This is a genomic window from Polaribacter sp., assembly GCF_036480315.1.
Lineage (GTDB): Bacteria > Bacteroidota > Bacteroidia > Flavobacteriales > Flavobacteriaceae > Polaribacter.
In genome coordinates this window covers 1-94,017 of sequence record NZ_JAZGGG010000058.1, presented here as the reverse complement: position 1 = coordinate 94,017, position 94,017 = coordinate 1, and the positions used below count along the sequence as shown (strand labels likewise).

Below are 94,017 nucleotides of genomic sequence, written 5' to 3'. Positions count from 1 at the left end.
AGGTTTTAAGACTAGAATACTCTCAAAATTAACCTCATTAACAATTATTCAATTCATTAATAAGTTTACTTTTGATAGAAATATTAACAACTTAAAAATTAGTATTATTTAAATGCACAACGGGTTTTATTTAATAAGATTTTATTTATCTAATTTTTTAGTTTTAGAGTTTTTCATTGCTTCACCAATTTGGTTACTTGCAGTAAAACTTGCAACCATATCATTTAACATTGTGCTTCCTGCTTGAGGAGAGTTTGGCAACAATATTAAATTACTATTTGTTTGTTGTCCAATAGACTGTAAAGTATCATAATGTTGTGTTACAACGATTAAAGCAGATGCTTCTTGAGAGTTGATACCAACTTTATTTAAAACTTCTACAGACTCTTCTAAACCACGTGCAATTTCTCTACGTTGATCTGCAATACCTTGTCCTTGTAAACGTTTGCTTTCTGCTTCTGCTTTTGCACGCTCTACAATTAAAATACGTTGTGCATCTCCTTCATATTGTGCAGCAGTTTTTTCTCTATCTGCTGCATTAATTCTATTCATTGCTTCTTTTACTTGTGCATCTGGATCAATATCTGTTACTAAAGTTTTAATTATGTCATAACCATACGTCATCATTGCTTCATTTAATTCAGATTTTACAGCTATAGCAATATCATCCTTCCTTACAAAAACATCATCTAATTTCATTTTTGGTACTTCGGCTCTTACAACATCAAAAACATAAGAAGTTATTTGATCATGTGGGTAATCTAATTTATAAAAAGCGTCGTACACTTTTTCTTTAATTACTTTGTATTGTACAGAAACTTTTAACCTTACAAATACATCGTCTAAAGTTTTAGTCTCTATAATTACATCTAATTGTTGAATTTTTAAACTTAATCTTCCTGAAATTTTATCTATAACAGGTATTTTTAATTGAAACCCAGATTGACGAATACTTTTAAATCTCCCGAAACGCTCAATTATAGCAGCAGTTTGTTGTTTAACAGTAAATATTGATGCAAAAATAAATAGAACAATAAGCCCTATAATAATAAATGGAACTGTTGGCATAGTAAATTTTTTAGTAGTTAATAATTGATTTTATGTAAAGATACTGAATTTCAGTAGTTAATTATTGGACGCACATTTTTTTGATTTGTTACAATCTTAAAACAAAAAACCTCTCAAGATTCTTGAGAGGTTTTAATTTATTTTGAAGAAAAACTACAATTTCTCAATCGCGTTTTCGATTCTATTAATCGTTTCTTGTTTGCCAATCATAGTAATAATATCAAATAAATGAGGTCCAGCTAATTTACCAACTAAAGACAAACGTAAAGGTTGCATTACTTTACCAAAACCAATTTCTTTAGCAGTAATCCACTCTTTAATTACTTTCTCTGTATTTGTTGATGAAAAGTCTTCGATTGAAGAAATAACACTAATTAATTCTGTCATTAATTTAGATGTTCCTTCTTTCCAATTTTTCTTTGAAGTTTTTGCATCATATTCAGTAGGAGTTTCGAAAAAGAAACTAGATAAATCCCAAAAATCATTTACAAAAACAGCTCTTTCTTTTATTGAAGAAACTACTTTTAAAACATATTCTTTGTTTGTAGAAATTCCTTTTTCAGTAAGGATTGGTAAGTATAAATCAGTCAATACTGCATCATTTTTCGATTGCATGTATTGTTGATTAAACCAACTTGCTTTATCTGGGCTAAATTTTGCGCCAGATTTACTAACACGTTTTAAATCGAAAGCTTCAACCAAACCTTCTAAAGAGAAAATTTCTTGTTCTGTTCCAGGATTCCATCCTAAAAAAGCTAACATATTTATAAATCCATCAGAAAAATAACCATCTTCTTTATAACCACGAGAAACATCACCAGTAGTTTCATTTGTATATTCTAAAGGAAACACAGGGAAACCTAATTTATCACCATCTCTTTTGCTTAATTTACCTTTACCAACAGGTTTTAAAATTAATGGTAAATGTGCAAATTTTGGAGCATCCCAACCAAAAGCCCTGTATAATAAAACGTGCAATGGCATTGATGGTAACCATTCTTCCCCACGAATTACGTGAGATATTTCCATTAAATGATCATCTACAATATTTGCTAAATGATACGTTGGCATTCCATCACCTTTAAATAAAATTTTATCGTCTAAAGTATTGGTGTCAATGGTAATATTTCCACGAATTTCATCTTCCATTTTTAAAACTTCGTCTTGCGGAGTTTTAAAACGGATTACAAAATTTTTACCAGAAGTAATTCTGTTTTGTACTTCTTCATCTGTTAAAACCAAAGAATTTACCAAACGTCCTTTTTCACGATTGTGCCAATTGTAAATAAAGGTTTTTCCTTCTGCTTCATGCCCTTTTCTATGCGCATCTAATTCTTCTGAAGTATCAAAACAATAATATGCCCAACCTGTTTTAATTAAAGTATCTGCATATTGTTTGTACAAATCTTTACGTTCCGATTGTCTGTAAGGACCAAATTTCTCGTTCTTTCCTGGTCCTTCATCAAAAGGTATATTACACCAATCTAGAGCGTCTATAATATATTGTTCTGCATTTGTAACATAACGTGTTTGGTCTGTGTCTTCTATACGAAGCACAAAAGTTCCGTTGTATTTTTTAGCAAATAAATAATTATATAAAGCTGTTCTTACACCACCAATATGTAAAGGTCCTGTAGGACTTGGTGCAAAACGAACGCGAACATTAGATTCCATTTTTCTATATTTTTATGGCGCAAAGATAGTTCTTATAATAGAAATTAGAGAAAAGAAAAAAGACTTGTTTTTTAATGGTTTTTAGTATTTTTAACAAATGAAAATGAAAAGGCATTGTGATTTATGTGATCATCAAGTTTTAAATTTAAAAGAAGGAAGTATTTGTGGGGTTACAAATAGAAAACCTGATTTTAATAGAACTTGTGTAAAAATTGAATTAAATAATAATTTATTAAATAGTTTAGAAGATGTTCTTGTGAATTATGAAGATTTAAAATTAACTAAAAATAAGGTTTTTAAAAATTTTGTTATTGGAAGTATTATTGGTGTTTTCTTGTTGATATGTGGCTATTTAGTTTTTGATTATTTTCTTAATAACGGATATAGAGTTTATCTTAAATCAACAAAATGTCTAATTACTTTTCCTTCTATTATTTTAGTGTCTGGTTATTATTTTGTAAAAAAATCAATTGACAATTTAAATAGACATAAACATCAATTAATAAATATAGAAAATAGTAAAAAGGAAATTGAAGAGGTATTAAGTTTATATAATAAAAAATATAAATACAAAATTGATTTTGATAAAGAAGTTCATGGAACTCAAGAGATAGATATTGAAATACAATTCATCTAAAACTTCTTATAAATCCCAACAGATAAAGCTACTTGTTTGGCAACATTGTTACCAAAAAAAGCTGCAGGTAAACTTGCAGTCATTCCAAAATTATCAGAGAATTCACCTATTGCTTTTATACCAACAACACCATATTCTTGGTTATTAACATATAAACCTGTTGCTAAATTTGAAGCAGGTAAAACTATATTACCATTTTTAAAAGATTTTTCAATATCTAAAAAACCAACCAACCAAATGTTTTTGGTGATTTTCCTTCCATATTCTCCACCAATTTTAAAATTTGATGAGTAGTTATTTGTTCTAATTTTTGTTCCAATAAAAGTTTGTAAATAAGATTTATTAAAACTTTTTCCTGCTAAAAAAAGCGGTATAAAAGACAAAGCATCATAACCAGTTCTTATTCCAGAATTTGCATCAAAAGAACTTGTATTTGCTTCTATAGAAAATTGCCCAGAAAGCAACCAATCTTTTTTATAGAAATTGTGTTTTAAACCAAACTCTATGTTTCCTAAAGAACTTTCTTTATTTGAATATTCAGGGCAAGGAGCAATTAAACAAGGATTTACCAAACCTTTGTGTGAAATAACTTTATAAGGAAGATTTACAAGTAACGTTGTTTTATTTGACAAACCATATTCTCCATAAAATTGAATAGTATTATCTGATATTTTACCTTGAATTTTATAATCTGAATTACCAAATAATTCATTATAATTTGCAATTGTTGTAAAAGAAACTTGTGTGTAAAACTTTCCTTTTTCTTGTGTCCAAGGACCTTGTGAAAAAGCAGAAAGACTTATTATTAGAATTAAAAAACTAGCTATTTGTTTCATTTTAGTTGATTTTAAACATTAGTTGAATTAATTTATAATTACTTACAAAATTCGTTTTAACAGTTATTTGATTGCGTATCAATGTAAAAATAGTATTTTTAATAGTTAATTATGAGCGGATTTAAAAACATAGAAAGAAAACTACATCAGTTTTCTCGTAAATTTTATACAAACGAATTGATAAAAGGAATTATTTTATTCTTTTCGTTAGGGTTTTTATACCTTTTATTTACGTTATTTTTAGAATACTTTTTGTGGTTAAAACCTACTGCAAGAACCATGCTTTTTTGGATTTTTATTTTGGTTGAAGCTTTCTTATTAACCCGTTTTATTGCGGTTCCTATATTTAAATTAATAGGTTTACGAAAAGGAATTTCTTTCACAGCATCTTCAAAAATTATTGGAAATCATTTTCCTGAAGTTCAAGACAAATTATTGAATGTTTTACAGTTAAAAGAAACTGCAGATCAATCTGACTTATTGTTAGCAAGTATCGATCAGAAATCGGAAGAATTACAACCAATTCCGTTTGTAAAAGCAATCGATTTTAGAAATAATAAAATGTATTTAAAGTATGCAATTGTTCCTGTTTTAATTTGGTTAATTACTTTATTTACAGGAAATAACAGTGTTTTTAAAGAAAGTTTAGATCGAGTTGTAAATCATAGAACAGTGTATAATCCACCAGCTCCATTTTCCTTTTCAATTACAAATAGTAGTTTAGAAGTTATTCAAGGAAAATCAATTAAAATTGATGTGTTAACACAAGGAAATGTGTTACCACATGAAACTAAAATTAATTTCGATAACCAACAATATTACCTTCAAAACAATGGAAACGGAACTTTTTCTTACACGTTTTTAGAGGTTCAAAAACCATTAAATTTCTTTGTACAAGCAAACGGAGTTCAATCTCAAGATTATCAAATTAATGTTATAAATACACCCACAATTAATAATATTTCTTTGGAATTAAACTACCCGAGATATGTTGGTAAACGGTCAGAAAAAATAAAAAATACAGGTAGCATTATTGTGCCTGAAGGAACTAGAATTATTTGGAAGGTTGCTACAAGTCAAACAGATTCTGTGGCTTTTATCAACAATAATAAAAGAGCCTTTTTTAAGATAATTTCTGATGACAATTTCGAATATTCTAAAAGAATTAGAAAATCATTTAATTATCAAATTTCTTCATCAAACAAAAATTTAAAAGATTTCGATAATTTGCAGTTCTCTGTAGACGTAGTAAAAGATGAAGTTCCTCAAATTTCTGTTACTTCAAATATTGATAGTATTTCACGTGGAACTTCACAATTTGCCGGTCAAATTTCAGATGATTATGGTTTAAATAAATTTCAGATTGTTTATTACGATGCCCAAAACCAGCAAGTGAAAAAAACATTTAATCTAGAAATTTCTAAAGAGAATATTCAAACATTTTTTTATCAATTTCCTAATGGATTAGATTTACAGTCTGGAATTAATTATGAATTATTTTTTCTAGTTTTTGATAACGATGCTGTAAACGGAAATAAAAAAGCAAAAAGTAAAGTTTTTAATTACAGACAGAAAACGACAGAAGAAGTAGAAGAAGAATTATTACAAGAACAAAAACAGACCATTAATAATTTAGAAAATTCTATTCAGAAACAACAAAAACAAGAAAAAGAATTAGAAGAAATTCAGCAAGAATTACAGAATAAAAAGAAGGTTAATTGGAATGATAAAAAGAAAGTTCAGAAGTTTATAAAAAGACAAGAACAATATAAACAAATGATGCAACGACAAACCGATAAGTTGCAAGAAAATATTGATGATAAAAAAGAGGAAAATGAGAACCTTCAAAATAAAAAAGAAGAATTAAAAAAGAGAATTGAGGAGTTAAAAAAACTAGATAAGCAACAAAAGCTGTTGGATGAAATTAAAAAATTAGCAGAGAAACTTAACAAAGAAGATTTAGTTAAAAAAGCCAAAGAATTAGCGCAACAAAATAAACAACAAAGAAGAAGTTTAGAAAAAACATTAGAATTGGTGAAACGTTTTTATGTGGAGCAAAAAACAATGCAAATTGCTAATAAATTAGAACAACTTTCTAAAAAGCAAGATGGGCTACAGAAAAAAAAAGAGACTAGTTTAGAAGCTCAAAAAGAAATTAAAAAAGAGTTCGAGGAAATTAAAAAAGAGTTAGAAGAACTTACTAAAGACAATGAGAAATTAAAAGAACCAATGGAGCTTCCGGATACGGAAGATGAAAAAGAAGATGTAGATAAAGAGTTAAAAAAGTCTGAAGAGGACTTAAAAAAACAAGATAAAAACGCCGCAAAGAAAAGTCAGAAAAACTCATCAAAAAAGATGAAAGAAATGAGCGCTAAAATGCAAAAAGCCATGATGGAAATGGAAGGAGAATCCATTGAAGAAAACATGGATGATTTGCGCAAAATTTTAGAAAACTTGGTTACATTTTCTTTCAAGCAAGAAAACTTAATGAATAAGTTTAGTGAGACTTCAACATCGCATCCAGATTTTGGAAAAGACTTAAAAAAGCAAAATGATATTAGAACCTACTTTGAACATATAGACGATAGTTTGTATGTGCTTTCAATGCGTTTGCCAAAAATTTCAGCTAAAATTCAAGATGATTTATCTACAGCGCATTATAATTTAGAACAATCTTTAGAAAACTTTTCTGAAAATAGATTCAATAACGGCGTTTCTAATCAGCGTTATGTAATGACTTCCACAAATAATTTAGCAGACTATTTAAGCAATATTCTTAATAGTATGAAAAATGCTTCCATGAAAATGGGTAAAGGAAAAAAAGGGAAGAAAGCTGGTTTTAGTTTGCCAGATATCATTAAAAAACAAGGAGAACTTTCGAAGAAAATGAAAGAAGGAATGAAGAAAGGTCAAAAACCTGGACAGAAACCCGGCGAAGGTAAAGAAGGTGAAAAGCCTGGCAAAAAAGGAAAAAGTGGAGAAAATGGTAAATCTGGTGAGAATAGAAAAGAAGGAAAAGGTGATAAGCCAGGTAAGGGCGGAAAAGGTGGTGGAGATGGAAATGGAGAAAATGATGATTTAGATGGTGAATTGTATGAAATTTACAAGCAACAATCTCAATTAAGGCAACAATTACAGGAAGCTATTAAAGAATCAGAAAAAGGTAACCCTAATGGAAACGGTAATGCTAAAAAGGTTCTTAAAACAATGGAGCAATTAGAGAGTGAAATTTTAGAAAAAGGATTTAATGCAGCAACACTTCAAAAAATGCAAAATTTAAATTATGAATTACTTAAATTAGACAAAGCTGCACTTGAACAAGGTAAGGATAAAAAACGTAAATCGAATGCGAATAAAAAGGAATATAAAAAGAACCAAATTAAAGCATTAGAGTTTAAAAAGTTGTTTTACAATCAAACAGAAATATTAAACAGACAATCATTACCTTTGCAGCAAAATTACAAAAAGAAGGTTCGTGAATATTTTTATGAACCAGAAAAGAAGAAAAATGATTAGTTTTAATTACGAAGTAGATTTTAAATTAGAAAATGAAGATTCATTACAAAATTGGATTACTAGTATTATAGAATATCATGAATGCGAAGAAGGAGAAATCAATTATATTTTTTGTGATGATGCATATTTACATAAATTAAATGTAGAATTTTTACAACACGATACATTTACAGATATCATAAGTTTTGATAATTCTTTAGGTAAATTAATAAATGGAGATATTTTTATTTCTGTTGATAGAGTAGTAGACAATGCAAAAGATTATACCGTTTCTTTTGATCAAGAATTACAGCGCGTAATGATCCATGGAATTTTGCATTATTGTGGGTTTAAAGATAAAACAGAAGAAGACCAAACAGAAATGACAAAACAAGAAAATAATGCTTTATCGTTGTTAAGTAATTGAATATCAATATAATAAATAAAAAGTTTCACGTGGAACTATAAGAAATGAGTTTATTTACAACAACATTCGATGTTATAGTAGTTGGTGGTGGTCACGCTGGAAGTGAAGCCGCAGCAGCAAGTGCAAATATGGGTGCTCATACATTGTTAATTACAATGAATTTGCAAAATATTGCGCAAATGAGTTGCAATCCTGCTATGGGTGGAATTGCAAAAGGACAAATTGTTAGAGAGATTGATGCGTTAGGAGGTTACAGTGCAATTGTTACAGATAAAACAGCTATTCAGTTTAAGATGCTAAACAAATCTAAAGGACCTGCAATGTGGAGTCCAAGAGCACAGTCTGATAGAATGCAATTTGCAGAATGTTGGAGAACGATGTTAGAGCAAACTTATAATTTAGATTTTTATCAAGATTCTGTGAATGGCTTATTGTTTGATGAAAATAAAATTATTGGCGTAAAAACAGCATTAGGTTTACAGATAAAAGCAAAGACTGTTATTATTACCGCTGGTACTTTTTTAAATGGATTAATTCATATTGGCGAAAAAAGTTTTGGAGGAGGTAGAGCGGGTGAAGGAGCTTCAACTGGTATCACGGAAGAATTGGTTGCTAAAGGTTTTGAATCTGGTAGAATGAAAACAGGAACACCACCAAGAGTTGATGGTCGTTCGTTGGATTATTCTAAAATGCTAGAGCAGCCTGGTGATGAAATTACAGAAAAATTTTCTTATCTACCAACAACAAGTGCGTTACAAAAACAACGGTCATGTTACCTAACTTATACTAATAAAAAAGTACACGATTTACTTCGTGAAGGGTTTGACAGATCACCAATGTTTAATGGTAGAATTAAATCTACAGGACCAAGGTATTGCCCTTCAGTTGAAGATAAAGTAGACCGTTTTGCTACCAAAGATAGACATCAAATATTTGTAGAACCAGAAGGTTGGACTACTTGTGAAATGTATGTAAATGGATTTTCAACATCACTTCCTGAAGATATTCAAGACAAAGCAATTCGTGCGGTAGAAGGTTTTGAGAATGTAAAATTCTTAAGATATGGTTATGCTATTGAGTATGATTTCTTTCAGCCAACACAATTAAAACATTCATTAGAAACCAAATTGATTGACGGATTATTTTTTGCTGGTCAAATAAACGGAACAACAGGTTATGAAGAAGCTGCTGCACAAGGTTTAATGGCTGGTGTTAATGCTGCTTTAAAAACTCAAGATAAAGAACCTTTTATTCTAAAAAGAAACGAAGCTTATATTGGTGTTTTAATAGATGACTTAATTACAAAAGGTACAGAAGAGCCTTATAGAATGTTTACTTCTCGTGCAGAATACAGAACCTTATTAAGACAAGATAATGCCGATTTAAGATTAACTCCTTTAGCCTTTAAGTTAGGTTTAGCTTCTAAAGAAAGATTAGAAAGAGTAGAAGAAAAGCAGCTTAAAACAGATTTATTAATTAAGTTTTTAAATGAAACAAGTGTAAAGCAAGATGAAATTAATCCTATTCTAGAAGCAAAGAATTTGGCATTAATTAATCAATCAATGAAGCTTTTTAAAATAGCTGCAAGACCGCAATTAGATTTATTAGATTTTAAGAATGTAAAAAAGTTAAGTGTTTTCTTAGAAGATAATAACATAGATAAAGATGTTATAGAACAAGCAGAAATTCATTTAAAATATTCAGGCTACATTACAAAAGAAAAAAACAATGCAGATAAATTAAACAGGTTAGAAAATGTTATGATTCCATCTAACTTTAATTATCAAAAAGTACAATCCATTTCATTTGAGGCTAGAGAAAAATTAAGTAAAATACAACCAACATCAATATCGCAAGCTAGTAGAATTAGCGGAGTTTCCCCAAGTGACATTTCTGTACTTTTGGTTTATATGGGTAGATAACTATTATAAAGAAATGCAATTGTTCCTCGTGGAACAATTGCAGGAAAATAAAAAAGAAAAAGAAAATTATGGGGAAAGAAAAAGAATTCTACAAAGGTTTGCTACCTTTTTTAAATTGTAAAGATTATACTGTTTCAGAAGAAAGTTATGAGGTAATGGTTAATCAAGAATATAAAATGTTGGTTACTTCACCAGTTCCTGTTGATTTAGAAAATTATTATAAAAGTGAAGATTATATATCACATACAGATTCTAAAAAAACAGTGTTAGATAAAGTTTATCAATCTGTAAAAAACATTACTTTAAAAAGAAAACTGCGTTTAATAAATTCATTTAAAACAACTACAAAGAATGTTTTAGATGTTGGAGCAGGAACAGGAGATTTTTTAAAAGTATGTAAAAATAATAGTTGGAATACTTTTGGTGTAGAACCAAGTATAGATGCTATTAATATTGCTGCAGGAAAAGGGGTGTTTTTAAAAGAACAACTTTCTGAATTTCAGAATGAAAAATTCGATGTAATTACGCTTTGGCATGTTTTAGAACATGTAGAAAATTTACAAGATTATATTTTTAACTTAAAACAAATGCTTTCTAAAGGTGGAAGAATAATTGTTGCGGTACCAAACTATAAAAGTTACGACGCAAAATATTATAAAGAGCATTGGGCAGCTTTTGATGTGCCAAGACATTTGTGGCACTTTAGTCAATGTTCAATTCATAAACTTTTTTCTGAAGTAGAAATGATTGTTGATAAAACATTGCCTATGAAATTTGATTCTTATTATGTTTCTCTTTTAAGTGAAAAATATAAATCAGGAAAAACGAAACCCATTAATGCTTTTTATAGAGGTTTTCTTTCCAATATGAAAGCAAGAAGTTCATCACAGTATTCTTCTTTGATATATGTGATAAAAAACTACTAAAAAATCATTTTAAACACGATTAAATTTGTTTTACGAATCAAAATGATTAATGTGTTTACAAAACATTAAAAACCTCTTAAAACGCAAATTTTAAGAGGTTTTTTAATAAATATTATTTATTAAAATTATTTATTTATAAATTTTAACTATTTAAAAGAAAAACACCAAACACTGATATAATAAAATAGACTGCTAAAGACATCGCTCCTGCATAATCTTTTGCAAGTCGTTGTCCGATTAACAAGAAAATTAATGTGACTGCAGAAAGGGCTATTCCGAAAGATGCAATTTCTTTTGCTTCTGAAGTATATAATTGAAACACGCCAATAAGCATTAATATTCCTGCTAGGATTTCAACAATTAAAATAATTGCTAATAATAGTGGAACACTATTTTTTAAAGGAGAGTTTTTAAAATGTTCTTTTATAAAAGAAACATTGCCTTTCCAATCTAATAATTTGTCTGCACCAGATTGTAAAAAGGTAACAATTAAAAAAAGAAGAATTAATACTTCTGCTGGATAATTTGATAAAAAGTTCATGAGTTGTTTTTTTATTTACTAAATAATCGTTGAAAAAAGTTTTTTGCTTTTCCGGTTACTTCCTTAATTTCTTCTTTTGCATCTTCAGCAAAATCTACTAAATGCTCTGCAGCTTCCCCCGCTAATTCAGATCCTTTTTCACTAATATCTCCAAAAGCATCTTTAGCATCATCCATAAATTCTGCTGCTTTTTCTTTTGCAACTTCAGTATATTCCCCTGCTTTTTGTTTTACCATTTCAATGTTTTCTTCAGAAAAAGTTTCGCTAATTTTCTCTTTAGCATTTTCTAAAATCTCTTTTGTTTCTTCTTTTATTTCTGAAGCTTTTTCTTTTGCTTCTTCTGTAAATGATTTTACAGGTTCTTTTTTTTCTATTTCATTGTTTTTTTCTGACATAAATTATTTATTGTAAGTTAGTTAAGTGTAAATATTGTTATTTAAAAGCTTCATCTATTGGCTCCCAAAGTTCAATTTTATTATCTTCATTATCTAGTATCCATCCAAATTTCCCATATTCAAACTCTTGAATTTCACCAATAATTATAACACCATCTTTTTTAAGTTCTTCTAGTAATTCTACTAAATTTTCAACTCTATAATTAAACATAAAGTCTTTTTTAGAAGGCTCAAAATGTTTGGTGTCTTTTGTAAAAGTACTCCATTGAGTAGAACAATCTTTACCTTCTTTATCTTTCCACCAAAAAGTACAACCCCAATCATCAGTATTAAAACCTAAATGTTTTTTATACCAATCTTTAGAACCTTTTGGGTTATCAGTTTTAAAGAAAACACCACCAATTCCTGTTACTTTTCCTTTCTTCATTTATTTCTTTTTTATGTTAGATTCATATATATCAATCCATTTTTTTACAGAGATTTTTTTACACAATTCTGCAATTAATTCATACGGAATTTCTTCTACCTTTTTAAAACGGATACAACTTTTTCCCATGTCTAATTTTCGCTTGCAATGTTTAGGATATTCTGAAACGAACCAGTCATGAATTTCTGGAATCGCATAAATACCCATATGATATAAGTTTACAGAATTTTTTTGGGATGCAAAACTCATAAAAGGTAAAGGTTCTTTTGGGTTGCAATGATAACCATCTGGATAAATTGAATGCGGAACATAATAACTTATAAAGCTATATTGCATTCCTTCCTCAAATTCTTTTGGTAAGTTTTGATTGATGGTTTTACGCAACTTATTAAGTGCGTTTTGTCGTTCTTCTGGAACTTGATTTATATATTCTTCAGGCGAGGTTGCTTTGATAATCATAATATTGATTTTAAAGCCAACAAGTTAACAAAATTTATTTTTAATTTTATCGACAATTGTTTGTGCTAATTTTTCTTTACTTTCAACTGTCCAACCAGCAACGTGTGGTGAGAGAATTACATTCTCTGAATGGATTAAATATTTAAAAGCTTCTGGCAATTTATTATCAGAAAAAAGATTTTCGAAAGAAGCTTTTTCATATTCTAAAACATCTAAACCAGCACCTAAAATCTTACCAGTTTCTAATGCAGAAACCAAGTCTTTTGTAACTACAGATTTTCCACGTGCGGTATTTATCAGCCAAAAATTGTTTTTAAAATTGTTGATAAACTTCTCATTTATCATGTTTTTTGTGAGTTCAGTTTGTGGTGTATGTAAACTTAAAATAGCTGCCTTTTTTTGTAATTCCTCTAATGTAACTTGTTTGCAATTTTCATCAGAAACATTTGGTTTTAAATCATAACAAAGTACTTCAACATCAAAACCTCTTAATTTTTTTGCGAAAGATTTACCCATATTACCATAACCAATTAAACCAACAGTTCTTCCATCGAGCTCAATTCCACGATTTTCTTCACGTAACCATTTTCCGTTTCTAACTTCTTTATCGGCCTTATTTAATTTATTAAAAAGTGATAAAAGCATCCCTAAAGAATGTTCACCAACAGCATTTCTATTTCCTTCCGGAGCGGCAATTAATTCAATATTCTTAGAAGTAGCATAATCGCAATTTATGTTTTCTAAACCAGCACCAACTCGTGCAATAAATTTTAGATTTGTTGCTTTGTCTAAAAAGTTTTTATCAATAGAAAAACGACTTCTGATAATGAAACCATCATAAAGATGAATTTTGTTTTCAATTTCTGCTTTAGAAGACGTGTAATCTTCATTGTTTGTAAAACCTAAATCGTTTAGTTGATCTATTAAAAGTGGGTGATTTGTGTCTAGGTGTAGTATTTTCATTTGTATTTTTTTGACCACATAGAAATATAGTCAACATAGTTTTTTGGAATGACTAATGTTTACTAAAAAAGTTATAGAGTTTACTTCAATTATTACTGCACAACAGTTTCTTCCCTTTTGGAAGGTTACGATGGACTTTTCTTAATACTGCTCCTTATCACTCGGGAAATCACCACTTTTTACATCAGCAATATAGTTTTCAAAAGCACCAGACATATCTTTAAATAAATCTAAATAACGTCTTAAAAAACGAGGGTTAAATTCGTGTGTCATTCCAATCATATCATGAGTAACTAGAACTTGACCATCAACACCATTTCCGGCGCCAATTCCAATAACAGGTATAGAAATTGCTTCCGCTACTTTTTGAGCCAATTTTGCAGGTACTTTTTCTAAAACAAGGGCAAAACACCCTAATCTTTCTAACAATAAAGCATCTTCCATTAGTTGCTCTGCTTCCTCTTCTTCTTTAGCTCTAACAGTATAAGTTCCGAATTTATAAATAGATTGTGGTGTTAAACCTAAATGTCCCATTACAGGAATTCCGGCATTTAAAATCCTTTTTATAGACTCTTTAACTTCTTTACCACCTTCTAATTTTATTGAATGTCCACCAGATTCTTTCATAATTCTAATAGCAGAACGCAAAGCTTCTTTAGGGTCAGATTGGTAACTACCAAAGGGTAAATCTACTACAACCAAACAACGTTCAATTGCTCTAACAACAGAACTTGCATGGTAAATCATTTGATCTAAAGTAATAGGCAAAGTAGTTTCATGACCTGCCATTACGTTAGAGGCAGAATCACCAACTAATAAAACATCAATTCCAGAACTGTCTAAAATCTTTGCCATAGTATAATCGTAAGCAGTTAGCATAGAAATTTTTTCTCCATTTGCTTTCATCTCAACCAAAGACTTTACGGTAACTCTTTTATATTGTTTTTTTGCTACAGACATATTTTTTCATTTTATGAATCTTGTAAAAGTAAGAAAAAGCAATAGATATTTAACTAGTTAATATTTCGTTAATTTGAAATAAATTTAATTTTTATAGAAGAATTTTAATTAGTTTTATAAAATTTTAATCAACTAAATATGCCAAGAATTATTCTTTTTTTAATTGCTTTTGTTTATTCAATTGCATTATCTGCTCAAAAGAATACTGAAGAAGTTGCAGTAAAAAAAGTCATTGAAACCTTTTTTGAAGGTTTACATAAAGGCGATAGTACTGTTATGAAAAGCACACTTCATAAGGAGTTAAAAATCCAAACAACATCAACAAATAAAGAAGGAGTAAAAAATTTAAAGACAGAAACAAGAAAAGAGCTATTAATAAACATTGCAAATAAGGAACCAACACATATTTATTTAGAAAAGTTACTCTCTTATGATATTAAAATTGATGGAAATTTAGCATCTGTTTGGACGCCTTATGAGTTCTATTTTAATGGTAATTTTAGTCATTGTGGAGCTAACTCATTTCAACTTTTTAATAATAATGGAGCCTGGCAAATTATTTATTTGGTAGATATGAGAAGAAGAGAAAATTGTAAGGCTTTAAATGATGAAAAATAGCATTATATTTGATTTTTATTCTATAGATGACGCAAGAAAAAGTTACTTTAAATACCGATAAATGGATAGATAATTATGCTGATTATATGTTTAATTATGCTGTTGTTCGTGTAAATGATAGTGATTTAGCCAAAGATTTAGTTCAAGATACTTTTTTTGCAGGTTTAAAATCTGCTAAAAATTTTCAAGGAAGATCTACAGAAAGAACGTGGTTGGTTTCTATTTTAAAGAGAAAAATAATTGACCATTACAGAAGAATAAATTCTAATAAAGGTAAAGCTGAAGTTAGAATGAATTTTTATAACGATGGTGAAAACGAAGGGAACTGGATAGAAGAACGTGTACCACAAAGTTGGGACAATGCGTCTGAAAAAAAGATAGAAACTGAAGAATTAAGAAGTCAAATAGAAGTTTGCATAGATAACTTACCGGAAAAATATGCCATGGTTTTTAGAATGAAAACCATACAAGAATTTGAAACCGAAGAGATTTGTAAGGAGTTAGATATTACTGCGTCAAATTTATGGGTTATTATACACAGAGCAAGAACACAGTTGCGAAAGTGTATGGAAGATAACTGGTTTAATAATTAGAATATGTTTAAAAGTTTAAAAACTACGTGCGATGAAGCTACTACTATATGTGATAAAAGTCAATATGGTGCTGCTACTTTATCCGAAAAAATAAAATTGAGTGTTCATTTTATTAGATGCAAAATTTGCTCGAAGTATACCAAACATAATAATATTCTTACAAGAGTATATAACAATCATGCTAAAAGCTGTAAAGCTTCTAAACAATGTATGACAATAGAAGAAAAAGAAGCATTAAAAAAAGAGTTTGAAAAAATAAAGATATAAAGAAATTTTCATAATTTTTAGAAAATCACAATTTTTGATTTTTTGTTAGATTGAAACGGGATTTATAGAAATATAGATTCCGTTTTTTTGTACTTTTGAAATTGTCCGCTCGAACGCAGTCGAGAGATTTTATTTTTTATCATTTTAATTAGCTTTCAACTGCGTTTAAACAAATGAAAAGATGCATTTTTTACCAGAAAAAATAGACAATTATATTGTAGAACATTCACAACAAGAACCAAAAATTCTACAAGAACTAAGTAAAGAAACTTGGCAAAAAGTTTTAAATCCAAGAATGTTAAGTGGCGCTTTTCAAGGAAGAATTTTGTCTATGATTTCTAAACTAATTCAGCCTAAAAATATTTTAGAAATTGGTACATATACAGGCTATTCTGCTCTTTGTTTAGCGGAAGGAATGCATTCTAAAGCTACCATTTTTACAATTGATAAAAACGAAGAATTAGAAACACTTCAAAATAAATACTTCGAGAAATCTGGTTTTAGAAATCAAATTCAGCAATTTGTAGGAAATGCAATAGATATTATTCCAAAAATTGATGAGAAGTTCGATTTGGTTTTTATTGATGCAGACAAATCTAACTACATTAATTATTTTCATTTAATAATTGATAAAATGAATTCTGGTGGAATAATTTTATCAGACAATGTACTTTGGAGCGGTAAAGTTGTAGAAAAGTTAGATCCAAAAGACAACGATACAAAAGTACTTTTAGAATATAATAAATTACTAAATGAAGATGCTAGAATTGAAACTGTTTTGTTACCAATTAGAGATGGTTTAACAATAAGTAGAGTAATATAATACTTAAAAATTACGTTTTATAGGCCCAGTAATAGCGTCTATATCCTTTTTAATTCTTTTAAACTCTTCGCTAGCACCTTTGGTAATATCAGTAGCAGCGTCTGTTTCAATTTTACCTTTTTCAGAACTTTCGTTTATTTCTCTTTTAATATCGTTGGTTGCATCCTTTACCTGGCGCATACCCTTACCCAAACCTCTAGCAATTTCAGGAATCTTATCTGCTCCAAAAACCATAACAACGATTAACATAATCACCATTATTTCTGGACCACTAATAAATAAAAGGATAGAATTCATAATACAAAGATAATGAGTTATTTTAATAAAAGGGTGAAACAATTATACAATTGAAATTATTTTTTAGTGTTTTTTATTTTCTCAAGTATTTATAGAAATGAAGTACAGTATAATTAAGTTGGTTTCTAATCACTTTTTAAATCATTGACTTTTAGTTGTTTTACTTTATTGTCTCACTGAAAACCTTTAGAAAACTCACGGTTTTCAGTGAGAAGAAAATTTCACGGTTTTCAGGGATTGACATGTAAGTTTTTATCTTTTATTTTTACAAAAAAAATAGTTTTAAATTTAAAGTAAAGTAAAAAAGAGATTTACCATCTTATGTCAAAATATGTGAAAGCTATAAAAAGACGTTAAAATAGTTAGACGAGTTTAATTTCTGAAAATCGAAAGAGTAGGTAATAGTTACTTACATAAAAAAATTAAAAGATGAAACATTTATCAAAAAATGCACTTACTATAATATTAAGTATAACACTATTTGCATGTAATGAAAATGAACAAACATTAAAAGATCAACCTAATGTTGTGGCTGAATTTAATGGGATAAAGTACACTCAAAACCAAATAAATAATGAATTATCTAAAATAAATAATTCAGAAGTATTAAAAAAATTTAATTCTCATTTTGGAATTAATAGCATTCGAAATATTGAAAAAAATACTTCAATATTCAAATCATTAGGTTTATCTAAATATTTAATTTTAACAGAGTATTCTTATAAAAATTCGCTAGAAAAAATTTACATAACACAAAATTTTGACAACACTATTTATCAATTTTTTAAGGTAAATTTATTTAATGATAAAGTATTCATAATAAAAGGATTTACTTTTGAAGTTAAAAATAATGAAATCCAATCAATAAGAAGCATTGAAAATATTTTCTTAAATAGAAATGCAGACCCAGATGGCGAATGGGAATGGTGTCAACAAGAAGAAGGAGATAATGGTTCTGCAAGTGCTTGCAGTTCTAGAGAATATGATGAGTTTACTGAAGATTGGGTTGGTTTTATTGCTTTTTGGTCAAACCCTCAAATAGCAATACTGATTGCTGCAATGTGTAGCTGTTAACTATTAAATTATATACTATGAAAAAACCTAAAAATTTATTACTAATCGGTATTACATTGATTGCAATTGCAGCATTTTTAAAAATATCAAAATTTGAATATTCTAATATTCTAATTTTAATAGGTTTAGGAATAGAAGTTTTTGCGGGCATTATTTATTTTTTAAATAAAAAGAACAAAGCGGTATAACTGCATATATAAAAAATAGCAGAATAAGTGCAAATTACAAAGTTTGTACTTTTCTATTACTTTTTAATCAACATTCGTTTAATTTCATTCAATTTCATTAACGCTTCAATAGGTGTTAACGTATCAATATTAGTAGCTAAAATTTCTTCTTTTATGTTTTCTAATAAAGGGTCATCTAATTGAAAGAAACTCAATTGCATTTCTTCTTCTTGCGTCTGTTTTAAAACGTCTTTTACTTCTGCGTTTTTATTGTTTTTCTCTAGTTTTTCTAAAATTTTATTAGCTCTATGAATAACCATATTTGGCATTCCGGCAAGTTTAGCAACATGAATTCCAAAACTGTGGTTAGAACCTCCAGAAACCAACTTACGTAAGAAAATAATAGTATCTGCTAACTCTTTTACAGACACATTAAAGTTTTTAATACGCTCAAAAGTGGTTGTCATTTCATTTAACTCATGATAATGTGTAGCAAATAATGTTTTTGCTTTTGATGGATGTTCATGTAAGAATTCTGAAATTGCCCAAGCAATTGAAATTCCATCATAAGTTGAGGTTCCACGACCAATTTCATCTAATAACACCAAACTGCGTTCAGAAAGGTTATTTAGAATGGAAGCAGTTTCGTTCATTTCTACCATAAAAGTAGATTCGCCCATAGAAATATTATCACTTGCGCCAACTCGTGTAAAAATTTTGTCTACAATACCAATTTTTGCATTTTGAGCAGGTACATAACTTCCCATTTGTGCTAATAAAACAATGAGTGCTGTTTGTCTTAAAATTGCCGATTTACCAGACATATTTGGTCCAGTAATCATAATTATTTGCTGCTGATTTCTATTTAAAACAACATCATTTGCAATATAGGTTTGATCTATTGGTAATTGTTTTTCAATAACAGGATGACGTCCATTTTTAATATCTAAATCTGTGCTTTCATCCATAATCGGACGCACATAATTGTTATCAATCGCTAAAACGGAAAAAGAGAGTAAACAGTCAATTTTTGCAATTATTTGCGCATTTTCTTGCACAATTTGTACAAATTGAATGATATACTGTAATAATTTAGAAAATATTTCTTGTTCTAATTTGCCTATTTTTTCTTCTGCTCCAAGAATTTTTGTTTCGTATTCTTTAAGTTCTTCTGTAATATAACGCTCTGCATTTACCAAGGTTTGTTTACGAATCCATTCTTCTGGAACTTTGTCTTTATGAGAGTTTCTAACTTCAATATAATACCCAAAAACGTTATTGAAAGAAATCTTTAAACTCGTAATTCCTGTTCTTTCTTTTTCACGATTTAGCATATTATCTAAATACTGTTTTCCAGAGTTTGAAATTGCACGTAAATCGTCTAATTCTTGATGAACGCCAGTAGCAATTGCATTTCCTTTATTGATGTTTACTGGTGCATCATTAAACAAGGTTTCATTAATTTTATCAATTAATTCGTTGCAATTATGCAATTGATTTCCTAATACCTTAACAGTAGCGTTTTCGCTACTTTCTGCGGATGATTTTATCGGTAAAATAGCCTTTAAAGAATCTTTTAAAAGTACAATTTCTCTTGGTGAAGCTTTACCTGTCGCAACCTTAGAAATCAATCTTTCTAAATCTGATATTTGTTTTAGTTGATAGGTTACAGTCTTCGAAAAATCATCAGAATCTATAAAGAATTTCACCAATTCGTGACGATTTTTAATCGCTTCAATATTTTTTAAAGGAAGCGCCAACCAACGTTTTAAAAGCCTTCCACCCATTGGTGAAATGGTTTTATCAATTACATCTAAAAGTGTGACTGCATTTATAGAATTCGGATTATAAAGTTCTAGGTTTCTTACCGTAAAACGATCCATCCAAACATAATTGTCTTCCGCAATTCTGCTGATAGATTGTATGTGTTTTAGTTGATTATGCTGCGTTTCAGACAAATAATACATCACTGCACCAGCGGCAATAATTCCGTATTTTAAATCTTCAACTCCAAAACCTTTTAAACTTTTAACTTCAAAATGATTTTGTAAAGTTTCGTTTGCATATCCCTTCTGAAAAATCCAATCGTCTAAATAAAACGTATAATATCTGTTTTCAAAAAGTTCTAAAAACTGTTGTTTATTTTGTTTTTGAACTAAAATTTCACTCGGATTAAAATTTTGTAATAATTTATCGATGTATTCTGCATTTCCTTGGGCAACTAAATATTCACCTGTAGAAACATCAAGAAATGAAATTCCGAGTTGTTTTTTATCAAAATGAACCGCTGCTAAAAAATTGTTGGTTTTGGTTTGTAAAACTTCGTCGTTTAAAGAAACTCCAGGAGTCACTAATTCTGTGACACCACGTTTTACAATGGTTTTGGTCATTTTAGGGTCTTCTAATTGATCACAAATAGCAACACGCATTCCTGCTTTCACCAACTTTGGTAAATAAGTATTTAGAGAATGATGCGGAAAACCAGCCAAAGCAGTTTCTGTTTCACTTCCTGCACCACGTTTTGTTAGTGTAATTCCTAAAACTCCGGCAGCTTTTTTAGCATCTTCACCAAAAGTTTCATAGAAATCTCCTACACGAAAAAGCAACATGGCATCAGGATATCTTGTCTTGATAGCATTGTATTGTTTCATTAAAGGAGTTACCTTTTTTGGTTTCGCTTTTGCCAAGTTTTTGAAAATTTTCAGTTAGTTTTGCGAAGATAAATATTAGTATGCAGTTTTCAGTAGCAGTTTATACTGAACTTATTCACAAAGTATGAGGAAATTAAAGAATAACGAGTTAGGTAGAATTACAGTTGATGAGTTTAAAACGGTTGAAAAAACACCAATAATTGTAATATTAGACAATATTAGAAGTTTGAATAATATTGGTTCTGTGTTTAGAACTTCTGATGCTTTCTTGATTGAAAAAATCTACTTGTGTGGTATTTGTGCAACTCCGCCAAATAAAGATATTCATAAAACAGCTTTGGGTGCAACAGAATCTGTGGCTTGGGAATATGTTGAAGATACATTAACTTTAGTTGAAAAATTAAAAGCTGAAAATGTAAAAGTTTTGGCTATTGAACAAGCTGAAAATAGCACGAAATTAGATACTTTTTATCCGAAGAAAGGTGAAAAATATGTGGTTGTAATGGGAAATGAAGTGAAAGGTGTACAACAAGAAGTTGTAAATGCTTCTGATTTGTGTATCGAAATTCCTCAATTAGGCACAAAACATTCTTTAAATATTTCTGTAACTACTGGTGTTGTTCTTTGGGACTTATTTCAAAAAATGAATAAAATATAGTTGAGTTTAAATCTAAAATTCTATTTTTAAAGCTTTACGAAAAACCTCTATTGAAATGAAGCTAGTAGAAAGGAACTTTACAGAATTATTAATGAGTTTTAATTCTAAAAAAGGATGAGAAAACACCAGCAATATAAATGTTTAAAGAGTCTACTCCTTAAGAAGTTAAACACACTATTAATTTTATTATTTTTAAGCACTTCTGTGTTTTCTCAAAAGAAAGAATTAAATAAAAACATAGACTCTATTGCTTTCTATTTAAAGAATGCGAAAGGAGTAAATAAATTTTTATATTTAAAAAGAGCAGTGCTGCTTTCTGAAGAATTAAAAATAGACTCTCTTATAAAGCAAACAAGTATTGAGTACGCAAAGCAAAGTTATTTTATCAAAGATACTTTAGGACTAACATTTTCTACAAACAAACTACTAAAACACTTTCAACTTAAGAAAGATTCTTTTTCTCTAGCAAAAGCATATCATCTAGAAGCTTTAAATCATAAGATAAAAAATAATTTAGATAGTACTTTTTATTATTACCATAAATCAAAAAATGTTTCTATAGTTCTAAAAGATTCTATTGAAATAGGAAGGAGATTATTATCTATGGCTATTATACAAGTAAAAGAGTTAGATTTTTTAGGTTGCGAAATAACAACGATTGAAGGTCTAAAATATATAGAACCCATTAAAAGATATAGAACTTTAATTTCTTTATATCAAACTTTAGGAAACGCTTTGGGTCATTTAAAAAAACCTAAAGAGGCAAGAGATTACTATATAAAAGCAAAAAAAATTTCTAAGTTTAATACTGTAAAACATAGAAGAGAAAGAAATTACTTAAACCTATTGAGTAATATTGGAATGACCTATAAAGATGAAGGAAATTTAAAAAAAGCAACATCTTTGTTTAAAGAAGGATTAAATTACGATAGTCTAGAAACAAAACACCCAGAACAATACCAAGCTCTTTTGGGAAATTTATCTTCTGTATATTTTAGGGAAGGAAAAACAGAAAAAGCAATTGAAGGCTATAAAATAGTTTTAAAAAGTAGAATAAAAACTAAAAACCTTTATTCTCAGAGTGTTTCACATAGTTTTTTATCAGAAGCATATTTAAAGAATAAAAAATACGCTCTAGCAAAAAAACATGCAAACAGGGGTTTAGAATTAGGAAAAAAAACAAGAAACAATAAACAAGTTTTAGAGTGTTTAAATTTTTTATCTAAGCTTACTAAAGGAGAAACGGCTAAAAAGTATTTAGAAGAATATATAAAATTAAGCGATAGTTTATTTACAAGAGAGAGAAACTTAAAAAACCAGTTTGCAAAAGTTAGATATGAAACAGAAAAAAAAGATAAAGAAAACGCTGGTTTAAAAGAAGAAAATATAAAAAATCAATTGCTTTTAGAAAGTGAACAACAACAAAAAACAATTGGTTGGTTAATAGCTGGCGCAAGTATCTTGTTTATTGGTTTTGGTACAAGTATTGCTTTTAGTAGAAGAAAGAAACTGCTTTTTGATGCTAAATTACAACAAGTAGAAACGCGTGAAAAAGAACGCCAACAAATAGCAAAATCTTTACACGATGAAGTTGCTGGAGATATTAGAATGTTGCATTTAAAATTAACTAAAAAAAATCAAATAGAAGAAGCAAAAAGTTTAGATGTTATTAAAGAAAATGTGCGAAATTTATCACATCAATTAAGTAGCGAAAGCTTTAATGAAGTCTCTTTTAAAGATCAAATAATCAATTTAATATCAGATTTTTTTGACACCAACTTTAGAATTAAAGCAGAGAAAATAGATAATGTAGATTGGAAAAACATTAATAATGCTATTAAAAGAACCTTGTTTTTAACAATAAGAGAAAGTATTCAAAATGCTAAAAAATATGCAGCAGCAAAAAACATTATTTTAAGTTTTAGTGAAACAAAAAAGGCTGTTTTTTTAACAATTTCTGATAATGGAAAAGGTTTTAATATGGGTGATAAAAAAAACGGAATTGGAATAAAAAATATGAAAGAAAGAATAGATGAGATTAATGGTGTTTTTTCTATTAAAAGTGAATTAGAAAAAGGAACTAATATTGACATAGAAATCCCTAAACATGGAAAATAAAACAAGAATTTTAATTGCTGATGATCATCAACTAGTAATACAAGGAATACTTTGTTCTCTAAAAGAAGTCGGCGATTTTGATGTGGTTACAACAAATACTTGTGATGACGCTTTTCAGTTGATAAAAACCCATCAAAACAATAATCCGTTTCAACTGTTATTTACCGATTTAAGCTTTGATAACTCTACAAAAGACACCAATTTAGATGGCGGCGAAGAGTTGATAAAAGCAATTAGAAATAATGAAATTGATATTAAAATTGCTGTAATAACCGGCCATACAGAAACCAATAGAGTGTATAACGTAATTAGTAATTTAAACCCAAATGCGTATTTACTAAAAAGTAAATGCGATGCTACAGAGATCGGTTTTGCAGTTAAAAAAATGTTGGCTAACGACTACTATTACACACACGAAATTCATCAAAAAATAATGAAACGTAATATTATTCAAATTCAAATGGATGATGTTGCAATTCAAATTCTTAAAGAACTTCCTAATCATCCTAAAATATCCAATTTAGAAGGAGTGATTAAAAAGGGAGATGGTTCATCTATTAAACTTCGTTCTATAGAAACAAAGCTTGCAAATTTAAGAGTTGACTTAAACGCGAACAATAACACAGACTTAATTTTAAAAGCAAAAGAACTAGGAATTATAGATTAATCCTCTTTTTGCGGAAATTTACATTTTAAACTGCGGTTTTTTACATTCTAAAACTTAAAAGGTATTGTAGATTTGCTGTGTACTATTTAGCTAAATACTACAAAAGGGATTAATTGCAGATATAAGATTAGGGGTTTATATCTAAAATTAAAAGAAAAAGAAAAAACCTTTCAGTTTTACTGGAAGGTTTTTTTATATGCCTAAAATTAGTTTTGAAATCAAAAAGTAAATTAAGATTCCAAAAATATCATTACTTGTAGTTATAAATGGACCAGTTGCAATCGCAGGGTCAATTCCTCTTTTATTCAAAAATAAAGGCACAAAAGTACCTATTAAACCTGCAATAATAACAACAACAACAAGCGATACGGAAATAGCCAAAGCAAGATCTATTTTACCTTGATATGCCCAAACAAAAAGAAATAGAAAAATTGCTAAAATAACGCCGTTTAAAGCTGCTAAAAGCGTTTCTTTAAAAAGTCTACTATTTATACTTCCTTTTACGTCATCGTTTGCTAAACCTTGTACTATAATTGCTGAAGACTGAACACCAACATTACCAGCCATTGCCGCAATTAATGGTGTAAAGAAAAATAAAGCTGCATATTTTGCAAAAACGCCATGAAAACCTTCCATTATTAGAAAAGCACCAACACCACCAAGTAAGCCTAAAAACAACCAAGGTAAACGCGCTTTAGTTAATTGTAAAATACTATCATCAGAATCTACATCTTGTGTTAAACCTGCAGCCATTTGATAATCCTTATCTGCTTCTTCTTTTAAAACATCTACAATATCATCAATAGTTATTCTACCCAATAAAACATTATTATTATTTACAACAGGTATTGCTTCTAAATCATATTTTGCCATTATTTTAGCAACCTCTTCATCATCCTCTGCAACGTTTACAGAATCTACGGTATCTTTAGAAATATCTGCTATTTTTTGATCAGATTTTGCAATAATTAAATCTTTTAAAGAAAGTCTACCAACTAATTTATCATCTTTATCTACAACGTAAATAGAATGTACTCTTGTAACTTCTTTTGCTTGCCCTCTAATTCTACGCATACAACCAGCAACAGTCCAAGTTTCATAAACTTTTACAAGTTCTTTAGCCATTAAAGAACCTGCAGTATTGTCTTCATAAGACAGTAATTCTTTAATATCTGCAGCTAACTCATCATCTTCTAAAGCAGAAATTACACGTTCTTGTCGTTCTTCTGAAAGTTCACCAATAATATCGGCAGCATCATCAGAATCCATTTCTTCAACTTCTTCTGCAATTTCTTTTGCGGATAAGTTTTCTAGAATTTTTTCACGAGTATCTTCATCTAATTCTGTTAGAATTTCTGATGTTTTTTCGCTATCTAAAAGTTTAATAATATAAATAGCTTCATCGAAATCTACTTCATCTAAAACCTCTGCAATATCTGCAAAATGAACTTCAGCAAACAATACAGTAATTTCTGTATCATTTTTAGAAATGATAAGTTCTGATAGATTTTCTAGAAATTCATCTGTGATTTCAAATGCCATTTTCTATTAATTTTTGTGTGAGAGAAATAAATGCCTGTACAGATAATTGTTCTGGTCGTTTTGTAAATATAGGATCTTCTTTTAAAGTATCTGAAAGATTAAATGATTTTAAACTAGAACGCAACATTTTTCTACGTTGATTAAATGCTGTTTTTACGACTCTAAAAAATATTTTTTCGTCTACAGGAAGTGAATAATCTTTTTTCCTAGTGAATCTAATTACTCCTGAATCTACTTTTGGTGGCGGATTAAAAACAGTTGGTGGAACTGTAAACAAGTATTCTACATCAAAAAAAGCTTGCGTTAAAACGGATAGAATTCCGTAGACCTTAGATCCTTCTTTTTCTGCAATTCTTTTAGCAACTTCTTTTTGAAACATACCTGCAAATTCAGGTACAAATTCTCTATTTTCTATCGCTTTAAAAACAATTTGAGTAGAGATATTGTATGGAAAATTACCAATAATTGCTACTTGTTTTTTTTGAAAAACTTCTTGTATTTCTTTCTTTAAAAAATCACCTTCAATAATTTCAAAATGATCTTTAGAAGTATCTAATTTAATATGTTCTAAAGGAAAAGTATCATGTAAATAGGCAACAGATTCTCTATCTAATTCCATAACAGTAACCTTTGCTTTTTTTTCTAACAAATACTTGGTTAAAACACCCATTCCTGGGCCAATTTCTAAAACGTCTTCATAACCATTTCCTGTTAAAGCATCGGCAATATCTTTTGCAATACTTTCATCCGTTAAAAAATGCTGACCTAAATGTTTTTTTGCTTTTACAGACACAATCTTTGTTTTAATCTTCAAAAACAAAGATACAGTTAAATTCGGCATAATTTTTGGCTCGGATTGAGTTTTAAAAATCAACCAAAATGTATAAAAAACTACTTATAGTTATTTTAATTTTTAGTGTAAATACAACGCTAATTTCTCAAAATGGAAAACTAGATAAAGGAAAAGAAAGTTTAAAAGAAACAAACACTTCTAATTCAGGCGGAAACAAATCAACAAAAAACACAAGTTCTAGAGGTTCAGTTTCTAATGATGATGATACTATGAATCCGTTTGTGAGTATTCTTTGGGGACTTTTTGCTTATACAGCTTATGGAATTCTTGTAGAATCTCCTTGGGAAATGGATAGTAGAATGCATAATGCAGAAATTTCTAATTACGCATTTAAAGAAAAAAATTATGGTAATTTTATTTACACAGATTCCACTAACTATAACATTACAAGGTTTGATATTACCAATAATTTTGTAATCGAAAACAGTAATTTATATGGAAATAATTTTGGAGTAAACTTTCGCTTTCTAAAACGATTTGCAGTAGATGTTGATTATCTATATTTATCTGAAAATGTAAACGGAAAAAGAGATTCTTTTTCTTTATACAGTGCTTTATTAAAATACCATAGAATTAGAACTCAAAGATTTGATGCTTGGTTTGGTTTAGGAATGATGCATGTTGGTAATGATGTAAATAAAACAGGTTTTGGTTTGGGTGTTGGTGTAGAAATTTTTATTGCCAAACCTATAAGTTTAGATTTTTCGCATAAATGGACTAACATAAATAACCAAGAAGTTCATAAGACGAAATTATTGTTGAAATACCATATTAAAAACTATCAAATTTTTTCAGGATATGAGTATTTTAAAATAGGCGTTTCTAAAATAAAAGCATTTTCTTTTGGTATTGGCGCTAGTTTTTAGAGAAATTAATTACTATTACTTATTGGAAAAAACTCGTTTATAATTTTTAATTCTGTTCTAAAAGCTAACATTTTATCAGCAAATTTTAAACCAGATTTTCTTAATTTATCAGCCTCAAATTTGTAATAATTGTCTAAATCTTCTCTAGTATTTGCAGTGTATTGAATAGAATAAGTCTTTCCGCCCATCTCTTCTTCAACTAAAACTTGGGTTAGTTTTGCAGAAGTAAATCTACCTGTGTTTAAGACATCAGTAATGTGAGATTCTATCCACGTTAACCATTCGTTATGTGCAGAATCATCAATATTTATTGTTACGTTGTATATGTACATAAAATTTGTGTAATTTTTTATTTGTTTAAAAGTGTAATTGTTTAATTGTAAACTGATATTAAAAACTGACTACTCAATACTATCTCCTCTAATTTTTCGGTATTTTTTTCTGGCATCTACCAAATAAATACTCGAAGAAAAATCAAAAATAATCTTTTGATAATATTCAGATGCTTTTTCTGGATTATTTAAATTGTTATTATACAATTCTGCCATCATAAAATAAACATCATCAGTTAAAAAACCTTGATTATCTGCAGCAACAATTTTAGCTAAACTTAAAATTGCTTCTGCATATTTTTTTTGTTTAATGAGTAATTTTGCTTTAAAAAACAAAGCATCATCATATATTATTTCTCCAGGAGTTAATCCATTTATAAAAACTTCTTTTTTTGTAAACAGGTTATTAATTTCGATTAAAGCATCTTCGTCTTTATTTTGAAACGCCAACAATTCTGCGTTTGCCAGTTGCTTTAATCCAGAAGGAATAGAGTCTAAAGGTTCATTGTCTGTAATTTTTAAAAACAATGCTAATGCATCATTTGCAATGAGTTGTGTTGTAGAACCTTTTAACACTTTTAATTGTGCTTTTGCCCAGTTAAAATCGCTTTTAAAATAACTAGTTTGAGCAACTTTAAACCTTGCTTGTTGTGCTAACTCGTGGTTTTTTAGTTGAGTTTGAATCTGTGAAAAATAAATTAATGCTTTGTTGAATTTACCAGTAAAAACTAAAATGTCTCCTAGTTTTAACTTAATTCTTGCTTTATCAAATTTTGAGCTCGAATAATCAATTGCATTTTCTAAAACAACTTTAGCTTCTTCTGGTTTGTTTTTAGAAAAAGTCAAAAAATCTGCATATTCTATTTGTAATTTTATGGTAGAAGTGTTTTTACCAAACAGGGTAAATAAAGATTGAAATAAAGACTCTGTCTCTGGGTTTTTTGTAACAACAGCAATTTTAGCGAGGTATAAATTGGTTGCTATTTTTTCTTCTTTTAAAGTAGATTTTTGTTTAATAAAAGCAAAACAATCTTTAGCTGCATTGTATTCTTTGTTTTCAAAAGCAATTTTACCTAAACTGTATATTTTTGAGAGATTCGTTGGGTTTCTTTGGTACAAAGCTTTTTCTTGAATCAATGCTTTACTATAATTTTTTTGCTGGGCAAATAACCAACTTAATAAAACATTCCAAACATCTTTTGGGTTGCTTGCAGACTTTCTTAACAGTGTTTTTCTAAATAAGATATTGGCTTTATTTTCTGAATCATCAGTAATATATCTGCTAGCATATCTTTGTACGAGATTAAAATAATTCTCGTTTTTATCTACCATATTAATATACGATTCAAACATTTTTTTGAAGTCGCCCTTTTCACCATAAATTTGTGCAATCTGAAAACTATAATTAGCATTTTTACTTGCTTCCATTGCTTTTTCATAAGACAAAATTGCTTTGTCTAATAGGTTGTAATCTTTAAAAAGACGACCAATAACACCACCAAAAGCAGCATTTTTTTTCAAAGAGTTTATAGCTAAATCATAATTAATTTTGGCTTTTTCTTTTAAATCTTGTCGTTCATAATTGTACCCTAAATAGACAAATAAATAGACTTGAGAAGCATTTGCTTTTATACGAGATTTAAGTAAGTTTTCTGAGACTAAATATTGATTTGTTTCTTGGTAACAAGAGATTAAGCGCCCTAGATAAGTTGTATTAAACGGACTTTTATCATACAGCTTTTTATAAAGTTGTGTTGCTTTTTCATACTCACCTGCTCTATAATAAATTTCGGCAAGCAAGTAATCATTTTGCGCTCTATTTTGTATGTTTTGAGATGTACAAAAAGTACTAATAGAAAGAAAAATAAGCAAGAATAGTCTTTTCATATAAATTCAAAGATAATCAAGATAAATGTTAAAATTTTATTAAACCAAGTGCTTTTTAATGTTCTCTTGTAACATTTTGGCACGGAACTTGTCTATAGAATATATAACCAATCAAATTTTAAGATTATGAATACTTTTTCAAAACAATACGAAACAGCAAAAAACAATTCAATTGAGTTTATGAAAAACGGACAAATTTCCGCTTATTTCAATGCGCTTTTAGAAATGAATAAATATAAAAGATTAATGATTGCTGTTGTTGCTAACTAAAATTAGTTTTCAGTATCAGTTAGCAGAAATAATCTGACTAATCAATAACATCAAAACCACAATAAGGAACTAAAGCATCTGGTATTTTAATTCCGTCTGCTGTTTGATAGTTTTCTAGAATTCCGGCTAAAACACGCGGTAAAGCCAAAGAACTTCCGTTTAAAGTGTGTGCTAATTCGCTTTTACCTTCTTTATTTTTAAAACGAAGCTTTAATCTATTTGCTTGAAAAGTTTCAAAATTAGATGCAGAACTAATTTCTAACCATCTGTCTTGTGCTGTAGAAAATAATTCAAAATCGAACGTTAAAGCAGCTGTAAAACCAGTATCTCCACCACATAAACGTAATATTCTGTAAGGTAATTTTAATTCACGTAAAATATCTTTTATGTGTTCTACCATTCCGCTTAAAGCATGGTAAGAATTATCTGGATGCTCAATTCGTACAATTTCTACTTTATCAAATTGATGCAATCTGTTTAAACCACGAACATGCGCGCCATAACTACCAGCTTCACGTCTAAAACAAGGCGTATAACCAGTAACAGTTACAGGAAATTCTGCTTCTTGCATTAAATTTCCACGAAACATATTTGTAATTGGCACTTCCGCAGTAGGTATTAAATATAAATCATCTACTGTAGAATGATACATTTGCCCATCCTTATCTGGCAATTGCCCAGTTGCTGTTGCAGATTCAGTATTTACTAAATGTGGCACTTGCACCTCTGTATAACCTGCTTTAATATTTTTATCTAAAAAATAGTTAATTAAAGCACGTTGTAACCTTGCTCCTTTTCCTTTGTATACCGGAAAACCAGCACCAGTAATTTTGGTACCTAATTCAAAATCTATAATGTCGTATTTTTTTGCTAATTCCCAATGAGGCAATGCATTTTCTCCTAAATCAGGAATAATACCTTCACTAAAAATTTTCTCATTGTCTTCTTCAGAAGTTCCTGCTTTTACAGAAATATGAGGTACGTTTGGTATTTGATATAATAAACTTTGTAACTCTTCTGCAAAACCATTTAAACTTTCTGCAAGTTCTTTAGACTTCTCTTTTAACTGACTCGTTTTTTCTTTTAAAAGATTGGCTTTTTGCACTTCACCAGATTTAAAAAGGCCACCTATTTCTTTGGACAACTTATTAGATTCTGCTAAAATATCATCCATAGAAACTTGCGTTGCTCTTCGGTTTTCATCTGCAATTAAAACTTGTTCAACAATTGTTTCAGCATTTGCAAAATTACGTTTTGCTAAACCTTCTAAAACAGTTTCTTTGTTTTCTCTAATAAATTGTACTTGTAGCATATTTTGTAAGAATTTAAGAATGCAAATATATAATTTGTGAAGTAGAAATTATAAATTATCTTTTATATAATCTCTCGAAGTTTTTTCGTCTCTTTTAAGCTGAAGAATTAAAGTTTCTAAAGAATCGAATTTTTCCTCATCACGTAAAAAATAAATTAATTCTACAGTTAAGTTTTTGTCATACAAATTTTGATTAAAATCAAAAAAATGAACTTCTATCGTTTGATGATTTCCATTAACAGTTGGTCTGTTTCCGATATTCATCATCCCAAAAACTGTTTTATTATCTATAGTAGATTTTACGACATAAACACCCGTTTTAGGTATTAATTTATAGCTTTCTTTTACATCAATATTTGCGGTAGGAAAACCAATTTTATCACCCAATTGTTTACCGTTAACAACCGTACCATTTAGCATAAAATTATAGCCTAAATAATTGTTGGCGGTTTTTAAATCCCCAGAAGCTAAAGCGTGCCTAACTTTTGTAGAACTTACAGAAACATCATCAATATCTTGTGCTGGAATTTCTTCTACCTTAAAATCGTATAAATGACTATATTCTGTTAATTGTTCTAAATTTCCCTCTCTATTTTTGCCAAAATGATGATCGTAACCAATAATTAATTTTGATATGTTTAGTTGATTTACCAAAACGTCTCTCACAAACTCTAAGGCAGTCATTCTAGAAAATTCTTTACTAAAAGGATGAATAATTAAATAATCTAATCCTGTTTTTTCTAAAAAATTTGCACGTTCTTCAATGGTATTTATCAATTCTATTTTTGCATTTTTTTGCAACACCATTCTAGGGTGCGGAAAAAATGTAAGTAAAACAGATTTTTTACCAGCTTCTTTTGCTTCAAAAACAAGTTTTTGAATTATTTTTTGATGCCCAAAATGAACACCATCAAAAGTACCAATGGTAACAAAAGTTTTTTCTTGTGAAGAAAAATTAGAAATATTTGGTATGGTAATCAAAAAAAGTAAAATTTATAGAGATACAAATGTACAATAACTAAGTCTGTTTTTGAAAAAATTATTTTTCAAAAACAGTATGAAATTAATAAAAAAGAGTGTTTTTTCTGTTTAAATCACAATTTATTTATACAAATAATCAATAATTCAAAAAAAATTGTATTTTGCGATATAGTTAACAAATAATTCAAATTATGATAAAAAATTTTTTACTTCTTGCGTTTATTGCTTTTGGTAGTTTAACAATGGTTGCACAAACCACTGTTACCGGAGTAGTTAAAGACGCAGCTACCGGAGAAACACTTCCCGGAGCAAACATTAAGGTTTCAAGAAAGGCTGTTGGTACAACTACAGATTTTGATGGTCTTTTTACATTAAAGGTAACAGATAATCCTCCTTTTACTTTAGAAATTTCTATGCTAGGTTTTCAAACCAGTAAAGTAGAAATTACTAAAAACAATCAAAAAGTTGACGTTAGTTTAACAGAAAACGCAACTTCTTTAGATGAAATTGTAGTTTCTGCATCTAGAACACCTGAACGTATTATGGAATCTCCTGTAACCATTGAAAGAATGGATACAAGAGCGATAAAAAACACATCTGCACCTTCTTTTTATGACGGTTTAGAGAATTTAAAAGGAGTTGATATAAACACAAATAGTTTAACTTTTAAATCTGTTAATACGCGTGGTTTTGCAACTTTTGCTAATACACGTTTTATGCAATTGGTAGATGGTATGGACAATTCTTCTCCTGCTTTAAACTTTGCATTAGGTAACTTGTTAGGTATGTCTGAATTGGATGTAAAAACGGTAGAGTTATTACCTGGAGCATCTTCTGCATTATATGGTGCAAATGCTTTTAACGGTATTATGTTTATGACTAGTAAAAGTCCTTTTGATGATCAAGGAATTAGTTTTTCTTACAAATCTGGGTTAACAAGTCAAGATGCTGCTGGAGACAACCTGTTTCATGATGTAAACATTAGAATGGCGCATACTTTTTCAAATAAATTTGCTGCAAAAGCTACTTTTTCTTATTTAAAAGGAACAGAATGGTATGCTACAGATTATAGAAATACTGCAAATGGAGGTTATACTTCTGGAGACAGAAATTCAGACAGAAACTTTGATGGTTTAAATGTTTATGGAGATGAGGTTTCTACAAACTTAAGAGGAGTTGCACAGACTTTAGAAGGTTTAGGTATTATTCCTAATGGAGCTTCTGCTCTTATACCTAATGAAAGTGTAAGTAGAACGGGTTATGATGAAAGAGATTTAATGACCTATGAAGCAAAAAGTGTAAAGTTTGGTGGTTCATTAAATTACAGACCTTTTGGAGATGATCGTTTAGAAGTAATATGGAATTCTAAATTTGGAGTTGGTAACACAATTTATCAAGGAACAAATAGATATAACATCAAAGACTTTTTTATGGAACAACATAAATTAGAATTTAGAGGGAAAAACTTTTTTGTTAGAGGTTATATGACTAATGAAGATGCTGGTAATTCTTATGATACTCGTTTTGCTGCAATTAATATTAACAGAGCTTGGAAAGCAGATAATGTTTGGTTTGGACAATATGTTGGTGCTTATTTACAAGGAACTTTAGGAGGTTTAAATTCTGATCAAGCACACGGAATAGCTAGACAAACTGCTGAAGCAGGTAGATTATTACCTGGAACTTCAGGTTTTCAACAAGCTTTAGATAAAGTAACTGCAGACCCAAATTTAGTTACGGGTTCTAAATTTCAAGACAATACAAAATATTATCATGCAGATGTAAACTATAACTTACAAGACTTAACAGATTGGGCAGAGTTTCAAGTTGGTGGTTCTTACAGATTATATTCTTTAAACTCTAACGGAAGTATTTTTACAGATTATGATGGACCAATTGAATATAATGAATATGGTGTGTATACACAAGCTCAAAAGAAATTTTTAGAAGACGACCGTTTAAAAGCAACTGCTTCTATCCGTTATGATAAAGCACAAAATTTTGACGGAAACTTTTCTCCTAGATTATCACTTGCTTATGCTGGTGGAGAAAACAAAAACCAGAATTTTAGAGCATCTTTTCAAACAGGTTTTAGAAACCCAAGTACACAAGATCAGTATATTGGTTTAAATGCTGGTAGAGGATTTTTAGTGGGCTCTGCACCAGATAATTTAGATAGATATGCAACATCACCATTAACAGTTAGTGGTTTAGGGCAAAACTTTACAGGTTCTGGTACAATTTCTGTTTCAGGAAGATCTGCTTATGAAAATGCATTTTCTGCAAGTTCTGTAGAAGCATTTGCAGCCGGACAAGTTGCTGCACCAAGTAATGCTAATGTTGCATTAGTAAAACCAGAAAAAGTAACGGCTTACGAAGTTGGTTATAGGGGTTTAGTTAAAGGAGGGGAACAAAGGTTTACTGTAGATTTAAGTGTTTATTACAATCAATATGAAGATTTTATTGCAAACAAAAATGTGGTAGTTCCTTTTTATGGAGATGTTGCTTTAACACAAACAGCACCCGTTGGACCAGGAGGAGCACAAGTTCCTTTAGCATTAGTAGCTTTAAGCACTGGTGATTTTGCTGCTTTTCAAACGTATACTAATTCTGCTGCAGATATTAGTTCTTACGGTGCAACAATTGGTGTAAACACAAGTATCTTAAATGGGTTTAATTTAGGAGTAAATTATACGTTTGCAAAATTTGATTTTGACCAATCTACAGACCCAGATTTTGAAGCAGGTTTTAATACACCAGAGCACAAAGTAAAATTACAATTTGGTAAAAGAGATGTATTTGAAAACTTTGGTTTTAATGTAAATGTAAGATGGCAAGATAAATACAGATGGGAATCTACATTTTTAGACGCTACAATAGAGGCTAGAACGATGTTAGATGCACAAATTAATTATAGAATTCCTAACTGGAAATCTACTATTAAATTAGGAGGAGCAAACTTAACAGGTAATGAATATGTAAGTGCACCAGGAGTTGGGGCAGTTGGTTCTCAATACTACCTTTCTTGGACAATTAATAACTAATAAAAATTAAAGATATTTTATGAAAAATTATAAATATATTGGATTGCTTCTTTTATCTATTGGTTTTACATCTTGTGATGTAAACAATGAGTTAGATGCAATACCAGCAGAAGTAGTACCAGAAGTAGTTTTAAATACAGGTGGATTAGATTTTTCTAAATTCGTTTCTGTAGGAGCTTCTTTTACAGCAGGTTTTACAGACGGAGGCTTGTTTAAAGCAGCACAAGAAAACTCATTTCCTAATATTTTAGCAGGTAAGTTTGGTATTAGTACAAGTTTTAATCAACCTTTAATGAATGATAATATTGGTGGTCTTTTATTAGGTGGAAACGTTATTCAAGGACCAAGATTGTATTTTAATGGAGCAGGACCAGTTCGTTTAGGAGCAACTCCAACTACAGAAGTAACAACTAATGTAAGTGGAGATTTAAACAACTTTGGAGTTCCAGGAGCAAAAAGCTTTCATTTATTGGCTCCAGGTTACGGTAACGTAGCAGGCATTGCTTTAGGTTTAGCAAATCCTTATTACGCAAGAATGGCATCTAGCCCAAGCGCAACTGTTATAGGGGACGCAATGGCACAAAACCCAACATTTTTTACTTTATCAGAAATTGGTGGTAATGATGTACTAGGATATGCGCTTTCTGGAGGATCTGGTGTTGATCAATCTCCATCTGCTGGAAATCCAACAGGTAATTTAGACCCATCAACTTATGGAGGAACAGACATTACAAATCCATTAGTATTCGGACAAGTATTTAACGGAATGGTTGCTACCTTAACTTCAGGCGGAGCAAAAGGAGTTGTAGCTAATGTACCTTATATTACTTCTTTATCACATTTTACAACAGTACCTTATAATCCAATTCCTGTAAGTGTTGGTTTGGCTGCACAATTAAATGGCGCTTATGCACTTTATAATGGAGGTATTCAACAAGCTTTTGCCTATTTAGTAGCTGTTACACCAATGACACAAGAAATGGCAGATGCAGAAATTGCTAAAAGAACAATTAGTTTTTCACCAGGACAGAATGCTGTTGTTATTATGGATGAAAGTCTAACAGATTTAACAGCAATAAACGCAGGTCTAGTTAGTATGAGACTTGCAACTGCAGATGATTTATTAGTATTAACTAGTTCTTCTTTTATAGGGACTTTAGCAGACCCTAGTAACCCATCAAGTGTAAATGGTGTTGGTGTTCCTTTAGCTGATAAATGGGTAATTACTCCAGAAGAGCAAGTAGCTATTAAAACAGCAACAGATGCTTATAATGGAATCATTGAAGCTACTGCAGCAGCCAATGCAAATATTGTAATGGTAGATTTTAAGGGCCTTTTACAAGAAGCATCTACTTCTGGTATTATGTTTGATGACTATACTATGACAACTAGTTTAGTTACTGGTGGTTTAATAAGTTTAGATGGTGTTCATTTAACAGCTAGAGGTTATGCTTTAATGGCTAACAAAATTTTAGCTGCTATGGATGCAGAATTTGGTTCTAATTTTACAATGGCAACTGGTGGTTTAGCGAAAGCAGGAGATTATCCTACAAACTATTCTCCTTTGTTAAAATAAGAATTTACAAATTAGTTTCTATAAAAAAGGTTGAGCATTTGCTCAACCTTTTTATTGTTTTATAAAGTTTTTAAAAGCTTAAGAAAGCATCATTATTGCTCTTTTTACTCCACTAATTAAAATATCTATTTCTTCTTTTGTATTGTAAAATGAAAAAGAAGCTCTTATGGTTCCAGGAATTTTATAAAAATCCATAATTGGTTGTGCACAATGATGCCCGGTTCTAACCGCTACACCTAGTTTGTCTAAAATAGACCCAATATCATAAGGGTGAATAGCACCTACGTTAAAAGAGATTACAGCAGTTTTTTCAGTTGTTGTCCCGTAGATTTTTAAACCTTCTATTTTTAATAGTTCTTTTGTTCCGTATTCTAAAAGTTCATTTTCATACTTTGCAATGTTATTAAAACCAACAGCATTCATATAATCGATTGCTACACCAAAAGCAATTCCGCCACAAATATTTGGGGTTCCTGCTTCAAATTTATGAGGTAAATCTGCATAGGTTGTTTTTTCAAAACTAACCGTTGCAATCATTTCTCCACCACCTTGATATGGAGGCAATTTTTGCAACCATTCTTCTTTTCCGTATAACAAACCAACACCTGTTGGGCCACATAATTTATGTGCAGAAGCTACATAAAAATCAACATTTAAAGCTTGTACATCTGGTTTTATATGAGGTGTTGCTTGTGCGCCGTCAATTAAAACTGCAGCACCAAATTGATGTGCTTTTTCAATAATTTCTTCAATGGGATTTACAGTTCCTAGTGCATTAGAAACATGATTACAGAAAACTAATTTTGTATTTTTGTTTACCAAGTTATGATACACTTCCATATTTAAAGAACCATCTTCTAACATAGGAATTACCCTTAAAATAGAGCCTGTTTTTTCACATAACATTTGCCAAGGCACAATATTAGAATGGTGCTCTAAAGCAGAAACTATTATTTCATCGTCTTTATTTAAAAGGGATGAAAACCCAGATGCAACCATATTTATACTATGCGTTGTACCAGAAGTTAGAATAATTTCATAGGCATTTTTTGCATTAAAATGATGTTGAATTTTAATACGTGCTTCTTCATATTTATCAGTTGCTTCTTGACTTAAAGTATGTACACCTCTATGAATGTTTGCATTATAATTGCTGTAATAATCTACAATTGCATCAATTACAATTTGCGGAGTTTGTGAAGTAGCAGCATTATCAAAATACACCAAAGGTTTACCATGAACTGTTCTTTTTAGAATAGGAAAGTCTTCACGAATTTTATCAACATTTATCATACAAATCAATTTAAAGTACAAAGATAACCGTTGATTTTTTAAACTTCGAAAAATGACAAGATGAATTTTTTATTTATACTACTTTAGAAACTAACTTTACTAAAAAACCAACCCCATTTTGAATACTTGAAATAGCTGAAGCCTTTTCATTGTTTGTTAATGAAGCATTATTTATTTGTTTTAATACCTCTAAAGCATCTGTATTACTAATTTTACTTTCTGTTATAAATGTATCTATGTCAGATGTTTTTAAACTAGTTAAACCCGCTAATTGACTTTTAAATTCTGAATCTGTTTGTGAAGCAGCTTTGTTTGCTAATGCACTCCAATCTATATCACTCATAATTGCTATTTTATTAGTTTTTCAATTTTCAATAACTTGCTCATTCCCAAGCCAGTTTTATTTAACAAGCTATCAATTTTGTTTTCTACTTGTTTAAAATTTAATCTATTACCAGTTAATTGATTGATTTCTGCCAATGCGTTTTTTTCTGCATTATTCTCTTTTATTGCAGAATTTATTAAATTTTGTAAAGCAGAAGTTGCTTTACTGTAAGAAATGAAATTGGTATTTAAACCAGTTACTATTTTTTGTTGTTGATGTAGAAGTAAATCTTGTAAAGAATCTCTTTTTCTATTTATTACAGGGATTATCGCTTCAATAATATTCGGTAATTCTTTTTTATAATCTAAATTTTGAGGTAATAACTTTTGATATTTCTTAATAACAGCAGGCGTATATTTACTCGTAATAAAAGTGTTTAAACGTGCTCTTTTTTCGTTGAATAATTGATTTACTAAAGAAATGTTTAGTTGATGCATAGCATCACCTTCATTAATAACATCTTTGGTAAGTGTAGCTGTAGAATTGGGAATGCTAGCGCATGATAAAAAAGAAATTACTACAAGAATTAATAGTGTTTTTTTATACATTAGTTGTAGAATTTGGAGTTATAAAGATGCTTTTTATTTTATCGATGATTCCTTGTAAAATACTAAAAATTGCATCCGAAGAAAAACCTCCAACTAAAGCAAGAATACTTTTGTTAAATAAGTTAATTTGTTCCGCATCTTTTGTGTAAAAAGAAATAATTTCAGACATAATTAAACCAGCAATAATTCCTAAAATAATCTGTGATAAATAGCCAATAGAATTTTCTGGAATTAGAGAACCTTTTTTTAAAGAGATACTTACTTCTTTCAACAGAAAAAATAAAACACCCAAACCAGCAACAGAACTTAAATAGATGATGTTTAGTAATAACGGAATTCCGCTATTTTCCATCATTCCTTTATCTAAAGAATCATTGTTTACCTCTGGAGACATTCCTGAAACTACATAAGCAATTAAAAAAAAGATAGCCAACAAGACTAAATTTCTTAATAAAGGAAGCTTTCTAAAAATTGATTTGCCATCACTCTCTTGATTTAGTTTTTTGGTAAATTGTATAGACTTGGGTGTTGCAGGAGCTACGTTTTTACATAAAAGATTATGAGCATTTATTAAATCATCTACATTACTATTTTGAATTAAAGCATTTACATCTGTATTTACAATAATTCCGTTGAAAACCGCAAAAGAAAGCATACTGTTGATTTCTCTACTTAATTCAGCAATTACATCTTCAGAAATTCCTGGCACAACTTGTTTTATTGTTGGTTTTTTGATTGTTTTGGCAGTAACATTTGTTTTTGGTGTTGATTCGCTCATAATTTTTAACTATAATAATTATATGCTAAAATTAATAAAATCAATAAGTTATAGTTTATATGGAAACACCTTATTTTAAATTCAAGTATTTCCACGGATAGAAAACATTGCAGTTTTATTGCTTATTTTTACATCATTAAATTTTATAATTAATGAAGATTTTAAAAAGAACATTCCTTTTTTTTGCAGTTACTATTACACTAGCAGTTATTTATAATTATCCAAAATTGAATATTCTGTCTGGTTATTCAGCAAAAAACACAGCTTCTTCTATTTTTTTAGGTGAAAGAACTTTGCAGTTTACAGATCAAACAGACAATAATTTTTCACCTGTAAACCTCGCTACAGATAAAGTTGATTTAAAGAATGAATTTGCAAGCTCTTCAGCTTTTGGTTTGTTAACTAGAAAAGCTATTTATAGAGAAGGTTTAGGTACTGTTTTAACTTTAGAAGACAGTGATGAAACTGCAAGTTATTTAATTCCAAAAAGAACAAAACCAGATAATATTACACCTTTTCCATTTGGAAATGGACCGCAAAAAGACACTGTTTTTGCAAATGTAAATTATAATAAACTGAATGAAACGGTAAGTTCTATCTTCGGAAAAGATAAAACTAGAGCCGTTGTAGTAATTTATAAAGATCAAATTATATCAGAAAAATATGATAATGGTTTTCATAAAAATTCTAGAATTTTAGGTTGGTCTATGACTAAAAGTATTATGAGCACTGTTTTTGGTGTTTTACAGCATCAAAATAAAATAAATATACAAGACAAAGCACCAATTGATTCTTGGCAAAATGATACACGAAAAGACATTACTATCAATAACTTACTACAAATGAACTCGGGTTTAGAATGGGATGAAAACTATGATGAAATATCTGACGCAACAAAAATGTTGTTTTTAGAACGCGATATGACCAAAATGCAAGAAGAAAAGCAGTTGGTTGGTTCGCCAAATAATAGTTGGAATTATTCTTCTGGGACTTCTAATTTATTATCAAAAATTGCAAGAAAACAATTTATCTCGCATCAAGAATATTTAGATTTTTGGTATACAGATTTTATAGATAAAATAGGTATGAATTCTATGATTGTAGAAACTGATTTGGCAGGAAACTATGTTGCTTCTTCGTATGCTTGGGCAACCGCTAGAGATTGGGGTAAATTTGGGCTATTATACTTACATAATGGTCAATGGAACGGAGAACAGTTATTCACAAAAAAATGGGTAGATTATGTTACAACACCAACCAAAGGTTCTAAAGGAACTTATGGTGCACAGTTTTGGTTAAATGCAGAAAAGCAATTTAAAGACGTGCCAAAAAACATGTATTTTGCGGATGGTTATCAAGGTCAGCGAGTATATGTTTTTCCAGATCAAGATTTAGTACTTGTACGTTTTGGATTGACAAATTTTGATGAAAATGAGTTTTTAAAAAGAATTTTGAAGTCTATAAAATAAAATACATTTTAAAAAATGTAACAACCTATAAATTTTTATTACCTAATAGACAAATAGCTTTATTTACAACAAAGATAATGTCAAGACGAAACCTATATAAACCAATAAAAACAACTTTTTAGAAATATCTAAAAGAAGAATTTTTATTGGTTTATTTTAGACGCTTCTTATGTTTTTATTTTCTACTTTTTTCTTCAATTATTTAGAAAATCAATTATTCTTTTTGATGCTTTACTAAATGATTATGAGTTATTTATTTTCACTGAAGAAACTAATCAGTTTTATAATTTTTTATTCGCTTTTATAGCTGTGTACTATGTATTTTCTATTGTTTCAACCTTCTATTTGGATGTATCAAAGAAATTTTTTCAGACATAATTAAACCAGCAATAATTTCTATAATAATCTGTGATAAATAGTCAATAGAATTCTCTGGAATTAGAGAACCTTTTTTTAAAGAGATACTTACTTCTTTCAACAGAAAAAATAAAACACCAAAACCAGCTACAGAACTTAAATATGTAATATTTAAAAGTAATGGTAAGCCACTATTATTCATAATTCCTTCGTCTAAAGAATTGTTATTTACATCTGCAGGCATACCCGTAGCTATAAATCAATTAAAAAAATAAGATTTCAAAAAAAAGGTTTTTTACTATTCTCTTGATGTAATTTTTTAGTATATAAAATAGATTTTGGCGTTGCAGGAGCAACTTTTTTGCAGAGTAAATTATGTGCGTTTATTAAATCGTCTATTATGCTATTTTGTATAAGTGCATTTACTTCTGTATTTACAGTAACTCCGTTTTAAATAGCAAACGAAAGCATATTGTTAATTTCTTTACTTAATTCAGAAATTACATCTTCAGAAATACCAGGAGTTAACTTTTTTAGGAACAACTTTTTTCGAAGTTGGTTTTTCTGTTGAAGTAGAAACAGGTTTTGGAGGAACTACATTGCTGTTTTAATTATCATTAGATTCTCTTTAATTGTTTTGAATGATAAAATTAAAGAATAGCAACCTTTTAAAATTAGGGATAAGTACCCTTTTTCTATTTAACGGTTTTATACGAATGAAAAAACCACGCAAATTGCGTGGTTTCTTAATAATAATTAAAAGGAAAATTATTTCTTCCCTTTCAATAAACTTAAAGCTATAGCAGCAATACCAATAGCCATTGTAATGTAAGAATTTGTATTGTCTTGTGCTTTTACTAATGCGATATCACCAATAGAAACTTGTGCTTCTGGTTGTATCATAGTGTAAATTCCGTAACCAAGAATAATAATTCCAGCTACTAATAAAATTGTTTGAATAGATTTGTTCATCATTTTTTGTTTTTATAAATATATATAAAAAGAAATAAACTTACAAATCGAAACCAATATCAACACCTAATTTCTGGGCAATTAATTTGGTAATACGTTGTTTTACTTCTGGTATTTTTACACTTTCTAAAACGGTATTTGCAAAAGCAAACATTAATAAAGCTTTTCCTTCTTTTTTTGGAATACCACGTTGTTGCATATAAAACAAAGCATCTTCATCTAGTTGACCAATAGTACAACCGTGAGAACATTTTACATCATCTGCAAAAATTTCTAATTGAGGTTTTGCATTAATCGTTGCTTTGTCACTTAATAAAATATTATTATTTTGTTGATAAGCATTTGTTTTTTGAGCTTCTTTGTTTACAATTACTTTACCATTAAAAACGGATGTAGAACGTTCATCATAGATTCCTTTATAATCTTGATGACTTTCGCAATTTGGGGCTATATGATGCACCAAAGTATGATGATCTATATGTTGCTTTCCTTCACTAATTGTAATTCCTTTTAAGATAGAATCTATGTATTCTCCTTTTTGATAAAAGTTTAAATTATTTCTGGTGATATTTCCTCCAAAAGAAAAAGTATGCACAGAAACAACACCATTAGATTTTTGCTCAACAAAAGTATTGTCTACTAGAGAGGCATTATTATCATCATTCTGAATCTTATAATAATCTACAAAAGCTCTTTTATCAGCATAGATTTCTGTAACCGAATTTGTTAAAACAGGGTTTGAAGTTAAACTTTGGTGACGTTCAATAATTTGAACATGAGAATTTTCTTCTACAACAACTAAACTTCTTGGCTGTAACATAGTTGCAGCTTCAGAACCTGTTGTAAAATGGATAATTTGTATTGGTTTTTGAACTTCAATATTCTTTGGAATATGAATAAATGCGCCTTCTGAAGCAAAAGCCGTGTTTAATGAAGTTAAATTGTCTTGTTTAGCTATTTTATTGAAATAAGCGTCAATAACTGCTTTGTATTTTGGCATAGATAATGCGGCAGACATTAAGCAGACGTCTATTGTATCGTGTGTAGTTTCAGACAAAAATGAGCTGTACTTACCATCAATAAAAACAAGTTTATAACTGTCTATATCATGTATAAAGTATTTTTTTACATCAGCTAACTCTACTGCGGTTTCTTTGTTAGGAAAAATACTATAGTCTTGCTTTAAAACCGAGTTTAAAGAAGTGTATTTCCAAGCTTCCAATTTTTTAGTAGGAAACCCTAGTTCTTCGAAATTCTTAAGCGCTTTTGAACGAATTTCATGTACATCAGAATTAATGTCTACACGATTTTCAAAGGCTACGTATGATGATACTATTTTATCTTTTAATTCCATTATATAATGGTTTTGTTTAATAATTATATACTATTTCTGGCTCGTTAAATTTAGAGAACTGTTGTTCTTCTATAGCGCCTTCTTTATTTCCGTTTTCTAAAACACTTTTTAAAGTGGTTGCAATTTCAAAAGCTAATAAAGGCGGAACTGCATTACCAATTTGTTGATATTGGCTCAATCCTTTTTCCCAACTCATTTTTGTGCGCATTCCTTTAAAGATAAAATTATCTGGAAAAGATTGTAATCTTGCGCCTTCTCTTGCCGTAAAATTTCTGTCTAACTTTGGGTGAATAAAATTACTCTGAAATGAAGCTGCAATTGTTGGCGCAGGTTTATCTCCGTATAATCTTTGGTTATTCTGACTGAATTTTACCGTTGATTTTTTTGAAGGATCTCCTCTTTGAACTGATCCATGAGTTTCCCAAACATCTAATAAACCTTGTCCGTTTTTAATGGCTTTAAAGCGGTTTATTACTCTTTGAGTGTGTCTCATAGCAATATGATTCTTCACACTTTTAGAGTTCTTTCTCATAAACTCTTGATATGTGTTTTGAATTTTTTTTGTGTATTTCTGACTTTCTGTACCTTCCGCAGCATGAATGGTTGGTAAGTCTGAAATTGCTTCGTTTACTGTAACTTCTTTTGCGTATTTTTTTAGAGGAAATTCAGGAGTTAAACCTAAATCTTTTCTTATTCCTATAACAATTACTCTTTGTCTAGATTGCGGAACTCCGTAATCTGAAGCTTTTAAAACTTGATATTTTACTTCGTAACCAAATTCACCTGCTTTTTCAAATTCACCAACAATTTGTTTGATAACTTCTCCAGATTTCATCGATAATAAACCTTTTACGTTTTCCATAACAAATGATTTTGGGTTGTACCAATCAATCACTTTGACAAATTCATAAAACAGTTTATTTCTTGGGTCGTCTGCTACAGTATTTCTCCTTTTGTTGGCTAAACTAAATCCTTGACAAGGCGGCCCACCAATTACAACATCTATTTCTGTATTAATACTCGCTTCAAAATCTTCTTTTTTTATGGCAGATAAATCACCACAAATAAAAGGAGTTTCAGGAAAATTAGCGGTAAATGTTTTTTCACAATTTTCATCTATATCAGATGCTAAAACAGCATTAAAACCTGCCCATTTAAAACCTAATGAAACACCTCCACAACCAGAAAATAAATCTATTGTATTCAATTTTTAAAACTTTCTAATTAAACAAGTTCTTGTTTAATCCAATCATATCCTTTTGCTTCTAACTCTAAAGCTAAAGAAGCATCGCCACTTTTCACGATTTTTCCATCGTATAAAACGTGTACAAAATCTGGTACGATATAATCTAATAAACGTTGGTAATGCGTAATTACAATTACTGCATTGTCTTTAGATTTTAATTTATTTACTCCATTTGCAACAATACGCAAAGCATCAATATCTAAACCAGAATCAGTTTCATCTAAGAGGGCTAATTTTGGCTCTAACATTGCCATTTGAAAAATTTCGTTACGTTTCTTTTCTCCACCAGAAAAACCTTCGTTTAAAGAACGAGATAAGAATTTACGATCTATTTCTAATAATTCAGATTTCTCACGAATCATTTTTAACATGTCTTTAGCTGGCATGTCTTCTAAACCTTTTGCTTTACGAGTTTCATTAATAGCCGTTTTAATAAAATTGGTTACAGAAACTCCAGGAATTTCTACTGGATATTGAAAAGATAAAAACACACCGTTATGAGCTCTTTCTTCTGGTGCTAATTCGCTAATATCTTCACCATTTAATTCAATAGTTCCGTCTGTAACTTCATAATCTTCTTTACCAGCAATAATATTAGCCAAAGTACTTTTCCCTGCACCGTTTGGCCCCATAATTGCGTGTACTTCACCTGCTTTTACTTCTAAATTCAATCCTTTTAAGATTGATTTATCGTCTATACTTGCTTGTAAGTTTTCTATTTTTAACATTGTAATATTGGTTTAAAGTCTAAAAGACCAAAGTCTAAAGGTGTGGAGACACAAAAGACAAAAGTCATTGACCTGATACATTTTTATTTTTTTAAATATTTTATTAATCCTCCTATCAGTTTAGATATTTCTACAACTTTATTTTTTAGTTGAATAAAATCTTCATCATTTATATATTTTAAATCGTTTGCTAAATATAGTTGCGATCTAACTTCACCTGCTGAAGTTTTAGCAACGTATAAAAAAAAATGCTATAAATAAGTTTGTTTAAAACTCTAGCTCTTTTCCAACTTTCTATTTCTTCAAAAGATTTAAAGTTCATAATTTTATTTTCCACCTTTTTAACACACAGACTTTATGACATCAGACTTTTGATTATTTTTTAGTCAATAATTCTTCTAATTTCTTGAAAGCTATTGGTGAATGTTGAATAATAACTTCTGCATTTTTCTCTATAGCAAAAGCTTCAAATTTATTCATACTTTCTAAAGTTTTTTCTACATCATAGTTAAATGATGGAATTCCTTTACTTGTTCTATTCTCTTCAAAGTGATATAAATCTCCTGTTAATAAAACAGGTTTTTCTAAACCTGCAACCTCAACATATAAAACTTGATGTCCAATTGTATGACCTGGCATATATTTGATAACAACAGAGCCATCACCAAAAACATCATAATCACCATTTATTTTCTGAACATTTTTTAATGCTTCTAAAGCTGGGTTTTTAAATTGAGCAGAATCTCCAACAACAGAGTTAAATTCATTTTCTTGAACAAGCCACTTTGCACTTCCCATTAAATTTGCATGACCTGTATGGTCGAAATGCGAATGAGACATTGCAAAATAGTTGAAATCTTCAATTTTAAAACCAATTGTTTTTAATTGATTGGCTAAAGAATCTGGTCTTTGTATTCTATAAACACCGCTTGGATCATTATATGGTTCTGGAATCACCAAATTTTCTGGTAAACCAGCATCCCACATTAAATTTCCTTTTGGATGAGAAATTACATAATATGCATCTGTAAATTGTTTTTGCTGACCAGTATAAGTAGTATCTTGAGAGAAAACTTCTAATTTTTTTACTAAAATAGAACCACCAACTAATTGAAATAACTTTACTTCTGGTTTAGCAATTGCTTCAGCTTTTTTTTCTGATTTTTTACAACCAACAATGCTAATTGCTATAAAAAATATAGTAAAAAGTCTTAAAGTCGAAAGACCAAAGTCTTGTTTTTTAATTGATAAATGTTTTTTCATATAAAATCCACTATTTTTATTTTCTATTTTTAACATCCAGTCTTTAGACTTTATGACATTATACTTTAGACTATTTTTTTAACCTACAGAACCTTCTAAACTAATTTCCAATAATTTTTGAGCTTCCACAGCAAATTCCATTGGCAATTTATTTAAAACCTCTTTACTAAATCCGTTTATAATTAATGCAATTGCTTTTTCGGTATCTATACCACGTTGGTTACAGTAAAATAATTGTTCTTCACCAATTTTACTTGTAGTTGCTTCGTGTTCTATTTGTGCCGATTTATTTTTAGCTTCTATATAAGGAAATGTGTGTGCTCCACATGCATTACCCATTAATAGAGAATCACATTGAGAAAAATTACGTGCATTTTCTGCTCTTGCTCCAATATGTACCAAACCTCTATATGAGTTTTGAGAATGACCTGCTGAAATTCCTTTAGAAATAATGGTAGACTTGGTGTTTTTTCCCAAGTGAATCATTTTTGTTCCGGTATCTGCTTGCTGATAATTATTTGTTACTGCAATTGAATAAAATTCACCTACAGAATTGTTTCCTTTTAAAATACAAGAAGGATATTTCCAAGTGACTGCAGAACCAGTTTCTACTTGTGTCCAAGAAATTTTCGCATTGGTTTCGCAAATACCTCTTTTGGTTACAAAATTGTAAACTCCACCTTTTCCTTCTTTATTTCCAGGATACCAGTTTTGTACAGTAGAATATTTAATTTCTGCATCGTCCATTGCAATTAACTCTACAACAGCTGCGTGTAATTGATTTTCATCTCTACTTGGTGCTGTACAACCTTCTAGATAAGAAACATAACTTCCTGCATCTGCAACAACTAAAGTTCTTTCAAATTGCCCTGTTCCACCTTCATTAATTCTGAAGTATGTAGATAATTCCATCGGACAACGAACTCCTTTTGGGATGTAACAAAAAGATCCATCAGAAAAAACTGCTGAATTTAACGCTGCATAAAAGTTGTCTGTAGTTGGTACAACAGTTCCTAAATACTTTCTTACCAATTCTGGATGTTCTTGAATTGCTTCTGAAATAGGCATAAAAATAATACCTTTTTCACCTAATGTTTTCTTAAAAGTAGTTGCTACGGAAACTGAATCTATTACAATATCTACAGCAACATTTGCTATTTTTTTTTGTTCATCTAAAGAAATTCCTAAACGTTTAAAAGTGTCTAACAATTCTGGATCAACTTCATCTAAAGAATTTAATTTTGGTTTAGATTTTGGTGCAGAATAATAAGCTATTGCTTGAAAGTCAGGTTTTTCATAATTAACATTTGCCCAATCTGGCTCTTCCATCTGTTTCCAAACTTTAAAAGCTTCTAATCGCCAATCTGTCATCCATTCTGGCTCATTTTTCTTTTTAGAGATTGCACGAACAACGTCTTCATTTAATCCTACAGGAAATGTATCACTTTCTATATCTGTATAAAAACCGTATTTATATTCTTGGGTTTCTAATTCTTTTTCTAAATCGTCTTCTGTATACTTTGACATCTTTTTCTAATTTTAAAGTGAAAATGATTCACCACAACCACAAGTTCTATTTGCGTTTGGGTTATTAAAAACAAATCCTTTCCCGTTTAAACCTCCAGAATACTCTAGAGTAGTTCCTACTAAATATAAAAAGCTTTTTTTGTCTACAATGATTTTTACATCATTCTCTTCAAAAACTTTATCGTTTTCTTCTTTTTTATTATCAAAAGTTAAATCATAAGATAAACCTGAACAACCACCACTTTTTACGCCAACTCTCACAAAATCGGTTACTGCGTTAAAGCCGTCATCTGTCATTAATTCTATGACTTTCTTTTTTGCTGTGTCTGAAACTTTTATCATAATTTTAAATAGATTAAATCTAAATTGGGTGCAAATATACAATATAAGTCGCAGAATAACACAGAACTTTCATTAGGAAAGGTAATGTGTTAATTGGTCTTATTGATGTTACTTGCTTTAAAGAAAGTAAAATTTAATTCTTAATAATTTTCTTGTGAAGATTTCCGAGGTTGGTAATAACTTTTACAAAGTAAATGCCTGAATTTAATTGAGTTAAATCTATTTCAGAAATAGATGATTTAAGAATTTCTTTCCCTATAGTATTGTAAATAATTGCCTCTTTTACAATTACATTGTTAGATGCTTTAATGTTTAAAACATCAGTAATAGGATTTGGAAATAAAGAGATGTTCTTTTCCACAATGTTTAACTTGTTTAAACCTAGCGTTACAGTATTGTTTCTTGAAATTAAATGAAAATCAGGATCTAATTCTACAGAGCTTACTGTAAAAGAAACCGTTTCAGTAAAAGTTTGGGCATTATTAATGTTATTTAAAACAAGATCTAGAATTTCTCCATTTGTTCCTGTTAAATGAATGGGTACATTGGCTTCAAAAAAAGAGACTGAACTATCACTTTGGGTTTGGTTTAATGTAACTGTCACTTTATCTGCTTCTGGTTGGTTCCACTCTAAAGCATAAGTTGGGTAACCTTGATTGTAGATCCAATCATTAAAAAATTCTTCTAAATCTAAACCGCTAGCTGTTTCTAAATGCGTAATTAAATCTGGTGTTTTAGCATATTTATAGGCTAAATTAGGGTCTGTTATGTAATTTTTTATAGCGCTAAAAAAGTTTGTTTCTCCTAATTTTTTGCGCAACATATGTAAAACCATTGCGCCTTTATTGTAACTTAATCTGCTACTAAAAATTCTACCAACACTTGTTGTGTCTGCATCAGAAAGATAAACGGCTCCGTTAGTAACAGAAGTTATTGAGTTATTGTTAGTACCTCTCCAGTTTTTATAGGCTGCTTCACCATCTAATTTTTCTACGGTTAAACCTGTAAGAAAAGTTGCAAAACCTTCATTTAACCATATATCTTTCCAACTTCCGCAAGTAATTTTATTTCCAAACCATTGATGTGCTAGTTCATGTGCAATTAAATTTCTATTAAAACTTCCCATAAAGGAAACAGTGGTATGTTCCATTCCGCCACCCCAACCAAATTGGGCGTGACCATATTTTTCATTTTCAAAAGGATAATTGCCAAATTTATCTATAAAATTATTCATAATATCTACCGTAACACCAGTACTATTTTGAGCACTAGTTAGACTTTCTGGATATACATAATTTACAATTGGAAAAGGATTTCCGTTATTAGGAACTGTATGAGAATAGGTAGCATAATTAGTAACTGCAATAGCAATTAAATAAGCAGGAATTGGGTATTGATGTTTAAAATGTGTTGTCTTTTGTCCAGCATTTATAATGGCACTTTGTTCTAATCCATTTGAAACAGAAGCATATAGTTCTGGTGCAGTAATATAAACATCAATTTTATCAATTTTATCATTTAAATCTTGTTTACAAGGCCACCAACCTAAAGCACCATATGGTTCTGAAAGTGTCCAAAGAACTGGTGTTCCATCGTGTGTATTTACTTCAAAAGAACCAAAACCATTACTCGTTGGGTTTCCACTATATTCTATACTAACAGATGTTGAGCTATTTGTAGATAATGTGTTTTCAAGTGTAATTACCAACTCATCATTTGCATTTTGAGAAAAAGATAAATTGTTTCCGTTTTGTAAAACATTTGAAACCGTCATATTATCATCTAAATCGAATGTAACTGTAGTTAATTCTTCTTTAGCGGTAAAAGTTGTAGTAACTTTTCCTGTAATACTTGCTACTGCAGGATCTACAGTAAACTCTAACTTATGATATGTAATGTCGTAATTTGAAGTATTAGGATTTGCTCTAAAATGAATTTTATTTGATGCAGACTTTGCTTCAGCTTCAGCTATTTTTACTATTTCTTGTGCTGTAGTATTTGTAATAGCAATTGTAATAAAGAAAAGAAGGAGTTTAAAACGAATCATAACAAGTAATTATTAGATTATAAATGTACTTCTTTTTTTACAATGAAATTTTTAGATACTGTTAAGAATTGTGTTTTCTAATTATAAAAAAACCTTTGCTAAAGTCGCTTATAAGAATATTTCCGCTAGGTGAAAATGGATAAACACTCCAAGTTCCATTTTTTTCTTGATTGTCATTTTCTGGATATGTATCAAAAAAACCAACTTCAAAAATATTTTTATTTTCTACATCAGAAATTTCTAAAACTCTTACACCAGCAGTTGTATTTGCTTGGTAATATAAATTACCTTTTAAGTAACCATTTAAATCTATTGCAGCCGTATTTCCTTCAAAATCGAAATGATGTACAGGGTTGTCTAAATCTGTAAAATCGAAAACAATAGTTCTTGTGTTTATGGCTGAATTTTGTTCATCTTGCTCATCACCAATAATAAAATATTTAAAGTCTTCTGTAAAAGAACCTTTTGTTGTTTTACCAATATCTGTATAGTTTACAGTAGCTATTTCAATAGGATTCATTTTATCTGTAACATCTAAAATAACAAGGTTGTTTTCATTACTACCAATAAAAATTTCTTTATCTAAATGGTCTTCATCTGGGCCAGTATAAGTAATAACTTCTGCATCATTAGAATATGTGTCTTTTATATAATTACCGACTTCTGCTGCTGTAAATGCTTTATTAATATCCAAAAAAACAGGACTACCGTTACCTCTGTTAGAACCAAGAATATAAGCAATACCCGTTTCATTGTTTATAGTAATATTTCTTGCAGTACTAACTAAAGAACTTTTTGAACTACTTGCAAATTCTACAGGAGTTTCAATAACATCTTTAAGTTCATTTAAGTTAAAGATTTGAATTCCATTACCCGCAGCTTCACTTGTAACATAAGCGAAAGAGTTAAAAACTTTTACATCTCTTATAGCATTATTTTCTATTTCAGCTTTTAAAGTACCAATAATTTCTGCTTTAGCAGGGTTTGTAATGTCTATAAAAGTAATTCCTTTATTTGTACCCATTAGAGCATATTCTACATTTGTTGCAGGATCTATCCATCCCCAACAATTACGACCAATTGTGTCTGGACCACCAATGTCTTCTAAAGAAATATAAGTTAGTAAATCATAATCATTACAAGGGTATTCTCCTGCAAAACCATTTTCGCATTTTGCAATAGGATTTATAATGATTTGTTTATTTGTTTCAAAAACATCTTTTTTGTCGCAACTAATTGCAATTAGAAATAAAACTAGTAAACTTTTTTTAATCATTTTCATTTTTTTTGGAAACTATAAAGCTGTCAATTATATAACGTAATTCTTCTTTTTTAGTATTTTGAAACTATATAATCATCAAAAGTAAGATTTATATGTCAATATTTTAGAATGTAACTATCTTTGCAAAATGTTAGAAGATAAAAATACACAAAAAACATCGTTGGCTGAACTTGGTGAGTTTGGTTTAATAAACCATATTACAAAATATTTTAAAGTAGAAAATTCATCAACAGTTAAATCTATTGGAGATGATGCTGCGGTTTTAGATGCATCTAAAAAGCAGACGTTAGTTACAACAGATTTGTTAATAGAAGGCGTACATTTCGATTTGAGTTATATGCCGCTAAAACATTTAGGATACAAAGCTGTAATGGTAAATCTTTCTGATGTGTATGCTATGAATGGTGTTGCAGAACAAATTACGGTTTCTATTGCAGTTTCTAACCGTTTTACTTTAGAAGCAATTGAAGAATTGTATGCAGGAATTCAGTTAGCTTGCCAAACGTATAATGTCGATTTAATTGGTGGAGATACAACGTCGTCTACCAAAGGTATTTTGATTTCTGTAACCGCAATTGGTAAAGCAGAAAAAGAAGATGTTGTATATAGAAGTGGCGCAAAGGAAACCGATTTAATTGTGGTTACTGGAGATTTAGGTGCTGCATATTTGGGTCTACAGGTTTTAGAAAGAGAGAAACAAGTTTTTAAGGTAGATCCAAACAACCAACCAGATTTAGACAATTACACTTATTTAATACAACGTCAATTAAAACCGGAAGCACGTAAAGATATTGCTGGTATCTTAAAAGAGTTGAATATTAAGCCAACTTCTATGATTGATATTTCTGATGGACTTTCTTCAGAAGTTATGCACATTTGCTCACAATCTAAAGTAGGTTGTAAAATTTACGAAGACAAATTACCATTAGATCCTCAAGTAATTTCTACTTGTGAAGAATTTGAGCTAGATTCTACGATGATTGCTTTAAGTGGTGGTGAAGATTACGAATTATTATTTACGGTACCAATTGCAGATTTTGATAACATAAAAACAAATCCTAATTTTTCTATTATTGGTCATATAACGGCAGAAAACCAAGGTTTAAATCTAGTTACAAGAGCTAGTCAAGAAATTGAATTGAAAGCTCAAGGATGGAATTTCTTAAAAAGTGAGTAGAAAATTAAGAATAAAGAAAAATCCGAAGTAAAATTTTTACTTCGGATTTTTTTATGAAATAACTTTGTTGAGGTTATTTAACTTTAAACTCACTTTTAGAATCACCAATTTTTACAGTATATTTTCCTTTTGGTAAATAGTAAATTCCGTTTTTAGCTTCTTTTAAATCAGCTTTTTTATTTACTTTTTCATACCATTTTTTTCCTTTTTTAGAGAAAGAAACATCAAATTTTAATTCATTAAAACCTTTATTTGCATCAACAGGAATAGAGTTCACTTTTACATCTTCATTATAAATATCTACAGATACTTTTTTTTCTGAATTCACATAAAAAGGAATTTTAACTTCTGGTGTATTTGCTTTTCTCCATTGATTCCAAGAGCGTCCCCAGTTTTTACTTTTTCGAATGTTATTTATCGCAAAAATATGTGTTGGTTTTGCTAAAACTTCTGCATTCATGTTTTGAAGTGGCGCAATGTTTGTTTTATACAAACTTCTTCCGTGTGTTCCAACAATTAAATCTTTTGCTTTTGATTGAATTACCAAATCATGCACAGCTACGTTTGGCAAATTATTACTAAATGCTTCCCAAGAAACTCCCTGATTAAAAGAAACATACAAACCATTATCTGTACCAACATATAATAGGTTTTCATTGTCATAATCTTCTTTTATTACATTTACTGAAGACGTTGGAATGTTATTACTGATATTTTTCCAAGTTTGGCCATAATCATCTGAGACATAAACATAAGGTGTAAAATTATCAAAACGATATCCGTTTAAAGTTGCATAAACTCTTTCTTTTTTAAATTTTGATGCAATTACTCTAGAAACCCATAAATTCTGTGGAAGATTGTTAGAAATACGTGTCCAACTTCCTCCACCATTTTTCGTTACATTGATGTATCCATCATCTGAACCCACATAAATCAATCCGAATTGAAACGGGCTTTCAGAAATTGAAGTTAATGTTCCATAAGCAACATTTCCTTTTTTTCCACCAGTTGTTAAATCATCAGAAATCGTTTCCCAATCATCACCTTTATTTAAAGAACGGTGCAATTTATTTCCTCCTAAATATAAAATATCTTGGTTGTGTTTTGATAAATGAATTGGTGTTTGCCAATTAAAACGATAAGGATTTTCGCCTAAAGTATGTTTTGGTTGAATGTATTCATTTTTACCGGTTTCTCTATTAATTCTAAAGTAATTCCCAAATTGATAACCAGTATATACAATGTTCTGGTTTCTGTCATCTACCTGAATTTGCATTCCATCTCCACCCATAATAGATTCATACGGGTTTTGACCAGATTGTTTCCAATATTTATCAACTCTGGCATTATTATCTGCAACCCAAACGCCATTATCTTGCAAACCACCATACACTTTGTAATTTTTCTGATTGTCTGCATAGACAGCATAAAATTGCCCAACTGCAGGGTCATTTAGCTTAATCCAATTTTCACCATCGTCATAAGAAAGGTTTAAACCACCATCATTTCCATTTAAAATATGACCCGACTTCTTTGGGTTTACCCACAATGCTTGATGATCTGAATGTACATTTTCTTTACTTATAGATGTAAAGTTTTTTCCTCCATCTTTCGATTTAATAATAGGAACTCCCATAACATAAATTCCGTTTTCATCTTGTAAATCAACTCTAATTTCTCCAAAATAATATCCGTAAGAACTATAAACACCATCTAAAAAACTATCATGTGTTTTATTCCAAGACTCACCACCATTTGTCGTTTTAAAAACTTCAGCACCTATAACTTGTGTATCAAATAACATTGAGTTTGCATCTTCTAAATAACTTGCTAAATCAATTGGTTTTACAGAACCAACACGTACCATTTGTTTTACATTTTCTGCTCTGTATTTTTCTTGAAATCCATTATTTTTTAAATAAGTATTTAGTTTTTTATCTGATAAACTCAAAAAATCAGAAGAAGACATCGATTTAAAATCTTCTTTAACTAATTCGTCAGAAGGTTTTTTGTTTTTTCCTTTAGGTCTTCTAAATTGACTATCATGTAAAGCATACACGGTATTTTCATTAAAAACTGCTAAACCAATTCTACCAACTCCATCTCCTGTTGGGAAACCACTTTTGTCAGCAATTTTTTTCCAAGAACTACCTGCGTCTATACTTTTATAAATTGCAGATTTGTTTCCATCACCATCAAAATTCCAAGCTTTTCTATTTCTTTCCCAAGAAGCAGCGTACATTACATTAAAATTTTCAGGAGCAACAGCAACATCAATAATTCCTGTAGCATCATTAATAAATAAAGTTTTTCTCCAAGACTTTCCTCCATTAATCGTTTTAAAAATACCACGTTCATAATTTTTTGAATATAAATGACCAATAACACCTACAATTACTTCATCTGTATTATTTGGGTTTATTAAAATTCTACTCACATGATGAGAATCGAACAAGCCAACATACTCCCAAGTTTCTCCTTTATTTGTAGATTTTAAGATTCCAATTCCTGCATAAGAAGAACGCGAAGAGTTTTTTTCACCAGTTCCAACCCAAATAGTTCCTGATTTCCAATCTACAGCAATATCACCAATATTTTGAGTTGGAGAATTGTCTAAAATAGGCGTAAAAGTTGTTCCGTTATTATTTGTGTACCAAAGACCACCAGAAGCATAACCTACATAAAATTCTGTTGTATTATTTGGATTTACTGCAACATCTGCAACACGACCACTCATTACTGTTGGACCAATATTGGTGAATTCAATGTTTTTTACAATTGAATTTTTTGCAAGATTTTCTTTCTCAGTTAGAGATTTTTGAATTGTATTTGATGTTGTTACTGTCTGTTGTGCAAAAGAAATTGCTGTTAAAAAGCAAAATATTACACTTAAAATTGTTGATAACCTTTTCATTATTTGGTTTGGTTTAGAAACCTTGAAATTACTGTTTGTATTAGCAATTTCAAAAACTTTAACATAAAAACTACGAATCTTTTAAAACGAAAGTTATTAACAAAATAAAACAAAACTCATAATAAATAATTAAATTACAGTCTATTAACTAATTAAAAATCAAAAAATGTAATTAATTATCAGTTTATTAAGTGGTGCATTAGGTGGAAACGTTGCTGGAAAGTTATTGAGTAAATATTCTATGGGACCTTTATGGAACTCTGTTGTTGGTATTCTTGGTGGTGGGCTTGGTAGCCAACTTTTAGGAATGTTAGGAATGGATTTAGGTGGTGCAGAAATGAATTTAATGAATATACTTGGTAACGTTGCTGAAGGTGGTGTTGGTGGTGGAGTTTTAATGGCAATTATAGGTGTTGTTAAAGGAATGATGAAAAAATAATTAAGAATTCTCCAAGCATTAAAAACCACCTTTAAAGGTGGTTTTTTTATTCTTATTAAAACCTAGTAACACCAATAGAAATCAACGTATATTTGCCACAGAAACAACTACATAAAGTTGCTTTCATAATTATTTTTTATGACATTTAAAGATTTAGGTTTATCTGCTGCATTAGTAAAGGCTGTTGAAGAAAAAGGATATACCAGACCATCACCCATACAAGAAAAAGCAATTCCACATATATTAGAAGGAAAAGACATTTTAGCTTCTGCACAAACAGGAACAGGAAAAACAGCTGGTTTTACTTTGCCTGTTTTACAACACTTAGCTGAAACAAAACACCCAAAATATAGACCTTTAAGAGCTTTGGTTTTAACACCAACAAGAGAATTGGCAGCACAAGTGCATGACAATGTTAGAGAATACAGTAAATATGTAGACATTAAATCTTGTGTAGTTTTTGGTGGTGTAAACGCAAAACCACAAATTGCAACTTTAAGAAGTGGTGTAGATATTTTAGTAGCAACACCAGGTAGATTATTAGATTTACACGACAGAAAAGCTGTTTCTTTTAAACGTGTTGAAGTTTTAATTCTAGATGAAGCAGATAGAATGTTAGACATGGGTTTTGTTAGAGATATTAACAAAATCATAAGTTTTATGCCAGCAAAACGTCAGAATTTGATGTTTTCTGCAACTTTTTCTAACGACATTAAAAAACTAGCATCTGGTATTTTAAGAAATCCTGTTTCTGTGGAAACTGCTCCGCAAAATTCAACAGCAAAAAAGGTAACACATATAGTTTATAAGATTGACAAAAGCAAAAAAACCGAGTTTACTATTAAGTTGATAAAAGATGGAAATTGGAAACAAGTTTTAGTTTTTACAAGAACAAAACATGGTGCTAATAAATTGACCGAAAAATTGATAAAGGCAGGTATTTCTGCTGCTGCAATTCATGGTAATAAAAGTCAAGGAGCTAGAACAAAAGCGTTAAAAAACTTTAAAGATGGCTCTATTAAAATTTTAGTTGCTACAGATATTGCTGCACGTGGTTTAGACATTCCTTTATTACCACATGTTATTAATTTTGAATTGCCAAATGTACCCGAAGATTATGTACATAGAATTGGTAGAACAGGTAGAGCCGGCGCAGCTGGAGAAGCAATTTCTTTAGTTTGTAGTGAGGAAAGTGAGTACCAGAGTGAAATAGAGAAAATATTAAAAGAAAAAATAAAATCTACTATAGTAGAAGGTTTTGAGCCTACAGATACTGCTGGTCCAAAAAGAGCAGCTTCACAAAGTAAAGGTTCTTTTGGTAAGAAAAATAAAGGCGGTTCTTCTGGCGGCAATAAGCCAAAAAACAAACCTCATTTTAAAGGAAATAAATCTGCAGGAGCTACTTCTGGACGAGGTAGAACAGGTGCTCCTAAAAAGAAACGTTATTAAAGTGTATTTTTATAGAAAAAAATAAATGAGTTTAATTTTTTCTAACTATTTAAAAAATATTATTAATAATAGTTCTCTTGATGATTTTCTTCCAGAAATCCTAACATCGTTTTCTGAATTAAAACTAACAAGAAACAGTTATTTAGTAGAATCTGAAAAAATTTGTACTACTTTTTGTTTCATTGAAAGTGGTATCCTACAACATTCAATAATTATTCTAGGCGAAGAGAAAACTACATATTTAGGTCTAAAGAATACTTGTACATCTTCCTTAAAAAGTTTTTTACAAAATACTCCTTCTAGAAAAAGTATTAAAGCATTAAGTGATTGTAACTTATTAGTTATTGATGCTGTTTCTTTTAAAAAATTACTGAAAGAAAACCCAGCTTTTAAAGAATTTTATTACAATTTAATAGAGAATCAAATTTTTCTAATCGATGATTATAGAATTGATTTACTAACCTTAACTCCAGAAAATCGTTATAAAAAACTATTAAATAACGAACCTATATTATTACAAGAAGTACCACTACATTATTTAGCTTCTTTTTTAGGAATTTCTTCTAGACATATGAGTAGAATTCGTAAAAGCATAAAATAACGCCAAATGGCTAGTTAATTAAAAATATCTTTCCATATTTTTGATTATAATTTATTTTTAAATGTAGTTTATCATGAAATACCATCAAATTAACAATAGTTTATTTATAAAAAACCGTAAGAATTTTGCTTCAGTGATGAAACAAAATAGTATTGCTATTTTTAATTCTAACGATATTTATCCTATTTCTGCGGATAGTACAATGCCCTTTGAACAACATAGAGATATTCTTTATTTATCTGGCGTAGATCAAGAAGAAAGTGTTTTAATGTTGTTTCCAGATTGTCCAAACGAAAATTTAAGAGAAGTGTTATTTCTAACTGAAACAAACGATCATATTGCTGTTTGGGAAGGTGAAAAATTAACGAAAGAAGCAGCTTTTAAAACAAGCGGAATTAAAACTGTTTTTTGGTTACAAGATTTAGAAAAAATCTTGTTCGAAATGTCTTCTTATGCAGATACTTTTTACATTAATACAAACGAGCATTATAGAGCAAGTGTAGAAACTGAAACACGTGAAGATCGTTTTACAAAATGGTTATTGGAAAAATATCCTGCTCATTCTGTTGCAAAAAGTAATCCTATTTTACAAAGATTGCGTTCTGTAAAAGATCAGATCGAGTTAGATTTAATGCAACACGCTTGTAATATTACTGAAAAAGGTTTCCGTAGAATTTTAAACTTTATAAAACCGAGTGTTTGGGAGTACGAAATCGAAGCAGAATTATTGCATGAATTTGTTAGAAATAGGTCTAAAGGATTTGCTTACACACCAATTATAGCTTCAGGAAATAACGCAAACGTTTTACACTATATAGAAAATAATCAAGAATGTAAAGCTGGCGATTTAATTTTATTTGATATTGCTGCTGAATATGCAAATTATAAAAGTGATTTGTCTAGAACAGTTCCTGTTTCTGGGAAGTTCTCCGAAAGACAAAAATCGGTTTACAATGCAGTGAATCACGTTAAAAAAGAAGCTACAATGTTATTAGTTCCAGGAACTTTATGGAAAGAATACCATGTAGAAGTTGGTGATATTATGACTTCAGAGTTATTAAAGTTAGGTCTACTAGATAAAGCGGATGTACAAAATGAAAATAAAAATTGGCCTGCTTACAAAAAATATTTTATGCACGGAACAAGTCATCATATTGGTCTAGATACACATGATTATGGCCTTTTACATGAACCAATGCAAGCTAATAATGTATTTACAGTAGAACCAGGTATTTACATTCCTAAAGAAGGTTTTGGTATTCGTTTAGAAGATGATGTTGTTATTCAAGAAAAAGGAGAGCCTTTTAATTTAATGGGAAATATACCAATTGAAGCAGATGAAATTGAAGATATAATGCAAGGTTAAACCTCGAAATAAGTTTTTAAGAGCGAGCTTTATAACTCGCTTTTTTTTTGCTAAATATTAAACACTCCCAATCATTATAATTACAGAATAAATTATAGAGGATAGTTTTATCCTTTATTGTTTTTTATGTAACTTTGCATCGTAAAATTTAAGGTATGTTTTCTAAAACTTGTGAATACGGTTTAAGAGCGGTAATTTTTATTGCTCAAGAATCTAAAATAGACAAAAAAGTAGGTATTTCTACTATTTCTGAAGCTATCGGATCACCACAAGCTTTTACAGCAAAGGTTTTACAACAACTCACAAAACATAAAATTGTACAATCTATTAAAGGACCAAACGGAGGGTTTTTTATTGCAGAACAAAACTTAAAAACAATTGCTTTAAGTAATATTGTAGAAGTTTTAGACGGAGATAATATTTACACAGCTTGTGGTTTAGGCTTAAATCAATGCAATGATAAAAAACCTTGTCCACTTCATTTTAAATTTATTGAAATTAGAAATAATTTAAAAGTAATGTTAGAAACTACTACATTGTTAGAACTTTCATTAGATGAAAATCTGGTAAATTATTTTCTAAAGAATTAAAATAATAATTAAATAAAGGATATAAAGACCTTTTATTCTTGATAAAAATAACTTAAAATAAATAATATGATTACAGCTTCAATAACAGAAAATATAAATTACAAAGAAGATAAACCAGCAATAACGCTACTTATGGAAACAGATGTTACTAAGGAAATAAGAATAGTCTTTAAGAAAGATCAAGAAATGAAAGAACATTCTGCACCAAAACCAATTGTTGTAGAAATTTTTGAAGGAGAAATTATTTTTGGTGTTAATACTAAAGAATTACATCTTAAAAAAGGAGATTTAATTGCATTAGATGCAAATGTACCACACAATCTATTGTGTAAAAAAGATGCAATTGTTCGATTAACTCTCTCAAAGTTAGACACAATAAACAGAGTAAACAATGTTGTATCAGAATTAAAATAATAGATAAAAATAAATCAAAATGAAAAAAGTTTGGATCGCCTTTATAAGCGTAATTGTACTATCTTTTGCAGTACTAATTTGGGTAGGAACAGAAGTCTACCAAAAACAACCACCAATTCCTGAAAAAGTTTTAGTTAAAGATACAAATGAAGTATTTTATACAATTGAAGACATACAAATAGGACAAAATGTTTGGGAATCTATTGGAGGTATGGAAGTTGGCTCAATTTGGGGTCATGGAAGTTATGTAGCACCAGATTGGTCTGCAGATTGGATTCATAGAGAAGCAGTTTTTATGCTAGATCTTTGGGCCAAAAGAGATTATAATAAAGAATATAAATCTTTAGATGTAGAAAAAAAAGCAGCATTAAAGGCTCGTTTAATAAAAGATATTAAAACGAATACTTATAATTCTGCTACAAAAACAATTATAATTTCTAAAGAAAGAGTTGCTGCAATAAATAATAATATTCAACATTTTAGTGCTGTTTTCTCAAAAGGAAATGAAAGATATGCAATTCCGGAAGGTGCTTTAACAGACGAAACAAAACTTAAGCAGTTAAATGCTTTCTTCTTTTGGACTTCTTGGGCTGCAAGTACTAATAGACCAGAAAAGGAATATACTTATACATCTAATTGGCCACACGAACCTTTAATTGATAATAATATTACAGATGGCTCAATAATTTGGTCTGGGTTATCGATTGTTTTGTTGCTTATTTTTATTGGAATATTGACATTTTATTATTTAAGAAATCATGAAAAAGGAGAATCTCTAATAAAACCAGATTCAGATCCTTTAGCTAATATGAAATTAGCAAAGTCTCAAAAAGCAGTTTTAAAATACTTTTTTGTAATTTCTTTATTAATTGGTTTACAAGTTATTTTAGGAATTATAACGGTTCATTATACCGTAGAAGGGCAAAGTTTTTTTGGTTTCGATTTAGCAAAGTACTTGCCATATTCTGTAAGTAGAACTTGGCATACACAATTGGCAGTTTTCTGGATTGCAGCAACATGGTTGGCAACTGGATTATTTTTAGCGCCAATGATTTCGAAAAAAGAAATGAAATATCAACTTTTTGGAATCAACTTTCTATTTGTAGCATTAATCGTTATTGTGTTTGGCTCTATGTTAGGAGAATGGTTAGGAGTTCATCAATTTTTAGATTTAACAACCAACTTTTTCTTTGGTCATCAAGGATATGAGTACATGGATTTAGGAAGATTCTGGCAAATATTTTTAGGAATCGGTCTTGTTTTATGGGTTGTTATGGTAAGTAGACATATTTTATATGCTATTCGAAAAAATGACGAATCTAAACACTTATTAATTATTCTATTAATATCTGTGATGGCAATTGGTATGTTTTTCTTCTCTGGTTTAATGTATGGAGAAAACAGTAGTTTACCAGTAATTAACTATTGGAGATGGTGGCTAGTACATCTATGGGTAGAAGGATTTTTCGAAGTTTTTGCAACTGTGGTAATCGCATTTATCTTCTCTAGAATGGAAATAATATCTGCTAAAACTGCAGGTAGAGTTTCTATCGCTTCTGCTTCAATTTTTTTAGCAGGTGGAATCATCGGTACTTTACATCATTTATATTATTCTGGTACACCAATACAAGCAATTGCTTTAGGCGCAACGTTTAGTGCATTAGAAGTAGTGCCATTAACTTTAATGGGATTTGAAATTAGAGAAAACTGGAATCTTTTAAAAAGTAAAAAATGGATTCAGAATTATAAATGGCCAATATTCTTTTTTATATCTGTTTCTTTTTGGAACTTTTTAGGAGCTGGAGTTTTTGGTTTCTTAATTAATCCACCAATTGCATTGTACTATATCCAAGGTTTAAATACAACTGCAGTTCATGCACACACAGCTTTATTTGGAGTATATGGAATGTTAGGAATGGGCTTTATTATTATCTGTTTGCGTTTTTATTCTGATAGAATTTGGAGCAGTACAAAATTAAAAAGAGCATTTTGGTTTTTAAACATTGGTTTGGTAGCAATGGTTGTATTAAGTTTATTGCCAATAGGAATTATACAAGCGTACACTTCTATAACAGAAGGATATTCGTTTGCGAGAGAATCAGATCTTTTATACTCACCAACCATACAAACTTTAAAGTGGATGAGAATGATTGGAGATATTATTTTCTCTATAGGAATTTTCTACTTCTGTTGGTTTACAATAGATGAGGTAATTTATAATTACAAACGAAAAAAGTAATTTTTTACTTAAAAAGGCGAACTGCAATGTTCGTCTTTTTTTATTTTATTTCTAACTTATAGCCAACTCCATGAATATTTATCAATTGAATTGATTCGTCTTCTTTTAATTTTTTACGCAATTTAGAAATATAAGTATCTAAACTTCTGCCAACAAAAACACCATTATCTTCCCAAACTTTTTTGGTTAATTCTTCTCTTTTTATAATTTGATTTAGGTTTGCAACAAAAATTTCTAATAATTCACATTCCTTTTTAGAGAGTGAAATTTCTGATGTTTTTTTTACTAATTTATGCTGTTCTGGAAAAAATTGAAAACTTCCCAATATAGTATGCTTTTCATGTTTTTTTTCTAGAATTGTTGTTGACTTTTTCTTTTTAGAAAATCGACCGTAATAAATTCCAATAATTAATGGGATAAAAATATAAAAGAGGTAATTATAATTAAATTTTGAAGAGATTCTATCTAAAAAAACAATTTCAATGAAATACATTTTTTTTGGTAAAAATCTTCCTGCACAAGGAATTAAAGTTTTTTCATCATCGGTATTTATTTGATAACTATAGGCAACTTCTTGCGTTGAGTTATCTATTACCTCAACTCTATAATTTTTAGAAACCTCTGTTTTCCCAAAAACATTTTTTATAATTTCTACTAAAGTATTTGGTTCAAAAGAAAGTGGTTTTTGAAAGGAAATTCTGTATTTAAAATCATCTATTTCTGTAATAGGTAAGATTAACGAAAGTGAATCTTTTTGAGACAATAATAATTGATTTCCAATAGCTCTTAAATTCACTTTTGCAAGTGCTGTAAAGTCATTTTCTTTTTCTTGTGGACTTGTAAAACTCCAAAAACAAAATGAAATAACTGCTAAAAGTAAAATAAAAAAATTCTTGTTTTCCTTCATAATTGATACAAATAACACGCTTTTATATCAATTTTTACAATGTTTAACACTTCTTTTACATTTTTTTGACACTTTTTTTCTGATTCAGAAATAGTTTTACAGAAATAAAATTAAAAAGTATAATTATGAAAAAATGTATCTTATTAGCAGTCTTTACAATCTTATTCATCAATCTTTCATTGTCACAAGAAAAAATAAAATTAGACACTAAAAAAAGCTCCATTATTTGGGAAGGAAGCAAACTATTTGGTTTTGGAAGCCACGATGGAATTGTAAATTTTATAGAAGGAGAAATTACGGTAAAAGACAGTAAAATTACAAAAGGTAGTTTTATAATTGATATGACTTCTATAAAGTCTAATGAAACAGAAACTTGGGTGAATGATCTTATAGAGCATTTAAAACACAAAGATTTTTTTGATGTAAAAAACAACCCAACTGCAAAAATTATTTTTACAAATATAAAATATGTTGGTAATGGTTATGTGCAAATTACTGCAGATTTAACCATTAACAAAATAACAAATTCCGTCTTTTTTGTTGCCAAGCAAAATGCTGCAAAAAAACAAATAGAAACCCGTTTAAAAATAGACAGAACAGATTGGAATATTACTTATAAATCGCAAGGAAAAACGAGTATAAAAGATCAAATTATTTCTGATGCTATTTCTTTTAAAATTAATTTAAATTTTTAAAAATGAAAAAAATAGTATTGATTATTCCCTTAATTTATTCGGTTTTTACTTTCGGGCAAAAAAATGAAAATGTAAATTTAATTCAAGCAGATAGTACTTGGGGAAAAGAAATTATTAAAGTCCCTTTTTGGTTTGCACCAAAAATAGACTACAAAGGATTTGAAGATATTCGGTTTGCAAAAGGTTGGGAAGATATAGAAAGTGACGGTTTTTGGGTATTGGCTTTTGCTTGGGATATCAATTTAAAAACAAAACCTTCTGCTAAATTTTTTGAAGAAAATTTGAAGCTTTATTATGATGGATTAATGAAAGTTGTAAATGAAGATGAAAAGATAATTATCCCTAAAACAGAAGCATTATTTGCAGAAAGTACATCAAAAAAAGGTGTAACTTATTTTACAGGAATTGTAAAAACCTTTGATGCTTTTACTACTAAAAAAACAATAAATTTATATGTTACTGTAGAAAGTAATTATTGTGAAAAAACCAAGAAATATATTCCTCTTTTTAGGTTTTCTCCTAAAGAATTCATTCATAAATCTTGGGAAGATTTAAATAAAGTAAAACTTCAAAATAACCTTTGCAATTAAAATTCATAAAAATGAAAAATATAACGATCACATTAATTTCAATATTACTTTTTTGTTCAATTTTCACTTACGGACAAAATGATGAGTTCAATTTAATAAAATTAGATTCCACTTGGGGCCAAGAAGTACTTCGTTTTCCTGCAAGAGATATGGATTATATTGGAGTAGGAGATATCCGTTTTCCACCAAAAGGTTGGATTAAACCAGATCATACTTTTTTTTGGTCTTATACCTATGCCTGGAGCATTAATGTAAATAGAAAAATTCCTGAAAGTGAATTAGAGTTAGATTTAGAAAAATATTTTAATAGTTTAAATAGAGTTGCAATAAATGATAAAACCGATAAACGAAAAGCTACTGCAACAGTTACTAAAAAGGGAAGAAATAAATCCACTATTTTTTATGAAGGAAAAGTAGCTACTTACGATCGTTTTGCAACGAACAAACGATTTACTTTAAATGTAAAAATTGAAAATCATTTTTGTAAAAAGACTCAAAAAACGATTTTATTATTTACCTTTTCTCCAAAAGATTTTACACATAAAGTTTGGGAAACTTTAAATAAAATTGAGTTGAATAATGGTCTTTGTAAATAATGATTGGCGAACATTTCTGTTCGCCAATCATTATTTGAATTAAAAAAATTACTCTACAATTAATGTATATTGTGGTGTTGGGTTTAAAGGGCAGAAATAAATATATTTTCCTTTTTTAAGTATTACTTTTTTTGAAGTTCCTTTTGTATTATTTACAACTTGTGCTGTTACATCCGATTTTGGCGTTAAAACAAAACCTACATTATGACCAACATTGTTGTTTGCAATTTCAAAAATGTATGTTCCAACAGACAATGTAATTTGTTTCTACGTAAACTCACCTTTTGTTTATTCTAAAGAAACTGTTTTAGCTTCTTTATTACGGGTTTGTATGCAGTAGAAACCTCGTGCAAAAGTAAGTTTTTAAGCCGTTTTTATTTGCACGGAATCTACTGTAAAAACTTGTCCTGGAGATAAGAAAAACAACACATTATCTGTAAAAGTATATTGCTCAAAATCTATATTATAAGTTCCACTTCCTTCTTGAACCCAATAAATAGAATACGCGTTTTGTTGGGTATTATGATCTATAGTACACGCTTTTTCAAACTGAACTGAATTCACAGAAAAAGTGTCTTTAAATGAATATTTTATAATTTCTTGAACTGCCATTTATTGGTTTTGTACTTTGTAGGTCGTAAAAGTTAGTGGAAACTTATTTCTTTAAATTCTTTTACTTCTAATTTTCCATACCTTTAATTAACCTAAAAAAAAGATATATATATAATTCTGGATTTAAAAAATTGAACAGTAATTTTGATTGTCTAATAGATATAAATTATAAGTTTTTATAATGCCTTTATTTACAATATTCTTATTAAGAATATGATTATTAAATCTTAGTAGAAAACTGTTACAACAAAAACTATAAAGATGTAATAAAACGAATTGTTTGGTTGTTAAACATTTCTGGTTGCTCTACGTTTACAACATGGCCGCAATTATCAATTACAAATAAAGACGAGGTAACATGTTTTTTAACAATGTTTTTTATGGATGGTAAAAACAAATGATCTTCTGCACCCATTACGTATAAAGTAGGGATTTTAATATCTTTTGTTCTAAAAAAACGTAATAAAGGATTAATTTCTGATGTTAATTTAAACCAACGTAAGAATTCTTTTTGATATAACTTCTTTGCTTCGTTTACAAATAACAACCTCGATTTCTTATGATTTTTCTTTGGCATTATTATAAATGCAAAGAGTTTGTACAACATCATATAAGGTACCACAGATTTAAAAATATTACCAACTTTCATGAGTACTTGAGAGCGGAAATTCATCTTTATAATTGCGCCACCCATTATCATACTCTGCACCATTTCTGGTCTTTTTTCGGCTAAATTCCGTATCAAAATTGTACCCAAAGAAATGCCTATAAAGTGAGATTTTTCAATCTTAAGATGGTCAATAACTTCAACAATATCTGCAGTAATAGAATCGAAAGTATATTTAGCACTAAACGTATCTTTTAAACTTGGTTTGCTATTTCCATGTCCACGTAAATCGAGAATTAAAACATTAAATTGTTTTTTAAAATCTCTAACTTGCTTGAACCAAATAGAACTACTTCCTCCTGCTCCATGAACAAAGGTTACCCATTTTTTGGAAGTTTCATGCGGATATGAATAATAATTTAACAAACGTTATATTAGGTTTTTAGGTAAAAATGAATTACAAAAATAATCTATTTTGATGTGTTTTTAAGGTTTAAAATAATAAAAACTAATAAAGCAGGAAGTACCCAACCCAAACTATGTTCTGCTAAAGGAATAAAATTTTTTACACCAGCTAAACTTTCTCTTGGAATAATAAAACCTAAAAAATCTGGAATACTGAAAATAAAAGTTACCAAAACAACGCTTCTAAAAACTAGTTTTGAAGCATATTTATTAGGAACAATATTTAATAAAATTAAAACGATTGTTATTGGATATAAAAACATTAACGCTGGTTCTGCCAATGTAATGATGAAATCTACTTGATAACTTCCTACAATAATTCCTATTATAGAAGCAATAGCAGCCGTAATAATGTAAGCTTCTTTAGAATCTTTACAAATTCCTTTTATATAATCTGCAGTTCCAGTTACAATACCAATAGCGGTTGTAAAACAAGCCAAAGCTACCAAAACGCTTAAAAATGTGGTTCCTAAATTACCTAAAGTTTGTGTGCTTAAACTTGATAAAATTTGAGTTCTTGAAGCATTTTCTGCAAAGGTTGAAGAAAATAAAGAGCCACTTAAAATTAAACCTCCGTAAATTAATAATAAACCAGTTCCTGCAATTAAACCTGCTTTTCTAATAAGGTTTCTTTTTGCATCAAAAGTGGTATGGCTACTGTAGTTTAATGAGATGATAATTACTGCACCAACAACAACGCCTCCAATAGCATCAAAAGTTTGGTAACCTTCTAGAATTCCGTCTACAAAAGGTGTTTTAAATGTTGATGGATTTACACTTCCTGGAGTACCAAAAAATGCAATTCCTATAATTATTAATAAAATTAAAACAATAATTGGTGTTAAAAACTTACCAATTAAACCGATAACTTTCGTTCTATTTATTGCAAAAATAAAAACAAGCACAAAGTAAATAACGCTTGTTAAAATTGCAGGTGTTTCAAAAAATGGTTGCACAGTCATTTCATGTGTGACTGCTGCTGTTCTTGGAGATGGAATTGCAATTGCAATTACATAAATTAAGAAACAATAAATTGTGCTAAATACCGGCGAAACTTTCTTACCAAAATCATACAAAGTTCCTTGTAGTTTTGCGTGTGCAAAAATGGCCAAAATGGGTATGGTAACTGCGGTAAGCACAAAACCAAGTACAACAATCCACCAGTCTGCTCCTGAATTTACACCCAATGTTGGAGGTAAAATTAAATTCCCTGCTCCAAAAAAGAGTGAAAATAATGCAAAACCTGCAATCCAAATTTCTTTTGTTTTATTCAAATTAGTTGACTTTTTTAAGTTTTAAGTGTTCAAAATCGAAACTGAAATCAGTAATTGGTGCTACAAATTTCATAGTAGCATTTGTAGCATTTCCGTTTTCATCAAAAGTAAATATCAAAAAAACATCTGCATCAAAACTTCTATTTGTCCACTTTGCAACATATGTTGTTTGGTTATAAGGCAATAATTCACCTACAATATCAGAAGATCTTTTACTTTTAATAGTATATGTTTTTCCATCAAAAGAAATTAGTACATCACCAAACCATTTATCAGTATAAGTGCCTATAATTTGATTTGGTTTTGGTAAATTTTTATCAACTTTTGCTAACTCTACTTTCTTAAAAACACTTGTTTTTATACTGTCGTTATATTTTAAATAATTGGTGTTTCTATCTCCATATTTTTTTATCCAATTTCTATCTTTATAACCTAAATAGGTATCTTTAATAGTATTTGTAATCGTATTAAATGCGCTTCCATTCATTTGATTTGTCAATACAACAATTGCCAAATCTAAATCTGGAATCATTGTAAATTGTGTAACTGTACCTAACAAACCACCTGTATGGTAAACTTGTTTATGTCCGCCTTTTACATCTGTTAAAAACCAACCCAAACCATATCCTCTAAAATTAGAGTTGTAACTATCTGTTTTACGAACTTTTAAAGGTGTTTGTAATTGCCATAATTCATAAAATTCTTTAGAACTCAATAATCTTTTTTCTTTTGAAGTAACTGCATCATTCATTAAAAACTTTGCCCAAGTAAGCATGTCTTTTACATTACTTACAATACCGCCAGCTGCATTTGCAGTTTCGCTCCAATCATGCGGAATTTGAACAACTTTCCCTTCTGTTCTTGTATGAGCATCAATAATATTGGTTCTATTTGTAACTCTGTTATAGGAAGCTTTACTGTTGTTCATGCCAACAGGTTTCATGATTTTTGTTTCAATAAATTCTTCCCAAGAAAGGCCACTTACACGTTTTAAAACTTCACCAGCAATAATGAACATATTGTTATTGTAAGCAAATTTACTTCTAAATGAACTTTCTGGTTTTAAGTGCTTTACGTTATTAATTACATCTGTAATTTTAAAATCATTTCCTTCAGGAAAAAACATTAAATCTCCAGCGCCTAAACTCATACCACTTCTGTGCGTTACCAAATCTCTAATTGTAAATTGCTCTGTAACCCAAGCATCGTATAATTGAAATTCCGGAATGTGTTTGCGTACTTTATCGTCCCAATTTAGTTTACCTTCATCAATCATCATTGCCAAGGCAAAACACGTAAAACCTTTACTATTAGAAGCAACACCAACCAAGGTATTTTCGTTCATATCTTTTTTATTGGTTAAAGAGCGAACACCATGACCTTTAGCATATACAATCTTTCCATCTTTTAAAATACCGACAGAAATACCAGGTACATTAAAAGTTGTTAAGGTTTTTGCAACTAATTTATCTAACTTTTTCTCTTGAATTTGAGCTGTTAAGGTAATTGAGGATATAAAGAGTAGTAAGGTTGTTATTTTTCTAAAAAACATAAGTTTAAGTTGTAATGAATTCTCACCAAATATAGTAAATACTTTATGATGTTTTAGATTTCTAAAAGCGAATCAAATCTTATCTTTGTTGCTATGGTTTTAGAATTTAAAAATGCTGAAATATTTTATACAGATCAAGGGAAAGGAACTGCAATTGTTTTAATTCATGGGTTTTTAGAAAATACTACAATGTGGCAAAATATAGTTCCAGAACTTTCTAAAAGAAACAGAGTTATTACCATAGATTTATTAGGTCATGGAAAAAGTGATTGTTTGGGCTATATGCATTCTACAGAATTATTTTCTGAAACTATAGAAGCCGTTTTAAAACATTTACGAATTAGAAAATCTATTTTAATTGGACATTCATTAGGTGGTTATGTTGCGTTGGCTTTTGCCGAGAAAAACCCAAACAAAGTAAAAGGTTTGTGTTTAATGAACTCTACAACCGAAGAAGATGACGATGAACGAAAAACTTTAAGGTTACGCGCCAATAAAATGATACAAGACAATTTTACTAATATGATAAGAATGTCTTTTGCTAATTTGTTTGGTGAAAAAAGTCGAACAGTCTTTAAAGATGAGATGAAATTGGCTTTAAATGAAGCTTTACAAACACCAATTCAAGGTTATATTGCTGGACAAGAGGGTATGAGGATTCGTCCAAATAGAAATCATGTTTTAGTAAATAATGATTTTAAAAAGTTGATAATTATAGGGAAAAAAGATCCAGTTTTAGATTTTGAAACTTCTTTAAAAGAAGCTGAAAACACAGATTCTGAAGTTGTAGTTTTTCCTGATGGACACATGAGTCATATTGAAAATAAAGATGAACTAACTAATGTATTAAAGGAGTTTGTAAAGAAATTGTAACCAGTTTTAAAAAAGCTAAAAAGTATCTCCTTTTACTTTGCAGACAAAAAACATCAACAATATTATAAATTTGAAAGATATAAAACTTCGTTTTTATATAGAACCAGATACTTTATGGCTCAAAACAAATAGACAAACTGATTTTGAAAGCTCGAATGCATTTACCATTCAGTAAATAGATAAAGTTCTTAAAAAGAATAATTGGGGAATTTCAGAATTAATTCAAACTAATAACAAGGGTTACCGGTTTAATGGAGAGAGAAATCCGCATAGTTGGTCTATTATTAATATTGACGAACTAATTGAATGGATTTTGTTATAATAATTAAAAAAGTCTATAATTTTAAATCACAGACCTTTTTAATTATTATTTCCAGTTACTTTTATCAAGCACAATCTTTTTAATTATCTATTCAAGAATCTTAATAGAAGTAGCTTTAAATCTACCATTTTCAATAGTACCAACAACATCTGCTTTTCTAATTACATTACAAAAACCAGTAGTTTTATCGTGAGCATCACCAAAATCATCTATGTTTGCGCCATCAATAAAATAAGCCTTATCATCAATTCTAATTGCTAAATCACAACCTTTAGGTTCTTCAATTTCGAATTTACATTGTCCACAAGAAACCTCTGCAACTTGTTTTATTTCTTTCTTGTTTGAGCATGAAGCTAAAACTAATAAACTTAAAAGGATTATTTTTTTCATAATTATAAATTTAAAAAACTTTTAAACGTCACTTTAACCAACATTTTTTTATAACACAACAGTAAGCACTGAAAACTGCCAACTGAATACTGTAAACTTATTTTTTAGCCCAAGAATCGCGTAATCCAACTGTTTTATTGAATACTAAATTTTCAGAAGTACTATCATCATCAACATTAAAATACCCTAAACGCTGAAACTGAAAACGTTCTCCAATTTCTGCAGTTTGTAAACTTGGTTCTAGAAAAGCTGTAATTTTTTCTAACGAATTAGGATTTACAAATTCCATAAAATTTTTGTCTTTATGAGAATCTGGTGCTTCATCTAAAAACAATCTATCATAAGCTCTAACTTCTGCTTTTACAGCATGTTTTACAGAAACCCAATGCAAAGTACCTTTTACTTTTCGTTTGCTTTCTTCTGTGTCCATTCCAGATTTTGTTAACGGATCATAAGTACATTGAATTTCAATTACGTTTCCATCTTCATCTTTTGTACAATTATTTGCTGTAATAAAATAAGCGTTTTTTAAACGAACTTCTTTTCCTAATTTCAGTCTAAAAAATTTCTTATTAGCTTCTTCTCTAAAATCTTCTTTTTCTATATAAATTTCTCTCGAAAACGGAACTTCTCTGCTACCAAAACCATCTTCATAATCATTATAATTTGCTGTTAGCATTTCTCCATCTCCTTCAGGATAATTTGTAATTACCACTTTTACAGGATCTAAAACCGCCATTACTCTTTTGGCTGTATTATTTAAATCTTCACGAATCTTAAACTCCAACAAAGCAACATCAATCACATTTTCACGTTTAGAAACTCCAACGGTTTCAATAAAATTCTTAATAGAATTTGGCGTGTAACCACGTCTTCTTAAACCAGAAATTGTAGGCATTCTTGGATCATCCCAACCAGAAACTAAATTTTGTTCCACCAATTTCATCAACTTACGTTTACTCATAACAGTATAACTTAAGTTTAAACGAGAAAACTCGCGTTGTTTTGGTGCATTAGGATAATCTGTTCTATTATAGTCAACAACTGCATCACGAAACCAATTGTATAATTTTCTGTGAGGTTTAAACTCTAAAGAACACAATGAATGTGAAATTTGTTCAATATAATCGCTTTCACCATGTGTCCAATCGTACATCGGGTAAATACACCAATCATCGCCAGTTCTATGATGCGTTTTAAACATAACTCTATACATTAAAGGATCTCTTAATAGCATATTATCATCTGCCATATCAATCTTTGCACGCAAAATATGTTCCCCTTCCTTAAATTTTCCGTCTTTCATTGCTTGAAATAATTCCAAGTTTTCTTCTACAGATCTGTTTCTAAAAGGACTGTTTGTACCAACTTGAGTTGGCGTTCCTTTTTGAGCACGCATTTCTTCCGAAGATTGAGAATCTACATACGCTTTTCCGTCTTTTATCAACAAAACTGCCCAATCATATAATTGCTGAAAATAGTCTGATGAATACAATTCATTTTCCCATTTATAACCCAACCAAGTAACATCTTTTTTAATGGCATCTACATATTCTTGCTCTTCTTTAGCAGGGTTTGTATCATCGAAACGAAGATTAACTGGCGCGTTGTATTTTTCACCCAAACCAAAGCTAATTCCAATTGCTTTTGTATGACCGATATGCAAATATCCGTTAGGTTCTGGCGGAAAACGAAAACGTAAATTTTCTTTCGGCATTCCATTTGCCAAATCCTCTTCAATAATTTGCTCTAAAAAATTTAATGGTTTCTTTTCTTCTGACATTTTCTGTTGAAATTGAACTACAAAATTACGGAAAATATACTCAAAACAAAGAGTTTTTTTGGGCGTTCGAGCGGGCTTTACATTACAATCTTTTGTTCGTGACTCACAAAAGGATTTCCACTTCAATCCCTAACGCAAACAAGCGTAATTGCTATATAAATTAAGTAAAGTTGTAACAAAGTCTGCAAAAAAGCATCTTATAAGAGAACAAACACTTAAATAAAATGAGCAAACCTTTAAATTATACCTGTCCAAAATGCAACAGTAAACACTATAAAGTTGGCGAAATGCGTGCAACTGGCGGAAAATGGTCTAAAATTTTTGACGTTCAAAGCGCAAAATTTACAAGTATAACTTGCGAAAAATGTAGTTATACAGAATTTTACAAGGCAAAAACGAGTGCATTAAGTAATATTTTCGATTTGTTTACAAATTAAGAAACAGTTGGTATCTTTGCTGTATGGGAATTATTAAAGTAAACAATATTAAACTCTATGCATACCACGGATGTTTAGGTGAAGAAGCCAAAATTGGTAGTGAATATAGAGTAGATGTTGCCGTAAAAGCTGATTTAAAAAAGTCGTCTAAAACAGATGAACTAACTGATACCGTAGATTATGTACATTTAAATTTTATAGTAAAAGAAGAAATGGCAATTCGTTCTAAATTATTAGAAGAAGTAGCAAAAAGAATATTAGATAGAGTTTTTAATGAGCTTTCCATGGTTAAAAAAGCCAAGGTTTCTGTTGCAAAAATTAATCCACCAATAGGCGGAAACGTTGAGGAAGTTGTTATAATTCTCACAAAAAAGCGTAAAAAGTAAAAAAGGCTTGCTTAAAACGATAAATTGCTTAAATTTGTCGTCCTTAAAAAGGTGTCTTGGCCGAGTGGCTAGGCAATGGTTTGCAAAACCATGTACAGCGGTTCGAATCCGCTAGACACCTCAAGAAAACCTTAATCGAAAGATTAAGGTTTTTTGTTTTTACGAATTCTAAAAAAAACTTCACAAATTCTAATTCATCCATTTTTTAGAATACTTAAATTCTTATTTTTGAGTTGTGCTTATAAATGCTACAACTATGAAAACAAAAAACTTACTTTCGGCTTTCGTTATTTTTCTATTAATTTTCTCTTGTAAAAAAGAAGAAATTAAAACAGATAACATTTTTAAATTCAAAGAATATATAAGTTATACAACTTCTGGTGTTGTTTCTGTGGTAAATAATATAGAAGTAAATCTTGCCAAAGAAATTGAAGGTTGGGAAGCCAACCAAGAAATTTCAACAGAAATTATTGCTATTAAACCTTATGTAAAGGGTAAAATAAAAACGATAAATAAGCACGCTTTTGTTTTTATTCCTGATGAAAGTTTAGATGCAGATAAAGAATATGCTGTAACTATAAAACTGAAAGAAATCTATAAAAGTATTCCAAAAGAATTTGAAAACTATAGATTTCAATTTAAAACAATTACACCTAATTTTAATATTCAAACCAATAATTTACAATCGTATTCTAAAGAATATCAATATGTAGATGGTGTTGTAAAATCTGCGGATATTATTTCATTAGAAAACGCTAAAAAGTTAATTCAAGCTTCACAAAAAGGAACTCAAAAAAAAATTATTTGGAACGAATCCTATCCCAAAAGCAAGGTTTTTGAATTTAAAATTGATAGTATTCAGCGTTTTGTAGAAGATAGTAAGTTATTAGTAAAATGGAACGGAAAAGCTATACATGCAGATTCTGAAGGGGAGAATGAACTCTTAATTCCCGGTAAAAATAACTTTAAAGTTGTTCGTTTAAATGTGAAAAATAACAATGAACAATATATTTCTATCAACTTTTCTGATGCACTTAAAAAACAACAAAACTTCGATGGCTTAGTAACAATTCAGAATGTAAAAAAGCCACGTTTTATTGTAAATGGTAATGAGTTAAAAGTATTTTCTAAAACAAAATTTCAAGGAAATATATTAGTCTCTGTTTTTGAAGGAATTAAAAATACAGATAACTATAAATTAAAATCAAAATTTACAGAAACGATTACTTTTCAGCGGAAAAAACCACAAATTAGAGTCATTTCTAATGGAACCATTTTACCAAATTCAAAAGACTTAAAATTCAATTTTGAAGCCATTAATGTTAGAGAGGTAGATGTTAGAATCATAAAAATTTATGAAGATAATGTGTTGCGATTTTTACAAGAAAACAATATAAATAGTAATCGAGAATCTGCAATAAAACGAGTAGGTAGAAGAGTTGCAAAAGAAACAATTACTTTAATTAAAAAATCGCAAAACAACACTCAAAAATGGAAAGCTTATAGTGTAGATATCTCTAAAATGGTTGAAACAGAACCTGGAGCAATTTATAGAATCGAGTTGAGTTTTAATAAAAATCAAACCTTTTATAATTGTGAAGAAAGTAGTTCTTCCGAAGAAAATTTAGAAGAAGATTTTTCTCAAGAGTATGAAGATTTAAGCGCCATTGAAAACGAAGAAGAAAGAGAAGAATTGTATTGGGATAATAAGTTATACAATTACAGAAACTATAGTTATAATTGGCGCGAAAGAGACAATCCTTGTAACGAAGCTTATTATGGTGACAATACTATAATTGCTCAAAACTTATTAGCGTCTAATCTAGGAATTATCGCAAAAAAAGGAACAAATAACGAATACTTTTTCGCTGTTACAGATATTTTAACCACAAAACCAATAAGAGGTGCAAGTATAAAATTATTTAATTATCAGCAACAAGAAATTTTAGCGACTAAAACAGATGCCGAGGGTTTTTCAATTATTGAAAGCCCTAAAAACGCAGCATTTGCAGTAATTTCTAAAGGAAACAATACAGGTTATATTAAATTATTTGATGGAAATTCTTTGTCTTTAAGCAAGTTTAATGTTGCAGGAAGTAAAACTCAAAAAGGTTTAAAAGGATATATTTATGGAGAACGTGGTGTTTGGCGACCTGGAGATTCGTTGCATTTAACTTTCTTATTAAATGATGCTGATAATAAACTGCCAAAAAATCATCCTGTTAAACTAGAAATTACAGATCCAAGTGGAAAATTGGTGTATAAAAAAGTAACATCAGAAAACTTAAATAATTTTTACACTTTTAAAGTAACCACTTCTCAAGAAGCAAAAACGGGTAATTATTCTGCGAAAGTTTCTGTTGGAGGTGCAAAATTTTACAAGAATTTAAAGATAGAAACGGTAAAGCCAAATCGTCTTAAAATTAAAGTAGATTTTGATGATGAAGTGCTGTCTAGCACAAAATCTATTAAAGGAAATTTAGAAGTAAAATGGTTGCACGGAACGCCAGCAAAAAATATCAAAGCAGAAATAAAAGCGAAAATTTCTACTACAAATTATAGTTTTAAAGAATTTAAAAATTATGTTTTTTCAGATCCATCAAGAACTTTTTCTTCTGAAGAAATAAACATTTTTGAAGGGAAGTTAGATGTAAATGGAATCGCAAAAATTAATAATAAATTAAAAATAGGTAAAAATGCTCCAGGCATGTTGAACGTTCAATTTTTGGTAAGAGCTTTTGAAACTGGTGGCGATTTTTCTATTGATGCTTTTACAAAAAAATATGCTCCTTTTTCTTCTTTTGTAGGATTAAAATCGCCTAAAGGAAATAGATATGGATCGTTTTTTACAGATGAAAATCAGACTTTTTATGTGGTTTCTGTTGATGAAAAAGGAAATACAATTGCAAATAGAGATTTAGAAATAGAAGTTTCTCAAATTAGATGGCGTTGGTGGTGGAGTTCTTCTAGTGATAACTTATCTAGATATACTTCTAGTTCTTATAATAAATCTTTTAAAACCATAAAAGTTAGTACAAATTCAAAAGGAAAAGGAAGTTTTAACTTAAACATTCCAGATATAAATAGAGGTCGATTTTTAATAAGAGTCATCGATAAAAAAAGTGGTCATTCAACAGGAAGAACAGCGTATTTTTATAAAAACTGGTGGCAAAATTCTGGTTCTGGTGATAAAGAAGCTGCAAAAATGTTGGTTTTTTCTGCGGATAAAGAAAAATACAATGTTGGTGAAACTGCTAAAATCACATTTCCATCAGGTAGTAAAGGACGTGCATTAATTAGTATCGAAAATGGTACAAAAGTATTAGAAACTAAATGGGTAAAAACTAAAAAAGGAACAACTTATGTAGAGATTCCTATCAATAAAAATATGACGCCAAATGTGTTTGTAAATATTTCTTTATTACAACCACATCAAGTTTCAGAAAACGATTTACCAATACGTTTGTTTGGTGTAATTCCGATTTTGGTAGCCGATAAAAGCACCAAATTAGAACCGCAAATTTCAATGTTAGATGAATTACAGCCAGAAAAAGAATTCACAATAAAAATTTCAGAAAAAAACAATAAAGAAATGACCTATACTTTGGCAATTGTGGAAGAAGGTTTGTTAGATTTAACACGATTTAAAACGCCAAATGCATACACTACTTTTTATGCAAGAGAAGCTTTAGGTGTAAAAACGTGGGATATTTTCGATGATGTTATTGGGGCGTATTCAGGGAGTGTAGATCAGGTTTTTGCAATTGGTGGAGATGGAAGTTTATCAAAAGGAAAAAATAGAAAAGCAAATAGATTTAAGTCAGTTGTAAAATATTTAGGTCCTTTTTATTTAGAAAAAGGGAAAACAAAATCACACAAAATTACCTTGCCAAATTATATTGGTTCTGTGAGAACAATGGTAATTTCAGGTGATGTAAAAAAGGAAGCTTTTGGAAATTCAGAAAAAGCAGTTCCTGTTAAAAAACCTTTAATGGTTTTGGCAACGTTGCCTAGAAAATTATCGCCAAAAGAAAAAGTAACCTTACCAATTACCATTTTTGCGATGGATAAAAAGGTGAAAAATGTAAAAATTGAAGTAAAAACTTCTAACGGAATTTCTGTAATTGGAAATAATATTCAAACCATCAATTTTGATAAACCAGATGAGAAAATGGTCTATTTTGAGTTGGATGTTTTAAAAGCAAATGACATAAATACTGTTGAAATTATTGCAACAGGAAATGGAGAAAAATCTACTTACAAAGTGGAGTTAGATGTTGTGAATCCGAATTCTATTACATCAAAAATTATTGACAAGAATATTGAAGGAAAACAAACACAAACTATCAATTTCGAAACCTTTGGAGTAGAAGATTCTAATACTGCAATTTTAGAGTTATCGACAATACCACAAATCAATTTTACAAGAAGATTAGATTATTTAATTCGTTATCCTCATGGTTGTGTAGAGCAAACGACATCGAGTGTTTTTCCGCAGTTATTTTTGAATGATCTTTTTGATTTGACTTCAGATATGAGGCGAAAAATTCAAAATAATATAGAAAACGGAATTAACCGATTGGGCAATTTTCAGAAAGCAAATGGAGGTTTGAGTTATTGGATGGGAGAAAATTATATGAACGATTGGGGAACAAGTTATGCTGGTCATTTTATGTTAGAAGCCGAGAAAAAAGGATTTGTATTGCCGTTAACTTTTAAGAGTAATTTTATAAAATATCAGAAAACTGCAGCAAGAAATTGGAGACCAAATTACAACAGTTATGCAAGAGATTTAGCGCAAGCTTATCGATTATATACGTTGGCTCTGGCAGGAAGTGCAGATTTATCTGCCATGAATAGATTGCGAGAATTTAAGCAAATTTCTAACGAAGCAAAATGGCGTTTGTCTGCAACTTATGCGTTGGTTGGTCAAAAAGAAGCGAGCAAAGAAATTATGCAAAAAGCAAATTTAAAATTCTCTGACTATAATTATTACAATTACGGTTCTGTTGCTAGAAATAGAGCAATGGCTTTAGAAGCCATGTTAATTACCAATAATAAAGAAGTGAAAAATATTGCCAAAAGAATCGCTAAAGATTTGTCTAGTAATAAATGGATGAGCACACAAACAACTGCTTTTAGTTTATTATCTATCGGAAAAATGGTGATTAAAAATGGCGGAAAAGCAATCAATATAAAGTATACAAATGATGGAAAAACAGAGAATTTACAAACTTCGAGTTCTATGGTTCAAAGAACTTTAAAAGTAAAGAAAGGTGCCAATTCTATCAATATTATTAATAATGAGAATAATATTGTTTTTGCAAGGGTTATTAATTCTGGGAAGTTGCCTTTGGGCGAAGAAACTTCTGAAAGAAGAGGTTTAAGTGTTTCAGTTGATTATAGAGATTTAAAAGGAAAAATCATCAATATTAAAAATCTAAAACAAGGACAAGATTTTGTAGCAAAAATTACGGTGAGTAATCCTAAAAATGAGACAGTAAAAGATATTGCATTAGCGCAAATTTTTCCTTCGGGATGGGAAATTGTAAATACTCGTTTTACAGATTTTGGAACTTCAGCAAAAAGTAGCGCACGTTATACAGATATTAGAGATGACAGAGTTAATTTCTATTTTGATTTGAATGAAGGACGAAGAAAACCTGATACAAAAACATTTACTGTGTTGTTAAATGCTGCTTATTTAGGGAGCTATTATTTACCAGGAATTCAAGTTGAGGCAATGTATGACAATGATTATTTGGTAAAAATAAAAGGGAATTGGATTGAAGTTGTGAAGTAATTGTGTTCTTAAAAGTAAGAATGTCATTTCGATCGAAATGAAATTGAGAAATCTCATAATTAATTAATTTCAATATGTGAGATTTCTTCATAAAGTCGAAATGATACTCAAACTCAAAACAAACATTTAAACATCAAAATTTGAAAATAACAAACTACATAAAACGTCATAAAAAGAAAACAATATTGGCTGTTATTCTGTTGGTTTTCTATGTGTTTTGTTTGCCAAAAGAGTTGTTTACAAAACCAACATCTACAGTAATTACAAGTAAAAATGACGAATTATTAGGTGCTTTAATTGCAAAAGATGGGCAATGGAGGTTTCCTCATAATGATAGTGTTCCAGAGAAATTTAAAACCTGTTTAATTCAGTTTGAAGATGAACATTTTTATAAACATCCAGGTTTTAATCCGATTTCAATTCTTAAAGCATTAAAAAAGAATTTTCAAGCCGGAAAAGTAAAAGGAGGAGGAAGTACAATTACACAACAAGTTATTCGATTAAGTAGAGGTAATAAAGGAAGAACGTATTTCGAAAAAGTGAAAGAATTAATTTTTGCAACACGTTTAGAATTTAGAGCATCTAAAGAAAAAATCATTGCTTTTTGGAGTTCAAATGCGCCTTTTGGTGGAAATATTGTTGGTTTAGACGCTGCTTCTTGGCGTTATTTTAATAGAAAATCTTCGGAACTATCTTGGTCTGAATCTGCAATTTTAGCAGTTTTACCAAATGCACCCAACTTAATTTATCCAGGTAAAAATCAACAAAGATTATTGGTGAAAAGAAACCGATTGTTAAAAAAATTACTTGTAAATAATGTAATTGATTCTTTAACGTATGAATTATCAATATTAGAAGAATTGCCACAAAAAGCATATGCAATTCCACAAATTACACCACATTTATTACAGAAAGTAAACAAACAAAAGAAAGGAGAATTTGTAAAAACGACTATAGATAAGCGTTTGCAAATTCAAGCAAATGCTATTGTAAAAAATCATTACAATCAATTAAGTAAAAACGGAATTTACAATATTTCTGTATTGGTTTTAGATGTAAAAACAAGACAAGTTTTAAGTTATGTTGGTAATTCTCCAACAGATAAAAAACATCAAAAAGATGTTGATGTTATAGATAAACCAAGAAGTACAGGAAGTGTCTTAAAACCGTTTTTATATGCTGCAATGTTAGATGCTGGCGATTTATTACCAAATACTTTAGTTGCAGATATTCCAACAAATTTTGGGAGTTATCAACCCGTAAATTTTGATAAAAAATATGCAGGTGCAATATCAGCAAAACTAGCATTGTCTAAATCTTTAAATGTACCAACAGTAAGAATGTTGCAAAGTTTCGGTTTGGGGAAATTTCATGATTATTTACAAAAATTGAATTTGAAAGATTTACGAAAAAATGCAAATCATTATGGCTTAACATTGGCTTTGGGTGGTGCAGAAAGTAACTTGTGGGACTTATGTAAAAGCTACGCATCAATGGCATCCACAGTAAATCATTATTCAGAAAATTCGAGTAGATATTTTAAAAATGAGTTCTGTGAACCTACTTATTATGCGAATAAAAATATTGATTTTGGAGAAAAATCATCAAAAAAAAACATTTTTGATACAGCTTCAATTTATTTAACTTTCGAGAGTTTAAAAGAAGTTAATAGACCAAATGCAGATCAAAATTGGGAGTTTTTTGATTCCTCAAAACAAATTGCTTGGAAAACAGGAACTAGTTTTGGGTTTAGAGATGCTTGGGCAATTGGTACAACCAAAGACTTTGTAGTTGGTGTTTGGGTTGGAAATGCAGATGGAGAAGGAAGACCAGGTTTGGTTGGTGTGCAAACTGCGGCTCCTATTTTGTTTGATGTTTTTGATAAATTACCAAATTCAGAATGGTTTGAAAAACCATTTGATGAAATGACAGAAGTTGAAGTTTGTACCAAAAGCGGTTTTAGAGCTACACATATTTGTGAAGAAAAAAAGTTAGAATTTATTCAGAATGCTGGATTGAAAACTGCACCTTGTCCGTTTCATGTTTTGGTAAATGTAGATGCATTAGAAAATTATCAAGTAAATACTTCTTGCGAACGTTTAGAAAATATCAAGCAGATATCTTGGTTTGTGTTGCCACCTTTAACGGAATATTATTATAAGAATAAAAACCCGTTTTATAAACCGTTACCAAAGTTTAGAAATGATTGTTTGGGTGAAAGTAAAAACTCGATGAAGTTTATTTATCCATCAGAAAAAACCATCATTTTTTTACCAAAAGATTTTGATGGAAAAAAGAATGAAATCATCTTTAAAATAGCACATTCTAATTCAGAAGCAACTTTATACTGGTATGTAAATGATACTTTTTTAGGAACTACAAAAGAGATTAATGAATTTGCAATTAATTTAAAAACAGGGGATTATGAAATTTCTGTAACAGATAGTTTTGGAAATGAAATCGATCAACAAATAATTGTAAAAGAGTAAACTACTTAAAGTTAACTTACTGCTAATCAACGAAAAAAAAGTACCGTTTATCGAAAAACAGGCTTTAAAGTGTCTTTTGTAAATATCTTTGTAAAACGAAATATTAAAACGAAAGATTATGTTTTTACAAATTTTACCACCAGACAACATAGCAACAGCTCAATCAGTTTTTGAGAATGAATTAGTTTTTGTTATTATAGGTTTAGCTATTGTGGTTTATGCTATTTTAAAACTTACTAATTTTTTAAGTAAAATTAAAATTACAAAAGACGCTAGCAAACCAAGTTATACTTCATAAGAAAAAACCACTATAATTTGTTTTTTAGTGGTAACTTTTTAGATTTTTCTTAACAAAAATTTAAATATTTTTCTACATCTTTGTGTTCTATGTACTCTAATATTGAGTATTGTTATACTTTAAGTCATTAAATGATTATTTTTATAAATAATTTTTAATGATTTTAATTTTTTAAGAATGAAGATATATCCAATAGAAACAGGTAATTTTAAGTTAGATGGTGGCGCAATGTTTGGTGTTGTACCTAAAACTATTTGGCAAAAAACAAACCCTGCAGATGCTAATAATTTAATTGATATGAGCATGCGTTGTATGCTTATTGAGGATGGAGATCGTTTAATTTTAATAGATACAGGTTTAGGTGCTAAACAAACAGATAAATTTTTTGGCTACTATTATTTATTCGGAAATTTTTCTTTGGATACTTCATTAAAACAACACGGTTTTCATAGAGATGATATTACAGATGTGTTCTTAACACATTTACATTTTGATCATTGTGGAGGCGTAATCGAATGGAATTCTCAAAAAACTTTACTGCAACCGGCTTTTAAAAATGCCAAATTTTGGTCTAATGACAATCATTGGAAATGGGCAACAGAGCCAAACCCAAGAGAAAAAGCATCATTTTTAAAAGAGAATATTAATCCTATTAAAGAAAGCGGACAATTAAATTTTATCCATAGAAATGCAAAAGATCAAATTGGTTTTGACGTTTTGTTTATGGACGGTCATACAGAAAAACAAATGTTGCCAAAAATTACGTATCAAGATAAAACCATTGTTTTTATGGCAGATTTACTGCCAACTGTTGGTCATATTCCTTTGCCTTATGTTATGGGTTATGATACAAGACCATTACTTACAATCAAAGAAAAAGCAGCGTTTTTAAACGAAGCTGCTACCAATAATTATTACCTTTTTTTAGAACATGATGCGTACAATGAACTTTGTACAGTAGAACACACAGAAAAAGGAGTAAGATTAAAAAATACACATAAATTTTCGGAGATTTTTAATTAGAAAAAGAAACATGAAGGTTTTAAAATCAATTTTTTTTACTGCAATAATTGCTGTTGCTTTTACAAGTTGTAAAACAACTTCAACACTAGTTCCTTTTTCTAAAGGTTTAGATACAATCAATACTATTTCTGCTAAAAAAGGAATTTTATCTGAAGATGAAATGATTAGATGGAGTCATGCTGATTTAGAAAAAGACTCTATTGCTGGTATGAGTATTGCCAGAGCTTATCAATTTTTAGAAGGAAAAAAAGGAGTTGAGGTTATTGTAGCAATTGCAGATTCTGGTGTAGATATAGAACATGAAGATTTAAAAGATGTTGCTTGGGTAAATCTAAAAGAAATTGTCGATAATAATAAAGATGATGACAACAACGGATATGTTGATGATCTTCATGGCTGGAATTTTTTAGGAAGTAAAGACGGCAGGATTGTAAATGCAGATCAATTAGAAATTACAAGACTTGTTAAAAAGGGACAAGATAAATTTGATGGTAAAAAAGCTTCTGAAATTGCTGAAGTTAATAAAATTGAATATCAAGAATATTTAAAATTAAAAGAAGAATATTTTAATACAATAGCAGAAAAGAAGAAAGAAATAGAAAGTATTACGGAAACTTATGAAAGAGTTCTAGAAATTGAAGAAAATTTTATTGCTGTAAAAAAACTCACAGGAAAAGAAAATCTAACTAGCGAAAACGTAAAAAATTTATGGCCAACAAGTATAAAAATTGCTACTCAAATTTCAGATGTTGTCAATATTCTAAATAATGGAATGACTGAAAAAAAATTAAATGAATATAAAAAAGAGGTTAAAGACTATAAAGAAAACATAGAAAAAGCAATAAAAGGGTATGATTTAGATTTTAATCCTCGTAAATCTATGGGCGACAATTTAGAAGATATTAATGATAAATATTATGGAAATAATAATGTTATTGGATCTAAAGAATTAGAAATGCACGGTACACATGTTGCAGGAATTGTTGCAGCTTCTAGAAATAACAATAAAGGTGTTAATGGCGTTGCAAAAAATGTAAAAATTATGACCGTTAGAGTTGTTCCTGATGGAGATGAGCACGATAAAGATGTTGCTTTAGGAATAAGATATGCAGTAGATAATGGTGCAAAAATAATTAACACAAGTTTTGGTAAACGATTTTCCCCAAACAAAGAATGGGTTTATGATGCTATAAAATATGCAGAAAAAAAGGATGTTTTAATTGTGAATGCCGCAGGAAATGATGGTAAAAACATCGATATTAGAAAATCATATCCAAGCGATTCTAAAGATCTAATAACTGAATTTACAGACAATGTTATTACAATTGGTGCTTCTAGTTTATATTATAATGAGCAATTACCAGCCAGTTTTTCTAATTACGGCAAAATAAATGTAGATGTATTTGCACCAGGAGTAGATATTTATTCAACAGTTCCTAAAGATGAATATGAAGCCATAAGCGGAACTTCTATGGCAGCACCTTCTACTGCAGGAGTTGCGGCTTTATTACGTTCTTATTACCCACAATTATCTGCAAGCCAAGTAAAACATATTTTAATGAATTCTGGTATCAAAATTAATTTTGATGTAATAAAACCAGGAACAAAAGATGAAAAAGTACCATTTTCAGAATTATCAGTTTCTGGTAGAGTTGTAAATGCCTACAATGCAGTTAAAATGGCGGATAGAATTGTAAACGAAAAAAAATAAACACAAAGAAAACGGTAATGTTATAATTGCTATTTTCAATTTTAATAATCAAACTTTAATTAATATAAGATGAAAAAATTACTCTTTTTTGGATTGTCAATGTTACTAGTTACTTCTTGTGCTCAAACAAAAGATGTTGATGATAAATCGTCCAATAAATCAATAACGAATAATAATTATTGGCAGCAACATGTAGATTATACCATGGATATTGATGTTGACGTAAACAACTATCAATACAAAGGAAAGCAAGAGTTAGTCTATACAAATAATTCGCCAGATGAATTAAATAAGGTGTTTTATCATTTGTATTTTAATGCTTTTCAACCAGGTTCTCAAATGGATGTTCGATCATTAAATATTAAAGATCCTGATGGAAGAGTAAAAGATAGAATTAGCAAATTACAACCAAATGAAATAGGTTATATAAAAGTAAATTCACTAAAACAAAATGGTGCCGCTACTTCTTACGAAACGGTTGGTACAATTTTAGAAGTTACTTTAGTAAAACCAATAAAAGCCGGAGAAAGTGTTACTCTTGAGATGCTTTTTGATGCGCAAGTTCCTGTTCAAATTAGAAGAACAGGTAGAGATAACAAAGAAGGAGTTGCACTTTCTATGTCTCAATGGTATCCAAAAATGGCAGAATATGATTTTGAAGGTTGGCACACACCACCTTATATAGCACGTGAGTTTCAAGGTGTTTGGGGTAATTTTGATGTTACACTTCATATTGATAAAAATTATACGGTTGGTGGAACAGGCTATTTACAAAATCCACAAGAAATTGGTCATGGTTATGAAGATAAATCAAAGTCTTTAAATGTAGCAAATACAGATAAATTAACTTGGCATTTTAAAGCTCCAAGAGTTCATGACTTTATGTGGACTGCAGATCCAGAATATATTCATGATAAATTAACAATGGAAAATGGAATAGATTTACATTTTTTATATAAGAAAAATCTTGAAGCGAAATATTTAAAAAACTGGAAAGATTTACAGCCAAAAACGGCTGAATTAATGACTTATTTTTCTGATAATGTAGGTCAATATCCATACAGACAATATTCTGTTATACAAGGCGGAGATGGAGGAATGGAATATGCAATGTCTACTTTAATTACAGGTAAACGTAAGTTTGGAAGCCTTTTTGGGGTAACTGCACATGAAATGGCACATACTTGGTTTCAGTTTTTATTAGCAACAAATGAAAGCAAACATCCTTGGATGGATGAAGGTTTTACATCTTACATTTCAGGTAAAGCATCGGCTAAAATATTAGGTAAAGGTGATAAAAACCCAAATGCAGGACCATATAGAGGTTATAATTATATGGTAAAATCTGGTGCTGAAGAAGTTTTAACAACACATGCAGATAGATACAAAACAAATAGAGGTTATGGCTTTGCTAGTTATGGTAAAGGAAGTATGTTTTTAGCACAATTAGAATATATTATTGGTGCAGAAAATACTGCAAAAGGATTAAAAAAATATTTTACAGATTTCAGTTTTAAACATCCTACACCAAATGATATTAAACGTTCTATGGAAAAAATTTCTGGGATTGATTTAGATTGGTATTTAAATGAATGGACACAGACTTTACACACCATAGATTACGGTATTAAATCTGTTGATGGAAGCACAGTTACTTTAGAAAGAATTGGGCAAATGCCAATGCCAATAGATTTAGAAATTATGTATGTAGATGGTTCTGTAGAAAGTTTTAATATTCCTTTAAGAATGATGAGAGGAAGCAAACCGACTTCTGCAACTGTTATTGAAGATTGGGGTTGGGCAATGCCAACATATTCTTTTAAAGCAGCAAAAAACGTAAAATCTGTTACTATTGATAAAAGTAAATTAATGGCAGATATTAATGATGAGAATAATGTTTTTGAAGTAAAATAATACTTTATTATTATAAAGAAAAAGGCCTCATTTACTAAAATAAATGAGGCCTTTTTCTTTCTGTCAATTTATGTTTTAATGAATAAATTCATTAATTTTTTCATTTGGTATAAAACCTTTCAATATTAAAAATACACCGAAAATTATTAAAAGAATACCCATTATTCTTTTAAAGCGATAGACAACTAAAGGAGTCATTTTACTTTTTAATTGTTTAGCTAAAAGTATTTTTCCTAAATCTGTAAGTGCATAACCAAGAATTACGGTTGCAAAGTACCAAAAAATACTAGTAGGATTCATGTTTAAAGTTGGGCCAACGACCACAACAATACCTAACCAACCTGCTAAAACACCAACATTTATAAAGTTTAAGAAATAGCCTTTAAAGAATAATTTTATATAATTACTTTTAAGAGGAACTTCAATTGTTTTTGCAGCTTCTAAAGCCTCTTTTTTACTTTGCTTATCAAAGTAGGTAATTAATCCGTAAATAATAAGAACTAAACCTCCAATAAAAAATAAACGTGGATCATCTTTAATTTTTTCTAAAAGTGATCTACTTCCATAATAAGCGATTAAAATAAAAGTAATATCACCTAAAATAACACCAATATCAAAAGCAATAGCGGCTCTTGCGCCTTTTAAAATACTAGTTTGAATTAGCATAAAAAAGACAGGACCAATCATAAAAGCCATGAAAAACCCAATAAAAAAGGCATTTTTAAAGTCGTAAATATCCATTGTCTAAAATTAATACTTTTAATTGAGGGATAAAAAAAAGGATGAATAAATCATCCTTTTTTTAATATAAAACATTGTAAAATATTTATTAATTAGACATCATCAAAATCAATAGAAATTTTAGAAGTTGTTGGATGTGCTTGGCAAGCTAAAATAAAACCTTCTTCTATTTCACTATCAGTTAAAATTGAGTTTTTAACCATTACCGCTTTTCCTTCAGTAATTTTACATAAACAAGAACTACAAACTCCACCTTGGCAAGAATAAGGTGCGTCTAAATTGTTACGTAAACTTGCAGCTAAAATATCATCGGTTTGAGACATTGTAAACGTAGTTTCTTCATCATCTAAAAGTACCGTGATTTCTGTATCTCCTTCTTTAATTTCAGAAACAGCATTTTCATCAACTGAAGCCGTAAACAATTCAAAATAAATATTTTCTTTAGTAAAACCACGTTCGGTTAAAGTTGCAGAAACCTCATTAATCATTTCTTCTGGCCCACATAAATACGCTGCATCAAAAGAGATGTTTTTGTAACTATTATTAATGTAAAAATTAGTGTGTGCTTTGTCTATTCTACCAAATAATGCATCCTCTTGTTGTTCTCTACTACAAATATAATGTAGGTTAAAACGTTCTGAATTTGCTTCTTTTAAAGCATCTAATTCGCTTTTAAAAATGGTGTCTTCTGCTGTTTTATTTCCGTATATTAATGTAAAAGTAGAAGAGGTTTCATTATTTAAAACATCTTTAACCATCGATAGAATTGGTGTAATACCAGAACCTACAGCAAAAGCAATGTAATTCTTATTCGCTTTTGGATCTAATATAAATTTTCCTTCTGGTTCAGAAATTTCAATAAAATTTCCTTCTTTTAATTCAGAAGTTGCATAAGTAGAAAAAGTACCGTTTTCTACCGCTTTAATTGCTACTTTTAAGTACGTATCGGTTGGTGAAGAACAAATAGAATACGCTCTTCTAACCTCTTTACCGTTAATTGTTTTTTTAAGCGTTAAATATTGCCCAGCATGAAAAGCAAATTTCGACCTTAAATTTCCGGGTATTTTAAATACAAGAGAAACCGCGTCTGCGGTTTCTCTTATCACTTCTTGTATGTTTACTTTGTGAAATGTTGCCATTAAAAATGTTTATTTTACACCAAATTATTTTCTACTAAATATTCGGCAATTTGAACTGTGTTTGTAGCTGCACCTTTACGTAAGTTATCTGCAACAATCCACAAATTTAAGGTATTTTCTTGAGATTCATCCTTTCTAATTCGTCCAACAAAAACTTCATCTTTATTGTGAGCATTTATTGCCATCGGGTAAACGTTGTTTGCCAAATCATCTTGCACAATAACTCCAGGAGTTTCGCTTAAAATCTGTTTAACATCTGCCAAATCAAATTCATTTTCAAATTGAATATTTACAGCTTCCGAATGCCCGCCAGCAGTAGGAATTCTAACAGCAGTTGCCGTTACAGAAAAAGAATCATCACGTAAAATTTTCTTTGGTTCTTTTATCAACTTCATTTCTTCTTTTGTGTATCCGTTTTCTAAAAAAACATCACAATGCGGAATTGCATTTCTACCAATTTTATGTGGGTATGCCATTTCTCCATCAATACCAGCCTCTTCATTATCTAATTGCTGAACCGCTTTTACACCAGAACCAGAAACAGATTGATAGGTAGAAATTACCACACGTTTCATTTTATATTTTAAATGTAATGGAGATAAAACTGCCACTAACTGAATTGTAGAGCAATTAGGATTTGCAATAATTTTATCATCTTTTGTTAAAACGTCTCCGTTAATTTCCGGAACTACTAATTTCTTTGTTGGGTCCATTCTCCAAGCAGAAGAATTATCGATAACCGTTGTACCAACTTCTGCAAATTTTGGTGCCCATTCTAAAGAAGTATCTCCACCAGCGGAAAACAAAGCAATATTCGGCTTCATTTTTACAGCATCTTCCAGTGTTACAATGGTGTATTTTTTTCCTTTATAGGATAATTTTTTTCCAGCAGATCTTGCAGATGCTACAGGAATAAATTCTGTTATTGGTAAATTACGCTCTTCTAAAACTTTCAACATTACTGTGCCCACCATTCCCGTTGCACCTACTACAGCTATTTTCATCGCCTAAAAATTTAATATTAAAAATTGAGTTGCAAATATCTTAAAAATAATAATCATACAAATCACTTACACCCTTATAAATCAACTAAAGTTTAAAATTGAAGCACAAAAAATCCTGATGTTTAATTTTAAACTTTCATTTTTTGAAGCTATTTTCCATCTTTCAACGATTCAATAAAATACCATAACCATTGAACTCATGATAAAAATCATAAAATCTGTTTCTAAAATTTGTAACTTTGCAACAAGATAAACTGAAAAAAATTCAATTTAAAATAGTTAAACCTAATTAGTATAGCATGCAACTGTACAATAAGTTAAGCGCCATAGAACGCGCTGCATTAATAGACGAAGCTGGCAAAGACCGCTTAACAATTTCTTTCTATCAATATTATAAGATAGAAAATCTACAATTATTTAGAGATAAGTTATTCCTAGAATGGAACGAACTCGATGTTTTAGGTCGAATTTACGTTTCTTACGAAGGTATAAATGCGCAACTTTCTGTTCCATCAGAAAATTTTTACGCCTTAAAAGACCAATTAGACAGTATTTCTTTTCTAAAAGATATTCGTTTAAATGTTGCAGTAGAACACGATAATAAATCGTTTTTAAAGCTAAAAGTAAAAGTTAGAAACAAAATTGTTGCCGATGGTTTAAATGATGAAACTTTTGATGTAACCGCAAAAGGAGTGCATTTAAATGCAGCGGAATTCAACAAAATGTTAGCAAACCCAGATACTGTTTGTGTAGATATGCGTAACCATTACGAAAGTGAAATTGGTCATTTCGATGGTGCAATAACACCAGATGTAGACACGTTTAGAGATTCTTTAGACATTATTGAAGAAGATTTAAAAGATAACAAAGAAGATAAAAATTTATTGATGTATTGTACTGGTGGAATCCGTTGCGAAAAAGCTTCAGCCTATTACAAGCATAAAGGGTTCAAAAACGTTTTTCAATTAGAAGGCGGAATTATAGAATACACGCGTCAGGTTAAAGAAGAAGGAATCGAGAATAAATTTATCGGTAAAAACTTTGTGTTCGATCATCGAAGAGCAGAACGTATTACAGACGATGTAGTTTCTAATTGTCACCAATGTGGTAAAGCGTGCGATGAACATACAAATTGCGCAAACGAAGCATGTCATTTGTTATTTATACAATGTGATGAATGTTCAGAAACCATGGAAAATACTTGTTCTATAGATTGTAAAGAAATAATTCAATTAACTTTTGAGGAGCAAAAAAAATTAAGAAAAGGCAAAGGAAATAGCAATAAAATTTTCAAAAAAGGGCGTAGTGAAGTTTTAAAGTTTAAGAAGTAAAATATAAAAAGTACTTAAATAAGTTCTTTTTACTATATTTGTAACATGGAAACAGTAAATTATACAGATTTTCGTTCAAATTTAAAACATTGGTTCGATAAAGTTTTTAATGATGTTAGTGACATTATCATTAAAAGAAAAGGAGGTAAAGACCTTGTCTTAATATCTTTAGACGAATATAATTCTTTAAAAGAAACAACCTATTTGCTTACAGGCAAAAACAGAGATGTTTTATTAAATTCCATTAAAGAATTAGAATCTGAGAAAGGATTTCAAAAAGAATTAATCGAATAAATGAAATTAATTTGGTCTACTACTTCTTGGAATGATTATTTGTATTGGCAAAAAGTTGATAAAAAAATCGTAAAACGAATTAATGAACTGATAAAAAATTGTTTAAGAACGCCTTTTGAAGGCATCGGAAAACCCGAAGCTTTAAAAGGAGATTTACAAGGGTATTGGTCTAGAAGAATAACCTCTGAACATCGATTGGTTTACAAATACGAAAACGAACAAATATTTATTGCAGCTTGTCGTTATCATTATGGTAAATAATTTATTTTAAATGAAATACAAAGAATTTAAAAGACCTCAATTAGAGGTCTTTTTTTGTGGTATTATTTTTGAATGTAAAAAAAAACAGGTATTTATACCTAACGGAAAACCGTGAGTTAACTCACGGTTTTCCGTGAGCAAAAAATTTCACTGTTTTCCGTGATTGACAAGCTCACTTTTTAAGTTTATTTTTATAAGATAATAAATGCTAAATTTAAAAAATTATGAAAAGAACAAAAATTGCTAATTATTTAAAACTCTTAATTCTATTTTTTGGAGTTTCCTTGTTGTTATTTAATTGTGAGAAGGATGAAATAATTGTACCAATAGTTAAAGAGAATACAGAAGTACATAAACCATATGCTGTTTATAAAAAGAAATCAGAAATACCTGAAAAAATATTTAATTTTATCA

General features: G+C 29.5%; 85 protein-coding genes, 1 tRNA gene and 3 pseudogenes. 45 read left to right on the top strand and 44 right to left on the bottom strand.

The window, feature by feature from the left end; genetic code table 11:
* Positions 1 to 112: pseudogene (locus tag V3V28_RS12490) on the top strand (IS982 family transposase); the annotation flags it as partial.
* A gap of 29 nt (positions 113 to 141) precedes the next feature.
* On the opposite strand, the gene V3V28_RS12485 reads toward V3V28_RS12490, so the two are convergent.
* Entirely contained in the window at positions 142 to 1,068 is a 927-nt protein-coding gene (locus V3V28_RS12485) for an SPFH domain-containing protein (protein ID WP_331365347.1), read from the bottom strand.
* Positions 1,069 to 1,221: 153 nt separating this feature from the next.
* Positions 1,222 to 2,742 carry a glutamate--tRNA ligase gene (gene gltX, locus V3V28_RS12480; RefSeq protein WP_331365346.1) on the bottom strand — a complete coding sequence of 507 codons (1,521 nt, stop codon included), beginning with the start codon at positions 2,740 to 2,742 and terminating at the stop codon, positions 1,222 to 1,224.
* 103 nt (positions 2,743 to 2,845) lie between these two features.
* Between gltX and V3V28_RS12475 the strand changes: the two genes are divergently transcribed.
* Entirely contained in the window at positions 2,846 to 3,379 is a 534-nt protein-coding gene (locus V3V28_RS12475) for a hypothetical protein (protein WP_331365345.1), read from the top strand.
* Here V3V28_RS12475 and V3V28_RS12470 read toward each other — a convergent pair.
* Positions 3,376 to 4,215 (bottom strand): hypothetical protein, encoded by an 840-nt coding sequence (locus V3V28_RS12470; protein WP_331365344.1) that lies wholly within the window; start codon positions 4,213 to 4,215, stop codon positions 3,376 to 3,378. The two genes, V3V28_RS12475 and V3V28_RS12470, sit on opposite strands and share 4 nt — an antisense overlap.
* A gap of 111 nt (positions 4,216 to 4,326) precedes the next feature.
* On the opposite strand from V3V28_RS12470, the gene V3V28_RS12465 reads away from it, so the two are divergent.
* The 4 genes from V3V28_RS12465 to V3V28_RS12450 all read left to right on the top strand — a co-directional run bounded on the left by V3V28_RS12465 (position 4,327) and on the right by V3V28_RS12450 (position 10,985).
* Positions 4,327 to 7,731, top strand: a complete 3,405-nt coding sequence (locus V3V28_RS12465; RefSeq protein WP_331365343.1) for a DUF4175 family protein — start codon at positions 4,327 to 4,329, stop codon at positions 7,729 to 7,731.
* On the top strand, positions 7,724 to 8,137 hold the full coding sequence (gene ybeY / locus V3V28_RS12460) for an rRNA maturation RNase YbeY (protein ID WP_331365342.1): 414 nt from the start codon (positions 7,724 to 7,726) through the stop codon (positions 8,135 to 8,137). The genes V3V28_RS12465 and ybeY overlap by 8 nt, the downstream gene beginning before the upstream one ends.
* A 44-nt stretch (positions 8,138 to 8,181) precedes the next feature.
* On the top strand, positions 8,182 to 10,059 hold the full coding sequence (gene mnmG / locus V3V28_RS12455; protein ID WP_331365341.1) for a tRNA uridine-5-carboxymethylaminomethyl(34) synthesis enzyme MnmG: 1,878 nt from the start codon (positions 8,182 to 8,184) through the stop codon (positions 10,057 to 10,059).
* Between the two features lie 68 nt (positions 10,060 to 10,127).
* Positions 10,128 to 10,985, top strand: a complete 858-nt coding sequence (locus V3V28_RS12450) for a class I SAM-dependent methyltransferase (RefSeq protein WP_331365340.1) — start codon at positions 10,128 to 10,130, stop codon at positions 10,983 to 10,985.
* A gap of 142 nt (positions 10,986 to 11,127) precedes the next feature.
* Here V3V28_RS12450 and V3V28_RS12445 read toward each other — a convergent pair whose 3' ends face one another.
* The 6 genes from V3V28_RS12445 to panB all read right to left on the bottom strand — a co-directional run bounded on the left by V3V28_RS12445 (position 11,128) and on the right by panB (position 14,730).
* Positions 11,128 to 11,526 carry a DoxX family membrane protein gene (locus V3V28_RS12445; RefSeq protein ID WP_331365339.1) on the bottom strand — a complete coding sequence of 133 codons (399 nt, stop codon included), beginning with the start codon at positions 11,524 to 11,526 and terminating at the stop codon, positions 11,128 to 11,130.
* 11 nt (positions 11,527 to 11,537) lie between these two features.
* The gene (locus V3V28_RS12440) at positions 11,538 to 11,921 is read right to left on the bottom strand and encodes a hypothetical protein (protein ID WP_331365338.1); all 384 of its coding nucleotides are present in this window, start codon (positions 11,919 to 11,921) and stop codon (positions 11,538 to 11,540) included.
* 37 nt (positions 11,922 to 11,958) lie between these two features.
* On the bottom strand, positions 11,959 to 12,348 hold the full coding sequence (locus tag V3V28_RS12435; protein WP_331365337.1) for a VOC family protein: 390 nt from the start codon (positions 12,346 to 12,348) through the stop codon (positions 11,959 to 11,961).
* On the bottom strand, positions 12,349 to 12,807 hold the full coding sequence (locus tag V3V28_RS12430; RefSeq protein WP_331365336.1) for a DUF1801 domain-containing protein: 459 nt from the start codon (positions 12,805 to 12,807) through the stop codon (positions 12,349 to 12,351).
* A 24-nt stretch (positions 12,808 to 12,831) separates the two neighbouring features.
* Positions 12,832 to 13,770, bottom strand: coding sequence for a 2-hydroxyacid dehydrogenase (locus tag V3V28_RS12425; RefSeq protein WP_331365335.1), 939 nt, complete (start codon positions 13,768 to 13,770; stop codon positions 12,832 to 12,834).
* Between the two features lie 141 nt (positions 13,771 to 13,911).
* Complete coding sequence (gene panB, locus V3V28_RS12420; protein WP_331365334.1) at positions 13,912 to 14,730, bottom strand: 3-methyl-2-oxobutanoate hydroxymethyltransferase; 819 nt, start codon at positions 14,728 to 14,730, stop codon at positions 13,912 to 13,914.
* A 138-nt stretch (positions 14,731 to 14,868) separates the two neighbouring features.
* Between panB and V3V28_RS12415 the strand changes: the two genes are divergently transcribed.
* From V3V28_RS12415 to V3V28_RS12400, 4 genes are all read left to right on the top strand, one after another.
* Positions 14,869 to 15,348: a nuclear transport factor 2 family protein gene (locus tag V3V28_RS12415; protein ID WP_331365333.1), complete on the top strand. Its 480-nt coding sequence runs from the start codon at positions 14,869 to 14,871 to the stop codon at positions 15,346 to 15,348.
* Between the two features lie 26 nt (positions 15,349 to 15,374).
* The gene (locus tag V3V28_RS12410) at positions 15,375 to 15,941 is read left to right on the top strand and encodes a sigma-70 family RNA polymerase sigma factor (RefSeq protein WP_331365332.1); all 567 of its coding nucleotides are present in this window, start codon (positions 15,375 to 15,377) and stop codon (positions 15,939 to 15,941) included.
* A 3-nt stretch (positions 15,942 to 15,944) separates the two neighbouring features.
* On the top strand, positions 15,945 to 16,208 hold the full coding sequence (locus tag V3V28_RS12405) for a hypothetical protein (protein WP_331365331.1): 264 nt from the start codon (positions 15,945 to 15,947) through the stop codon (positions 16,206 to 16,208).
* Positions 16,209 to 16,389: 181 nt separating this feature from the next.
* Positions 16,390 to 17,031, top strand: coding sequence for an O-methyltransferase (locus V3V28_RS12400; RefSeq protein WP_331365330.1), 642 nt, complete (start codon positions 16,390 to 16,392; stop codon positions 17,029 to 17,031).
* 3 nt (positions 17,032 to 17,034) lie between these two features.
* Here the strand turns inward: V3V28_RS12400 and V3V28_RS12395 are convergent, their stop codons facing one another.
* The gene (locus V3V28_RS12395) at positions 17,035 to 17,328 is read right to left on the bottom strand and encodes a Sec-independent protein translocase subunit TatA/TatB (protein WP_331365329.1); all 294 of its coding nucleotides are present in this window, start codon (positions 17,326 to 17,328) and stop codon (positions 17,035 to 17,037) included.
* Between the two features lie 429 nt (positions 17,329 to 17,757).
* Between V3V28_RS12395 and V3V28_RS12390 the strand changes: the two genes are divergently transcribed.
* The gene (locus V3V28_RS12390) at positions 17,758 to 18,402 is read left to right on the top strand and encodes a hypothetical protein (protein ID WP_331365328.1); all 645 of its coding nucleotides are present in this window, start codon (positions 17,758 to 17,760) and stop codon (positions 18,400 to 18,402) included.
* A 17-nt stretch (positions 18,403 to 18,419) separates the two neighbouring features.
* Positions 18,420 to 18,590, top strand: a complete 171-nt coding sequence (locus tag V3V28_RS12385) for a hypothetical protein (protein WP_331365327.1) — start codon at positions 18,420 to 18,422, stop codon at positions 18,588 to 18,590.
* Positions 18,591 to 18,646: 56 nt separating this feature from the next.
* On the opposite strand, the gene mutS is transcribed toward V3V28_RS12385, so the two are convergent.
* The gene (gene mutS / locus V3V28_RS12380) at positions 18,647 to 21,256 is read right to left on the bottom strand and encodes a DNA mismatch repair protein MutS (protein ID WP_331365326.1); all 2,610 of its coding nucleotides are present in this window, start codon (positions 21,254 to 21,256) and stop codon (positions 18,647 to 18,649) included.
* Positions 21,257 to 21,344: 88 nt separating this feature from the next.
* Between mutS and V3V28_RS12375 the strand changes: the two genes are divergently transcribed.
* From V3V28_RS12375 to V3V28_RS12365, 3 genes are all read left to right on the top strand, one after another.
* The gene (locus V3V28_RS12375; RefSeq protein ID WP_331365325.1) at positions 21,345 to 21,878 is read left to right on the top strand and encodes an RNA methyltransferase; all 534 of its coding nucleotides are present in this window, start codon (positions 21,345 to 21,347) and stop codon (positions 21,876 to 21,878) included.
* 114 nt (positions 21,879 to 21,992) lie between these two features.
* Positions 21,993 to 23,996, top strand: coding sequence for a tetratricopeptide repeat-containing sensor histidine kinase (locus V3V28_RS12370; protein ID WP_331365324.1), 2,004 nt, complete (start codon positions 21,993 to 21,995; stop codon positions 23,994 to 23,996).
* Positions 23,986 to 24,663, top strand: coding sequence for a response regulator (locus V3V28_RS12365; protein WP_331365323.1), 678 nt, complete (start codon positions 23,986 to 23,988; stop codon positions 24,661 to 24,663). The genes V3V28_RS12370 and V3V28_RS12365 overlap by 11 nt, the downstream gene beginning before the upstream one ends.
* 192 nt (positions 24,664 to 24,855) lie before the next feature.
* Here V3V28_RS12365 and mgtE read toward each other — a convergent pair whose 3' ends face one another.
* Together mgtE and rsmA are read right to left on the bottom strand one after the other, a co-directional pair.
* Positions 24,856 to 26,205, bottom strand: coding sequence for a magnesium transporter (gene mgtE / locus V3V28_RS12360; protein ID WP_331365322.1), 1,350 nt, complete (start codon positions 26,203 to 26,205; stop codon positions 24,856 to 24,858).
* A complete protein-coding gene (gene rsmA, locus V3V28_RS12355) occupies positions 26,195 to 26,998 on the bottom strand; it encodes a 16S rRNA (adenine(1518)-N(6)/adenine(1519)-N(6))-dimethyltransferase RsmA (protein ID WP_331365321.1) in 804 nt (267 codons plus the stop codon). Before rsmA ends, mgtE begins: the two co-directional genes overlap by 11 nt.
* An 86-nt stretch (positions 26,999 to 27,084) precedes the next feature.
* On the opposite strand from rsmA, the gene V3V28_RS12350 reads away from it, so the two are divergent.
* Positions 27,085 to 27,924 carry a hypothetical protein gene (locus tag V3V28_RS12350; RefSeq protein WP_331365320.1) on the top strand — a complete coding sequence of 280 codons (840 nt, stop codon included), beginning with the start codon at positions 27,085 to 27,087 and terminating at the stop codon, positions 27,922 to 27,924.
* Positions 27,925 to 27,929: 5 nt separating this feature from the next.
* On the opposite strand, the gene V3V28_RS12345 is transcribed toward V3V28_RS12350, so the two are convergent.
* Complete coding sequence (locus V3V28_RS12345; protein WP_331365319.1) at positions 27,930 to 28,256, bottom strand: DUF4286 family protein; 327 nt, start codon at positions 28,254 to 28,256, stop codon at positions 27,930 to 27,932.
* A gap of 69 nt (positions 28,257 to 28,325) precedes the next feature.
* Positions 28,326 to 30,143, bottom strand: a complete 1,818-nt coding sequence (locus tag V3V28_RS12340) for a tetratricopeptide repeat protein (protein WP_331365318.1) — start codon at positions 30,141 to 30,143, stop codon at positions 28,326 to 28,328.
* Positions 30,144 to 30,269: 126 nt separating this feature from the next.
* Between V3V28_RS12340 and V3V28_RS12335 the strand changes: the two genes are divergently transcribed.
* Positions 30,270 to 30,413: a hypothetical protein gene (locus V3V28_RS12335; protein WP_331365317.1), complete on the top strand. Its 144-nt coding sequence runs from the start codon at positions 30,270 to 30,272 to the stop codon at positions 30,411 to 30,413.
* 37 nt (positions 30,414 to 30,450) lie between these two features.
* Here the strand turns inward: V3V28_RS12335 and serS are convergent, their stop codons facing one another.
* Together serS and V3V28_RS12325 are read right to left on the bottom strand one after the other, a co-directional pair.
* Complete coding sequence (gene serS / locus V3V28_RS12330; protein WP_331365316.1) at positions 30,451 to 31,725, bottom strand: serine--tRNA ligase; 1,275 nt, start codon at positions 31,723 to 31,725, stop codon at positions 30,451 to 30,453.
* A gap of 48 nt (positions 31,726 to 31,773) precedes the next feature.
* Positions 31,774 to 32,706, bottom strand: coding sequence for a bifunctional riboflavin kinase/FAD synthetase (locus tag V3V28_RS12325; protein ID WP_331365315.1), 933 nt, complete (start codon positions 32,704 to 32,706; stop codon positions 31,774 to 31,776).
* A 191-nt stretch (positions 32,707 to 32,897) separates the two neighbouring features.
* Here V3V28_RS12325 and V3V28_RS12320 point away from each other — a divergent pair, with 191 nt between their 5' ends.
* Positions 32,898 to 35,750 carry a TonB-dependent receptor gene (locus V3V28_RS12320; RefSeq protein ID WP_331365314.1) on the top strand — a complete coding sequence of 951 codons (2,853 nt, stop codon included), beginning with the start codon at positions 32,898 to 32,900 and terminating at the stop codon, positions 35,748 to 35,750.
* Between the two features lie 19 nt (positions 35,751 to 35,769).
* Complete coding sequence (locus V3V28_RS12315) at positions 35,770 to 37,326, top strand: SGNH/GDSL hydrolase family protein (RefSeq protein WP_331365313.1); 1,557 nt, start codon at positions 35,770 to 35,772, stop codon at positions 37,324 to 37,326.
* A 78-nt stretch (positions 37,327 to 37,404) separates the two neighbouring features.
* On the opposite strand, the gene V3V28_RS12310 is transcribed toward V3V28_RS12315, so the two are convergent.
* From V3V28_RS12310 to V3V28_RS12295, 4 genes are all read right to left on the bottom strand, one after another.
* A complete protein-coding gene (locus tag V3V28_RS12310) occupies positions 37,405 to 38,619 on the bottom strand; it encodes an aminotransferase class V-fold PLP-dependent enzyme (protein WP_331365312.1) in 1,215 nt (404 codons plus the stop codon).
* 73 nt (positions 38,620 to 38,692) lie between these two features.
* A complete protein-coding gene (locus tag V3V28_RS12305; protein ID WP_331365311.1) occupies positions 38,693 to 38,962 on the bottom strand; it encodes a hypothetical protein in 270 nt (89 codons plus the stop codon).
* Between the two features lie 5 nt (positions 38,963 to 38,967).
* On the bottom strand, positions 38,968 to 39,552 hold the full coding sequence (locus tag V3V28_RS12300; protein ID WP_331365310.1) for a hypothetical protein: 585 nt from the start codon (positions 39,550 to 39,552) through the stop codon (positions 38,968 to 38,970).
* On the bottom strand, positions 39,545 to 40,330 hold the full coding sequence (locus V3V28_RS12295; RefSeq protein ID WP_331365309.1) for a hypothetical protein: 786 nt from the start codon (positions 40,328 to 40,330) through the stop codon (positions 39,545 to 39,547). Before V3V28_RS12295 ends, V3V28_RS12300 begins: the two co-directional genes overlap by 8 nt.
* 152 nt (positions 40,331 to 40,482) lie before the next feature.
* Here V3V28_RS12295 and V3V28_RS12290 point away from each other — a divergent pair, with 152 nt between their 5' ends.
* Positions 40,483 to 41,799, top strand: coding sequence for a serine hydrolase domain-containing protein (locus V3V28_RS12290; RefSeq protein ID WP_331365308.1), 1,317 nt, complete (start codon positions 40,483 to 40,485; stop codon positions 41,797 to 41,799).
* A 325-nt stretch (positions 41,800 to 42,124) separates the two neighbouring features.
* Here V3V28_RS12290 and V3V28_RS12285 read toward each other — a convergent pair whose 3' ends face one another.
* The 11 genes and pseudogenes from V3V28_RS12285 to V3V28_RS12235 all read right to left on the bottom strand — a co-directional run bounded on the left by V3V28_RS12285 (position 42,125) and on the right by V3V28_RS12235 (position 52,911).
* The gene (locus V3V28_RS12285; protein WP_331365307.1) at positions 42,125 to 42,400 is read right to left on the bottom strand and encodes a hypothetical protein; all 276 of its coding nucleotides are present in this window, start codon (positions 42,398 to 42,400) and stop codon (positions 42,125 to 42,127) included.
* 524 nt (positions 42,401 to 42,924) lie between these two features.
* Entirely contained in the window at positions 42,925 to 43,128 is a 204-nt protein-coding gene (locus V3V28_RS12280; protein WP_331365306.1) for a hypothetical protein, read from the bottom strand.
* A 40-nt stretch (positions 43,129 to 43,168) separates the two neighbouring features.
* Positions 43,169 to 44,482, bottom strand: a complete 1,314-nt coding sequence (gene sufD, locus V3V28_RS12275) for a Fe-S cluster assembly protein SufD (RefSeq protein WP_331365305.1) — start codon at positions 44,480 to 44,482, stop codon at positions 43,169 to 43,171.
* Positions 44,483 to 44,498: 16 nt separating this feature from the next.
* Positions 44,499 to 45,689 carry a DNA cytosine methyltransferase gene (locus V3V28_RS12270; RefSeq protein ID WP_331365304.1) on the bottom strand — a complete coding sequence of 397 codons (1,191 nt, stop codon included), beginning with the start codon at positions 45,687 to 45,689 and terminating at the stop codon, positions 44,499 to 44,501.
* A 17-nt stretch (positions 45,690 to 45,706) separates the two neighbouring features.
* Positions 45,707 to 46,456 (bottom strand): Fe-S cluster assembly ATPase SufC, encoded by a 750-nt coding sequence (sufC, locus tag V3V28_RS12265; protein WP_331365303.1) that lies wholly within the window; start codon positions 46,454 to 46,456, stop codon positions 45,707 to 45,709.
* A gap of 83 nt (positions 46,457 to 46,539) precedes the next feature.
* Positions 46,540 to 46,641 (bottom strand): annotated as a pseudogene (locus tag V3V28_RS12260) (four helix bundle protein); the annotation flags it as partial.
* 190 nt (positions 46,642 to 46,831) lie between these two features.
* Complete coding sequence (locus tag V3V28_RS12255) at positions 46,832 to 47,719, bottom strand: N-acyl homoserine lactonase family protein (protein ID WP_331365302.1); 888 nt, start codon at positions 47,717 to 47,719, stop codon at positions 46,832 to 46,834.
* Between the two features lie 78 nt (positions 47,720 to 47,797).
* Positions 47,798 to 49,246, bottom strand: coding sequence for a Fe-S cluster assembly protein SufB (sufB, locus tag V3V28_RS12250; RefSeq protein ID WP_331365301.1), 1,449 nt, complete (start codon positions 49,244 to 49,246; stop codon positions 47,798 to 47,800).
* A gap of 12 nt (positions 49,247 to 49,258) precedes the next feature.
* Positions 49,259 to 49,588, bottom strand: coding sequence for a HesB/IscA family protein (locus tag V3V28_RS12245; protein ID WP_331365300.1), 330 nt, complete (start codon positions 49,586 to 49,588; stop codon positions 49,259 to 49,261).
* Positions 49,589 to 49,721: 133 nt separating this feature from the next.
* A complete protein-coding gene (locus tag V3V28_RS12240) occupies positions 49,722 to 51,635 on the bottom strand; it encodes a M1 family aminopeptidase (protein WP_331365299.1) in 1,914 nt (637 codons plus the stop codon).
* 61 nt (positions 51,636 to 51,696) lie between these two features.
* Positions 51,697 to 52,911 carry a choice-of-anchor B family protein gene (locus V3V28_RS12235; protein ID WP_331365298.1) on the bottom strand — a complete coding sequence of 405 codons (1,215 nt, stop codon included), beginning with the start codon at positions 52,909 to 52,911 and terminating at the stop codon, positions 51,697 to 51,699.
* 133 nt (positions 52,912 to 53,044) lie between these two features.
* On the opposite strand from V3V28_RS12235, the gene thiL reads away from it, so the two are divergent.
* Positions 53,045 to 54,094, top strand: coding sequence for a thiamine-phosphate kinase (gene thiL / locus V3V28_RS12230; RefSeq protein WP_331365297.1), 1,050 nt, complete (start codon positions 53,045 to 53,047; stop codon positions 54,092 to 54,094).
* Positions 54,095 to 54,167: 73 nt separating this feature from the next.
* Here thiL and V3V28_RS12225 read toward each other — a convergent pair whose 3' ends face one another.
* Positions 54,168 to 57,008, bottom strand: a complete 2,841-nt coding sequence (locus V3V28_RS12225; RefSeq protein ID WP_331365296.1) for a WD40/YVTN/BNR-like repeat-containing protein — start codon at positions 57,006 to 57,008, stop codon at positions 54,168 to 54,170.
* A gap of 226 nt (positions 57,009 to 57,234) precedes the next feature.
* Here V3V28_RS12225 and V3V28_RS12220 point away from each other — a divergent pair, with 226 nt between their 5' ends.
* From V3V28_RS12220 to V3V28_RS12190, 7 genes are all read left to right on the top strand, one after another.
* Positions 57,235 to 57,447 (top strand): hypothetical protein, encoded by a 213-nt coding sequence (locus V3V28_RS12220; RefSeq protein ID WP_331365295.1) that lies wholly within the window; start codon positions 57,235 to 57,237, stop codon positions 57,445 to 57,447.
* Positions 57,448 to 57,585: 138 nt separating this feature from the next.
* Positions 57,586 to 58,896 (top strand): DEAD/DEAH box helicase, encoded by a 1,311-nt coding sequence (locus tag V3V28_RS12215; protein ID WP_331365294.1) that lies wholly within the window; start codon positions 57,586 to 57,588, stop codon positions 58,894 to 58,896.
* 25 nt (positions 58,897 to 58,921) lie between these two features.
* Positions 58,922 to 59,497: a Crp/Fnr family transcriptional regulator gene (locus V3V28_RS12210; RefSeq protein WP_331365293.1), complete on the top strand. Its 576-nt coding sequence runs from the start codon at positions 58,922 to 58,924 to the stop codon at positions 59,495 to 59,497.
* Between the two features lie 73 nt (positions 59,498 to 59,570).
* Positions 59,571 to 60,863, top strand: coding sequence for an aminopeptidase P family protein (locus tag V3V28_RS12205; protein ID WP_331365292.1), 1,293 nt, complete (start codon positions 59,571 to 59,573; stop codon positions 60,861 to 60,863).
* Positions 60,864 to 61,018: 155 nt separating this feature from the next.
* On the top strand, positions 61,019 to 61,453 hold the full coding sequence (locus tag V3V28_RS12200) for an RrF2 family transcriptional regulator (RefSeq protein WP_331365291.1): 435 nt from the start codon (positions 61,019 to 61,021) through the stop codon (positions 61,451 to 61,453).
* A gap of 66 nt (positions 61,454 to 61,519) precedes the next feature.
* Entirely contained in the window at positions 61,520 to 61,867 is a 348-nt protein-coding gene (locus V3V28_RS12195) for a cupin domain-containing protein (RefSeq protein WP_331365290.1), read from the top strand.
* A 19-nt stretch (positions 61,868 to 61,886) separates the two neighbouring features.
* Positions 61,887 to 64,106: a nitric-oxide reductase large subunit gene (locus tag V3V28_RS12190; protein ID WP_331365289.1), complete on the top strand. Its 2,220-nt coding sequence runs from the start codon at positions 61,887 to 61,889 to the stop codon at positions 64,104 to 64,106.
* A gap of 40 nt (positions 64,107 to 64,146) precedes the next feature.
* On the opposite strand, the gene V3V28_RS12185 is transcribed toward V3V28_RS12190, so the two are convergent.
* The gene (locus tag V3V28_RS12185) at positions 64,147 to 65,013 is read right to left on the bottom strand and encodes a winged helix-turn-helix domain-containing protein (protein ID WP_331365288.1); all 867 of its coding nucleotides are present in this window, start codon (positions 65,011 to 65,013) and stop codon (positions 64,147 to 64,149) included.
* Between the two features lie 125 nt (positions 65,014 to 65,138).
* On the opposite strand from V3V28_RS12185, the gene V3V28_RS12180 reads away from it, so the two are divergent.
* The 3 genes from V3V28_RS12180 to V3V28_RS12170 are packed head-to-tail and all read left to right on the top strand — an operon-like array spanning position 65,139 to position 66,894.
* The gene (locus V3V28_RS12180) at positions 65,139 to 65,708 is read left to right on the top strand and encodes a YceI family protein (RefSeq protein ID WP_331365287.1); all 570 of its coding nucleotides are present in this window, start codon (positions 65,139 to 65,141) and stop codon (positions 65,706 to 65,708) included.
* 2 nt (positions 65,709 to 65,710) lie between these two features.
* A complete protein-coding gene (locus tag V3V28_RS12175; protein ID WP_331365286.1) occupies positions 65,711 to 66,298 on the top strand; it encodes a hypothetical protein in 588 nt (195 codons plus the stop codon).
* An 11-nt stretch (positions 66,299 to 66,309) separates the two neighbouring features.
* On the top strand, positions 66,310 to 66,894 hold the full coding sequence (locus V3V28_RS12170; protein ID WP_331365285.1) for a hypothetical protein: 585 nt from the start codon (positions 66,310 to 66,312) through the stop codon (positions 66,892 to 66,894).
* 48 nt (positions 66,895 to 66,942) lie between these two features.
* Here V3V28_RS12170 and V3V28_RS12165 read toward each other — a convergent pair.
* The 5 genes and pseudogenes from V3V28_RS12165 to V3V28_RS12145 form a co-directional block, all read right to left on the bottom strand.
* Positions 66,943 to 67,227: pseudogene (locus V3V28_RS12165) on the bottom strand (hypothetical protein).
* A 30-nt stretch (positions 67,228 to 67,257) separates the two neighbouring features.
* Positions 67,258 to 67,506: a hypothetical protein gene (locus tag V3V28_RS12160; protein WP_331365283.1), complete on the bottom strand. Its 249-nt coding sequence runs from the start codon at positions 67,504 to 67,506 to the stop codon at positions 67,258 to 67,260.
* Positions 67,507 to 67,759: 253 nt separating this feature from the next.
* Positions 67,760 to 68,539 carry an alpha/beta fold hydrolase gene (locus tag V3V28_RS12155; protein ID WP_331365282.1) on the bottom strand — a complete coding sequence of 260 codons (780 nt, stop codon included), beginning with the start codon at positions 68,537 to 68,539 and terminating at the stop codon, positions 67,760 to 67,762.
* A gap of 44 nt (positions 68,540 to 68,583) precedes the next feature.
* Positions 68,584 to 69,852 (bottom strand): branched-chain amino acid transport system II carrier protein, encoded by a 1,269-nt coding sequence (gene brnQ, locus V3V28_RS12150; RefSeq protein WP_331365281.1) that lies wholly within the window; start codon positions 69,850 to 69,852, stop codon positions 68,584 to 68,586.
* A 1-nt stretch (position 69,853) separates the two neighbouring features.
* Entirely contained in the window at positions 69,854 to 71,404 is a 1,551-nt protein-coding gene (locus tag V3V28_RS12145) for a serine hydrolase (RefSeq protein WP_331365280.1), read from the bottom strand.
* A 93-nt stretch (positions 71,405 to 71,497) separates the two neighbouring features.
* On the opposite strand from V3V28_RS12145, the gene V3V28_RS12140 reads away from it, so the two are divergent.
* The gene (locus tag V3V28_RS12140) at positions 71,498 to 72,277 is read left to right on the top strand and encodes an alpha/beta fold hydrolase (RefSeq protein WP_331365279.1); all 780 of its coding nucleotides are present in this window, start codon (positions 71,498 to 71,500) and stop codon (positions 72,275 to 72,277) included.
* Between the two features lie 409 nt (positions 72,278 to 72,686).
* On the opposite strand, the gene V3V28_RS12135 is transcribed toward V3V28_RS12140, so the two are convergent.
* Complete coding sequence (locus V3V28_RS12135; protein ID WP_331365278.1) at positions 72,687 to 72,989, bottom strand: DUF6370 family protein; 303 nt, start codon at positions 72,987 to 72,989, stop codon at positions 72,687 to 72,689.
* Positions 72,990 to 73,086: 97 nt separating this feature from the next.
* Positions 73,087 to 74,772, bottom strand: coding sequence for a glutamine--tRNA ligase/YqeY domain fusion protein (locus V3V28_RS12130; RefSeq protein ID WP_331365277.1), 1,686 nt, complete (start codon positions 74,770 to 74,772; stop codon positions 73,087 to 73,089).
* Between the two features lie 224 nt (positions 74,773 to 74,996).
* Between V3V28_RS12130 and V3V28_RS12125 the strand changes: the two genes are divergently transcribed.
* From V3V28_RS12125 to V3V28_RS12085, 9 genes are all read left to right on the top strand, one after another.
* On the top strand, positions 74,997 to 75,209 hold the full coding sequence (locus V3V28_RS12125; RefSeq protein WP_331365276.1) for a zinc ribbon domain-containing protein: 213 nt from the start codon (positions 74,997 to 74,999) through the stop codon (positions 75,207 to 75,209).
* Between the two features lie 23 nt (positions 75,210 to 75,232).
* Entirely contained in the window at positions 75,233 to 75,595 is a 363-nt protein-coding gene (gene folB / locus V3V28_RS12120; protein ID WP_331365275.1) for a dihydroneopterin aldolase, read from the top strand.
* A 50-nt stretch (positions 75,596 to 75,645) separates the two neighbouring features.
* A tRNA-Cys gene (locus tag V3V28_RS12115) sits at positions 75,646 to 75,716 on the top strand.
* Positions 75,717 to 75,851: 135 nt separating this feature from the next.
* A complete protein-coding gene (locus V3V28_RS12110) occupies positions 75,852 to 81,398 on the top strand; it encodes an alpha-2-macroglobulin family protein (RefSeq protein ID WP_331365274.1) in 5,547 nt (1,848 codons plus the stop codon).
* Positions 81,399 to 81,538: 140 nt separating this feature from the next.
* Positions 81,539 to 83,887 carry a penicillin-binding protein 1C gene (pbpC, locus tag V3V28_RS12105; RefSeq protein ID WP_331365273.1) on the top strand — a complete coding sequence of 783 codons (2,349 nt, stop codon included), beginning with the start codon at positions 81,539 to 81,541 and terminating at the stop codon, positions 83,885 to 83,887.
* A 118-nt stretch (positions 83,888 to 84,005) separates the two neighbouring features.
* Positions 84,006 to 84,185, top strand: coding sequence for a hypothetical protein (locus tag V3V28_RS12100; RefSeq protein ID WP_331365272.1), 180 nt, complete (start codon positions 84,006 to 84,008; stop codon positions 84,183 to 84,185).
* A 177-nt stretch (positions 84,186 to 84,362) separates the two neighbouring features.
* Positions 84,363 to 85,208, top strand: a complete 846-nt coding sequence (locus tag V3V28_RS12095) for an MBL fold metallo-hydrolase (protein WP_331365271.1) — start codon at positions 84,363 to 84,365, stop codon at positions 85,206 to 85,208.
* A 10-nt stretch (positions 85,209 to 85,218) separates the two neighbouring features.
* Positions 85,219 to 86,919 carry a S8 family serine peptidase gene (locus tag V3V28_RS12090; RefSeq protein WP_331365270.1) on the top strand — a complete coding sequence of 567 codons (1,701 nt, stop codon included), beginning with the start codon at positions 85,219 to 85,221 and terminating at the stop codon, positions 86,917 to 86,919.
* 69 nt (positions 86,920 to 86,988) lie between these two features.
* A complete protein-coding gene (locus tag V3V28_RS12085) occupies positions 86,989 to 88,833 on the top strand; it encodes a M1 family metallopeptidase (RefSeq protein ID WP_331365269.1) in 1,845 nt (614 codons plus the stop codon).
* A gap of 75 nt (positions 88,834 to 88,908) precedes the next feature.
* Here the strand turns inward: V3V28_RS12085 and V3V28_RS12080 are convergent, their stop codons facing one another.
* The 3 genes from V3V28_RS12080 to V3V28_RS12070 all read right to left on the bottom strand — a co-directional run bounded on the left by V3V28_RS12080 (position 88,909) and on the right by V3V28_RS12070 (position 91,717).
* Positions 88,909 to 89,574, bottom strand: coding sequence for a LysE family translocator (locus V3V28_RS12080; protein ID WP_331365268.1), 666 nt, complete (start codon positions 89,572 to 89,574; stop codon positions 88,909 to 88,911).
* A gap of 92 nt (positions 89,575 to 89,666) precedes the next feature.
* Positions 89,667 to 90,713, bottom strand: coding sequence for a ferredoxin--NADP reductase (locus V3V28_RS12075; protein WP_331365267.1), 1,047 nt, complete (start codon positions 90,711 to 90,713; stop codon positions 89,667 to 89,669).
* Positions 90,714 to 90,727: 14 nt separating this feature from the next.
* Positions 90,728 to 91,717 (bottom strand): aspartate-semialdehyde dehydrogenase, encoded by a 990-nt coding sequence (locus tag V3V28_RS12070; RefSeq protein WP_331365266.1) that lies wholly within the window; start codon positions 91,715 to 91,717, stop codon positions 90,728 to 90,730.
* A gap of 299 nt (positions 91,718 to 92,016) precedes the next feature.
* Here V3V28_RS12070 and trhO point away from each other — a divergent pair, with 299 nt between their 5' ends.
* The 4 genes from trhO to V3V28_RS12050 all read left to right on the top strand — a co-directional run.
* Positions 92,017 to 93,048, top strand: coding sequence for an oxygen-dependent tRNA uridine(34) hydroxylase TrhO (gene trhO / locus V3V28_RS12065; protein ID WP_331365265.1), 1,032 nt, complete (start codon positions 92,017 to 92,019; stop codon positions 93,046 to 93,048).
* 45 nt (positions 93,049 to 93,093) lie between these two features.
* Complete coding sequence (locus V3V28_RS12060; protein WP_331365264.1) at positions 93,094 to 93,342, top strand: type II toxin-antitoxin system Phd/YefM family antitoxin; 249 nt, start codon at positions 93,094 to 93,096, stop codon at positions 93,340 to 93,342.
* Positions 93,343 to 93,603, top strand: coding sequence for a Txe/YoeB family addiction module toxin (locus V3V28_RS12055; protein WP_331365263.1), 261 nt, complete (start codon positions 93,343 to 93,345; stop codon positions 93,601 to 93,603).
* A 224-nt stretch (positions 93,604 to 93,827) separates the two neighbouring features.
* Positions 93,828 to 94,017: hypothetical protein (locus V3V28_RS12050; protein ID WP_331365262.1), on the top strand; the 190-nt coding region annotated here is incomplete at its 3' end.

What these genes read in the sequence shown, in the direction of transcription:
- V3V28_RS12485 (WP_331365347.1), bottom strand. Translation starts at nt 1,068, where the DNA reads ATGCCAACAGTTCCATTTATTATTATAGGGCTTATTGTTCTATTTATT.
- gltX (WP_331365346.1), bottom strand. Translation starts at nt 2,742, where the DNA reads ATGGAATCTAATGTTCGCGTTCGTTTTGCACCAAGTCCTACAGGACCT.
- V3V28_RS12475 (WP_331365345.1), top strand. Translation starts at nt 2,846, where the DNA reads ATGAAAAGGCATTGTGATTTATGTGATCATCAAGTTTTAAATTTAAAA.
- V3V28_RS12470 (WP_331365344.1), bottom strand. Translation starts at nt 4,215, where the DNA reads ATGAAACAAATAGCTAGTTTTTTAATTCTAATAATAAGTCTTTCTGCT.
- V3V28_RS12465 (WP_331365343.1), top strand. Translation starts at nt 4,327, where the DNA reads ATGAGCGGATTTAAAAACATAGAAAGAAAACTACATCAGTTTTCTCGT.
- ybeY (WP_331365342.1), top strand. Translation starts at nt 7,724, where the DNA reads ATGATTAGTTTTAATTACGAAGTAGATTTTAAATTAGAAAATGAAGAT.
- mnmG (WP_331365341.1), top strand. Translation starts at nt 8,182, where the DNA reads ATGAGTTTATTTACAACAACATTCGATGTTATAGTAGTTGGTGGTGGT.
- V3V28_RS12450 (WP_331365340.1), top strand. Translation starts at nt 10,128, where the DNA reads ATGGGGAAAGAAAAAGAATTCTACAAAGGTTTGCTACCTTTTTTAAAT.
- V3V28_RS12445 (WP_331365339.1), bottom strand. Translation starts at nt 11,526, where the DNA reads ATGAACTTTTTATCAAATTATCCAGCAGAAGTATTAATTCTTCTTTTT.
- V3V28_RS12440 (WP_331365338.1), bottom strand. Translation starts at nt 11,921, where the DNA reads ATGTCAGAAAAAAACAATGAAATAGAAAAAAAAGAACCTGTAAAATCA.
- V3V28_RS12435 (WP_331365337.1), bottom strand. Translation starts at nt 12,348, where the DNA reads ATGAAGAAAGGAAAAGTAACAGGAATTGGTGGTGTTTTCTTTAAAACT.
- V3V28_RS12430 (WP_331365336.1), bottom strand. Translation starts at nt 12,807, where the DNA reads ATGATTATCAAAGCAACCTCGCCTGAAGAATATATAAATCAAGTTCCA.
- V3V28_RS12425 (WP_331365335.1), bottom strand. Translation starts at nt 13,770, where the DNA reads ATGAAAATACTACACCTAGACACAAATCACCCACTTTTAATAGATCAA.
- panB (WP_331365334.1), bottom strand. Translation starts at nt 14,730, where the DNA reads ATGTCTGTAGCAAAAAAACAATATAAAAGAGTTACCGTAAAGTCTTTG.
- V3V28_RS12415 (WP_331365333.1), top strand. Translation starts at nt 14,869, where the DNA reads ATGCCAAGAATTATTCTTTTTTTAATTGCTTTTGTTTATTCAATTGCA.
- V3V28_RS12410 (WP_331365332.1), top strand. Translation starts at nt 15,375, where the DNA reads ATGACGCAAGAAAAAGTTACTTTAAATACCGATAAATGGATAGATAAT.
- V3V28_RS12405 (WP_331365331.1), top strand. Translation starts at nt 15,945, where the DNA reads ATGTTTAAAAGTTTAAAAACTACGTGCGATGAAGCTACTACTATATGT.
- V3V28_RS12400 (WP_331365330.1), top strand. Translation starts at nt 16,390, where the DNA reads ATGCATTTTTTACCAGAAAAAATAGACAATTATATTGTAGAACATTCA.
- V3V28_RS12395 (WP_331365329.1), bottom strand. Translation starts at nt 17,328, where the DNA reads ATGAATTCTATCCTTTTATTTATTAGTGGTCCAGAAATAATGGTGATT.
- V3V28_RS12390 (WP_331365328.1), top strand. Translation starts at nt 17,758, where the DNA reads ATGAAACATTTATCAAAAAATGCACTTACTATAATATTAAGTATAACA.
- V3V28_RS12385 (WP_331365327.1), top strand. Translation starts at nt 18,420, where the DNA reads ATGAAAAAACCTAAAAATTTATTACTAATCGGTATTACATTGATTGCA.
- V3V28_RS12375 (WP_331365325.1), top strand. Translation starts at nt 21,345, where the DNA reads ATGAGGAAATTAAAGAATAACGAGTTAGGTAGAATTACAGTTGATGAG.
- V3V28_RS12370 (WP_331365324.1), top strand. Translation starts at nt 21,993, where the DNA reads ATGAGAAAACACCAGCAATATAAATGTTTAAAGAGTCTACTCCTTAAG.
- V3V28_RS12365 (WP_331365323.1), top strand. Translation starts at nt 23,986, where the DNA reads ATGGAAAATAAAACAAGAATTTTAATTGCTGATGATCATCAACTAGTA.
- mgtE (WP_331365322.1), bottom strand. Translation starts at nt 26,205, where the DNA reads ATGGCATTTGAAATCACAGATGAATTTCTAGAAAATCTATCAGAACTT.
- V3V28_RS12350 (WP_331365320.1), top strand. Translation starts at nt 27,085, where the DNA reads ATGTATAAAAAACTACTTATAGTTATTTTAATTTTTAGTGTAAATACA.
- V3V28_RS12345 (WP_331365319.1), bottom strand. Translation starts at nt 28,256, where the DNA reads ATGTACATATACAACGTAACAATAAATATTGATGATTCTGCACATAAC.
- V3V28_RS12340 (WP_331365318.1), bottom strand. Translation starts at nt 30,143, where the DNA reads ATGAAAAGACTATTCTTGCTTATTTTTCTTTCTATTAGTACTTTTTGT.
- V3V28_RS12335 (WP_331365317.1), top strand. Translation starts at nt 30,270, where the DNA reads ATGAATACTTTTTCAAAACAATACGAAACAGCAAAAAACAATTCAATT.
- serS (WP_331365316.1), bottom strand. Translation starts at nt 31,725, where the DNA reads ATGCTACAAGTACAATTTATTAGAGAAAACAAAGAAACTGTTTTAGAA.
- V3V28_RS12320 (WP_331365314.1), top strand. Translation starts at nt 32,898, where the DNA reads ATGATAAAAAATTTTTTACTTCTTGCGTTTATTGCTTTTGGTAGTTTA.
- V3V28_RS12315 (WP_331365313.1), top strand. Translation starts at nt 35,770, where the DNA reads ATGAAAAATTATAAATATATTGGATTGCTTCTTTTATCTATTGGTTTT.
- V3V28_RS12310 (WP_331365312.1), bottom strand. Translation starts at nt 38,619, where the DNA reads ATGATAAATGTTGATAAAATTCGTGAAGACTTTCCTATTCTAAAAAGA.
- V3V28_RS12305 (WP_331365311.1), bottom strand. Translation starts at nt 38,962, where the DNA reads ATGAGTGATATAGATTGGAGTGCATTAGCAAACAAAGCTGCTTCACAA.
- V3V28_RS12300 (WP_331365310.1), bottom strand. Translation starts at nt 39,552, where the DNA reads ATGTATAAAAAAACACTATTAATTCTTGTAGTAATTTCTTTTTTATCA.
- V3V28_RS12295 (WP_331365309.1), bottom strand. Translation starts at nt 40,330, where the DNA reads ATGAGCGAATCAACACCAAAAACAAATGTTACTGCCAAAACAATCAAA.
- V3V28_RS12290 (WP_331365308.1), top strand. Translation starts at nt 40,483, where the DNA reads ATGAAGATTTTAAAAAGAACATTCCTTTTTTTTGCAGTTACTATTACA.
- V3V28_RS12285 (WP_331365307.1), bottom strand. Translation starts at nt 42,400, where the DNA reads ATGCCTGCAGATGTAAATAACAATTCTTTAGACGAAGGAATTATGAAT.
- V3V28_RS12280 (WP_331365306.1), bottom strand. Translation starts at nt 43,128, where the DNA reads ATGAACAAATCTATTCAAACAATTTTATTAGTAGCTGGAATTATTATT.
- sufD (WP_331365305.1), bottom strand. Translation starts at nt 44,482, where the DNA reads ATGGAATTAAAAGATAAAATAGTATCATCATACGTAGCCTTTGAAAAT.
- sufC (WP_331365303.1), bottom strand. Translation starts at nt 46,456, where the DNA reads ATGTTAAAAATAGAAAACTTACAAGCAAGTATAGACGATAAATCAATC.
- V3V28_RS12255 (WP_331365302.1), bottom strand. Translation starts at nt 47,719, where the DNA reads ATGAAAAAACATTTATCAATTAAAAAACAAGACTTTGGTCTTTCGACT.
- sufB (WP_331365301.1), bottom strand. Translation starts at nt 49,246, where the DNA reads ATGTCAAAGTATACAGAAGACGATTTAGAAAAAGAATTAGAAACCCAA.
- V3V28_RS12245 (WP_331365300.1), bottom strand. Translation starts at nt 49,588, where the DNA reads ATGATAAAAGTTTCAGACACAGCAAAAAAGAAAGTCATAGAATTAATG.
- V3V28_RS12240 (WP_331365299.1), bottom strand. Translation starts at nt 51,635, where the DNA reads ATGATTCGTTTTAAACTCCTTCTTTTCTTTATTACAATTGCTATTACA.
- V3V28_RS12235 (WP_331365298.1), bottom strand. Translation starts at nt 52,911, where the DNA reads ATGATTAAAAAAAGTTTACTAGTTTTATTTCTAATTGCAATTAGTTGC.
- thiL (WP_331365297.1), top strand. Translation starts at nt 53,045, where the DNA reads ATGTTAGAAGATAAAAATACACAAAAAACATCGTTGGCTGAACTTGGT.
- V3V28_RS12225 (WP_331365296.1), bottom strand. Translation starts at nt 57,008, where the DNA reads ATGAAAAGGTTATCAACAATTTTAAGTGTAATATTTTGCTTTTTAACA.
- V3V28_RS12215 (WP_331365294.1), top strand. Translation starts at nt 57,586, where the DNA reads ATGACATTTAAAGATTTAGGTTTATCTGCTGCATTAGTAAAGGCTGTT.
- V3V28_RS12210 (WP_331365293.1), top strand. Translation starts at nt 58,922, where the DNA reads ATGAGTTTAATTTTTTCTAACTATTTAAAAAATATTATTAATAATAGT.
- V3V28_RS12205 (WP_331365292.1), top strand. Translation starts at nt 59,571, where the DNA reads ATGAAATACCATCAAATTAACAATAGTTTATTTATAAAAAACCGTAAG.
- V3V28_RS12200 (WP_331365291.1), top strand. Translation starts at nt 61,019, where the DNA reads ATGTTTTCTAAAACTTGTGAATACGGTTTAAGAGCGGTAATTTTTATT.
- V3V28_RS12195 (WP_331365290.1), top strand. Translation starts at nt 61,520, where the DNA reads ATGATTACAGCTTCAATAACAGAAAATATAAATTACAAAGAAGATAAA.
- V3V28_RS12190 (WP_331365289.1), top strand. Translation starts at nt 61,887, where the DNA reads ATGAAAAAAGTTTGGATCGCCTTTATAAGCGTAATTGTACTATCTTTT.
- V3V28_RS12185 (WP_331365288.1), bottom strand. Translation starts at nt 65,013, where the DNA reads ATGAAGGAAAACAAGAATTTTTTTATTTTACTTTTAGCAGTTATTTCA.
- V3V28_RS12180 (WP_331365287.1), top strand. Translation starts at nt 65,139, where the DNA reads ATGAAAAAATGTATCTTATTAGCAGTCTTTACAATCTTATTCATCAAT.
- V3V28_RS12175 (WP_331365286.1), top strand. Translation starts at nt 65,711, where the DNA reads ATGAAAAAAATAGTATTGATTATTCCCTTAATTTATTCGGTTTTTACT.
- V3V28_RS12170 (WP_331365285.1), top strand. Translation starts at nt 66,310, where the DNA reads ATGAAAAATATAACGATCACATTAATTTCAATATTACTTTTTTGTTCA.
- V3V28_RS12160 (WP_331365283.1), bottom strand. Translation starts at nt 67,506, where the DNA reads ATGGCAGTTCAAGAAATTATAAAATATTCATTTAAAGACACTTTTTCT.
- V3V28_RS12145 (WP_331365280.1), bottom strand. Translation starts at nt 71,404, where the DNA reads ATGTTTTTTAGAAAAATAACAACCTTACTACTCTTTATATCCTCAATT.
- V3V28_RS12140 (WP_331365279.1), top strand. Translation starts at nt 71,498, where the DNA reads ATGGTTTTAGAATTTAAAAATGCTGAAATATTTTATACAGATCAAGGG.
- V3V28_RS12135 (WP_331365278.1), bottom strand. Translation starts at nt 72,989, where the DNA reads ATGAAAAAAATAATCCTTTTAAGTTTATTAGTTTTAGCTTCATGCTCA.
- V3V28_RS12130 (WP_331365277.1), bottom strand. Translation starts at nt 74,772, where the DNA reads ATGTCAGAAGAAAAGAAACCATTAAATTTTTTAGAGCAAATTATTGAA.
- V3V28_RS12125 (WP_331365276.1), top strand. Translation starts at nt 74,997, where the DNA reads ATGAGCAAACCTTTAAATTATACCTGTCCAAAATGCAACAGTAAACAC.
- folB (WP_331365275.1), top strand. Translation starts at nt 75,233, where the DNA reads ATGGGAATTATTAAAGTAAACAATATTAAACTCTATGCATACCACGGA.
- V3V28_RS12110 (WP_331365274.1), top strand. Translation starts at nt 75,852, where the DNA reads ATGAAAACAAAAAACTTACTTTCGGCTTTCGTTATTTTTCTATTAATT.
- V3V28_RS12100 (WP_331365272.1), top strand. Translation starts at nt 84,006, where the DNA reads ATGTTTTTACAAATTTTACCACCAGACAACATAGCAACAGCTCAATCA.
- V3V28_RS12095 (WP_331365271.1), top strand. Translation starts at nt 84,363, where the DNA reads ATGAAGATATATCCAATAGAAACAGGTAATTTTAAGTTAGATGGTGGC.
- V3V28_RS12090 (WP_331365270.1), top strand. Translation starts at nt 85,219, where the DNA reads ATGAAGGTTTTAAAATCAATTTTTTTTACTGCAATAATTGCTGTTGCT.
- V3V28_RS12085 (WP_331365269.1), top strand. Translation starts at nt 86,989, where the DNA reads ATGAAAAAATTACTCTTTTTTGGATTGTCAATGTTACTAGTTACTTCT.
- V3V28_RS12080 (WP_331365268.1), bottom strand. Translation starts at nt 89,574, where the DNA reads ATGGATATTTACGACTTTAAAAATGCCTTTTTTATTGGGTTTTTCATG.
- V3V28_RS12075 (WP_331365267.1), bottom strand. Translation starts at nt 90,713, where the DNA reads ATGGCAACATTTCACAAAGTAAACATACAAGAAGTGATAAGAGAAACC.
- V3V28_RS12070 (WP_331365266.1), bottom strand. Translation starts at nt 91,717, where the DNA reads ATGAAAATAGCTGTAGTAGGTGCAACGGGAATGGTGGGCACAGTAATG.
- trhO (WP_331365265.1), top strand. Translation starts at nt 92,017, where the DNA reads ATGCAACTGTACAATAAGTTAAGCGCCATAGAACGCGCTGCATTAATA.
- V3V28_RS12060 (WP_331365264.1), top strand. Translation starts at nt 93,094, where the DNA reads ATGGAAACAGTAAATTATACAGATTTTCGTTCAAATTTAAAACATTGG.
- V3V28_RS12055 (WP_331365263.1), top strand. Translation starts at nt 93,343, where the DNA reads ATGAAATTAATTTGGTCTACTACTTCTTGGAATGATTATTTGTATTGG.